Origin of the sequence: Actinotalea subterranea (assembly GCF_008364845.1) — a bacterium.
Taxonomy (GTDB): Bacteria; Actinomycetota; Actinomycetes; order Actinomycetales; family Cellulomonadaceae; genus Actinotalea; species Actinotalea subterranea.
Window position 1 is genome coordinate 57,309 of record NZ_VTTP01000010.1, and the last position, 81,234, is coordinate 138,542.

At 71.8% G+C, this 81,234-nt stretch carries 77 protein-coding genes, 4 tRNA genes and 1 pseudogene (1 of these 82 cut by a window edge); 26 read left to right on the forward strand and 56 right to left on the reverse strand.

The window, feature by feature from the left end; all coding sequences use genetic code 11:
- The 15 genes from FZ988_RS14970 to FZ988_RS15040 form a co-directional block, all read right to left on the reverse strand.
- On the reverse strand, window positions 1-102 hold the beginning of the coding sequence (locus FZ988_RS14970; protein ID WP_149204843.1) for an RICIN domain-containing protein. It extends 1,488 nt beyond the left edge of the window; 102 of the gene's 1,590 nt are visible here — the first part of the coding sequence; it begins with the start codon at window positions 100-102; its stop codon lies beyond the left edge, outside the window.
- Complete coding sequence (locus FZ988_RS14975; RefSeq protein ID WP_149204844.1) at window positions 99-779, reverse strand: PulJ/GspJ family protein; 681 nt, start codon at window positions 777-779, stop codon at window positions 99-101. The genes FZ988_RS14970 and FZ988_RS14975 overlap by 4 nt, the downstream gene beginning before the upstream one ends.
- Window positions 779-2,614, reverse strand: a complete 1,836-nt coding sequence (locus FZ988_RS14980; RefSeq protein ID WP_149204845.1) for an Ig-like domain-containing protein — start codon at window positions 2,612-2,614, stop codon at window positions 779-781. Before FZ988_RS14980 ends, FZ988_RS14975 begins: the two co-directional genes overlap by 1 nt.
- A gap of 80 nt (window positions 2,615-2,694) precedes the next feature.
- Window positions 2,695-3,147, reverse strand: a complete 453-nt coding sequence (locus tag FZ988_RS19035) for a type II secretion system protein (protein ID WP_246169543.1) — start codon at window positions 3,145-3,147, stop codon at window positions 2,695-2,697.
- 154 nt (window positions 3,148-3,301) lie between these two features.
- Entirely contained in the window at window positions 3,302-4,531 is a 1,230-nt protein-coding gene (locus tag FZ988_RS14990) for a type II secretion system F family protein (protein WP_149204846.1), read from the reverse strand.
- The gene (locus FZ988_RS14995; protein ID WP_246169544.1) at window positions 4,531-6,177 is read right to left on the reverse strand and encodes a type IV pilus twitching motility protein PilT; all 1,647 of its coding nucleotides are present in this window, start codon (window positions 6,175-6,177) and stop codon (window positions 4,531-4,533) included. The genes FZ988_RS14990 and FZ988_RS14995 overlap by 1 nt, the downstream gene beginning before the upstream one ends.
- 100 nt (window positions 6,178-6,277) lie before the next feature.
- Entirely contained in the window at window positions 6,278-7,948 is a 1,671-nt protein-coding gene (locus FZ988_RS15000; RefSeq protein WP_149204847.1) for a GspE/PulE family protein, read from the reverse strand.
- Window positions 7,949-8,068: 120 nt separating this feature from the next.
- Window positions 8,069-8,926: a shikimate dehydrogenase gene (locus FZ988_RS15005; RefSeq protein ID WP_149204848.1), complete on the reverse strand. Its 858-nt coding sequence runs from the start codon at window positions 8,924-8,926 to the stop codon at window positions 8,069-8,071.
- Window positions 8,923-10,092 (reverse strand): endolytic transglycosylase MltG, encoded by a 1,170-nt coding sequence (gene mltG, locus FZ988_RS15010; protein WP_246169545.1) that lies wholly within the window; start codon window positions 10,090-10,092, stop codon window positions 8,923-8,925. The genes FZ988_RS15005 and mltG overlap by 4 nt, the downstream gene beginning before the upstream one ends.
- A gap of 70 nt (window positions 10,093-10,162) precedes the next feature.
- Window positions 10,163-10,702, reverse strand: coding sequence for a Holliday junction resolvase RuvX (gene ruvX, locus FZ988_RS15015; protein WP_149204913.1), 540 nt, complete (start codon window positions 10,700-10,702; stop codon window positions 10,163-10,165).
- Window positions 10,703-10,709: 7 nt separating this feature from the next.
- Window positions 10,710-13,382, reverse strand: coding sequence for an alanine--tRNA ligase (gene alaS / locus FZ988_RS15020; protein WP_149204914.1), 2,673 nt, complete (start codon window positions 13,380-13,382; stop codon window positions 10,710-10,712).
- Window positions 13,383-13,491: 109 nt separating this feature from the next.
- Window positions 13,492-13,854 carry a hypothetical protein gene (locus tag FZ988_RS15025; protein ID WP_149204849.1) on the reverse strand — a complete coding sequence of 121 codons (363 nt, stop codon included), beginning with the start codon at window positions 13,852-13,854 and terminating at the stop codon, window positions 13,492-13,494.
- Window positions 13,854-14,216, reverse strand: coding sequence for a DUF948 domain-containing protein (locus FZ988_RS15030; RefSeq protein ID WP_149204850.1), 363 nt, complete (start codon window positions 14,214-14,216; stop codon window positions 13,854-13,856). Before FZ988_RS15030 ends, FZ988_RS15025 begins: the two co-directional genes overlap by 1 nt.
- A gap of 117 nt (window positions 14,217-14,333) precedes the next feature.
- Entirely contained in the window at window positions 14,334-14,960 is a 627-nt protein-coding gene (gene rpsD / locus FZ988_RS15035) for a 30S ribosomal protein S4 (RefSeq protein WP_149204851.1), read from the reverse strand.
- Window positions 14,961-15,129: 169 nt separating this feature from the next.
- The gene (locus FZ988_RS15040; RefSeq protein WP_149204852.1) at window positions 15,130-16,530 is read right to left on the reverse strand and encodes a replication-associated recombination protein A; all 1,401 of its coding nucleotides are present in this window, start codon (window positions 16,528-16,530) and stop codon (window positions 15,130-15,132) included.
- An 85-nt stretch (window positions 16,531-16,615) separates the two neighbouring features.
- Between FZ988_RS15040 and FZ988_RS15045 the strand changes: the two genes are divergently transcribed.
- The gene (locus tag FZ988_RS15045; protein ID WP_246169547.1) at window positions 16,616-18,880 is read left to right on the forward strand and encodes an MMPL family transporter; all 2,265 of its coding nucleotides are present in this window, start codon (window positions 16,616-16,618) and stop codon (window positions 18,878-18,880) included.
- A gap of 18 nt (window positions 18,881-18,898) precedes the next feature.
- On the opposite strand, the gene FZ988_RS15050 is transcribed toward FZ988_RS15045, so the two are convergent.
- The 6 genes from FZ988_RS15050 to FZ988_RS15075 form a co-directional block, all read right to left on the reverse strand.
- On the reverse strand, window positions 18,899-19,630 hold the full coding sequence (locus FZ988_RS15050) for a GNAT family N-acetyltransferase (protein WP_188079124.1): 732 nt from the start codon (window positions 19,628-19,630) through the stop codon (window positions 18,899-18,901).
- Between the two features lie 89 nt (window positions 19,631-19,719).
- A complete protein-coding gene (gene aspS, locus FZ988_RS15055) occupies window positions 19,720-21,528 on the reverse strand; it encodes an aspartate--tRNA ligase (protein WP_149204855.1) in 1,809 nt (602 codons plus the stop codon).
- 55 nt (window positions 21,529-21,583) lie between these two features.
- Entirely contained in the window at window positions 21,584-23,344 is a 1,761-nt protein-coding gene (locus FZ988_RS15060) for an FAD-dependent oxidoreductase (protein WP_149204856.1), read from the reverse strand.
- Window positions 23,345-23,364: 20 nt separating this feature from the next.
- Window positions 23,365-24,441, reverse strand: coding sequence for an Rv2578c family radical SAM protein (locus FZ988_RS15065; protein WP_149204857.1), 1,077 nt, complete (start codon window positions 24,439-24,441; stop codon window positions 23,365-23,367).
- 63 nt (window positions 24,442-24,504) lie between these two features.
- Window positions 24,505-25,902 (reverse strand): histidine--tRNA ligase, encoded by a 1,398-nt coding sequence (gene hisS, locus FZ988_RS15070; protein WP_149204858.1) that lies wholly within the window; start codon window positions 25,900-25,902, stop codon window positions 24,505-24,507.
- A 152-nt stretch (window positions 25,903-26,054) separates the two neighbouring features.
- Window positions 26,055-26,762: an MBL fold metallo-hydrolase gene (locus FZ988_RS15075; RefSeq protein ID WP_149204859.1), complete on the reverse strand. Its 708-nt coding sequence runs from the start codon at window positions 26,760-26,762 to the stop codon at window positions 26,055-26,057.
- Window positions 26,763-26,985: 223 nt separating this feature from the next.
- On the opposite strand from FZ988_RS15075, the gene FZ988_RS15080 reads away from it, so the two are divergent.
- Together FZ988_RS15080 and FZ988_RS15085 are read left to right on the forward strand one after the other, a co-directional pair.
- A complete protein-coding gene (locus tag FZ988_RS15080) occupies window positions 26,986-27,744 on the forward strand; it encodes a peptidylprolyl isomerase (protein WP_149204860.1) in 759 nt (252 codons plus the stop codon).
- Entirely contained in the window at window positions 27,741-29,534 is a 1,794-nt protein-coding gene (locus FZ988_RS15085) for a DUF349 domain-containing protein (RefSeq protein ID WP_246169548.1), read from the forward strand. Before FZ988_RS15080 ends, FZ988_RS15085 begins: the two co-directional genes overlap by 4 nt.
- Before the next feature lie 100 nt (window positions 29,535-29,634).
- On the opposite strand, the gene FZ988_RS15090 is transcribed toward FZ988_RS15085, so the two are convergent.
- From FZ988_RS15090 to pdxT, 10 genes are all read right to left on the reverse strand, one after another.
- Window positions 29,635-32,055, reverse strand: a complete 2,421-nt coding sequence (locus tag FZ988_RS15090) for a RelA/SpoT family protein (RefSeq protein WP_149204861.1) — start codon at window positions 32,053-32,055, stop codon at window positions 29,635-29,637.
- 123 nt (window positions 32,056-32,178) lie between these two features.
- Window positions 32,179-32,715, reverse strand: a complete 537-nt coding sequence (locus FZ988_RS15095) for an adenine phosphoribosyltransferase (protein ID WP_149204862.1) — start codon at window positions 32,713-32,715, stop codon at window positions 32,179-32,181.
- Complete coding sequence (gene secF / locus FZ988_RS15100; protein ID WP_149204863.1) at window positions 32,712-33,827, reverse strand: protein translocase subunit SecF; 1,116 nt, start codon at window positions 33,825-33,827, stop codon at window positions 32,712-32,714. The genes FZ988_RS15095 and secF overlap by 4 nt, the downstream gene beginning before the upstream one ends.
- Window positions 33,827-35,638, reverse strand: coding sequence for a protein translocase subunit SecD (gene secD / locus FZ988_RS15105; protein ID WP_149204864.1), 1,812 nt, complete (start codon window positions 35,636-35,638; stop codon window positions 33,827-33,829). The genes secF and secD overlap by 1 nt, the downstream gene beginning before the upstream one ends.
- Before the next feature lie 82 nt (window positions 35,639-35,720).
- Window positions 35,721-36,191 (reverse strand): preprotein translocase subunit YajC, encoded by a 471-nt coding sequence (gene yajC / locus FZ988_RS15110; protein WP_149204865.1) that lies wholly within the window; start codon window positions 36,189-36,191, stop codon window positions 35,721-35,723.
- A 141-nt stretch (window positions 36,192-36,332) separates the two neighbouring features.
- Entirely contained in the window at window positions 36,333-37,385 is a 1,053-nt protein-coding gene (gene ruvB, locus FZ988_RS15115; RefSeq protein WP_149204866.1) for a Holliday junction branch migration DNA helicase RuvB, read from the reverse strand.
- Window positions 37,378-37,992, reverse strand: a complete 615-nt coding sequence (gene ruvA / locus FZ988_RS15120; RefSeq protein WP_149204867.1) for a Holliday junction branch migration protein RuvA — start codon at window positions 37,990-37,992, stop codon at window positions 37,378-37,380. The genes ruvB and ruvA overlap by 8 nt, the downstream gene beginning before the upstream one ends.
- 82 nt (window positions 37,993-38,074) lie before the next feature.
- Window positions 38,075-38,686, reverse strand: coding sequence for a crossover junction endodeoxyribonuclease RuvC (ruvC, locus tag FZ988_RS15125; protein WP_149204868.1), 612 nt, complete (start codon window positions 38,684-38,686; stop codon window positions 38,075-38,077).
- A 61-nt stretch (window positions 38,687-38,747) separates the two neighbouring features.
- Window positions 38,748-39,506, reverse strand: a complete 759-nt coding sequence (locus tag FZ988_RS15130) for a YebC/PmpR family DNA-binding transcriptional regulator (protein WP_149204869.1) — start codon at window positions 39,504-39,506, stop codon at window positions 38,748-38,750.
- Between the two features lie 13 nt (window positions 39,507-39,519).
- The gene (pdxT, locus tag FZ988_RS15135; protein WP_149204870.1) at window positions 39,520-40,176 is read right to left on the reverse strand and encodes a pyridoxal 5'-phosphate synthase glutaminase subunit PdxT; all 657 of its coding nucleotides are present in this window, start codon (window positions 40,174-40,176) and stop codon (window positions 39,520-39,522) included.
- Between pdxT and FZ988_RS15140 the strand changes: the two genes are divergently transcribed.
- The gene (locus FZ988_RS15140) at window positions 40,175-40,822 is read left to right on the forward strand and encodes a hypothetical protein (protein ID WP_149204871.1); all 648 of its coding nucleotides are present in this window, start codon (window positions 40,175-40,177) and stop codon (window positions 40,820-40,822) included. The two genes, pdxT and FZ988_RS15140, sit on opposite strands and share 2 nt — an antisense overlap.
- Window positions 40,823-40,903: 81 nt before the next feature.
- Here the strand turns inward: FZ988_RS15140 and FZ988_RS15145 are convergent, their stop codons facing one another.
- From FZ988_RS15145 to FZ988_RS15190, 10 genes are all read right to left on the reverse strand, one after another.
- Window positions 40,904-41,494, reverse strand: coding sequence for an NUDIX hydrolase (locus FZ988_RS15145; protein WP_149204872.1), 591 nt, complete (start codon window positions 41,492-41,494; stop codon window positions 40,904-40,906).
- Window positions 41,491-42,393, reverse strand: coding sequence for a pyridoxal 5'-phosphate synthase lyase subunit PdxS (gene pdxS, locus FZ988_RS15150; RefSeq protein ID WP_149204873.1), 903 nt, complete (start codon window positions 42,391-42,393; stop codon window positions 41,491-41,493). Before pdxS ends, FZ988_RS15145 begins: the two co-directional genes overlap by 4 nt.
- 128 nt (window positions 42,394-42,521) lie before the next feature.
- Window positions 42,522-43,772 (reverse strand): PrsW family intramembrane metalloprotease, encoded by a 1,251-nt coding sequence (locus tag FZ988_RS15155; RefSeq protein ID WP_149204874.1) that lies wholly within the window; start codon window positions 43,770-43,772, stop codon window positions 42,522-42,524.
- On the reverse strand, window positions 43,769-44,518 hold the full coding sequence (locus tag FZ988_RS15160) for a LemA family protein (RefSeq protein WP_149204875.1): 750 nt from the start codon (window positions 44,516-44,518) through the stop codon (window positions 43,769-43,771). Before FZ988_RS15160 ends, FZ988_RS15155 begins: the two co-directional genes overlap by 4 nt.
- Window positions 44,515-45,711 carry a glycosyltransferase family 4 protein gene (locus FZ988_RS15165; RefSeq protein ID WP_188079128.1) on the reverse strand — a complete coding sequence of 399 codons (1,197 nt, stop codon included), beginning with the start codon at window positions 45,709-45,711 and terminating at the stop codon, window positions 44,515-44,517. The genes FZ988_RS15160 and FZ988_RS15165 overlap by 4 nt, the downstream gene beginning before the upstream one ends.
- 8 nt (window positions 45,712-45,719) lie before the next feature.
- Window positions 45,720-46,703, reverse strand: coding sequence for a phosphatidylinositol mannoside acyltransferase (locus tag FZ988_RS15170; protein WP_246169549.1), 984 nt, complete (start codon window positions 46,701-46,703; stop codon window positions 45,720-45,722).
- A complete protein-coding gene (pgsA, locus tag FZ988_RS15175; RefSeq protein WP_149204877.1) occupies window positions 46,700-47,329 on the reverse strand; it encodes a phosphatidylinositol phosphate synthase in 630 nt (209 codons plus the stop codon). The genes FZ988_RS15170 and pgsA overlap by 4 nt, the downstream gene beginning before the upstream one ends.
- Window positions 47,330-47,336: 7 nt before the next feature.
- Entirely contained in the window at window positions 47,337-47,897 is a 561-nt protein-coding gene (locus tag FZ988_RS15180) for an HIT family protein (protein WP_246169550.1), read from the reverse strand.
- A gap of 4 nt (window positions 47,898-47,901) precedes the next feature.
- Window positions 47,902-49,896, reverse strand: a complete 1,995-nt coding sequence (thrS, locus tag FZ988_RS15185; RefSeq protein WP_149204878.1) for a threonine--tRNA ligase — start codon at window positions 49,894-49,896, stop codon at window positions 47,902-47,904.
- Window positions 49,897-50,293: 397 nt separating this feature from the next.
- Window positions 50,294-50,365, reverse strand: a tRNA-Val gene (locus FZ988_RS15190).
- Between the two features lie 146 nt (window positions 50,366-50,511).
- Here FZ988_RS15190 and FZ988_RS15195 point away from each other — a divergent pair.
- Window positions 50,512-50,940, forward strand: coding sequence for an SsgA family sporulation/cell division regulator (locus FZ988_RS15195; protein WP_149204879.1), 429 nt, complete (start codon window positions 50,512-50,514; stop codon window positions 50,938-50,940).
- Between the two features lie 84 nt (window positions 50,941-51,024).
- Here FZ988_RS15195 and FZ988_RS15200 read toward each other — a convergent pair whose 3' ends face one another.
- Together FZ988_RS15200 and FZ988_RS15205 are read right to left on the reverse strand one after the other, a co-directional pair.
- Window positions 51,025-51,879 carry an aminotransferase class IV gene (locus tag FZ988_RS15200; protein WP_246169551.1) on the reverse strand — a complete coding sequence of 285 codons (855 nt, stop codon included), beginning with the start codon at window positions 51,877-51,879 and terminating at the stop codon, window positions 51,025-51,027.
- Between the two features lie 136 nt (window positions 51,880-52,015).
- Window positions 52,016-53,182: a chorismate-binding protein gene (locus FZ988_RS15205; protein ID WP_425457996.1), complete on the reverse strand. Its 1,167-nt coding sequence runs from the start codon at window positions 53,180-53,182 to the stop codon at window positions 52,016-52,018.
- 247 nt (window positions 53,183-53,429) lie between these two features.
- Here FZ988_RS15205 and FZ988_RS15210 point away from each other — a divergent pair.
- From FZ988_RS15210 to FZ988_RS15220, 3 genes are all read left to right on the forward strand, one after another.
- Window positions 53,430-53,501, forward strand: a tRNA-Gly gene (locus tag FZ988_RS15210).
- A 55-nt stretch (window positions 53,502-53,556) separates the two neighbouring features.
- Window positions 53,557-53,627, forward strand: a tRNA-Cys gene (locus tag FZ988_RS15215).
- A 54-nt stretch (window positions 53,628-53,681) separates the two neighbouring features.
- A tRNA-Val gene (locus FZ988_RS15220) sits at window positions 53,682-53,756 on the forward strand.
- Window positions 53,757-54,175: 419 nt separating this feature from the next.
- On the opposite strand, the gene FZ988_RS15230 is transcribed toward FZ988_RS15220, so the two are convergent.
- Genes FZ988_RS15230 through FZ988_RS15240 form a run of 3 tightly spaced genes read right to left on the reverse strand, consistent with a single transcriptional unit; the run spans window position 54,176 to window position 57,001 of the window.
- Window positions 54,176-54,994, reverse strand: coding sequence for an AAA family ATPase (locus FZ988_RS15230; protein ID WP_149204881.1), 819 nt, complete (start codon window positions 54,992-54,994; stop codon window positions 54,176-54,178).
- Complete coding sequence (locus FZ988_RS15235; protein WP_149204882.1) at window positions 54,991-56,394, reverse strand: Mu transposase C-terminal domain-containing protein; 1,404 nt, start codon at window positions 56,392-56,394, stop codon at window positions 54,991-54,993. Before FZ988_RS15235 ends, FZ988_RS15230 begins: the two co-directional genes overlap by 4 nt.
- 7 nt (window positions 56,395-56,401) lie before the next feature.
- Complete coding sequence (locus FZ988_RS15240; RefSeq protein ID WP_149204883.1) at window positions 56,402-57,001, reverse strand: recombinase family protein; 600 nt, start codon at window positions 56,999-57,001, stop codon at window positions 56,402-56,404.
- A gap of 182 nt (window positions 57,002-57,183) precedes the next feature.
- On the opposite strand from FZ988_RS15240, the gene cmtR reads away from it, so the two are divergent.
- The 3 genes from cmtR (at window position 57,184) to FZ988_RS15255 (ending at window position 60,213) form a co-directional block, all read left to right on the forward strand.
- A complete protein-coding gene (cmtR, locus tag FZ988_RS15245; RefSeq protein ID WP_090034559.1) occupies window positions 57,184-57,543 on the forward strand; it encodes a Cd(II)/Pb(II)-sensing metalloregulatory transcriptional regulator CmtR in 360 nt (119 codons plus the stop codon).
- The gene (locus tag FZ988_RS15250; RefSeq protein ID WP_013115601.1) at window positions 57,540-58,139 is read left to right on the forward strand and encodes a cadmium resistance transporter; all 600 of its coding nucleotides are present in this window, start codon (window positions 57,540-57,542) and stop codon (window positions 58,137-58,139) included. Before cmtR ends, FZ988_RS15250 begins: the two co-directional genes overlap by 4 nt.
- A 334-nt stretch (window positions 58,140-58,473) precedes the next feature.
- Window positions 58,474-60,213: a protein NO VEIN domain-containing protein gene (locus FZ988_RS15255; protein WP_149204884.1), complete on the forward strand. Its 1,740-nt coding sequence runs from the start codon at window positions 58,474-58,476 to the stop codon at window positions 60,211-60,213.
- 151 nt (window positions 60,214-60,364) lie between these two features.
- Here the strand turns inward: FZ988_RS15255 and FZ988_RS15260 are convergent, their stop codons facing one another.
- Complete coding sequence (locus FZ988_RS15260; protein WP_149204885.1) at window positions 60,365-60,568, reverse strand: helix-turn-helix domain-containing protein; 204 nt, start codon at window positions 60,566-60,568, stop codon at window positions 60,365-60,367.
- Between the two features lie 99 nt (window positions 60,569-60,667).
- Here FZ988_RS15260 and FZ988_RS19040 point away from each other — a divergent pair.
- The 4 genes and pseudogenes from FZ988_RS19040 to FZ988_RS15280 form a co-directional block, all read left to right on the forward strand.
- A pseudogene (locus FZ988_RS19040) lies at window positions 60,668-60,724 on the forward strand (hypothetical protein); the annotation flags it as partial.
- Between the two features lie 92 nt (window positions 60,725-60,816).
- Window positions 60,817-61,125, forward strand: a complete 309-nt coding sequence (locus FZ988_RS15270; protein ID WP_246169558.1) for a hypothetical protein — start codon at window positions 60,817-60,819, stop codon at window positions 61,123-61,125.
- Between the two features lie 250 nt (window positions 61,126-61,375).
- Window positions 61,376-61,684, forward strand: coding sequence for a hypothetical protein (locus FZ988_RS15275; protein WP_149204886.1), 309 nt, complete (start codon window positions 61,376-61,378; stop codon window positions 61,682-61,684).
- Between the two features lie 758 nt (window positions 61,685-62,442).
- Window positions 62,443-63,249 (forward strand): prolipoprotein diacylglyceryl transferase family protein, encoded by an 807-nt coding sequence (locus FZ988_RS15280; protein WP_149204887.1) that lies wholly within the window; start codon window positions 62,443-62,445, stop codon window positions 63,247-63,249.
- 28 nt (window positions 63,250-63,277) lie between these two features.
- On the opposite strand, the gene FZ988_RS15285 is transcribed toward FZ988_RS15280, so the two are convergent.
- Window positions 63,278-63,556 carry a metal-sensitive transcriptional regulator gene (locus FZ988_RS15285; protein ID WP_149204888.1) on the reverse strand — a complete coding sequence of 93 codons (279 nt, stop codon included), beginning with the start codon at window positions 63,554-63,556 and terminating at the stop codon, window positions 63,278-63,280.
- A 221-nt stretch (window positions 63,557-63,777) separates the two neighbouring features.
- The gene (locus FZ988_RS15290; protein ID WP_223145155.1) at window positions 63,778-64,467 is read right to left on the reverse strand and encodes a thioredoxin-like domain-containing protein; all 690 of its coding nucleotides are present in this window, start codon (window positions 64,465-64,467) and stop codon (window positions 63,778-63,780) included.
- A 314-nt stretch (window positions 64,468-64,781) separates the two neighbouring features.
- On the opposite strand from FZ988_RS15290, the gene FZ988_RS15295 reads away from it, so the two are divergent.
- From FZ988_RS15295 to FZ988_RS15325, 7 genes are all read left to right on the forward strand, one after another.
- Window positions 64,782-65,975, forward strand: coding sequence for a YibE/F family protein (locus FZ988_RS15295; RefSeq protein ID WP_246169552.1), 1,194 nt, complete (start codon window positions 64,782-64,784; stop codon window positions 65,973-65,975).
- A gap of 172 nt (window positions 65,976-66,147) precedes the next feature.
- Window positions 66,148-66,777 carry a DUF305 domain-containing protein gene (locus tag FZ988_RS15300; protein WP_149204890.1) on the forward strand — a complete coding sequence of 210 codons (630 nt, stop codon included), beginning with the start codon at window positions 66,148-66,150 and terminating at the stop codon, window positions 66,775-66,777.
- Between the two features lie 217 nt (window positions 66,778-66,994).
- A complete protein-coding gene (locus FZ988_RS15305) occupies window positions 66,995-67,783 on the forward strand; it encodes a prolipoprotein diacylglyceryl transferase (RefSeq protein ID WP_149204891.1) in 789 nt (262 codons plus the stop codon).
- 28 nt (window positions 67,784-67,811) lie between these two features.
- A complete protein-coding gene (locus FZ988_RS15310; RefSeq protein WP_149204892.1) occupies window positions 67,812-68,096 on the forward strand; it encodes a hypothetical protein in 285 nt (94 codons plus the stop codon).
- Window positions 68,097-68,224: 128 nt separating this feature from the next.
- Window positions 68,225-68,458, forward strand: a complete 234-nt coding sequence (locus tag FZ988_RS15315; protein ID WP_149204893.1) for a hypothetical protein — start codon at window positions 68,225-68,227, stop codon at window positions 68,456-68,458.
- Between the two features lie 211 nt (window positions 68,459-68,669).
- On the forward strand, window positions 68,670-68,939 hold the full coding sequence (locus FZ988_RS15320; protein ID WP_246169553.1) for an SHOCT domain-containing protein: 270 nt from the start codon (window positions 68,670-68,672) through the stop codon (window positions 68,937-68,939).
- Window positions 68,940-68,971: 32 nt separating this feature from the next.
- Window positions 68,972-70,411, forward strand: coding sequence for a multicopper oxidase family protein (locus FZ988_RS15325; protein WP_246169554.1), 1,440 nt, complete (start codon window positions 68,972-68,974; stop codon window positions 70,409-70,411).
- A gap of 1 nt (window position 70,412) precedes the next feature.
- On the opposite strand, the gene FZ988_RS15330 is transcribed toward FZ988_RS15325, so the two are convergent.
- From FZ988_RS15330 to FZ988_RS15350, 5 genes are all read right to left on the reverse strand, one after another.
- Window positions 70,413-70,577: a YHS domain-containing protein gene (locus FZ988_RS15330; protein WP_149204895.1), complete on the reverse strand. Its 165-nt coding sequence runs from the start codon at window positions 70,575-70,577 to the stop codon at window positions 70,413-70,415.
- Window positions 70,578-70,665: 88 nt separating this feature from the next.
- Window positions 70,666-73,128 carry a heavy metal translocating P-type ATPase gene (locus FZ988_RS15335; RefSeq protein WP_149204896.1) on the reverse strand — a complete coding sequence of 821 codons (2,463 nt, stop codon included), beginning with the start codon at window positions 73,126-73,128 and terminating at the stop codon, window positions 70,666-70,668.
- Between the two features lie 662 nt (window positions 73,129-73,790).
- Window positions 73,791-74,417 carry a peroxiredoxin family protein gene (locus tag FZ988_RS15340; RefSeq protein ID WP_149204897.1) on the reverse strand — a complete coding sequence of 209 codons (627 nt, stop codon included), beginning with the start codon at window positions 74,415-74,417 and terminating at the stop codon, window positions 73,791-73,793.
- A complete protein-coding gene (locus FZ988_RS15345; protein ID WP_149204898.1) occupies window positions 74,414-75,364 on the reverse strand; it encodes a cytochrome c biogenesis CcdA family protein in 951 nt (316 codons plus the stop codon). Before FZ988_RS15345 ends, FZ988_RS15340 begins: the two co-directional genes overlap by 4 nt.
- 1 nt (window position 75,365) lies before the next feature.
- Window positions 75,366-75,674 (reverse strand): thioredoxin family protein, encoded by a 309-nt coding sequence (locus FZ988_RS15350; RefSeq protein ID WP_149204899.1) that lies wholly within the window; start codon window positions 75,672-75,674, stop codon window positions 75,366-75,368.
- Between the two features lie 142 nt (window positions 75,675-75,816).
- On the opposite strand from FZ988_RS15350, the gene FZ988_RS15355 reads away from it, so the two are divergent.
- Together FZ988_RS15355 and FZ988_RS15360 are read left to right on the forward strand one after the other, a co-directional pair.
- Window positions 75,817-76,542 carry a response regulator gene (locus FZ988_RS15355; protein ID WP_149204900.1) on the forward strand — a complete coding sequence of 242 codons (726 nt, stop codon included), beginning with the start codon at window positions 75,817-75,819 and terminating at the stop codon, window positions 76,540-76,542.
- Complete coding sequence (locus tag FZ988_RS15360) at window positions 76,539-77,669, forward strand: sensor histidine kinase (protein ID WP_149204901.1); 1,131 nt, start codon at window positions 76,539-76,541, stop codon at window positions 77,667-77,669. Before FZ988_RS15355 ends, FZ988_RS15360 begins: the two co-directional genes overlap by 4 nt.
- A 58-nt stretch (window positions 77,670-77,727) precedes the next feature.
- Here FZ988_RS15360 and FZ988_RS15365 read toward each other — a convergent pair whose 3' ends face one another.
- The gene (locus FZ988_RS15365) at window positions 77,728-78,012 is read right to left on the reverse strand and encodes a DUF2933 domain-containing protein (protein ID WP_149204902.1); all 285 of its coding nucleotides are present in this window, start codon (window positions 78,010-78,012) and stop codon (window positions 77,728-77,730) included.
- On the reverse strand, window positions 78,009-78,230 hold the full coding sequence (locus FZ988_RS15370) for a hypothetical protein (protein ID WP_246169555.1): 222 nt from the start codon (window positions 78,228-78,230) through the stop codon (window positions 78,009-78,011). Before FZ988_RS15370 ends, FZ988_RS15365 begins: the two co-directional genes overlap by 4 nt.
- Window positions 78,231-78,476: 246 nt before the next feature.
- Between FZ988_RS15370 and FZ988_RS15375 the strand changes: the two genes are divergently transcribed.
- A complete protein-coding gene (locus tag FZ988_RS15375; protein WP_149204904.1) occupies window positions 78,477-78,689 on the forward strand; it encodes a heavy-metal-associated domain-containing protein in 213 nt (70 codons plus the stop codon).
- A 103-nt stretch (window positions 78,690-78,792) separates the two neighbouring features.
- Window positions 78,793-81,108: a heavy metal translocating P-type ATPase gene (locus tag FZ988_RS15380; protein WP_149204905.1), complete on the forward strand. Its 2,316-nt coding sequence runs from the start codon at window positions 78,793-78,795 to the stop codon at window positions 81,106-81,108.
- The last annotated feature ends 126 nt before the right edge of the window (window positions 81,109-81,234 follow it).

Consider the following 81,234-nt stretch of genomic DNA (forward strand, 5'->3'; position numbering starts at 1 on the left):
CATGATCGCGAGCAGGGTCGTGACCATCGCCACGCCCTCGTCTCCGCTCCGGGCGGTGCGTGACAGGGGACGCCGGCGCAGGCTGGCGAGCAGGGATCTCATGGACGGTCCAGGTGGCTCGAGCAGATCGGGTGGTCGCTGACCCCGTCAGCCGGGGTGGTGTCGGCGTTGCTCTGCGAGGAGTACGAGCTGTTGCGCGCGACGAACGCGGTGGAGACGTCGGCGCCCACGACCTGGGTCGAGCCGGCCACGCCACGGCCGACGTCGACGCTCACCCGGAGCTGCTGGTGGGTCAGCCCGGCGCTGCCCGCCGGGTCGAACGCGAACGGGACGTCCGGGGGCGAGGCCGTCAGGTCGTTGCGCACGTCGTCGGCGATGACACGCCAGGGCGTCCGCGTCCCGGTCGGAACGTCACGCCAGGTCCGGTACGCGAGCGTCCGGGCGGTGGGGTCGAAGCGCCACTGCGTGCAGAGCGGGTCCTGGCCGTCGGGCAGCGAGGTCGCGACGAACTCGACGTAGTGCGACCCGCTCGGGCCGACGCCGGGCCGGTTCACGGCCGACGCGTAGCGGATCTGCTTGTCCATGGTCTGGAAGGCCATGCGCACGGCGTCACCCGCGTCGGTGACGTCCTGGGCCCGCACCGTGCTGCGCGTCATGGTGATGAGGCCACCCATGAACACCACGATGACGATCGTGAAGATGCCCATCGCGGCGAGGAGCTCGACGAGGGTGAGGCCTGCGTCCTTGTCCGCCGGACGGTCGGCGGGGTGCCGGGCCATCACCGGTACACCTGCCACGTGAACGTCACCGGCGGTGAGGCGAGCATCTGGTTGGGCGCGACGCCCTGGATCGTGTACGTCGCGGAGCACGACTTGGGCGAGCTGTTCCACGCCACGTCAGGTGCGTTGTAGTAGGTCGTGCCCGAGCTCGTGCTGAACGAGCCGCAGTTGGCACTCGGCGTCCCCAGGACGATCTCGGTGGCACTCGCGCCGCCGACGACCGGGAAGTCGTTGGCGCCGAGGCGCGCGACCGGGTCGAACACGGGCTTGGTGTTCCGCTTGAAGGAGCCCACGTCCTCCGGCGTACCCGACGGGAGCACCTGGATCGTCACGCTCCGGGGGGCACTCACCGAGCCGTCCGTGCGGGCGAGGGCGTACTGGAACGTGTAGGTGCCGACCTTGTTCGCGGGGTCGTACCGGACCACGGTGCCCGGAGCGCTCGTGCCCGAGCTGTACGTCGCGCCGTCGACCTGAAGGGTCCCGTCGGCAGGCTTGGGCCCGGCGACGATCACGCGCATGGTCGCGAGGTCGGTGTTCCCCGCGGTGAGCATGGGCGTGAGGTCGGTCCACTGGGGCAGCGTCGCGCTGTGCGTGATGGCGATCGTGCGGTCCTGGATGGCGATGTTGTCGATCTTCACCGTGACCGTCGCGGGCGGGCTCACCTGGCCTGAGGGGTCCGTGTACGTGTAGGTGAACGAGTCGGTGCCGCTCGTCACGCCCGCGTTGGGCTTGTAGCTCACGGCGGTACCGGAGATCGTGAGGGACCCACGGCCGGGCGCCGCGGTCACGGCCACGGTCGCCTTGGTGCCCAGGTCGTTCGCGAGGATGTCGATGGGGTTGGACTGGCCCGCCATGACGCGGACGGAGTCGTTGCTCGACTGGGGCGGGATCGTGAGCGTCACCGTGCCCGGGTCGGACTGCGCGCCCCGGGCGTCCTTGATGCGGTACGTGAACGTGAAGATGCCCGACGCGTTGGGCGGCACGGTGTACTTGAGCACGCCGGCTCCGGTCGGCGCCGTGAGCGTCCCCTGCGCCGGGGTGCTCAGGACCTGGACCGGGTTCGAGCCCACCGGGCCCATGAGGTCGTTCGCGAGGACCTTGATCTCCCGCTGCGGCTCGTTGATCACGAAGTTCTCGAAGTCGTTGACCGCCACCGGCTCGACGACCTGGTTCCACTTGAGGTCACCCGAGCGGTCCACGAGGCCGCTGAGCTGGTAGCTGCACAGCCCTCCGGTGCACTCTCCCGCGGTCGGCTCCCACGTCACGAGCGTCGTGATCCGCAGCATGCGCACCATGGCGGCGGGCGTGGCCGCGTCCCCGGGGTCGCTCGCGTACCCGGGGAGCTTCTGGCAGGTCTGGTCCGTCGCCACCGTGTTGCGGGCCCGGAAGCAGCTCCCGACGAGCGTCGTCACGTTGTACGTCTGGCCCGAGTGCTCGGTCTCGTACTTGACCGGGAGCGCTGCGGCGCTGGAGCTCGTGGCGGTCGGGTCCCACAGTGCGTAGCTCTGCGCGAGGCCCTCCGCGCCGAGACCGGACGCGGTGCTCCACGCCGAGACGACGTCAGCCTGCGCGCGTCCCACGACGATCGAGGGGGTCGTCGTACCGATCTTGTCCTTGGGGTCGAGCCCGTAGGCGCGCTCCATCGCCTCGTTCGCGACGGCCACCGCGTTCTGCGACCGCTGGAGGTGGCTCGTGGTGCGCGTGCCCTCGAGGAAGAAGTAGAGCGACGCGGTGGCGACGATGCCGAGCAGGACGAGGGACACCACGACCTCGATGAGCGTGAAGCCGCTCTCGTCGTCCTGGAGCGGGCGCATCACACGCGGCAGTCTGGGCATCGCCGTCCTCGTCCGAAGCTGTTCGTGCGGAACCGTCGATGGGCCGGGACCGTGCGGTCCCGGCCCATCAAGCGGTCAGATCAGGCGCCGCAGGCGACGTTGAGGCCGCCACCGGTGCTGTTGTACGTGATCGCCGTGCCGTCGTTCTTCGCGTTGCCGCTGGCGTTGTAGCCCTTGAGGCAGTAGCCACCGTCCGCCTGGACCTTGTACGTCACGACGTTGTCAGAGCTGACCTTGACGTCGATCGCCGTGGGCGACGCGACGTCCGGCGTCACGACGACCGCGGCACCGGCTGCGGTCTGCGCGACGGTCTTCGGCTGCTTCTGCGTGTCCACGACCACCGTCTCGATCGTCGTGGCCACCGTGCGGAGGTCCGACTTGACCGAGGAGTCGACAGCGGACTTGCGCTGGTTCAGGAAGACCGGGATGGCGATCGCGGCAAGGATGCCGATGATGATCATGACAACGAGGAGCTCGATCAGGGTGAAGCCCTGGTCCTTCTCGTCGATGGACTTGCGGATGCGCGAGATCATTGCGCTCCCTCTCGTGTGCAGAGTGAATTCGCCGGGTTCCCGGCGCCTGAGTGATACGTGCAGTTCATCGGAGCCTCGCGCGCAGACCTTGAGGCGTGAGCCCGGACACATGCGCGTTTTCACCCGGTCGGCCCAGACGGTGGCGCCAGCCCCACTACTCGATGAGCTCGAAGATGTTGAAGATGGGCATGTACAGCGCGATGATCATGGTCCCGACGATGCCGCCGAGGACCGCGATCATGAGGGGCTCGATGAGCGACGTGAGCTGCTCGGTCGTCGCCTCGACCTCCTGGTCGTAGAAGTCCGCGATCTTCGCGAGCATCTCGTCGAGCGCGCCCGTGTCCTCGCCCACGGCCATCATCTGCACGACCATCGGCGGGAAGACCGGGTGCTTGGACAGCGGCCCCGTGAGGGACTCACCGCTGCGCACCGAGTCTCCGATGTCCTTGGTCGCGCGCTCGATGACCACGTTGCCGCTCGTCGCACCCACGATGCTCAGGGCCTGCAGGATCGGGACGCCGGCGTGGATCATGGTGCCGAAATTGCGGGTAAATCGGGCAACTGCGATCTTTTGGAACAACTTGCCGAAAATCGGCACCTTGAGCTTGAGCGGGTCCACCTTGTCCCGCACCGACTGCTTGTGCTTGTTCTTCGCCCACCAGAACGAGAAGATGACGGCTGCGACCAGGAGAACGGGCCCGCCGATCTTCATCCAGTCAGACAGCGTGACCAGGATCTGCGTGGGCAGCGGCAGCTCGCCGCCGAGGTTCGCGAACATGTTCGCGAAGATGGGGACGATGAACAGGAGCATGCCGACCACGGCGAGGATCGCGATCGCGAACACGACGATGGGGTAGGTCATCGCGGACTTGACCTTGCCGCGCAGCTTGACCTCGGACTCGAAGTTCTCGGCGACCGAGACGAGCACCTGGTCGAGGAAGCCGCCGACCTCGCCCGCCTTGATCATGTTGAGCATGAGGGGCGGGAACACCTCGGGGTGCTTGCCGAGGGCCACAGAGAGGGCGGAGCCCGTCTCGACGTCGCTCCGCACACCGCCAACGATCTTGGCGAGGGCCTTGTTCTCGGTCTGGTCCGCCAGGATCGACAGAGCGCGCAGGATCGACAGGCCCGAGTTGATCATCGTGGCCAGCTGGCGCGCGAGGATCGCTAGGTCCTTGAGGCTGATCCGGTCCGAGAGGCCGGGGATCTTGATCTCGGCCTGCAGGCCGGTGGTCGACACCTCGGTGATCGAGACCGGTGCCATGCCCATGCTGCGCAGGCGACCGACCACGGCGTTCTGGTTCGACGCCTCGATGCGGCCCTTGACGAGCTTGCCGCCCGAGTCCCTGACGGCGTACTCGAAGACCTTGGTCGCGGTGGCCATCAGATCGCCATCCCGTAGTTCGGCGACATCGGGTCGGCCTGCATCGCGGCTGTCATGCCCTGCGTGACGCTCGAGGTGCGCCCGACGAGGCGGTTGAAGTCCTCGACGTGATGGCACTTCTCGAGGCCGGCCTCGTAGGAGATGCGGTTGCTGCGCACAAGGTCGGCGATGTGCTGATCCATGGTGTGCATGCCCTGCTTGGCGCCCGCCTGCATCGCCGAGTAGATCTGGTGCGTCTTGCCCTCACGGATGAGGTTCCGGACCGCCGGTGTCGCCAGCAGCACCTCGGTCGCGACCGCACGGCCGCCACCGACGCGCTTGCACAGCGTCTGGCAGACGACGCCCTGGAGCGCGCTGGCGAGCTGTGTGCGCACCTGGTCCTGCTGGTGGGCGGGGAACACGTCGATGACGCGGTCGATCGTCTGCGCCGCGTCCTGCGTGTGCAGGGTCGCGAAGACCAGGTGGCCGGTCTCCGCGGCGGTCAGCGCCACGGAGATCGTCTCCAGGTCGCGCATCTCGCCGACGAGGATGATGTCCGGGTCCTGGCGCAGCACGTGCTTGAGCGCGTTCGCGAACGAGTGCGTGTCGGCACCGACCTCACGCTGGTTGATCAGCGACTTCTTGTGCCGGTGGAGGAACTCGATCGGGTCCTCGACGGTCATGATGTGGTCGCTGCGCGTGCGGTTGGCGAGATCGATCAGGGCCGCGAGCGTCGTCGACTTGCCCGAGCCCGTCGGGCCCGTCACGAGAACCAGACCACGCGGCAGGCCCGCGAAGTTCCCGACCACGGCAGGCACGCCGAGGTCCTCGAGCGGCTTGATCTCGTACGGGATGGTGCGGAACGCCGCGCCGAGCGAGTCACGCTGGCGGTAGACGTTGACACGGAACCGGGAGACTCCCCGTACGGCGTAGGCGAAGTCGAGCTCGAGCGCCTGCTCGAACGTCTCGCGCTGACGCTGGCTGAGGATCGCGTAGAGCGTGCGCTGGAGCGAGTCCGGGTAGAGCGTCGGGAAGCCCTCGAGCGGCTTCAGACCGCCGTCCTGGCGGATCATCGGCGGTGCGCCGGACGTCAGGTGCAGGTCGGAGGCACCCAGCTCGATCATCGCGCGGAGCGCGTTGTCGAGGTCGATGTCGCCCTGCTCGATCGCCTGCGCGAGGCCGACGCGGGACGTGCCTGCAGCGCTCCGACGAGTCGTGCGCTGCTCCGGCGGGGCACCCGCGGGCGCGGCAGGTCCGGCGGGCGGTCCCGCCTGTCCGCGCGGCGGGCCGGCGGGCGGTGCGGGCGGGTACGCAGCCGGGGCCGCCGTCGCCGACGGCACGGGCAGGGACGGCGCCAGCGGGCGCGCGACAGGGGGCACGGCGGGCGCCGCGCCAGGCTGGCCGGCGGCCCCGAAGGGGCTCGGACCGCCGAGCGGTACCGCCTGCGCGTACGGGGCGGCCTGCGACGGCTGGACCGGGGCGTGCGACGGGTACGCGGGACCGGAGCGGGACGTGTCGGTGTACCCGGCCGGCGGAACCGGGGTCTCCCCCGTTGCCGGGCGGTACCGGCCGTCGACCACGCGGGCGTCTGGCGCGGCTGCAGCGAGCGGTGGCGGCGCCAAGGGGTGCACCGGCTCGCTGCCGTTCGCAGGGTGGTACTCGTTCACGACGGGCCTCTCGATCGAACAGCGCAGGTTGTGCTGGGCTACCCGTGGTTCTATCGACCGGGCAGCCGTCGGGCTTGAGCGGATCCGTGCCGCTCGCAGGTCACGCGACGACGCGAAGGATCTCCTCGATGGAGGTGTCCCCCAGCAGGACCTTCGTCCAGCCGTCGTCGCGGAGCGTGATCATCCCCTGCTCGCGGGCCGTCCGGCCGATGTCGGCGGACGACGAGTGCGCGACGGCGTGCCGCTCGATGTCCTCCGTCACGCGCATGACCTCATGGATGGCCATCCGGCCCTTGTAGCCGGTACCGGAGCAGGACGAGCACCCCGCGGGGCGGTACAGCGTCGGGATCTCCTCCCCCGGGCTCCACGGGAAACGGGCGGCGATGAGCTCGACCTCGCTCGGGCCGTACGCCTCCTTGCACTTGGGGCACAGGCGCCGCGCGAGGCGCTGCGCGACCACGCAGTCGAGCGCCGAGCCGACGAGGAACGGCTCGATGCCCATCTCGACGAGCCGCGTGACGGCGCTCGGCGCGTCGTTCGTGTGGAGGGTGGACAGCACGAGGTGACCGGTCAGTGCCGCCTCGATGGCGATCTGCGCCGTCTCGTGGTCACGGATCTCACCGAGCAGGACGACGTCAGGGTCCGAGCGCAGGATCGACCTGAGCGCGCCGGCGAACGTGAGCCCTGCCTTGGGGTTCACCTGCACCTGGTTGATGCCCGGCAGGCGGTACTCGACCGGGTCCTCGACGGTGATCACGTTGATCTCGGGACGCGACACCGCGTTGAGGGTCGCGTACAGGGTGGTCGACTTGCCCGAGCCGGTCGGCCCCGTGACCAGGATCATCCCGTACGGCTTCGTGTAGGACTCCTGGTACGTCTGGTAGTTGTCCTCCAGGAAGGACAGGTCGCGCAGGTCCAGGCTGGCCGTCGAGTTGTCCAGGATTCGCATGACGACCTTCTCGCCCCACACGGTCGGCAGGGTCGCGACGCGGAGGTCGATCTTGCGGCCGCTGTGCGTGATCGACATGCGCCCGTCCTGCGGCTTGCGACGCTCGGCGATGTCGATGTCGCTCATGATCTTGAGACGCGAGATGACGCCGCCCTGGATCTGCTTCGGCGCACGCTGCATCTCGTGGAGCACGCCGTCGATGCGGTACCGCACGCGCAGGTCGTGCTCGGCGGGCTCGATGTGGATGTCGGACGCGCGGTCCTGGATCGCCTGCGTCACCAGGAGGTTGACGAACCGGACGATCGGCGCGTCGTCGACGACGTCGCCGACCTTCGACAGGTCGGTGTCGAGATCCGGGGTGTCGTCCTCGAACGCGGACGTGAGGTCCTCAAGCTCGTCGTCGGCGCGGCAGTACCTGTCGATGGCGGCGAGGATGTCGTCGTGCGTCGCGACGACGGCGCGCACGTGGACTCCCGACATGGCGCGCGCGTCGTCGACGGCGACCACGTTGCCCGGGTCCGCCATGGCTACGACGAGCGCACCCTCGCTGATCGCGATCGGCAGGACGGTGTGCCGCCGGCAGAGCGCACCGGGGACGAGCGCGACGGCGTTCCGGTCAACCGGGTAGTCGGAGAGCTCGATGAACTCCATGCCGACCTGGTTCGCGAGCGCGCGCACGAGCTGCGCCTCGGTGAGCATCCCGATCTCGACGAGAACCCGACCGAGCGAGTCGCCCCGCACCGCCTGCTCGTCGAGGGCAGCCATCAGCTGCCCCTCCGTGACCAGACCTTCGTCGAGGAGGATGTCTCCGAGCTGCTTCAACGGGGGTCCTTCCAGCACACGCGGTCCAGGGGGCAGGACCGTCGGCGGCGCATGCCAACGACGGTCCACCCTCCCTATCGGCAGCACCCCGGGCGGCCTGAAGGCCCTGCGCCCGCCGAGTCAGCCGAGCGCCGCCCCGAGCGCGCTCTCCATCGCCGCGAGCGGCGCGGGGCGGCCGGTCATGAGGCGCACCTGCTCCGTGGCCTGGTGCAGGAGCATGCGCTCCCCCGGCACGAGTACGCCGCCGAGTGCGGTCCACGCGGCGCCGAGCGCAGTCGGGCGCGGGTCGTACGCGCAGTCGAGGAGCGTCGCCGTGACCGGCTCGGACACGGGCGCCTGGCCGAGGGCGGCCGCGATCTCGTCCGCGGCGTGCGGCGGGAGCGTCGAGACGACGACGTCGGCGCGGCGGATCGCGTCCGTCATGCGCTGGGCCGGCGACATGGTGAGGAACCGGGGCTCGACGCCCATGCGGTGCGCGGCACGCATCGTCGCGCCCGCGCGGGCCATCGAGCGCACGAACACGTCGGGCGTCGCGCACCCGAGCTGGGCGAGTGCCGCGAGGGTGGACGCCGCCGTGGCGCCGGCGCCCAGGACCACGGCGTGGCGTGCGCGGGAGGTCGCCAACCCCTCCCTCAGCGCGGCGACGATCCCGTGGACGTCGGTGTTGACGCCGACCAGCGTCGGCCGCCGGCCGCCACCCTGGACGAGGAGCGTGTTGACCGCCCCGACCACCTCGGCGAGCGGCTCGACGTGGTCGAGCAGCGGGAGCACGGCCTGCTTGAGCGGCATCGTCAGGCTCAGGCCCGCCCACCCCTCGTCGAGCCCGGCCACGAACGCCTCGAGGTCGTCCTGCGTCACGTCGATCGCGTCGTACCGCCACTCCCCCAGGCCGAGCGCCGTGTAGGCGGCCCGGTGCAGGGCAGGCGACAGGGAGTGGGCGACCGGGTGACCCAGGACCGCCGCTCGGCGTCCGCTCACCCGTCCGCGGACTCCTGCTGGGCCTCCCACTCACGCAGCAGCGCCTTGTTCTGCTCGTGCTCGGCGTTGGTCTCCGCGAAACGTGTCTCGCCCGTGTCGAGGTTGACGGTGACCCAGAAGAGCCAGGGCCCGTCCGCCGGGTGCAGCACCGCCTCCATCGAGACGAGGCTCGGGGACGCGATCGGCGTGGGCGGGAGCCCGGTGCGCGTGTACGTGTTGTACGGCGTGTCCGTCTGGAGGTCGTCCCGGGTCAGCTCCGTGCCCGACTTCCCGGCGCCGTAGGCCACCGAGGCGTCGATCTGCAGGATCATGTCCTGCGCGAGGCGGTTCTCGATGGCCCGCGCGACCTTCGCCCGGTCCTCCGGGCTCTTGGCTTCACGCTCGATGAGCGAGGCCTTCGTCAGGAGCGTCTGCCGAGACCCCTCGGGCACCCCGAGCGCCTCGAGCTGCTTGACCGTCTCGGACACCATCGCGGAGATCATCTGCGTGGGCGTCGTCCCGGGCTCGAAGCTGTACGTCGCGGCGTACAGCCAGCCCTCGTAGCTGCCGCCGGCCTCCGCGGGGAGCCCCGTCGCTGCCGTGTCCGCCATGGCGGCCTGGAGATCGGCGACCGGGACGGTCGTGACGGACGACACCTTCTCGAGGATCTGGTCGACACGGAGGCCCTCGGGGATGGTCACCTTCGTCTGGACGCGGTTCTCGGAGTCGAGGAGGGCCAGCACGACGTCGGACGCCTTCATCTCGAGCAGGAGGCCGTACGTGCCGGGCTGGATGCTCCCCGCGTCGGGGTTGCCCGAGAACGCGTCGGTGAATGCGCCGACGCTCTTCACGACGCCGGCCTCGACGAGGACCTCGCCCATCGCGGTGCCGGTCGCGCCCTCGGGGATGGACACGTCGACAGAGCCGTGGCCGGGGCCCGGGTAGTCGGTCGTCTCCTGACGGTCCGCCTGGAACCCGCTCACGACGGGCAGGACGTACTGCACGACGGCGTAGCCGATGCCGCCGAGAACGGCGAGCGAGATCACGAGCGCGGTCAGGTTGCGGCGCCGGCGACGGCGGCGACGCCTGTCGCGCTCGGCCCGTTCGGCCCGGCGGGCGGAACGTGGGCTCGGGCCGGACGTCGGCTCGTCGGGGCGGACGATCTCGTCGAGGAACACGTCGTTCACGATGCCTCCCGTCCTCTCTCGCGGACGTTGACGTCCATCAGGTCGTTCCTTCCCTCACGTGCGGTCCTCGTCAGTCCCGTTCGCTGGTCTCGCGTCCCGCGTCCCCCGCCCCCTGGGACGACGCCGCGACCTCGACCAGCTCACCTGCGCGTACCCCCGCGGCACGTTCCGCATCCATCGCGGACTGCAGGATCACCACGGCGGCCGCCTGGTCGACGACCGTCCGGTGACGACGCCCGGACCGTCCGGACGCGTACAGCGCCTGATGAGCCGTCACCGTGCTCATCCGTTCATCCACGAGGCGCACCGGCACTGGTGCGACGGCGCGCGCCAGCCCAACAGAGTACGTGCGAACGAGGCCGGATGCCGAACCCTCGGCCCCCGAAAGGTGCCGAGGCAGGCCCATGTACACGACCTCCGCGCCGCGTTCGCGCACGATCTCCACGAGTCGTTCGACGTCAGCGGCGTGCTCGTGGTCGCGCGGCACCGTCTCGACCGGGGTGGCGATGATCCCGTCGGGGTCGCTCACGGCCACGCCGACCCGGACGCTCCCGAGGTCGACGCCGAGGCGGGGGCCGCGCACCACGGGCGCGGGGCCCTGCGCCGTCACGGGCACGTCAGCGGCTCCCGCCGGCGACCGCCTCGCGCACGGCCGTGAGCGCGGCGGCAAGCTGCGACGCGTCGGTCCCGCCGCCCTGCGCGACGTCGTCCTTGCCACCGCCCCCACCACCGAGGACTGCCGCAGCCGTCTTGGCGAGGGCACCGGCACGCAGGCCACGCTCGCGCGCCGCGGCGTTCGTGGCGACGAGGACGAGCGGCCGCTCCTTGGCGACACCGGCCATCGCGACGACGGCGGGCTCTTCGCCGAGCCGCCCACGCACGTCGAGGACGAGCGTGCGCAGGTCGTCGGCCGAGGCCACCTCACCGGCGTCGTGCACCACGAGCCGGGTCCCGTCGACCGCGACAGCACCTGCAGCGAGCGAGCCGGCGGCCGCGAGCAGCCGTCTCTGACGCAGCGACGCGAGCTCCTTCTCGGCCTCGCGCAGTCGCGTGACGAGGCCCGCGACACGCTCGGGCAGGTCCTCCGGCCGCGTCTTGAGGGTCTCGGTCAGCGCCGAGACGAGCGCACGCTCGCGCGCGAGGTGGTGGAACGCCTCGATGCCGACGAGCGCCTCGACCCGCCGCGCACCCGAGCCGACCGAGGACTCGCTGGTCAGCGCGATGAGCCCGATCTGGCTCGAGTGGTCCACGTGCGTGCCGCCGCAGAGCTCACGCGACCACGGGCCGCCGATCTCGACGACCCGGACCTGCTCGTCGTAGGTCTCGCCGAAGAGCGCGATCGCGCCCCACGCCTTGGCCTCGGGCAGGGACATGTACTGCCAGCTGACGCCGAGGTCCTTGCGGATCGCCCGGTTCGCGACGTCCTCGACCTCGGAGCGGGCGGCCGGCGAGAGCGCCTGGTTCCACGAGAAGTCGAGCCGCAGGTAGCCGGGCTTGTTGTACGAGCCGGACTGGAGCGCGTCGGGCCCGAGCACCTCGCGCAGCGCCGCGTGCACCACGTGCGTCCCGGAGTGCGCCTGCCGCGCGCCGAGCCGCCACTCGGGGTCGACCTGGGCGAGGACCTCGACGCCCTGACGCACCTCGCCCTCGACGACGCGCACCGTGTGCACGACGAGGCCCTTCATGGGCCGCTGGACGTCGACGACCTCGAGCACGGCGCCGTCGGCGGTGATCGTGCCCGCGTCGGAGTCCTGGCCACCGGACTCGGCGTAGAAGGGCGTGCGGTCGAGCACGACGTCGACGAGCTCGCCCTGCGTCGCCGCCGGGACCAGCGCGCCGTCGCGGACGAGGCCGCGCACCGTCGACGGCGTGGCGAGCTCCGTGTACCCAGTGAACTCGGTGACACCCGGCGCCCGCAGCTCGCGGAAGACGGTCGACGACGCGTGGCCGCCCTTCTTGGACTTGGCGTCCGCGCGCGCCCGCTCACGCTGCGCGGTCATGAGGTCGCGGAAGCCCTGCTCGTCGACCCGAAGGCCCTGCTCGGACGCCATCTCGAGCGTCAGGTCGATCGGGAAGCCGTACGTGTCGTGCAGGGTGAACGCCTGCGCGCCGGGCAGCGTCGTGCCGCCCGAGGACCGCACCTGCTGCACGGCGGTGTCGAGGATCGTCGTGCCCGCCACCAGCGTGCGACGGAACGCCTCCTCCTCCGCGTAGGCGATCCGGGAGATGCGGTCGAACTGCTGCGCGATCTCGGGGTACGACGACGTCATCGCGTCGCGCGAGACCGGGAGCAGGTGCGGGAGCGACGGCTCGTCGACCCCGAGGAGCTTCATGGCCCGCACCGACCGGCGCAGGAGCCGACGCAGCACGTACCCGCGGCCCTCGTTCGACGGGCTGACGCCGTCACCGATGAGCATGAGCGAGGACCGGACGTGGTCGGCGACGACGCGCAGGCGCACGTCGTCCTCGTGGTCGGCGCCGTAGCGACGGCCGGACATCTCCTCGGCCGCGGAGATGACGGGGAACACCTCGTCGATCTCGTACATGTTGGCCTTGCCCTGGAGCAGGTACGCGATGCGCTCGAGCCCCGCCCCCGTGTCGATCGCCTTGTGTTCGAGCTCGCCGAGGAGCGGGTAGCTCTTGCCCGAGCCCTCGCCGCGCACGTACTGGTCGAAGACCAGGTTCCAGAACTCGAGGTAGCGGTCGCCACCCGGGTCGACCGAGCCGCCCTCCGCCTCGGGGCCGAACTCGGGGCCGCGGTCGTAGTGGAGCTCCGCGCACGGACCCGCCGGGCCGGGCTGACCCGTGTCCCAGAAGTTCTCCTCACGGGGCAGCCGCACGATGTGCTTCGGGTCCATCCCGATGATCCGCGTCAGGACGTCGTACGCCTCGGCGTCCTCGTCCCAGACGGTGACCCAGATCCGGTCGCCGTCGAGGCCGTACCCGCCCTGGGCCTGGTCCGACGTGGAGAGGTCCCACGCGTAGCGGATCGCCCCCTCCTTGAAGTAGTCCCCGAAGGAGAAGTTGCCGTTCATCTGGAAGAACGTGCCGTGGCGCGTGGTCCGCCCGACGTTCTCGATGTCGTTGGTGCGGATGCACTTCTGCACGCTCGCGGCGCGGGGCCACGGCGCCTGCTGGGTGCCCAGGATGTACGGGATGAACGGGACCATGCCCGCGATCGTGAAGAGGATCGACGGGTCCGGCGAGATGAGCGACGCGCTCGGGACGATGGCGTGGTCGCGCTGCTCGAAGAAGTCGAGCCAACGGCGTCGGATCTCGGCGGTCCGCATGGTGTCCTCACGGTGCTGGGTCACGGCCGGGGGAACCGGCGGGGAGGGATTCGGTGGCGGTCGGTGCGTGGGCCGGCGCTCGCGCACGAGGCGGCGCGGCGCACCGGGGTCAGAAGTCGTACAGGGGCTCGTCCTCGTCCACGCGACCCGCGGGCCCGGGGCCGGCCGGGCCACGGTGGGGCGACGAGGCACGGTCCCGGTCGGGCTCGTCCGTGCGACGCCGGAAGACGGCGCCCGCGTCGCCGGCCTCGGGCTCGACCAGGAGGGTGCTGACGAGGTCGCGCTCACGCGTGGCCATGGCGCTGCGGAACTGCTGGACGGCCTCCTCGAGCGCGCCGCCGACGCGGCGGCCGGTCTCGCCGACCTGCTCGGCTACGCCCTCGGGCGTGTACCGGCGCGCAGCCGCCCGCACCTTGCCGGCGACGAGCACCGCGCCGGCGGCGCCGACGCCCACCCAGAACAGGCGCCGCATCAGCGCGAGAACCGCTGGGCGAGGCCCGACATCGCCTGCCGGACACCGTAGGAGAACGCGGCGACCTTGATGAGCGGCCCGCCCACGGTCGCCGCGACGAGCGCGGTGAGTGCTGAGACGTTCTGGCTGATCTCGGCGGCCGAGGTCGTCACTGCGTCGACCTTGACGAGCTGGGCGTTGGTGGTGGCGACCGTCGCGGCCGTCTCGTCGAGGACAGGCACGGTGTGCGCGGTGATGTCCTTGACCGACTGCGTCGCCGCGTCGAACGTCCGGGCCAGCTTGACCAGGGGCAGGGCAAGGAAGCCCACCAGGATGAGGAACGCGATCGCGCCCAGCAGGCCGGCGACATCTCCTACGGACATCCCAAGCACCCTTCCTCGACGTCGGACAACAGGGGTGACCCTACTCGGGCCGGGTGCGACGACGCCCCGCAGGGACCGGGTGTCCGGCCGCCGTACGGGGCGTCGTCGTCGGCTGCGTCAGCGCGAGTAGTACTCGACGACCAGCTGGACCTCGCACGTCACCGGGACCTCGACGCGCTTGGGGCGGCGCGTGAGGACCGAGCTCAGCTTCTCGAGCTGGACGTCCAGGTAGCCCGGGACGGCGGGGAGCACGTCGCGGTGCGCACCGGCGGCGGCGACGAGGAACTGGTCGCTCGCCTGGCTGCGGGGCTTGATCTGGAGCGTCTGGCCGGGCTTCACCTGGAACGACGGGCGGTCGACGATCTTGCCGTCGACGAGCACGTGGCGGTGGACGACGACCTGGCGGGCCTGGAGGATCGTGCGGGCGAAGCCCGAGCGCAGGACGAGGGCGTCCAGGCGGGTCTCGAGGTTCTCGACGAGCGCCTCACCGGTCAGGCCGGGGGTCTTGCGAGCGTCCTCGAACGCGCGCGCCATCTGCTTCTCGCGGAGCCCGTACTGGGCGCGCAGGCGCTGCTTCTCGCGCAGACGGACGGCGTAGTCCGACTCGGTGCGGCGACGCGCACGGCCGTGCTCGCCGGGCGGGTAGGGACGCTTCTCGAAGTGCTTGACGGCCTTGGGCGTCAGGGCCAGGCCGAGGGCCCGGGACAGGCGCACCTGGCGGCGCGCGCGGGTCACAGAGGACACAGTGGTTCTTCCTGTCGTTGTCGTGGCACATCCCGCAGCGGAGGTGTCTCCGGCGGGTGTGGGACCAACCTTCGTGGTGCGGCTGAGGTCCCCAGGGTGGCTGCCCGCGAGCGGACAACCCCACAAGGCTACCCCACGTGGCGACGCAGGTCCGCCCGGGGCGGGCGGCTCAGCCGTGCAGGATCTGACGGATGCGCTCCAGCCGCGCTGTCACGTCCCGCTCGAACCCGCGGTCGGACGGCACGTAGTACCGCGCGTCGGTGAGCTCGTCGGGCGCGTACTGCTGCCGCGCGACCGCGTGCGGCTCGTCGTGCGCGTACCGGTACCCCTTGCCGTGCCCGAGGCCCTGGGCACCGGCGTAGTGCGCGTCGCGCAGGTGCGCCGGGACCGGTCCGGCCTTGCCGGCACGGACGTCCGCGATCGCGGCGTCGATCGCGGAGTAGGAGGCGTTCGACTTGGGCGCCGTCGCGACGTGCACGACCGCTTCCGCGAGGATGATGCGCGCCTCGGGCATCCCGATGAGCGCGACCGCCTGCGCCGCGGCGACAGCCGTCTGCAGCGCGGACGGGTCGGCCATGCCGACCTCCTCTGCCGCCGCGATGACGATCCGACGTGCGATGAAGCGCGGGTCCTCGCCCGCGACGACCATGCGCGCGAGGTAGTGCAGGGCGGCGTCGACGTCGGAGCCCCGCATCGACTTGATGAACGCGCTGATCACGTCGTAGTGCTGGTCCCCCGCGCGGTCGTACCGCACCGCCGCGACGTCGATCGCGCGCTCGACGGTGGCGAGGTCCACGCACGGGACGTCCCGCTCGCCGGGCTCCCCGGTCTCCTCCCGCTCCCCCGGCACCTCGACGGCCTCGAGCGCCGCCCCGGCAGCGGCCTCCAGGATCGTCAGCGCCTTGCGGGCGTCACCGCCCGCGAGCCGCAGCAGGTGCTCCTCGGCGTCCTCGGCGAGCCGCACCGCGCCCGCCAGACCGCGCTCGTCCGCGACCGCGCGTCGCACGAGGCCCCGCACGTCGTCGGTCGAGAGCGGTCGCAGCGTCAGCAGGAGGGAGCGCGAGAGCAGCGGCGAGTTGACCGAGAAGCTCGGGTTCTCCGTCGTCGCCGCGACGAGCGTGACCCATCGGTTCTCGACGCTCGGCAGCAGCGCGTCCTGCTGCGTGGTGGAGAAGCGGTGCACCTCGTCGATGAACAGGACCGTCTCCGCGCCCCCGGTCGCGAGCCGGCGCCGGGCGTCCTCGACCACCGCCCGGACGTCCTTGACGCCGGACGTCACGCCCGAGAGCTCGACGAAGCGCCTGCCCGACGTCGCCGCCACGAGGTACGCGAGCGTCGTCTTGCCCGTGCCGGGCGGCCCCCAGAGCACGACCGACGAGGGCGCCGCCCGGCGCGACGCGTCGTCCGCCGGCTCGACGAGGCGGCGCAGCGGCGACCCGGGCGCGAGCAGGTGCTGCTGCCCGGCGACCTCGCCGAGCGACCGCGGACGCATGCGGACCGCGAGAGGCGTGGTGCTGCCGACGTCCGGGAGACCCTCGACGGTCGAGGTGGCGGCGTCGAACAGGTCCATGGCCGAGAGCCTACGCACCGCCACCGACGCGCCCGACCGGGGCGGCCGCACGACGCCGGCGCGGCCCGGTGTGCGGGGACGGCCCGTGACCTGGGATGCTGGCGAGGTGTTCGACGCCCTCGGCCGTGCCGTCTCCCGGTCCCCCAGGATCACGGTCGCCGTGTGGGCCCTCATCACCGCGGGGTGCTTCGGTCTCGCGGTCGCCGGCGTGGGCGGCGAGAGCCTCTTCGAACGCCTCTCGACCGGGGCCCCGCAGGTCCCGGGCTCCCAGAGCGCCGAGGCGGACGACCTCATCGCCGAGGCGTCGACGAGCGGGCCGAGCCTGACCCTCGCGGTCCAGGACGTCGACCCGGCCGACCCCGCCCTCGCGGAGCCCGTCGGCGCGGCTCGCGAGGACCTCATGGCCGTCACGGGCGTCGCGTCGGTGATCGACCCCTACCTCCTGCCCGAGGGCCCGACGAGCGCGGCCGCGGCGCCGCTCATCGCCCAGGGTGGTGACGGGTTCCTCGTCGTCGTCGAGCTCGAGCCCGACCTGGTGCCCGACGTCGAGGACGCGGCTCTCGCGGAGGTCGAGGAGCGTCTCGACGCGCTCCCGGCCGAGCTCTCGGACGCCGTGCCCGGAGCCGCGGGCGCGTCCGGGCAGGTCGGCGGCACGTCGCTCATCGTCGAGGAGATCACCGACCAGGTCGAGGAGGACCTGCGGACCGGTGAGACCGTCGCCCTGCCGATCGCGCTGCTCGTCATGGTGCTCGTCTTCGGGGGCTTCCTCGCGGCCGCGATGCCCATGGCGGGGGCCCTCGCGTCCATCGCGGGCGGGCTCGGCAGCGTCTACGCGCTGTCCTACGGCCTCGACATGGACGCCTCCGTCGTCAACGTCGTGACCATCCTCAGCCTCGGCCTCTCCATCGACTACGGGCTGCTGATCGTGTCGCGCTTCCGCGAGGAGCTCCACGCGCTCGTCGACGTGGACCAGGGTGCGTCGGTGCGACGGCGCCGCGGCGACGGTGCGGTCGAGACGGCGCTGCGCCGGACCATGACGACCGCGGGGCGCACCGTCGCGTTCTCCGCGCTCACGGTCGCCATCGCGATCTCCGGCCTCATCGTCTTCGAGCCCGCGATCCTGCGCGCGTTCGGTGCCGCAGGAGTCGCGGTCATCCTCATCGCGGTCGCCACCGCGCTCACGCTCGTGCCCGCGCTGCTCCGGCTCGCCGGTCGCCACCTCATCGCACCCGGCCTTGTGAGCCGCGTCCCGGGCCTGCGCTGGGTGCTGGCCCGCACGAGCGACGTGTCGGCCGAGGAGGGTGCCTTCTCGCGCCTCGCGGGACGCGTCCAGCGGCACCCGTGGTGGGTGCTGGGCGTCAGCGTCCTCGTGCTCGGGGTGCTCGCCACCCCCTTCCTGCGGCTCGAGCTGCGCAACTCGACGATCGAGCTGCTGCCGCAGGGGTCGGACCAGCGCGCTTACGTCGAGGCGATCGCCGACGACTACCCGGCGTCGGCCTCGCCGCCCGTCGTCGTCCTCGCGCAGGCGTCGCTCGAGGACGTCGCCGCCTGGTCGGCCGAGCTCGCGGAGCTGCCCGACGTCGCGTCGGTCGACCCGCCCGCACCGCTGGGCGGGTACGTCGTGGTCGGCGTCCGCCCGGACACGACCGACCCCGGCGGAGCCGTCGCGCGCGCGGTCGTCGAGGACGTCCGGGCGACCGACGCCCCCTTCGACCGCTGGGTCACCGGCCAGGCCGCGAACCAGATCGACTTCACGCAGGCGCTGTTCGACCGGGCGCCGTGGGCGGTCGCGATCGTCGTCCTCGCCACCTTCGTGCTGCTCTTCCTCATGACTGGGTCCCTCGTCATCCCGCTCAAGGCGCTGCTGACGAACGCGCTGTCCCTGAGCGCGTCGCTCGGCGTCCTCGTGTGGGTGTTCCAGGACGGGCACCTCACGGGCCCGCTCGGCTTCTCGCCCACCGGAGGCATCGAGACGTACGTGGTGGCCCTGATCATCGCGTTCGGGTTCGGCCTCGCGATGGACTACGAGGTCTTCCTCCTGTCCCGGATCAAGGAGCTCTGGGACAGCGGCCGCACCAACGACGAGGCGGTGCGGCTCGGCCTGCAGCGGTCGGGCCGGATCATCACGTCGGCCGCCGTGATCATCATCGTGGTCTTCACGGGCTTCGTGTTCGGCAAGCTCCTGGTGATCAAGGAGGTGGGGTTCTCGCTCGCCGTGGCGGTCCTCATCGACGCGACGCTCGTCCGGATGCTCCTCGTGCCCGCCACCATGACGCTGCTCGGCCGCTACAACTGGTGGGCGCCCGCCCCGCTCGCGCGCCTGCACAAGCGCTTCGCCATCACGCACTGACGGCGATCCGCCCGTGGCTCAGGTGGGGGGCCGGCGCGCCCCGGGCGGCCCGAAGGACGCGAACTCGCCCTCGGTGACGTAGCCGAGCCGCCGGTAGATCCGCCGTGCCGCGTCGTTGTCGGCGTACAGGCCCAGCGACACCCAGGACGCCCCCGCGGCGAGCCCCGCGCGGGTCGCGGTCGCCGTGAGGGCAGCCCCGAGCCCGCGACCGCGGGCCGTCGGGCGGACGCCCAGGCCGTGCAGGTGCCAGGAGAGCGCACCGGGCGTGCGGGCGCCGCGGCGCGCCGCACCGACGACTCCCGCGAGCACGGCGCCGTCGCGGACCCCGAACCACGCCGCCTCGTCCGGCCCCGTCGGCTGGGCCGTCGTCCCCGGGTTCGACTCGGCGAGGCACGCCCGGATCGCGTCCGCGTCGACGGTCGGGTCGAGCGGCACGACCGCGTCCTCGACGGGCACGCGCGCGGGCGCCTCGTCGGTGACCATCCAGTCCCAGGTCGAGAACGGGGCGAGGCCCGACGCGTCGAGGGTCGGCTCGTCGACCACGACGCCGCGGGGCAGGCTCATCCAGTCGACCAGCGCCGGCGCCCCACGCGCGGAGAGTCCTGCGACCCGCCGTGCGACGAGGCGGACGACGCCGTCCGGGTCACCGCGACCCAGGAGCGTCGTGCGCCCCTCCCGGACGACCGCGACGAGCAGCGCCGCGTCGACGTCGTCCGGCTCGGTGACGAGCTCGACGTCGTGCCAACGCACGCGGTCACCGAGGAGCATCCGATCCGCCGCCCACACCCCCGGGAGGGTCGGCCGGGGGGCGTCCGGGTCGAGCGCCGGGGAGGTCGACGTCAGCCCCGCACCGCCTCGGTCGGCGTGGCGGAGCCGTCACCGGCGTCGGCCTTCGACGCGGGCTTCGCGTCGACGCCCGCCTCCTTGCGCTGCTGGGGCGTGATCGGCGCAGGCGCACCGGTCAGCGGGTCGTAGCCCCCGCCCGACTTCGGGAACGCGATGACGTCCCGGATCGAGTCCGAGTGCGTGAGCAGCGCGACGATGCGGTCCCAGCCGAAGGCGATGCCGCCGTGCGGCGGGGCACCGAACTGGAAGGCGTTGAGGAGCCAGCCGAACTTCTCCTGCGCCTCCTCCTCCCCGATCCCCATCATCGCGAAGACGCGCTCCTGCACGTCCCGGCGGTGGATACGGATGGACCCGCCGCCGATCTCGTTGCCGTTGCAGACGATGTCGTACGCGTAGGCGAGCGCGTTGCCCGGGTCCTCCTCGAAGCGGTCGACCCACTCGGGCGTCGGCGACGTGAAGGCGTGGTGGACGGCGGTCCAGGCGCCCTCACCGACCGCGACGTCGTCGTCCTCGCCCGTCGGCTTGAACAGCGGCGCGTCGACGACCCACACGAAGGACCACGCGGACTCGTCGATCAGGCCGACGCGGCGCCCGACCTCGAGGCGTGCCGCACCCAGCAGGGCGCGCGCCTCCGTGGGCTTGCCTGCGGCGAAGAAGACGCAGTCCCCCGGCGACGCTCCGACGGCGGCGACCAGCCCGGCCCGCTCGTCGTCGGAGAGGTTCTTGGCGACGGGCCCCCCGAGCTCGCCGTCCTCGCCGACCGTCACGTACGCGAGGCCCTTGGCGCCGCGCTGCTTGGCCCACTCCTGCCACGCGTCGAACGTGCGTCGGGGCTGCGAGCCGCCGCCCGGCATGACGACGGCGCCGACGTAGGGCGCCTGGAACACGCGGAACGGCGTCTGCGCGAAGTAGTCGGTCAGCTCGACGAGCTCGACGCCGAAGCGCAGGTCCGGCTTGTCCGTGCCGTAGCGCGTCATGGCGTCGGCGTAGGTCATGCGCGGGATGGGCGTGGGGATCGTGTGACCGATGAGCTCCCACAGCGCGACCAGGACGTCCTCGGCGACCTCGATGACGTCGTCCTGCTCGACGAAGCTCATCTCGACGTCGAGCTGCGTGAACTCGGGCTGCCGGTCCGCCCGGAAGTCCTCGTCGCGGTAGCAGCGGGCGATCTGGTAGTAGCGCTCCATGCCCGCGACCATGAGGAGCTGCTTGAAGAGCTGGGGTGACTGCGGGAGCGCGTACCAGGAGCCGGGGGCAAGCCGGGCCGGCACCACGAAGTCCCGGGCGCCCTCGGGCGTCGAGTGCGTGAGGGTCGGCGTCTCGATCTCCACGAAGTCGCGGGACTCGAGCACCCGGCGCGCGGCCGCGCTGACCTTGGAGCGGAGGCGGATCGCCGCGGCGGGCGCGGGCCTGCGCAGGTCCAGGTAGCGGTAACGCAGCCGCGCTTCCTCGCCGACGACCTCGTCCAGCGCCGAGGAGACCTGGAACGGGAGGGGGGCCGCCTCGTTGAGGACGACGACGTCGGTCGCCGTGACCTCGACCTCGCCCGTCGCGAGGTTCGCGTTCTCGTTGCCCTCGGGGCGCCGGCCGACCTCGCCGGTGACCTGGAGCACGTACTCGTTGCGCAGTCCGTGAGCGACCGCCTCGTCGCGGATGACCACCTGCGCGATGCCGGACGCGTCACGCAGGTCGATGAACGCCACGCCGCCGTGATCCCGCCGCCGGTCGACCCACCCGGTGAGCGTGACGGTCTGGCCGATGAGGTCGGCTCGCAGCGAGCCGGCGGTGTGGGTGCGGAGCACGAAGGGGTCCTTCCGGGACGGACAGGGGCTGGCGCCTGTCGGCGCCCCGACGAGTCTAGTGGCGCTCCCGGGACGCCGTCCCGGCGCCTCTGGGCGGCCAGGGGTGCAGCGCGGCGGGGGCGTGACCGGGCACGGCGGGCCGACGGGGTGGCACGGGGTCCAGGCGCACGTACGTCGTCTGGTCCGCCGGCCGCGGGTCGGGCTCACCCCGGTTGGGCCACGTGGCGACGGCGCGCTCGGCCTGGGCGACGATCGTCAGTGACGGGTTGACCCCGAGGTTCGCGCTGACCGCGGCGCCGTCGAGCACGTGCAGGCTCGGGTACCCGTGCACCCGCTGGTAGGGGTCGAGCACGCCCGTCGACGCGTCGCGGCCGATGGGGCAGCCGCCGATGAAGTGGGCGGTCAGCGGCATGTTCGCGACATCGCCCCAGGAGCTGCCCGGGACGCCCCCGAGAAGAGCTGCCAGGCGCGTGGCGGTCTCGTGCGCCGCGGGCACCCACGTGGGGTTGGGCTCACCGGCGCCCTGCCGGCTCACGAGGCGTGGGCGCCCGAGCCGGCCCACCCGCAGGTTCGTGTCGAGCGAGTTGTCCAGCGCCTGCATGACCAGGGCGATCGCCGTGCGCTCGCTCCACCGGTACGGGATCCGCGCGCGGACCGTCGTGCTGGGGTGCGTGACGAGCTCGAGCGCATACCGCCCCAGGATGCGCGCCCAGCGCGTGCCGCGGGACCCGCCCCGGGTGAGCACGGTCTGCAGCAGGGCCATCGCGTTGCTCCCGGCGGCGTAGCGCACGGGCTCGACGTGCGTGTGCGGGTCCGGGAAGAAGGACGACGTGATGGCCACGCCACGGTCGAGCCGGCGGCGCGGGTCCACGGTGGGCGCCGACGCACCGACGAGCGACTCGGAGTTGGTCCGTGTCGCGGTGCCGAGCCGCGCCGACAGGCCCGGCAGGTCTCCCCTGCGCCGGGCCGTGTGGAGCAGGACCTGGGTGTTGTAGGTGCCCGCCGCCAGGACGACCTGCGGCGCCCGGACGAGGCCGGGGACCCGGTCGGCCGTCCCGCGCGTCTCGACGAACCACCCGCGGCCCTCACGGTGCCGCAGCCGCGTGACCGTCGTCATCGCACGCACCTCGACGCCCACGGCCTCGGCGAGCGCAAGGTAGTTCTTCACGAGCGTGTTCTTGGCGCCCACCCTGCACCCCGTCATGCACGCGCCGCACTCGGTGCAGGCCGTCCGGTCAGGGCCCACACCCCCGAAGTACGGGTCGGGCACGCGCTCGCCGGGCGAGCCGAAGAGGACGCCGACGGGTGCGGTCGCGAACGTGCCGCCGACGCCCATCGCTGCTGCGACCTCCCGGAACAGCACGTCGGACGCGGTGGTCGTCGGGTTCGGCACCACGCCGAGCATGCGCGAGCCCTGGTCGTACCAGGGCCCCAGCTCCTGGGCCCAGTCCGTGATGCCCGCCCACTGCGGGTCCTCGAAGAACGGCGAGAGGGGCCGGTAGAGGGTGTTGGCGTACACGAGCGAGCCACCACCGACGCCCGCGCCGGCGAGGATGAGCGAGTCGGACACGCGGTGGATGCGCTGGATGCCGTAGCAGCCGAGCGACGGTGCCCAGAGGAAGCGGCGCAGGTCCCAGGACGTCCGCGCGAAGTCGGCGTCGGCGAACCGCCGCCCCGCCTCCAGCACGACGACGCGGTACCCCTTCTCCGCGAGACGCAGCGCCGCGACGCTGCCACCGAAGCCCGACCCCACGACGACGACGTCGTAGCCCACGTCCAGGCCGTGCTGGTCGTCCCGCGTAGTCCCCGTCGACATGGGCTGATCGTGCCAGAGCCTCAGAACAGCGTGCTCGCGACCCCCGGGGCGGGGTCCGGGCCGACGGGCTGGTCGGCGTCCCAGCCCGCCAGGCTGCCTGCCGGGTAGGTGCCCTCCTCAGGCCGCAGCGCACCGTCCGGTTGACGCGAGGCGGGACCGGCGAAGCCGTGCGCCTCCAGGAGCGGTGCGACGCGGGCGTGGAGCCAGTCGCGGTAGGCCGTCGACGCGTACGCCGTCGTCCCGTACAGCCGTCGGTACCCGGCGACCAGGTGCGGGTGCTCGGCGGCGAGCCACCGCATCATGAGCGGCTTGACCGAGCCGCGCAGGTGCATCGGAAGAGCGGTCACGCCCGTCGCGCCGGCAGCGGCGACCGCTGCGAGCAGAGCATCGAGGTGCGCCGTCGAGTCGGTCAGCCAGGGCAGGACGGGTGCGACGAACACGCCGCACGGCAGGCCGGCGTCGCGCACCGCGCGGATGAGGTCGAGGCGCGCCCGCGGGGTCGGCGTCCCCGGCTCGAGCCGCCGCTGGAGGTCCTCGTCGAGCACCGCGAGAGAGACGGCGAGACCCACGGGGACGCGGGTCGCGCACTCCGCCAGCAGCGGGAGGTCACGCCTGAGCAGCGTCCCCTTGGTGAGGATCGAGAACGGCGTCCTCGCCGCCGTGAGCGCCTCGACGATCCCGGGCATGAGGCGGTAGCGACCCTCGGCACGCTGGTAGGGGTCGGTGTTGGTCCCGAGCGCGACGTGCTCCCGCCGCCAGGACGGACGGGCCAGCTCGGAGCGCAGCACCTCGACGACGTTCGTCTTGACGACGATCTGGGTCTCGAAGTCGGTCCCCGGCCCCAGGTCGAGGTACTCGTGCGTCGGACGCGCGTAGCAGTACGTGCACGCGTGCAGGCACCCGCGCATCGGGTTGACCGTCCACCGGAACGGCATGCGCGAGCCGGCCGGCACCCGGTTGAGCGCCGTCCGCGCGGCGACCTCGTGGAAGGTGACCCCCGCGAAGTCGGGCGTCCGCACGCTGCGGACGAGGCCTGCCAGGCCGAGGCCGGGCAGCGCGCCGTCGTCCGCGCCCACCACCTGGCCGTCCCACCGCATGTAGGACAGTCGAACGCGTGTTCGACGCGGGGTCAACCGTCCCGTCGAGGCGTCGCAGGCACCTCAGTCGGTCGCGGCCACCACGCGCGGCCACAGGTCCTGCGCCGGCGGCGCCCAGGTGCTCGGGTCCGCGTCGGTCTGCTCACCGGTGCGGATGTCCTTGACCTGGTCCGCGACGGCGTCACCGTCCGGCCCGGCGGGCGCTCCCGGGAACCACACGAACGGGATGCCCCGGCGGTCGGCGTGCCGGATCTGCTTGCCGAACTTCGCAGCCGCGGGCGCGACGTCGGCGGGGACTCCTCGCCGACGCAGCTGCTCGGCGACCGCGTCGCTGAGCCCGCGCGTCTCCTCGGACGTGACCGCCACGAGCACGGCGGTCGGCACGCCACGGGTCGCGCGCACGAGACCCGCGGACAGGAGCCGCGAGACGAGCCGCGAGACACCGACGGACAGACCCACGCCCGGGTAGGTGGTCGACCCGTCGGACGCCAGGGCGTCGTACCGCCCGCCCGAGCAGATCGAGCCGAGCTGCTCGTGGCCGACGAGGACGGTCTCGTAGACCGACCCCGTGTAGTAGTCGAGGCCACGCGCGATCTTCAGGTCCGCGCGGATGACGCCCGGCGCACGCCGGCTCGCGGCGTCCATCAGGGCACGCAGCTCCGCGAGCCCGACCTCGAGCAGCGGGTTCGACGCACCGAGCTCCTGGGCGAGCGCGGCGACGGCGTCCACCACGCCGCCGTCCTCACCCCTGATCGCTGCGAGCCGCAGCACCGCCTGCGCCTGGGTGTCCGACGCACCCGCCTCGGCCCTCAGCAGGGCGGCGACGGCGTCCGCGCCGATCTTGTCGAGCTTGTCGACCGAGCGGAGCACCGCGTCGACGTCCTCGAGGCCGACCCCGCGGGCGAACCCCTCGACGACGCGGCGGTTGTTGACGAGGATGACGACGGGCGGGACGCCGACGTCGGCCAGCGCCGCGAAGGCCTCCGCGATGACGAGCGGGAGCTCGACCTCGAAGTGGTACGGCAGCTCGCCCTGGCCGACGACGTCGATGTCGGCCTGCACGAACTCCCGGAACCGGCCGTCCTGCGGGCGCTCGCCGCGCCACACCTTCTGGATCTGGTGCCGCTTGAACGGGAACGCGAGGTGGCCGGCGTTCTCCAGGACGTACCGGGCGAAGGGCACGGTGAGGTCGAAGTGCAGGCCGAGCGCCTTGTCCGACGAGCCGGCGGTCTCACCCGCCTGCTCTCCCTCGCCCTCCTGCAGGCGCCGCAGGACGTAGACCTCCTTGGAGGTCTCGCCCTTGCGCAGCAGCTGGTCGAGGGGCTCGACGGCCCGGGTCTCGATCCCGGCGAAGCCATGGAGCTCGAAGGTCCGACGCAGCACGTCGAGCACGTGCTGCTCGACGACGCGCTCGGTCGGGAGCCACTCGGGGAAGCCGGACAGCGGGGTGGGGCGGGCCATGGGACAGCATCCTTCCAGGACCTGGGTGGCGGTGCGGACGACGTCCGGGCCGCGGCTCGCGGTGGGAGGCCACGGGAGGGTCGCCATCGAGGCGCCGGCGTGCGACGCCCGCCCCCGCTGCGCCCGGCGTGCGCGAGCTCAGCGGTGCGCGATCATCGGTGCGCGCTCAGGTACGGGTTCGTCGCCAGCTCGACGGCCACGCTCGACGACGGGCCGTGACCCGGCAGCACGGCGGTCTCGGGCGGCAGCGCCGCGAGCAGCCCCAGCGTCCGGGTCATCGCCTCCCAGTCGCCCCCGGGCAGGTCCGTCCGCCCGATGCTGCCCGCGAAGAGCACGTCACCGGTGAGCGCCGTCGGCGCGGCGTCCGGTCGCTCGTCGCCGCCCGGGACGAGGTAGACCGTCGAGCCCTCGGTGTGCCCGGGGGCGTGCCACGCGTCGAGCACGAGCGGCTCGCCCTCGGCGGCGCCGAGCGTCACCCGTACCCGCGCGGCGCCGGTGTGCGTGAACGTCGACACGCGCGCGGGCCGTGCCGGTGCTCCGAGGGTCGTGCCGAGCTCCGCGAGCTGGTCACCGAGCGGCCCGAGGGTCCGGAAGGGTGCGTCGAGCCGGTAGGCGTCGGCCGCGTGGATGTGCAGCGGCACGTCGAGCAGCTCGCCGAGCCGGGCCGCGGACCACCAGTGGTCGACGTGGCCGTGCGTCGCGAGCATGCCCACCACGCGCCAGCCCTCGTCCCGGGTGACCGCCATGACCTCGTCGACGACTCCCCCGCCCGGGTCGACGACGACGCACCGACCGTCGAGGTCCACGACGAGGTGGCAGCAGGCGCCCAGGAGCGGCGCGACCAGGGTCCGGATGAGCACTGACGCACACTATCGAGCCGCACCCACGGCCAGGCCGCGCGGGCCCGACCCCGCGCGAAGACCGAGACCAGACCGTGACATCGCGCGACGGCCCGGGGCGGACCCGCCGCGCGGCGCTTGCCTAGACTGTGCGAGGCCCGGGAGCCGCGACGGCGGACCCGGGCGACCGCCGCACGCCGGCGGGAACGCCGAGGTGCGACGGCACGACGAGACAGGAGCGCAGGTGTCCTCGAGCAAGCGTGAGCGCGAGTACGCACGCAAGCGGCACGAGAAGTGGCTCGCCCACCAGGCTGCCGCACGCGCCCGTCGTCGTCGCCGCCAGGTGGCGGTGGGATCCGTGCTCGGCGTCGTCGCGCTCGTCGGCGCCGTCGCGCTCGTGGTGACGACGACTCGTGGCGGCGATGCTGCTCCCGAGGCCACACCGACCCCGAGCGCGGAGCCCACCACGACGCCCGACGCGCGCGAGGTGCCGGACGCGGGCCTCGCCGAGGGACGGGCGTGGACGGCCGCGGTCGCCACGACCCAGGGCCCTCTGACGTTCGAGCTGGACGGCGCCGCAGCGCCGCAGGCCGTCGCCTCCTTCGTGGCGCTCGCGCAGGAGGGCTTCTTCGACGGGACGGACTGCCACCGGCTCACGACCGAGGGCATCTACGTGCTCCAGTGCGGAGACCCGACGGGCACCGGCACGGGCGGGCCCGGCTACAGCTTCGGGCCGATCGAGAACGCCCCCGCGGACGACGTGTACCCGGCCGGTACGGTGGCCATGGCGCGCACGTCCGGGGACGCGGAGAGCATGGGGAGCCAGTTCTTCCTCGTGTACGAGGACTCACAGATCCCCGCGGACGCCGCGGGGGGCTACACGGTGATGGGGCGCATCACCTCGGGCATGGACGTGCTCGAGGGGGTCGCCGACGCGGGTGTCGTCGAGGGGACCGAGACACCGGCCACGCAGGTCACGATCGAAGGGGTTGAGGTTCAGTGACCGATCAGGAGAACGCAGACCACGCCGCAACGGCGGCGGACGAGACCGCGGAGGCGGTGACCACCCCGCCCGAGAGCACGACCCCCGGGACCGACGCCGACCCCAGCGACGCCGCGGCGGACACGGTCGCGGACGCGGCGGACGAGGAGCAGGCCGCCGAGGAGGCAGCCGCACCGCGCCCGGCCACGGACGAGGAGCCCACTGACGTCGCCCCGGCCGTGGAGGCGGAGGCGACCCCCGAGCCGGAGCAGGCCGCGGAGCCCGTGCAGGCCGCGGAGCCGGACGCGCCCGGGGAGGTCGTCGCCGAGCAGGCTGCCGACGCCCCCGTCGAGCCGGTGCCCGCGTCCGACGCCGACGCCGCACCGACGACGGAACCCCAGCAGGCCGCGACGGCACCTGCGCCGGGTCCGCGCCCGGTCCCCCGTCCCCCTCTCCCCGGTGCGCGACCGGCCGCACCGACGCCCGCGGCGATCGCGCCCGTCGTCGGGGCACCGACCGCGGCCCCGGTGCCGCCGGCGCTGACACCCGCCGAGAGCGCCGAGGCGGCCCGCTGGGGCCGTGTCGACGACGACGGCACCGTGTGGGTGCGCGAGCAGACCGGTGAGCGAGCCGTGGGCCAGTACCCCGGTGCCGAGGCGCCGGACGCCCTGGCGTTCTACGTCCGCCGCTTCGCCGACCTCCACGCCAAGGTGGTTCTCTTCGAGGCGCGCCTGTCGGCGACCGACCTCGCGGTCAAGGAGATCGACTCGACCCTCCAGCACCTCACCGAGGAGCTCGCGGAGCCCGCCGCCGTGGGTGACCTGGACAGCCTGCGGGCCCGCCTCGGGACGCTCCGGGCCGTCGCGGCCGAGCGCCGGGCGGCGGCCGAGGCCGAGCGCGCGGCCGCGAAGCAAGCCGCGCTCGAGAGCCGGACCGCGATCGTCGAGGCGGCGGAGAAGATCGCCGGGACCGACCCCGAGCGCATCCAGTGGCGCCCCGCCGGTGAGCAGCTGCGCGTCCTGCTCGACCAGTGGAAGGACGCCCAGCGGCACGGACCGCGCATCGACCGCGGCTCCGAGGACGCGCTGTGGAAGCGGTTCAGCCACGCGCGCTCGACCTTCGACCGTGAGCGCCGCCGATTCTTCTCCGAGCTCGAGAAGCACAACACCGAGGCGAAGGCCGAGAAGGCGGCCCTCGTCGCGGAGGCCGAGAAGCTCGCGGAGAGCACCGACTGGGGCGGCACGTCCGCCGCCTACCGCGACCTCATGGCGCGCTGGAAGGCCGCCGGCCGGGCCAGCCGCAAGGACGACGACGCCCTCTGGGCCCGCTTCCGCGCGGCCCAGGACCGCTTCTTCGCGGCACGTGACGCGAGCCAGAAGCAGACGGACGCCGAATTCTCCGCGAACCTCGAGGTCAAGCTCGCCCTGCTCGAGGAGGCCGAGCGGCTGGTCCCCGTGCGCGACCTCGCCGCCGCACGCGCGCGCCTCCGCGAGATCCAGGAGCGGTGGGAGCAGGCCGGCAAGGTCCCGCGCGCGGACATCCAGCGGGTCGAGGGCCGCCTCCGTGCGGTCGAGCAGACGGTGCGCGAGTCGGAGCAGGCCCAGTGGCAGCGCAGCAACCCTGAGACGCGGGCCCGTGCCGAGGGCGCCGCGGCGCAGCTCCTGGCCGCGATCGCCGGCCTGGAGTCGGACCTCGCAGCCGCGGAGGCCGCGGGCGACGCTCGCAAGATCGCCGACGCGCGGGCGGCTCTCGACGCACGTCGCGCGTGGCTCGAGCAGGTCGAGCGGGCGGCCGCCGACTCGCGCGGCTGACGACCCCGGAAGGGCTCGGTGGGCTCGTGCCCGCCGAGCCCTTCGTCGTCCGTGCGGCCGAGGCCGCGGGGGGTCTGCCCGGTGACGGGGGCGGTGCGCGTCAGCCGTGCGTCACGGGAAGCTCGGCGGCCCGGGAACCCGTGATGCGGTAGACGTCGAACACGCCGTCGACCTTCCGGACGGCGCTGAGGACCGAGCTGAGGTGCGCCGGCTCGGCCATCTCGAAGACGAACCGGGAGATCGCGACCCGGTCCCGTGAGGTCGAGACCGTCGCGGACAGGATGTTCACGTGGTGGTCGGAGAGCACCCGGGTCACGTCCGAGAGCAGTCGGCTGCGGTCGAGCGCCTCGACCTGGATCTGGACGAGGAAGAGCGTGCTCGCGCCCGTGTCCCACTCGACCTCGACGATGCGCTCGGGCTGGTTGCGCAGCCCGACGACGTTCTGGCAGTCGGCACGGTGCACGCTCACACCGGTGCCGCGCGTGATGAAGCCGATGATCTCGTCGCCCGGGACCGGCGTGCAGCACTTCGCGAGCTTCGCCCAGATGTCGCTGACACCCTTGACGATGACGCCCGCGTCGCCCGACCGCGGTCGGCGTGCCTGCTGCCCGGGACGCGCGGCCTCGGCGACGTCCTCCTCGGTACCGGACTCGCCGCCCATGGACTGCACGAGGCGGTGCACGACGGAGGCGGCGGACGCCTGTCCCTCGCCGATCGCGGCGTAGAGCGCCGAGACGTCACCGAACCGCATCTCGTTGGCGAGCGTGACCAGCGCCTCGTGCGTGAGGAGTCGCTGGATCGGCAGGTTCTGCTTGCGCATCGCCTTGGCGATGGCGTCCTTGCCGTGCTCGATCGCCTCCTCGCGACGCTCCTTCGAGAACCACTGGCGGATCTTGTTCCGCGCCCGCGGGCTCTTGACGAACGTCATCCAGTCGCGGCTGGGGCCGGCCGTCTCGGACTTGGACGTCAGGACGTCGACGACGTCGCCGTTCTCCAGGGTCGAGTCGAGCGGCACGAGGCGTCCGTTGACGCGCGCACCCATCGTGCGGTGCCCGACCTCGGTGTGCACGGCGTACGCGAAGTCGACGGGCGTCGAGCCCGCCGGCAGCGCCATGACGTCGCCCTTGGGCGTGAAGACGAAGACCTCCGCGCCGCGGATCTCGAACCGCAGGGAGTCGAGGAACTCCGTCGGGTCGGCCGTCTCGCGCTGCCAGTCGACAAGCTGACGCAGCCACGCCATGTCACCGGCCGCGTCGACCGGTCCCCCTTGCTTGGCGATCTCCTTGTACTTCCAGTGCGCAGCGACGCCGTACTCGGCCCGCCGGTGCATCTCGTGCGTGCGAATCTGGATCTCGACGGGCTTGCCGCCGGGCCCGATCACCGTCGTGTGCAGGGACTGGTACATGTTGAACTTGGGCATCGCGATGTAGTCCTTGAACCGGCCGGGGACCGGGTTCCACCGCGCGTGGAGGGCGCCGAGCGCCGCGTAGCAGTCGCGGACCGAGTCGACGAGCACGCGCACGCCGACGAGGTCGTAGATGTCCGCGAAGTCACGGCCCCGCACGATCATCTTCTGGTAGATCGAGTAGTAGTGCTTGGGCCGCCCCGTGACCGTCGACTTGATCTTGACCGCGCGGAGATCAGCCGTCACCTGCTCGCGCACGACCGACAGGTACTCGTCCCGCGCCGGGGCCCGCTCCGCCACGAGGTGCACGATCTCCTCGTACACCTTGGGGTAGAGGGTCGCGAACGACAGGTCTTCGAGCTCCCACTTGATGGTGTTCATGCCCAGCCGGTGGGCGAGCGGCGCGTAGATCTCGAGCGTCTCGCGAGCCTTGCGCTCCGCGGAGGCCGCGGGGACGAAGCGCCAGGTGCGCGCGTTGTGCAGGCGGTCCGCGAGCTTGATGACGAGGACGCGGATGTCCCGCGACATCGCGACGACCATCTTGCGCACGGTCTCGGCCTGCGCGGCGTCCCCGTAGACCACCTTGTCGAGCTTCGTGACGCCGTCGACGAGCATCGCGATCTCGGGCCCGAACTCCGAGCTCAGGCTCTCGAGCGAGTACTCCGTGTCCTCGACCGTGTCGTGCAGCAGCGCCGCAGCGAGCGTCGGCGGCGTCATGCCGAGGTCCGCGAGGATCGTCGCGACCGCGACCGGGTGCGTGATGTACGGGTCGCCGCTGCGGCGCGTCTGGCCGCGGTGCGCGCGCTCCGCCGCCGCGTAGGCGCGCTCGAGGACGCTGAGGTCGGCCTTGGGGTGGTTCGCCCGGACGGCGAGCATGAGCGGCTCGAGGGCGGGCGACCCTGCCGGGGTGCGGCTGCCGAACCGGACGAGCCGGGAGCGGACGCGGCTCCCCGTGACGGGGAGCTCGGAGGTGACGGGACGGACGCCCGCCGGGTCGGTGCCGTCGCCGGGCTCGTCACCGTCGGGGTACGCCGCCCGGCCGACGACCGGCGGGACCGGATCGCTCGTGAGGCGGCGCACGCCTGCGCGGGGCGGCGGCCCAGGCTGATCGGCCATGTCGGGCTCCCCTCGCGCTCGGTGAGGGTACGAGTCTAGTTGCGCCGAGCCCCGCACGCGTTCACGGCCCCCACGAGCGCCGGGCAGCGGGCCCGCGCCGTCGGGCCGCGCCGGGGAGCTCGGTCAGTAGGTCAGCAGGACGTCGAGGTCGCGCCCGGCCAGCCTGGACCGACCGCCCAGGAACGTGAGCTCCATGAGGAAGGCGAGGCCGACGACGACGCCGCCCGCCTGCTCGAGCAGCTCGACCGTGGCCTCGGCCGTGCCACCGGTCGCCAGCACGTCGTCGACGACGAGGATCCGCGTCCCGGGGGTGATGGTGTCCGCGTGGACCTCGAGCACGGCGCTGCCGTACTCGAGGTCGTAGGCGCCCGCGAGCGTCTCGCGCGGGAGCTTGCCCTCCTTGCGCACGGGGACGAACCCGGCGCCGAGACCGACCGCGACGGGGGCGCCGAGGATGAAGCCTCGCGCCTCCATCCCGACGACGAGGTCGACGCCCGCCGGTGCACGACGCACCATGGCCTCGACGACGGCGGCGAAGGCCGGTCCGTCCGCGAGCAGCGGCGTGATGTCCTTGAACACGACGCCGGGCTGCGGGTAGTCCGGGACGTCGTGGACGAGGGCCGCGGCGCGCGCGGCGAGGTCGTCCCGCTCGGCGGTCATGACTGCCGTCCCGAGGGACGGTTCGGCTTGCGGCGCTTCGGCTGCGCACGCGTGCCGAGGTGGGCACCGGGCATGACCGCACCGACGACGACCGGGGGTGCTCCCGTAGCCGTGGCGTCGCCGCCTGCCTGGGCGGCCTGCGCACGGGCCGCGAGCACGCGCTCCGTGTGCGCCGCGATCGCCGGCTCCCGCTGGCGCAGCGTGACCTCGAACGGCGTCGCGATGAAGATCGACGAGAACGTCCCCACGGCCATGCCGATGAACAGCGCCAGTGCGATGTCCCGAAGCGTGCCGGCGCCGAGGAGGAACGCGCCGATGAAGAGGATCGCGCCCACGGGCAGCAGCGCGACGATCGAGGTGTTGATGGAGCGGACGAGCGTCTGGTTCACCGCGAGGTTCGCCATCTCCGCGTACGTGAAGCGCTTCTGCTCGGTCACCTTGTCGGTGTTCTCGCGCACCTTGTCGAAGACCACGACGGTGTCGTAGAGCGAGTACCCGAGGATCGTCAGGAAGCCGATCACCGTCGCCGGGCTCACCTCCCAGCCGATCCCGGCGTACAGGCCCACCGTGATGACGAGGTCGTGCGCGAGTGCCACGAGGGCCGCCGCGGCCATGCGCCACGCGCGGAAGTACAGGGTCATCACGACGCTCACGAGCAGGAGGAAGATCACCAGGCCGCGCAGGGCCTTGCCGGTGACGTCCTTGCCCCAGGTGGGTCCGACGAACGACGAGCTGACCTCGTTCTCCGGCACGTCGTAGGCGGCGGCGAGCGCCTGCACGACCTCGCGCACCTGGGTGTCGTCGAGGTCACCCGTCTGCACGCGCATGGCGGACCCGCCGACGACGGAGACCCGCGGGATCTCCTCCGCGTCGACCGACGCGACCGCGTCGATGGCCGGCTGCTGCGCGGTGTCCTCGACCCCGGTGACCGTGAACTCCGCACCGCCGCGGAAGTCGATGCTCGGGTTGAGCTGGCGTGTGGCGAGGAAACCCGCGGAGAGCACGAGGATCACCAGCGAGATCGCGTACCAGCGGCGGCGGTTCCCGACGATGTCGTAGGAGCGCTTGCCGGTGTACAGGTCGTTGCCCCACTGGGACAGTCGCGAGGCCATCAGGCGTCCTTCCCGTCGGTCCGCACGTCGTCCTGGGCCGCGCCGTCGGCCGGGTCCTCGGAGGGGGCCTCGGCACCCGGGCCGGCGCCGGCACCCGGCGGTGCACCCGCGGGCGGTGTCGACGCCGCCAGCCGGGCCGCTGCGCGTCGCTCGGCGATGGTCGCGCGCCGCGGACCCTCGTCGGAGCCCACCGCACCGACGGGCGCGAGGTCGTCGTCGGCCGGCTGAGCCTGCCCGGCCACGACGACGCGCCCGCGGCCCGCGTACCGGGCGCGCGCTCCGAGCCGGACGGGGTCGAGGCCGGAGAACCGGTGACCCTGGCCGAAGAACTTCGTCCGCGCCGCGAGGAGCATCACGGGGTGCGTGAAGAGCATGACGACGGCGAGGTCGATCAGGGTCGTCAGGCCGAGGGTGAACGCGAAGCCGCGCACCCCGCCCACGGCGAGGAAGTACAGGACGACAGCCGCGAGGAAGTTCACGGCGTCGGAGATGATGATCGTCCGGCGCGCACGGTCCCAGCCGTGCTCGACGGCGGCGGGCAGCGTCCGGCCGTCGCGGAGCTCGTCGCGGATGCGCTCGAAGTAGACGATGAACGAGTCCGCGGTGATGCCGATCGCGACGATGATGCCCGCGACGCCGGGAAGGCTCAGTCGGTAGCCCTGCGTCCAGGACAGCACCGCGATCAGGCCGTAGGCCAGGAGCCCGGCCGCGACGAGCGACGCGATCGTCACCCCGCCGAGGGCGCGGTACTGGGCGAGGGAGTAGACGCCCACGAGCACCAGGCCGATCAGGCCCGCGAGCAGGCCACGCTGGAGCTGCTCCGACCCGAGGGTCGCGGAGATCTGCTGCTCGCTCTGCACCTCGAACGTCAGGGGCAGAGCACCGAAGTTGAGCTGCTGCGCGAGCGTCGCGGCGGACTCGCGCGTGAAGCTCCCCGAGATCTCCGCCTTGCCGTCGGAGATGATCGAGTTCACCGACGGCGCCGAGATCACGAGGCCGTCGAGGACCATCGCGAACTGGTTGCGCGGGCTCTCGAGGTTCAGCAGACGCGTCGTCACCTCACGGAACGCCACCGTTCCGTCACCGTCGAACTCGATGTTCGTGACCCACTCGCTCGTGATCGCGCCGGTCTGGGTGGTGCGCAGACCCGAGCTGGCGTTGGCGATCTCCTCGCCGCGCACCTCGACCGGACCGAGGATGTACTTGACCGCGCCGTTCTGGTCGCACGAGACCACCGCGGCCTCCGGGTCGCCGACGAGCTCGGCGCCGCCCGCGAGGTTCTCGGGGTCCGTGCAGTCGTACGCGTTGAACTGGTCGAGGACGTCCTGCGTGACCCAGGCGGGGTCGCTGGCGTCCGCCGGCTCGGTGCCCTCGGCCGGCGGGGTCACCGTCGCCGACGCGTCCTCGACAGGCGTGGGCGCGGCCTGCACGATCACGGGCCGGAACAGCATCTGCGCCGACTCGCGGACCAGGTCGAGCGTCTCGTCGTCGGGCTCACCGGGGAGCGCGACGACGATGTTGCTGCCGCCCTGGCTCGTGATCTCGGCCTCGGCGACACCCGAGGCGTCGATGCGCTGGCGGATGATGTCGATCGCCTGGGCGATCGTGTCCTCGGTGACCCGCTCACCGTCCTCGGCGGTCGGCCGGAGGATGAGCTGGGTGCCCCCCTCGAGGTCGAGCGCCAGCTTGGGGGTGAGCGAGGCGTTGCCCCACACGTTCCCGGCGATCAGGGCGGCGAAGAGGGCGATCACCAGGACCGCGAACGTCACCAGGGTGCGCACAGGTCGTTCGCGGCGGGTCGATGTGGCCAACGGTTCTTCTTCTCTCGTGCGTGGTCCGGCCGCGGGGCGGCCGGTGCCGTGGGCGCCGGCGGGCCGGCGCGGGATCAGCGGGTCAGCGGCGCTCGGTGCCGTCCTCGTCGCGTGGCTCGGTCAGGCTCGAGGCGTCGTCGGGCACCTCGACGTCGACGGGTGCGTCGGCGTCGGCGTCCACGTCGTCCGTCGGCTCAACGGTCTCGTCGTCCTCGTAGACGTCCTCGTCCTCGTACACGTCCTCGTCGTACTCGTCCTCGGCGAGCTCGTCCTCGTCGGCGTCCTCGGCCACGGGAACGGTCGGCTCGACGAGCTTGGCGATCGCCGGCTTGAGCCAGCGGCTCGTGACGCCGGGCGAGATCTCGATCGTCACGACGTCGTCCTCGACGTCGACCACGGTGCCGAACAGACCCGAACCGGTCATGACCTCCTGGCCCGGCATGAGGTTCGACCGGAAGTTGGCCGCCTCCTTCTGCTGCTTGCGGGTGCGGTTGGTCATGAGCCACATGGCCCCGAAAGCCAGCGCCAAGATGATCAGAAAGCTGTAGTCCATGGGGTCTTCTCACGTCCTGTTCAGGTTCAGCGACCGCGCGCAGTCTAGGTGACCCGCGCTCCCCCGCCCTAACGGGCCGGTGGACGTGCTGGTTCCCCTGGAGAGGCTAGAGGACCACGGGCGCCCGGTGTGGGACCGCCGTCAGCCGAACAGGGTGTCGGACGCCGCGGGTGCGGCCAGGCCGAGGTGCTCCCACGCGCGGGCGCTGGCGACCCGGCCGCGCGGGGTACGGCCCATGAGCCCCTCACGCACGAGGAACGGCTCCGCGACGGTCTCGACCGTCTCGGGCTCCTCTCCCACGGCGACGGCGAGCGTCGTGAGGCCGACGGGGCCGCCCCCGAACCGGGCGCAGAGCGCGTGCAGCACCGCACGGTCGAGCCGGTCGAGGCCGAGCTCGTCGACCTCGTACACCGCGAGGGCGGAGCGGGCCGCGTCGAGGTCGAGCGTCCCGTCCCCCCGGACCTGGGCCCAGTCGCGGACCCGTCGCAGGAGCCTGTTGGCGATGCGTGGCGTGCCGCGGGAGCGGCCCGCGACCTCGGCGGCGGCGTCCTCGTGGAGCTCCACGCCCAGCAGGCCGGCGGACCGGGCGAGGACCTGCCGCAGCTCGGCCTCGTCGTAGAAGTCGAGGTGGCCCGTGAACCCGAAGCGGTCGCGCAGCGGTGCCGGCAGCAGACCGGCACGCGTCGTGGCGCCGACGACCGTGAAGGGCGGGAGCGACAGCCCGATCGCGTTGGCCCCCGCGCCCTTGCCCACGACGACGTCGACCCGGAAGTCCTCCATCGCCACGTACAGGAGCTCCTCCGCGGGCCTGGCCAGGCGGTGGATCTCGTCGAGGAAGAGCACCTCGCCCTCCTCGAGCGAGGACAGGACGGCGGCGAGGTCACCCGCGTGCTGGATCGCCGGGCCGGAGGTGACGCGCATCGACGTGCCGAGCTCCGCGGCGATGATCATCGCGAGGGTCGTCTTGCCCAGCCCGGGAGGTCCGGACAGGAGCACGTGGTCGGGCGCGCGGCCCCGGCCCATCGCCGCGTGCAGGACGAGCTCGAGCTGGTCCCGGACGACGCGCTGGCCCACGAACTCCGCGAGCCGGCGCGGGCGGAGCGCCGCCTCCGCGGCACGCTCGAGGTCCTCGGCCCCCGGTGCGACGATCCGTTCGGTCGTGATCTCGTCGGTCCGGACGTCGTCCTCAGGCACGTCCGCCGCCCAGCACGCGCAGCGCACCCCTCAGGACCGCGGCGACCTCCGAGGCGTCGACCGCGCCGGCATCGGCAGGGGCGACGCGCGCGACGGCGTCCTCCGCCGCCTTGGTGTTCCAGCCGAGGCCCACGAGCGCCTCGACGACCTCGCCGCGGCGGTCGGACGGGGCGTGCGTGACCGGGGCGCCGCCCGCCGACGTGGCCGGCGCGCCGAGCCGGTCGGCCAGCTCGAGCACGATGCGCTGCGCCCCCTTGCGGCCGATGCCCGGGACCCGCTGGAGCGCCGCGAGGTCCTCGCCGGCGACCGCTCGGCGGAGCGCGTCGGGGGTGTGGACCGCGAGCATCGCGAGAGCGAGACGGGGGCCCACCCCGCTGACGGTCTGCACGCTCTCGAAGACGTCGCGCTCGTCCGCGTCAGCGAACCCGTACAGGGTCAGCGAGTCCTCCCGCACGACGAGCGACGTCGCGAGCTCGCCCGGCTCACCCACCCGCAGGCCCGCGAGCGTCGCCGGCGTCGCGTACGCGACGAGGCCGACGCCGCCGACCTCGATGACGGCGGCGTCGAGGCGGACACCCACGACACGTCCCCGCAGCGACGCGATCATCAGACGACCTCCCGAGCCCGTCGCCGCCCAGCCGGGCACCGAACACCTGTACGACCAGGAGCCACCGTAACAAGCGCGTCCGTCACCGCGTGGCGCGGCGCGCCGCCGCCTCGGCCTGCGCCCAGGCCCGCTGCGCCGCCGTGGGACCCGTGACCACCTGACCGTCGGATGGGCTCCCCGACCCCACCGAGCGGGAGGCCGGTGCCGTCGTCGCGGCACCCGTCGCAGGGCGCCAGAGGTGGCAGATCCCGAGCGCGAGCGCGTCCGCGGCGTCGGCGGGCGTGGGCAGTGCGGCGAGCCGCAGGATCCGCGCGACCATCTGCTGCACCTGCGGCTTGTCGGCCCGTCCGTTGCCGGTCACCGCGGCCTTGACCTCGCTCGGCGTGTGCAGCGCGACGGGGATCCCCCGCCTGGCGGCGGCCGCCATCACGACGCCCGACACCTGTGCCGTGCCCATCACCGTGCGCACGTTGTGCTGCGCGAAGACCCGCTCCACGGCGACCGCGTCGGGCTGGTAGCGCTCGAGCCACACCTCCACGACCGCGGCGATCGCGGCGAGCCGCACCGCGACGTCGTCGTCCACGGCCGAGCGTGCGACGTCCACGGCGACGAGCTCGACGCGGCGCCCGGGCAGGGAGTCGACGACGCCGAGACCGCACCGGGTCAGGCCTGGGTCGACTCCGAGGACGCGCACGGGCACAGTCTCCCAGCCGGCGTCGCCCGCACCACGCAGGTGCGGGCGGCGCGGCGAGGCGTCACTCCTCCTCGAGCGCCGCCATGACCTCGTCGGAGGCGTCGAAGTTCGCGAAGACCTCCTGCACGTCGTCGCTGTCCTCGAGCGCGTCGATGAGACGCAGGATCTTGCGGGCGCCGTCGACGTCGACCTCGACCTGGGTGGCGGGCACGAACTGCGCGTCGGCGGAGTCGTAGTCGATGCCGGCGCCCTGGAGCGCCGTACGGACCGCGACCATGTCGCTGGCCTCGCTCAGGATCTCGAAGGCCTCGCCGAGGTCGTTGACCTCCTCGGCCCCCGCGTCGAGCACCGCTGCGAGCACGTCGTCCTCGGTCAGCCCGGCCGTCTTGGGCACGATCACCACGCCGCGCCGGGAGAACAGGTAGGAGACGGAGCCCGGGTCGGCCAGGGAGCCACCGTTGCGCGAGAACGCCACGCGCACGTCCGACGCCGCACGGTTGCGGTTGTCGGTCAGGCACTCGACGAGCACGGCGACACCGCCGGGGCCGTAGCCCTCGTACATGATCGTCTGGTAGTCCGCACCGCCGGCCTCCTGGCCGGAGCCGCGCTTGACCGCGCGGTCGATGTTGTCGTTCGGGACCGACGACTTCTTGGCCTTCTGGACCGCGTCGAACAGCGTCGGGTTGCCCGCGAGGTCGCCGCCGCCGGTGCGTGCCGCGACCTCGATGTTCTTGATGAGCTTGGCGAAGAGCTTGCCGCGCCTCGCGTCGACCACTGCCTTCTTGTGCTTGGTGGTGGCCCACTTGGAGTGACCGGACATGATGCGAAACCCCTCAACCGCGGTCGGTGACGATCTGGACGAACATCCGGTGCACGCGCAGGTCGCCCGTGATCTCCGGATGGAAGGACGTGGCCAGGACGTCGCGCTGACGCACCGCGACGATCCTACCGGCGGCGGGCCCCGTGCCCACCGTCGCGAGCACACGGGCGTCGGCGCCCGCCTCCTCGACCCATGGCGCGCGGATGAACACCGCGTGCACGGGGTGCTCGGCGCTGTCGGGGACGCCGTCGACGACGAGGTCCGTCTCGAACGAGTCGACCTGACGGCCGAACGCGTTGCGGCGCACCGTGATGTCCAGGCCCCCGAGGGTCTGCTGGCCCTCGATGCCGCCCGTGATCCGGTCGGCGAGCAGGATCATGCCCGCGCAGGAGCCGTACGCCGGCAGCCCGTCCCTGATCGCGGCCCGGAGCGGCTCGAAGAGCTCGAACACGTGCAGCAGCTTGTCCATCGTGGTGGACTCCCCGCCGGGGAGCACGACGCCGTCGACCGAGCCGAGCTCGCGCTCCCGCCGGACCGTCACGGCGCGCGCGCCGGACGCCTCGAGGGCGGCCACGTGCTCGCGGACGTCTCCCTGGAGGGCGAGGACACCGACCGTCGGGCGCGCATGAGTCACGGCGGGCGAGTCTACGACCCCTATCCTCGGGACCATGACCATCCCGCTCCAGACCAGTCAGGCCGCACCCGGACGTCGCTCCACCCGGGGCGCACGGATCCTGACCGCGGTCGGCGCCCTCTTCATGATCGGCGCACTGGTCGTCGCCTTCCTGTCCGCGCGCACGTTCGTCGGTCTGCTGCCGGTGGACGTCCTGGACGGGGACGGCGAGCCCGGACCCGCCGTGCTGCTCACCGTGCCCGCACCGGGCACCGGTGAGGTCACCCTCGACGCGGGCACCGACTACGCGCTGTTCACCGTCGTCGACGCCCAGGACAGCGACAGCAGCGGGGCCGACGACGTCCTCGACGCGGAGGTGGCCGTGACCGGTCCCGACGGCACCGCCGTCGAGGTGCGCGGCTCGGCCGACGTCGACATGAGCACCGGTGGCGGCGGCCGCCACGCGAGCACCGTCGGGTCCTTCGAGACGGACGCCGCGGGCACCTACACGGTCATCGTGCCGGCCGCCCAGCAGCAGCACGTCGAGGTCCTGGTGACGCAGGACCAGCCGGTCCTGCCGTTCGTCGGCGGGATCTTCGGGACGATCGCCGGGGCCTTCGCGGCGGTCCTCCTCGGGATCCTGGGCGTCGGCATGCTCATCGGCGGTGTCGTCTGGTGGGTCCTGCGTCGTCGCAGCGCCTGACGGCGCGCCGCACGCCGCCCGGCGGCTGGCGAGGCGGCCGGCGGGGCTCAGCGGCCGTCGGGGCTCAGCGGCCGTCGGGGCTCAGTTGCCGTCGGGCAGCTCGCGGAGCGTGCCGTCCCACCCGGTCAGGAGGCCACGGACGATCTCGACGAGCGGGGCCGGGAAGATCTCGACCGTCACACGCTCGAGGTCGTCGAGCGACCACCACCGCACCTCGTCCATGAACCCGCGCTCGACCTCCGTCCAGCCGCTCGTGACGAGGCGGTCGGTCGCCGCGGTCCGCGCGACGAAGAAGACCTCGTCCTGGCGGACCGGGCGGCGGTAGAAGTCGAAGATCGCGCTCCGACGCAGCACCGGTCCCTCGAGGTCGCCGACGTCGAGCCGTAGGCCCGTCTCCTCGAACAGCTCACGGACGGCTGCCGCGGGGGCCGACTCCCCCGCGTCGATCCCGCCGCCGATCGTGAACCACCACGTGCGCTCGGGCTGGTCGGCGTCGTGCCCGCGCGCGAGCAGCACCCGGTCCTCCTCGTCGAGGAGGATGACGCGTGCCGCGGACCGCCGCAGGACCCCGTCCGGCCCGACGACCCACTCGGGTCCGAGAGCAGGCGTCCCCTCGGCCGGTACCGACGGTGCGGCGGCGTCGTGGCGCGCGGGTTCGCGCGCCGTCGTCACCAGCCGCGCTCGGCCAGGCGGTGGGGCTCGGGGACGTCCTCGACGTTGATGCCGACCATGGCCTCGCCCAGGCCGCGCGACACCTTGGCGATGACGTCCGGGTCGTCGTAGAACGTGGTCGCCTTGACGATCGCGGCGGCACGCTCGGCCGGGTTGCCCGACTTGAAGATGCCCGAGCCGACGAACACGCCCTCGGCACCGAGCTGCATCATCATGGCCGCGTCGGCCGGGGTGGCGATGCCGCCCGCCGTGAAGAGCACGACCGGGAGCTTGCCCGTCCGTGCGACCTCGGCGACCAGGTCGTACGGCGCCTGGAGCTCCTTCGCGGCCACGAAGAGCTCGTCCTCGGGCAGCGACGTGAGGCGGCGGATCTGGTCGCGGATCTGACGCATGTGCGTCGTCGCGTTCGAGACGTCACCGGTCCCGGCCTCGCCCTTCGACCGGATCATGGCCGCACCTTCGGTGATGCGTCGCAGCGCCTCACCGAGGTTCGTCGCGCCGCACACGAAGGGGACGGTGAACGCCCACTTGTCGATGTGGTGGCTGTAGTCGGCCGGGGTCAGCACCTCGGACTCGTCGACGTAGTCGACACCGAGGGCCTGGAGAACCTGGGCCTCGACGAAGTGACCGATCCGCGCCTTGGCCATGACCGGGATCGAGACCGCGGAGATGATGCCGTCGATCAGGTCCGGGTCGCTCATGCGCGCGACACCGCCCTGCGCACGGATGTCTGCCGGGACCCGCTCGAGCGCCATGACGGCGACGGCGCCGGCGTCCTCCGCGATCTTGGCCTGCTCGGCCGTGACGACGTCCATGATGACCCCGCCCTTGAGCATCTCGGCCATGCCGCGCTTGACCTTGGCGGTGCCGATGACGTTGCTGGAGTTCTCGGTCGTCACGTCAGTCCTTGCTGCTCGGGGGTTGCCCGCGCCGGTTCTCCGCGCACGCGCCGCCGGTACCCGAGGGGACCGTGGCCCGGGCGCCGGTCCGGGACGGGAGCCGCGTCGTCGGGGCGGCACGAGCCATCCTAGACCGGCAGCGCGGTCTGGAGCCGGTGCCGTGTCGCCACGAGCGCGGCCAGCAGCGCCGCCTCCTCGTGCGCCGCATGGTCGGGTGCCCGACCGGTCGCGATGCGCTGACGCAGGTACGCGAGCCGCGTCGCGAGCGCCTGGAACTCGGCCATCGCGCCGCGTGCTCCCGGTCCGCCCCGACCGGCCGCCCACGTCCGCGCGCGACGCCGCTCCCGCAGGGACGTGAGCATCGCGATCTCGGCGGGTGCGAACCACCACGCGGCCGCGTACTCCGCGAGCCGGGTCCGGACGACCCGCGCCTCACGGCTCCGCAGCCACACGACGAGGCCGACGGCGGCGAGGAAGAGCGGGACCTGGACGACCGCGTAGAGCACCAGGAACTCGCTCGTCGAGCCCATCGACGCGCTGCCGTTCCACAGGCCGTGCAGCAGGACGGCGGCCGCGAGGCCGACCGGGAGGGCCCAGACCCACGCGTGACGCGAACGGCTGTCCGCGGCGAGACCGAGCGCGAGGCCCGTGCAGGCCGTGAAGAGCAGGTGGGCGAACGGCGACATGACGGCGCGCATGACGAACACCATCGCGACGGCCTGGCCGCCGCCCGCAGTGGTCGCCGCCTGGGACATCGCACCACCGAAGTAGAGGATGTTCTCGACGAACGCGAACCCGGCCGCAACCGTCGCGGCGTAGACCAGGCCGTCCACGGGACCGTCGAAGGAACGCCGCCACGCCAGGAAGACGACGAGGACGCCCGCGGCCTTGATGGACTCCTCCACGACGGGCGCGACGACGGTCGCGGCGACGAGGTCGGCGCTCGTCGACGCCGTCCCGGCCGCCACGAGCGCGAGCACGGCGCCCGTGTTCAGCAGGAGTGCGACGAGGACCGCGACCGAGGCGCCCCAGCCGAAGGCGACCGCCAGGGACTGCCACGGCTCCGGCTCCCACCGGTCGACCCACCGGACCGCCGCGAGGACGAGGGCGAGCGGGACCAGTGCGAGGACCGCCGCACCCGGCAGCGCCGCGAGCCCGACGGAGAAGCCCACGACGGCCACGGCCGCGATGCCGAGGACCCCGAGGACGACGAGCGCGACCACGGTGCCGACCCCGTGGTTGGCGCCGTACGGCCGGTCCGCCGCGCCGCCCGGTCCGCGACCGGCTGCGGGCCAGGGCGGGGCGACGCTCGCCGGTGCCGCGGCGACACCGCCCGGGTGCATCGCGGGCGCGCGGTAGGGCGGCGGCTGCGTGGTCACGTGAGCTCGCCGGGCTGGGCGAACGCCTCCGGCCACGCGTCGTCGATCTCGACGGTGGTCGGCACGGCGGCGTGGCCGTGCAGCCGCAGCAGACGCACCAACGTCTTGCGGCGCATGCGCTGGGCCTGGACGACTGCCTCGTTGTGGAAGCGCCGCGCGAGGTGCACCCGGTACCAGGCCGCGGACAGGGCTGCCACGAGCTCGGCACCTCGCTCGTCCGCGCGCAGGACGTCGACCTCGTCCGGCTCGGCGAGGGCCGTCCGGATCGTGCGGGACAGCTCGCTCTCGACCTGGTCGCGCTCTGCCTGGTCGAGCGCCCCCGTGCCCGTCCCCGCGACCGGCGCCGCGCCCGTACCCCACCCGCCCACGGGCGTCGGGCCGTCCGTGCCGCCCGCTCCGGGAGCGCCCGAGGGACCGACGGAGCCGAGCACGGCGGTGCGGCCCGTGGGCACGGCCGTCAGGCCCGGCGGGAGGCCCGCGAGCTCCTCGGCGCGGCCCTCGGCCCCGGCCGACAGGGCCGCCCACGCCGCCTCACCCACGAGGACCGAGCTGACCGGGTCGAGGAGGCCCGAGGACGCCAGCTCGGCAGCGACCGACGCGCGGCGGACGAGCTGGTTCTCGAGCACGGCCCGCGACGCCGCGACCTTGCGGTGGAGCCGGTCCAGCCGGCTCGCGGCGAGCCAGACCGACCAGAGCATGAGCAGGAGCGCCGCGACGACGACGACGGTGACCTCGGACCAGGTCATCGGGTGCTCCCCTCGGGCGACGTGTCGGGACGTCGGCGTCCCCGCAGCGAGGCGGGGTCCTCCCCGACGCGGACCTGCGGCGAGGCCGCGAGGACCATCTCGTAGACGGTCAGGACCTGCTGGGTGACCGACGACCAGTCGTAGCGTCGGACGACCTCGCTCGCGCGGGCGGACGTGCGGCGGCGCAGCTCGGGGTCGGCGAGCACCCGGGTGAGGGTCGCAGCCAGGTCGGCCGCGTCGCCGTTGCGGAACAGGACTCCCGCGTCGCCCTCGTCGAGCACCCTGCGGAAGGCGCCGAGGTCGCTCGAGACGACCGTCGCGCCCGCACTCATCGCCTCGACGAGGACGATGCCGAAGCTCTCGCCGCCCGTGTGCGGCGCGCAGTAGACGTCCACCGAGGCGAGGAGCCGCGCCTTGTCCTCGTCGGACACGCCGCCGAGGAACTCGACGGACGCCGCCAGGTCGCCGAGCTGCTCGCGCGCCTCCGCAGCCCCGGTCTCCCCGTGGCCTGCGACCAGGAAGCGTGCGCCGGGGTGCGCCTCGAGCACGGCCGGGATCGCGCGGGTGAGCACCGGGAGGCCCTTGCGAGGCTCGTCGAGGCGCCCGAGGAAGGCCACCGTCGGCGCCTCCGGGGTGCCCGTCCACCGCGGGTCGGGCTGCGCCTGCGCGAAGGCGTCGACGTAGACCCCGTTCGGGATGACCACGGCGTCCCCGCCGAGGTGCTCGACGAGCGTGCGGCGTGCGTCCTCGGAGACGGCGATCCGGGCGGAGATCTTCTCCATGCTCGACCGGACCATCGGGTACGCGACCTGCAGCGCCCTCGACCGCAGCAGGGCCGTGTGGAACGTCGCGACGATCGGCCCCGACGCGATCCACAGCGCGAGCATCCCGAGGCTCGGCGTGACGGGCTCGTGCAGGTGGAGGATGTCGAAGTCACCACCCTCGAGCCAGCGCCGCACCCGCCGCGCGCTCACAGGTCCGAAGGTCATGCGTGCGACCGAGCCGTTGTAGCGGACCGGGATGGCACGGCCCGCGGGCGTGATGTAGTCCGGCAGGGGCGTGTCCTCGTCGGCCGGCGCGAGCACCGAGACGGAGTGCCCCAGCTTCTCGAGGGCCTCGGCCAGGTCACGCACGTGGAACTGCACGCCGCCGGGTACGTCGAACGAGTACGGGCAGACCAGCCCGATGCGCAGGCCGGCGGTCATCGTGCCTCCCCCGCGGCTGCGCGGGTCGCCGCGTAGCGGTCCGGGTCGAGGTCCTGCACGAAGACCCGCTGGAGCATGTGCCAGTGCGTGGGGTCCGCGGAGATCCCCGTGGCGAGGACGTCGACCCAGGCCTGCGTGAGCTCCTGCACCTGGACGGGTCGAGGCACACCCTGCGGCGCCCGTACCTGCGGGTGGAAGTCGATGTGGATGCCCCAGGGGGATCCCGCCGCGCGGCGCCGTCCCCCGCGCAGCCGCTCGTGGCGGATCGAGACAGGGAAGAGCGCCGCGCCGGTCGTGACGGCGAGCACGGCAGGGCCCGCCGCGACGCGCGCCCGTTCGCCGAGCAGGTCGACCTCGACCCCGCGGGCCGTCAGGTCACGGTCCGCGAGCAGCGGGACGAGGATGCCGCCGCTCCGCACCGCGCGCATGAGCTCCCGGAACACGTCGGTGCCCGCGTCGAGCGCGATGATCGTCATGCCCAGGCCCTCGCGGAGGTGGAGGAACTCCGCGAACACCTCGGGCGGCTCGAGCCGCTCGGCCACGGTCGTCACGGGTGCGAGGTGCACGGTCGCCCACGCGCCGGCGAGGTCCCAGTTGCCCTCGTGACCCAGCGCGAGGACGACGGAGCGGCCCTCGCCGATCTCGTCGAGCAGCGCCTGCGTCCCGGTCGTCGAGACCCTGGCCATCAGCTGCTCGGGCGTGACGTTGCCGAGCGTGAACGCCTCCCCGTAGTAGCGCAGGTAGTTGCGCATGCCGACCCGGCTCAGGCGTCGCAGCTCCCGCGGGTCGGCGCCGCGTCGGGCACGCGCGAGGTTCGCCTCGAGCCGTCGGACGCCCTGGCCGTGCAGGAGCCAGGCGACGTCCGCCGCGAGGGCCATGGCCCCGCGGACCACGCTCTCGGGGAGGCGCGCGGCCAGGTGCCAGCCCCGCAGGAGCAGGCGCGACGTGTCCGGCGTGAGCGCCGCGGGCCAGCGGCTCACGCGGCGGGCTCCTCGCCGCGGGCGGCCGTGGCCGCGACCTGTCGGCGCACCGTCGCCATGCGCTGGACCACGGTGACCGCGCTCGCGACCGCGAGGAGCGCCAGCACGACCGTCAGGACCGCCACGGGTGCGCCGAGGCCCACGGCTGCCGTCGCCACGAGGACGGCCGCGAGCCGGTCCGCACGCTCCGCGATCCCGACGTTCGCCGTCATCCCGAGTCCCTCCGCCCGGGCGCGGGCGTAGGGCACGACGGAGCCCAGGACGAGGCAGGCGAGCGCGAGGACCGCCGTCGCGTCGTGGCCCTGCACCGCGAGGTGGATGAGCAGCCCGCTGAAGATCGCTGCGTCCCCGAGGCGGTCGAGCGTCGAGTCGAGGAACGCACCCCAGGCGCTCGCCCTGCCCGACGCGCGCGCCATGACGCCGTCGACGAGGTCGCTGAGCACCAGCACGGCGATCACGAGCGTCCCGGCGAGCAGGTGTCCCGTCGGGAAGAGCCACAGGGCCGCGACGACCACGCCGAGCGTCCCCGCGACGGTCACCGCGTCGGGTGAGACGCCACGGCGCAGGAGGAACATCGCGATCGGGGTGAACACCCGGGTCGCGCCGGAACGGAGTCGGTTGAGCACTGCTCGATCATCCCCTCGCCGCGGGCCACGCGGCCGCGAGCCGGTCGCGCGTGTCACCGAGCAGCTCCGGCAGAGCCTTCGTCCGGCCGACGATGGGCAGGAAGTTCGCGTCGCCGCTCCACCGCGGGACGACGTGCTGGTGCAGGTGCGCCGCGATCCCGGCCCCCGCCACGGCGCCCTGGTTCATGCCCAGGTTGAAGCCGTGCGGGCCCGAGACGGCACGCAGCACGCGCATGGCCGTCTGGGTGAGCGCGGCGACCTCCGCGGACTCGGCCTCGTCGAGGTCCGCGTAGTCCGCGACGTGGCGGTACGGCACGACCATCAGGTGGCCCGGGTTGTACGGGTAGAGGTTCAGGAGCACGTAGGCCAGGGCACCCCGCGCGACGACGAGGCCCTCGGCGTCGGGCAGACGCGTCACCCTGCAGAACGGGCACTCGGCGGCCCCGTCACCCGTGGGCTTGTCCTGCCCGCCGATGTACGCCATGCGGTGCGGGGTCCAGAGCCGGCTGAAGCCGTCGGGGTCGCCCGCGAAGGCCTCGGCGGGCTCGGGCGCCGGGTCGGTCGGCACAGCCTCAGACCTGCACGCGGTCGCGGATCGCCGCCAGGATGCGCTCGACCGCCTCGGCGACGGGCACGCCGTTCTCCTGGCGACCGTCCCGGTACCGGAAGGAGACCGCGCCGGCCTCGGCGTCCTCTCCCCCGGCGATGAGGACGAACGGGATCTTCTGCGTGCTGGCCGTGCGGATCTTCTTGCCGAACCGGTCGTCGGACAGGTCCGACTCGGCGCGGACGCCCTGGGCGCGCAGCTGCGCCACGACGTCCTCGACGTACGCGTTGAACGGCTCGGCCACGGGCACCGCGAGCACCTGAACCGGGGCCAGCCAGGCGGGGAACGCGCCCGCGTAGTGCTCCAGGAGCACGGCGAAGAACCGCTCGATCGAGCCGAAGAGCGCGCGGTGGATCATGACCGGCCGCTTCCGCGTCCCGTCGGCGGCCTGGTACTCGAGGTCGAAGAGCTCGGGCAGGTTCAGGTCGAGCTGGACCGTCGACATCTGCCAGGTCCGCCCGATCGCGTCCTTGGCCTGCACCGAGATCTTCGGCCCGTAGAAGGCCGCGCCGCCCGGGTCGTCGACGAGCGCGAGGCCGGACTCGACGGCGACCTGCCGCAGGGTCTCGGTCGCCTCCTCCCACAGCTCGTCGCTCCCGACGAACTTCTCGGGGTTCTTCGTGGAGAGCTCGAGGTAGAAGTCGTCGAGGCCGTAGTCCTTGAGCAGGGCCAGCACGAACTCGAGCGCCGCCGCGATCTCGCTCTTCATCTGCTCGCGCGACGCGAAGATGTGCGCGTCGTCCTGCGTGAAGCCCCGGGCACGGGTCAGGCCGTGCACGACACCCGACTTCTCGTACCGGTAGACCGTGCCGAACTCGAAGAGCCGCAGGGGCAGCTCGCGGTACGACCGCCCGCGCGAGCGGTAGATGAGGATGTGCATCGGGCAGTTCATGGGCTTGAGGTAGTAGTCCTGGCCCTGCCGCCGCACCGTCCCGTCGTCGTCGACCTCGGCGTCGAGGTGCATGGGCGGGTACATGCCGTCCGCGTACCAGTCGAGGTGCCCCGAGAGCTCGTACAGGCGCGACTTGGTGATGTGCGGCGTGTTGACGAAGTCGTAGCCCGCGTCGATGTGGCGCTGGCGCGAGTACTCCTCCATCTCGCGCCGGATGATGCCGCCCTTGGGGTGGAACACCGCGAGGCCCGAGCCGATCTCGTCCGGGAAGGAGAACAGGTCGAGCTCTGCCCCGAGCCGGCGGTGGTCGCGACGCTCGGCCTCGGCGAGGCGCTCGAGGTGGGCACGCAGCTCGTCCTTGGTCGGCCAGGCGGTGCCGTAGACGCGCTGGAGCTGGGGGTTCTTCTCCGAGCCCCGCCAGTAGGCGGCGGCGGAGCGCGTCAGCTGGAAGCCGTTCGCGATGAGCCTGGTCGTGGGCAGGTGCGGACCGCGGCACAGGTCCTGCCACACGACGGTGCCGTCGCGGCGCACGTTCTGGTAGATGCTGAGCCCGCCGAGCCCCACCTCCACGGAGGCGCCCTCGGTGTCCGCCGTGCCCTTGAGCCCGATGAGCTCGAGCTTGTACGGCTCGGCCGCGAGCACGGTGCGGGCCTCCTCCTCGGTCACGTCCCAGCGCCGGAAGGACTGGCCCTCCTTGACGATGCGCTGCATGACCTTCTCGAGCGCCTTGAGGTCCTCCGGGGTGAACGGGGTCTCGACGTCGAAGTCGTAGTAGAAGCCGTCGGTGATCGGGGGGCCGATGCCGAGCCGCGCCGACGGGTTGACCTCCTGCACGGCCTGCGCCAGGACGTGGGCGGCCGAGTGCCGCAGGACCGCGAGCCCGTCGGGCGAGTCGATGGTCACGCTCTCGACCGCGGCCCCGTCGGGCAGCGGCGCGGCGAGGTCCCGCAGCTCGCCGTCGACGCGGACGACGACGACGTCCCGGCGGTCCCCGAAGAGGTCCGTACCGGTCGTGCCCGCCTCGACGGCGCGTTCGACCTGGTCGACGGTCAGGGTGATCTGTGACACGGAGCTGCTCCTCGGGTGGTCGGCGGCTCGATGCTATCGAGCCGGCGCTGCGGCCGGGCACGCACGGGCACGCGCAGGGACGCACGGGCACGCGCAGGCACGCTGCGGGCACTGACGGGAAAGAACGCCCACGACGCCCTGCCGGGCACACCGGGAGCCCTCGGCGGGCGACGGGGGCGTCACGGCCCGGTCACGGAACGACAACGACGCCCCGACAGCAGACGGGCCGAGCCCACAGAGCACTGCTCCAGACGGGTGACGATGCTCTGCGACCGGGTGAAGTTCCGCGAGGTCCCTGGACAAGGGATCCCGGGTCTGACCTGCGAGGTCATGGCCCGTCACAGACTTGTCAAAGAGAAGGTCCGCCCGAACGGGGGATGACTGCACCAGCAGGGGGTGGGCGATACTGGGTTCGAACCAGTGACCTCCTCGGTGTGAACGAGGCGCTCTACCACTGAGCCAATCGCCCGTCGCTACGGCGAACAGCTCACCGCATGACGTCGCCATGATGCTAGCGAATGAGAACCGGATTACCGAAACGCAGCGGCGGCGGGTCGTGATCAAGCAGTATGTGGGGGCACTGGAGAGGTCCCGAGCACGAGGAGAGGGGTGGTGATGGCAGAGCAGAACCGGGACGTCCGTGAGGTCGTCCCCATGCATCTTGTTCTCTCGGACGCGAGCGTCCTGCCCATCAGCGCCGAGCTGAGCTTCGAGGCCACCGACCCGTACACGGTCCGGGTGGCGTTCTCCGGTGCCAGCGCGACGTCCACGTGGCTCATCGGCCGTGAGCTGATCGCCCACGGGATCCTCGCGGACGCCACGGCGCCCGCGGGCACCGGCGACGTGCGGATCTGGCGCGACGAGGACCCTGCCTACCTGCTCATGGCGCTCAGCGGCGTCGAGGGCGATGCGCTCCTCGCCGGGCCGGCGGAGCCGTTCGTCGACTTCGTCGCCGCGACCGTCGCCCTCGTCCCGTTCGGCGCCGAGGGGCCGCGCATGGAGGACGAGATCTCGCGTCTCATCGTCAGCCTCCTGGACGCCTGACCCGAGAGGCCTGCCCCGGCCACCCACGAACCTCGACGAGGCCCGACCGCCCCCCAGCCGGTCGGGCCTCGTCATGTCTGCGGGTCACGGGTCGACGTCGTCGGCCTCCCGCCGCGCGTACAGGTCGGCGACCGCCGCGCTCAACGGCCCCGCAGCCACGGGTGAGCCGTCGAGCGCGACGACGGGGACGAACGTGCGGACGGAGCCGCTCAGGGCGAGGTGGGCACGGCCCGCAGCGACCTCGTCCAGAACGGTGTACGGCAGCTCGTCCGGTGACGCCTCCCGCACGGGCAGCCCCACCTGCGCGGACCACTCGAGCACGAGCTCACGTGTGATGCCGGCGAGGCAACCCGTGGACAGCGACGGGGTGACGAGCTCGCCGTCGCGCTCGACGAACACGTTGCTCCCGGTGCCCTCGCACAGGGCCCCGACCGTGTTGGCGAGCAGCGCCTCGTCGGCGCCGTGGCGGTGCGCCTCGGCGAGGGCGACCACGTTCTCCGCGTACGACGTCGTCTTCAGGCCTGCGACGGCCGAGCGCTCGTTCCGCGTCCACGGGACCCGGGCCACGCGTGCGGGGGACGGCGGCGACGCCGGTCCCGCCAGGACCAGGACCGTCTGCGCACCGGGAGTCCGGCCGGACCCCAGCGGGCCGATGCCGGCCGTCACCGTGATGCGCACACGACCCGACCCGGGGGCGGCCGCGAGCACCGCGTCGACGCCCGACCGGATCGCGTCGAGGTCCGGCTCGTCGAGGCCGAGCCCACGCGCCGAGCGCGCGAGGCGAGCGAGGTGCCGCGTGAACGCGAAGGCCTGTCCACGGATCACACCGCACGTCTCGAACACGCCGTCGCCCACGGTCACGCCGTGGTCGACACCGCTCAGGAGCGGCTCCCCCGGCGCCCTCAGCCGCCCGTCCGCCCACACCACGATGTCCGTCACGTGCCGTCCTCCGTCCGTGCCTGCGGCGGGCGCTCGCCCCGACGGCCGAGCCCGTCCGGCCCGTGCCCGGACGCCCGACGTGCATCCTCGCGCGCACCGGCCGGCGCACGCGCGCCGACGCGCGGGGGCCGGCACCTCACGGGCCGCCGCCACCCGCGAGGCTCACGAGGCGCCTGGCCTTGAGCTCGGTCTCGTCCCACTCCGCACCGGGGTCGCTGCCCCACGTGATCCCGGCGCCGGTACCGAAGCGGAGGTGCCCGCCCTCGTCGGCGGACCACCAGAACGTCCGGATCGCGACCGCGATCTCGGCGCGGTCACGATCGGCGTCGATCCAGCCGAACGCCCCGCAGTAGGGCCCGCGTGGCGTCGGCTCGAGCTCGGCGATCACGCCCAGCGCCGCGGCCTTGGGCGCCCCGGAGACGGAGGCCGGCGGGTACGTCGCGCGCAGGACCCTCGCCCAGTCGACACCCCCCGCCGGGGACGCTCCCTGCCGCCCGCCGACGGCCGGCTCGGCCGGGGTGAGCCTGCCCTGGACGGTGGTGACCAGGTGGACGAGCCCAGGATGGTGCTCGAGGGCGAGCAGGCGGGTGACCTCGACGGTCCCCGGCGCGCACACCCGCTGGAGGTCGTTGCGGACCATGTCCGCGATCATCACGTTCTCCGCCCGGTCCTTGTCCGTGAGGCCTGCGGGCGTCGCCGCAGTCCCCTTGATGGGGCCGGACGTGATCACGTCGCCGTCCACGCGCAGGAAGAGCTCGGGTGAGGCCGAGACCACCCACGCGGGCGTGACGGCCCGGCCGCCCGGCCCAGCCACCCCGCGCGGCACGTGGATGCCGCCTGCGAACGGCGCGGGGTTGCCCTCGGCGAGCCGGGCGCCCAGTGCGGCGGCGTCCGGCTCGCGGCCCGCGTCGGGCGGCAGCGCCGCGCTCAGGACCCGGCAGAGGTTCACCTGGTACACGTCGCCCTCACGGATGTGGCCGCGCACGCGTTCCACGCCCCGCACGTACTCCTCGCGGCCGAGGGTCGAGGTCCACCGCCCGCTCGGGCCGCGCCAGCCGTCCGCCGCACCGACCGGGCGCGCCTCGTCCTCGGGCAGGCGCTCGACGTCCGCGAACCGCCACGCCCGGACGCGCCCCTCGAAGTCACCCACCACGGCCCAGCACCCGCCCGCCGACACGCGGACGGCATCCGTCGCGAGGTCGACGCACTCGACGGCGTTCCGCAGCCGCAGGCCCGGGAACCAGGCCGTGCCACCGGCGACGCCGGTCACCGTGCCGCCGCCGGGCAGCTCGCCACGTCGCACCGCTGGGCGCCCTCCCGTGGCGAGCGCATGGGCGAGGGGTCAGGCACCGGGCCACGGTAGCCGGGGCGTGGCCGGGAGCGACCAGAGGGCGCAAGCCGAGCGGGTCGCGCGCGCAGACCGGACGGCCGTCGGACCCTCCGGAGGCCGGGCGCGACCCGCCGGAGGTGGGCCAGTTGGACTCTCGTCGCAGCGGTCGGTTAGAGTCTGGGACGCACACAGCGCCGGGGGAAGCCCCGGAGCGTGTCGCGCGGACGTGGCTCAGTGGTAGAGCATCACCTTGCCAAGGTGAGGGTCGCGGGTTCGAATCCCGTCGTCCGCTCGGAGGCGACATCCCGTGACGGGCGTCAGGCGCCGGACGTGGCATGAGCCTTCACGGTGGAGTGGCCGAGAGGCGAGGCAGCGGCCTGCAAAGCCGTCCACACGGGTTCGAATCCCGTCTCCACCTCGCACGAACGACGCAGTACTCACCTGAGCACTACCCGTCTGAGCAGTTCCTGACGGGCGATTGGCGCAGCGGTAGCGCGCTTCCCTGACACGGAAGAGGTCACTGGTTCGATCCCAGTATCGCCCACCAGCATCACAGCAGGTCGCAGGCCGTTCCGGACATCGTCCGGGGCGGCCTTCCTGGCACTCATGGGACGAAATGTAGCAACGGATGTAGCAACGTCCCCCACGCGCTCTTGGGCCGCTCGTCAGGCACGGGCTAGCCGGCTCGCATCGTCTCTCAGTCGTGCGGATCTTCATGCATTGGGAGGGTCTGACGCCTCAACCTCAGCGGTCGGGCCCCCTTGCGGTATTCGCCCCCCGAGGGACTCCATGGCGGAGCGGGCGATGTCGGTGCTCACATGGCCGTAGACGTCTGCGGTGATCCGGATGTCAGCATGCCCGAGGAGTTCGGAGACCGCCTTGAGGTGGATGCCGGCCTCGAGCATCGCGGTGGCTGTGGCTTTCACCGGTACACGGCGGCGTGCTGGTGCTGATAAACGGCGGTGTCTAGGTCGTCCCGATGACGAGGGTGCTGGCGGCGGCTTCGACGACGTCGTTGGTGATGGTCTGCAGCTCGTTGATCTTCAGGACGCGTTCGATCTGGGGGAAGAGCCGCTCGAGGAGGCGGAAGTTGCCCCGGGTGATGCGGCTGATCGCGGCGATGGCCTGCGCGTCGGTGAAGTCGTCGGGGTTGAGCGTCTTGCCGAGGGTGCGCCAGTGGCGTTGGAGGACGAAGAGCAGCTCGTCGTTGCTCAAGGGCCGGTACTGATGGGCGAAGCCGACGCGGCTGTAGAACTGGGGGTAGTGGGTGAACTGCTTCTCCAGTCCGGGCATGCCGATGAGAATCAGGGCGATCTGGTCGCGGTCGTAGCGGTCCCGTAGGAGCTCGAGGGCGGTGGGGCTCAGGCGTTCGGACTCGTCGACGATGACGAGCTGTACGTAGTTGGTGGTGCGCCGGGTGCCCCACCGGTCCAGGGGGATGCGGCCGGGGACTTCGACGTGCTGCTGGATGCAGATGCTGGTGCGCGTGATGATCCGGTCCAGGTCCTCGCGCAGCAGCCGCGGGGTGGTCAGGACCCCGGGGGTGTACAGGGCGGTGCGGTTCTTGGCCAGCGCGGCGTAGATCTTGGCGTCGTCGTCGCTGCGTGGGCCCCAGTCGGTGAGCAGCTCGCGGGCTTGGTCCCAGTGGGCGTAGCGGCGTGCGGAGACGGTCTTGCCGACCCCGGCCGGTCCGAAGCACAGCCCGATGGTGCGCCCGCGCCGGACGGAGTCGGCGAACTCGGTGAACCGGCGGTGCTCCTTGGTGACGATGAAGCGTTCGCTCACGTCAGGTCCTCCTTGTAGACCTTGAGCCGCGCCACCGTCGGTCGGCGGGGCGGCACTGGCCTGGCCGGGGGGTCGGGGGTGTGGGCGGCGACGACGGCGATCCGCTCGTTGATGCCTCGGCGCAGGTCGCGGCGACGGGCGTTGCGGGCGGCCTGGACGTCCTTGAGGCTGATCTGCTGCGCGTGGTGGTCCTGGTCGACGGCGGCGCACAGGAACTGGTCGTGGTCGAAGACGCGGATCTCGGTGATGTCTCTGGGGTCGTAGCGGATGACCACGGGGCGCCCGACGAAGCCGGCGAGGGTCGGTGCGACGTAGCGCATGCCCTGGAAGTGGATGCCGTCGCGGCGCACGGTCCTGGATCGGGCGACGGTCAGCAGCAGCCCGTCCAGCGCCTGGAGGGTGTCGGGAAGGCGTGGCAGCCACCCGTCGGCGATCCACGCCGCCCGCGGCGAGACACCGAGCTCGCTGTGGGCCCGATCGTTGTAGTCCAGGACGAACGCCCCGACGGCGGCGTCCAGGTCGGCCAAGGACAGTGCTGGCGCTGGCCAGCTCTCCGCACCGCTGGCGAGATGTCCGGGCAGGGTGGTGAGCAGCTCGGTGTTGACCGTGCCGAAGAAGCGTTCGACCTTGCCTCGCCCTTGGGGTCGCGCGACGGCGGAGTGGATCAGGCGGACGTGCAGGTCAACCGCGGTGCGGGCCAGATGGTCGCTGGTGAAGTCGGACCCGTGATCGACGTAGAGCACCTCGGGGATACCGCACATCGGCCACCGGGGGTCGGTCTTGGGCCAGATCGCCTGTCGCAACGCCAGGGCGGTGTACATCGCCGACGGCGCACCGAAGAAGACCGTGTAGCCGCAGATCGCGCGGGAGCGGTCGTCCATCACCACGGTTAGCCACGGCCGGGCCGGCTTGCCGTCCGTGCCGACGAGCACGATGTCCAGCAAGGTGTGGTCCGCCTGCCACATCGCATTGGGGCTCTCGGCCGTCCGCCGTAACGCGAGCTCGTACTTGTCCCGGTAGGAGGCTGGTCCCTCGAGGGCGAGGGTGACCATGCCGGGGTCCAGGGCGGTGATGATCGACCGGACGACGCCGTAGGACGGGACCGGCCACCCGGTGCCGGAGCAGACCTTCACCACCGTCCGGTGGATCGCGGCGATCGGTGGGCGGGGCCGAGTCAGCCCGAGCCCTTCGATCAGCGCGATGAGCTCCGCCGGTAGGCGATGCCCGCCCGCGTCCGCCCGCGGCAGTCGGCCCAGCGCTTGCAGGCCGCCGGCGCGGTAGCGGGCATGCCAGCGTTCCAGCGTGCGCACACCCAGGCCGTGATGACGGGCCAGCGCGGCGAGCGGGACCTGGTCCTCGACATGCGACCGCAGGATCTGCCACCGCCCGTCCGCGTCCACGACCGACCTACACGGCGCTGGTGGCTCGTCGTGACGGGGCCGCTGCGGCGGGTGGGCGGTTCAAGGCCCGGTAGATCGTGGTGCGGGAGACGCCAAGCACCTGACCGATCTGGGCGACGGTCATGTCTTTCTGCTCGTACATGCGCCGGGCAGCCCGGACCTGGTCCGCGGATAACGCCGACGGTCGTCCACCGTTGCGGCCCCGAGCGCGAGCGGCCGCCAGGCCGGCGTTGGTGCGCTCTCGGATCAGGTCGCGCTCGAACTCGGCCAGGGCCGCGAAGACGTGGAACACCAGCCGTCCGCCCGGGGAAGTGGTGTCGATCGTCTCCTGCAAGGACCGGAACCCCACGCCCCGGTCGGCCAGGACCTGCAGCTGGTCGATCAGGTGCCGGATGGACCGGCCGAGGCGGTCCAGGCGCCACACCACCAGGGTGTCACCGGGGCGTAGCTGGTCCAGCAGCTTGTCCAGCTCGGGCCGGTGCTGCAGCGACCCGGAGCCGGTGTCGACGAACACCCGGTAGCACCCGGCCTTGGTCAGCGCGTCGGTCTGCAGCGACGCGTCCTGGTCGGTCGTCGACACGCGCGCGTAGCCCAGGAGGTGTCCCACCCTCCGACCGTAGCGAAACCCGTCCGACACAGGAAGTATTGCGCCGTAGATTCCGGCACACAGTTCCGCTACATCGGGCGCCTCGTCGGTGACCTGCGCCGACCGGGCCCTCCTGCGGTGTAGCGGAAACGTTCGTTTGCGGCACAGGCTGCCGGTTCAGTCAGTGCTGTATAGTTCAGCACATGCTGAGCATTGCTACTCGCCTGGACGTGATGAACCGGTTGGGCCGGGCAATGGCCGACCCAACACGGTCACGGCTCCTGATGGCGTTGTTGGAGCGGCCCGCCTATCCGGCAGAGCTGGCACGCGACCTCGGGCTGACGCGCTCGAACGTGTCGAACCATCTGGCTTGCCTGCGCGACTGCGGCATCGTGGTCGCCGAGCCCGAGGGCCGCCAGACACGTTACGAGATCGCCGACCCGCACCTGGCACGGGCGCTCAACGCACTGGTCGAGGTCACCCTCGCCGTGAACGAGAACGCTCCCTGCATCGATCCTGCCTGCCCTGTTCCCGGGTGCGCCAACGCGGAGCCTGACGCGTGATCGTTTCCTCGGTCCTGCAGGCGATCGGCCTGTTCGTTGCCACCAACATCGACGACATCATCGTGCTCTCGCTGTTCTTCGCCCGGGGCGCAGGGCAACGCGGGACGACGGCCCGGATCACCGCAGGCCAGTACCTCGGGTTCGCCGGCATCCTGGGCACCGCCGTGCTCGTGTCACTGGGCGCGGGAGCATTCCTTCCTGAAGAAGCCATCCCCTACTTCGGGCTCATCCCCCTGGCCCTAGGCCTGTGGGCCGCATGGCGGGCCTGGCGCGGGAGCGACGACGATGACGATGACGCCAAGGTTGAGGGCAAGAACGTCGGCGTCTTGACCGTCGCCGCGGTCACCTTCGCCAACGGAGGAGACAACATCGGCGTCTACGTCCCGGTCTTCCTCAACGTGGGACCTGTAGCCGTGGTCGCCTACTGTGTCGTCTTCCTCCTGCTCGTCGCGATCCTCGTCATGCTGGCCAAGTTCATCGCCACGCGCCGACCGATCGCCGAAGTCCTCGAACGCTGGGAACACGTGCTGTTCCCGATCGTTCTGATCGGCCTGGGCATCGTCATCCTCGTCAGCGGCGGAGCCTTCGGCCTCTGACGCCCTGCCCCGGCCCACGACGCATCTCGGTTGAGAGACTGCACGCACGGAGCGAAGAGCTCCGAGGAGAGGCATGGTGGATAGCCGCGCCGGTGTTGCCATCGCGTGGCCGCGCTGGCAGATCTCGCGGTAGACCCGCGATCACCCCCTGGTTGTCGGCGCCAGCTGACCCGACCGCCACAGAACACCGACAAGGCCCCGCCACCTGAACGCCAAGACCACACACCAGGGCCATGCCGGCAACCGCGAGCAACGCTGCCGGTCGCTCTTCGCCTACACGCTGGAGTCCCTCCCGTGGGTTCCGGTTGCCCGTGGCGCGAGGAGCGATCTCGTCGTGCCGGCCGAGGCGTGGATCGACTCGCAGGAGACGCCGCGGCGCATCAAGGAGCGGATACCCCGCATCAGCGAGGCCATGTACCGGATGCGCGGCGGCACCGCCATGGCCAGCGCGCTCAACCTGATCGACGCCGCCCGGCCAACCGTCGATGACCTACTGGCGCTGCTCGACAGCGTGGCGGCCGAGGCCGATGAATCAGGCGGCACCAACCACGAGATCGAACTCGCCGCCCGATGGGTGCAGCGCACCCTCAACGATGTCCTACCCGACGCCATAGCGCCGAAACCCGAGCCGGAGACGGTCCGGCTACTGGCCACTCGCGACGGCTCGACGGCCTTCGTCGCACAGCCGCCCTACGCCGATGATCCGCTGCTGCGCGACACCTGGGAGAAGCAGAGCTATGTCCTTGCGGCCGAGTCCGGCCTCAACCGACTCGTCCGCTTCCTGTCACTCACGAGTCTCGACGGTGTCGTCGAGACCTCGCCAATCGCCTACGGACAGCACGCCGACGACGCTGCAGCGCGCGCTGTCTCGCAGCGGATCAATCGGCTCAAGCCGTACCTGTTGGCGCTAATCCGGGCAGAGAACCCGCGCGCGGAGGCGACAGCGCGACGTGCCTTGACAACGCTCGAACTCGTCGTCTGCGACGAGCTGGTTCTCCGATACCGCTACGACGGCGTCGAGGTCGAGCGCCGGGACGCCACCTGCCACATCGCCACGCCGCCCCAGCAGGTCGGGCGCAGGACTCGAGTGCTCGGCACCGCCTACCTTGAGCTCGATCCTGAAAGGGGTCACCCGTACTGGTTCCCCCTTGGACGCCAGCTGGCGCAGTTCCTTGGTGTCGCTCCGCTCGCCGACGCCGTGACCATGCTGCTCACCGCCACCGACGCCGACCGGGACCGCATGATGGCCGACCGGCAGATCCAGCAGCGGGACATCGACGAGGCGCGTGTCCAACTGAGGCTGCCGCCTGAAGAGAACGACCTCTTCAACGTCATCGACTCACTGATTGCGAGTGCCGAGGAAGGCCTCGTGCAACCAACTCCGCCGTCGGGCGCAGCTGTGCTCGCCCCGGCGGCGCCCTCGCCTTCGCCACCGCAACCACCAGCATTGCCCGCACCACCGGCCATCACGCCGCGAGCGCCGCAGCCGCCGCCGGCCCTCGACTACGCGCGGATCAGGGTCGTCGACGCCGCACCGGGCACGCTTGCGCCAACCACCCCGGCGACCGGCTATCGCGGCGGTGGCACTGGCGGCATGACCCCATGGACCTTCCAGAACCCTGAAGAAGACCGGCGCGTTGGTAGGCGCGGCGAGGAGGCCGTCTACAACGCCGAGCGGCTGCACCTCGAGTCAATCGGCAAGGACCCAGAGCTCGTGACTTGGGTGTCGCAGACGAACGAGACGGCGCCGTACGACATTCGTAGCGTCGCTGACGACGACCAAGTGATCTACATCGAGGTCAAGTCGACGAAGGGCCCGAACCCCAGCGAGCCATTCTTCATCTCACACAGCGAGCTGGTCGAAGCCGCCTACCGCGGCGAGCGCTACTACGTCTACCGCGTCACCAACGTCGACGCCGCGGTCCCCGATGTCGCGCGGGCGGCCAACCCACTCCAGTTGGTGCGCGAACAGCGAGGGCGGCTGCAGTTGGCGAAGGCGCAGATGTCCCTGACCTTCGACCTTCCGAACGACGACCGTTCCGAGGACGAGGGCGGCGCCGACCGTGAGGCATGAGAGGCCACGCACAGACCGAAGTCAATGCAGGCGTTGAAGAACGAACTCCCTCGGGCACCTGGTTTGGGCCTTCGACAGCCGCGGGCTTGAGGGCCGCGAAGAGCCGCGGAGCTCGGGAGTCTGCGCCGGCCGCGATCCGCCGCACCGCCCACTACGCGGCGCCGCCGGTAGGGCGCAGCAGGGCCAGAACGTCGTCGTGGCGTACGCGCACGATCCGCGCGCCGACTCGAACCGCGCGCAGGTCGCCGCGTGCGATCAGCTGGCGGACGAAGCGTTGGGTGACGCGGAGCTCGTCCGCGACCTCGGCGACGGTGACGAGCCCGGGCGCCGACTCGCGGTGTTGGATGTTGGACATCGTGGACCTCCTTCGAAGAACGGTGACGAACGAGGAGACGCTCCCCCCGATCGGTAGACCCAGCGATGACGGGTCCGCCCCGCCGTTGGCCCGCGGTCCGTGGTCGGCGTCACCACCGAGGCGGTCATCCGCCTCGAGGCGCTCTGGCGCGCCTGGGAGCACCTACGCCTGGACCCGACCACAGGCGCGTCAAGACGAACTTCGCCCGCTTCGGCTACGCCCTCATCCCGCTGGACGTCGCCGGGCACTTGGCGCACAACCTCTTCCACCTCCTCGCCGAGGGGAAGTCGGTCTACTACACGACCGCGGCACTCTTCGGCTCCACCGCGACGGGCGACCCGGCGCTGGTCAGTGCGCCCACCATCCAGCTGCTGCAGTTCGCCCTGCTCGCCCTCGGCATGGCCGGCTCCGTCTACACGGCCCGGCGCATCGCCCACCGGCGCTACCAGACCGCCACCCGCCGGCGGGCAACGCTCACTCCCTACGTGGCGATCATAGCCCTGCTAGGAGCGGTGAACGTCTGGCTCTTCCTGCTCCCCATGGCCCACCGGATGTGACCGCGACGAAGGTGCCCTCCCATCCACGGGACAACGAGCTCGACACCTGGAGTGTCCGGCCACGGAGCGACGGCGGGAGTCACACCTGACCCGCCGCGGGCTCGGTGTGGCAGGAGTCGTGGGCAAGCCGCTGAGCAGGACGACATCGAACGTTGATCAGCCGTGCGGCCTGATCTCCATCGCGGCACGGCACGGTTGTTCTTCACGAGGCCAGAGGCGCATGAGCGTCGTGGCGTGAGGTGGAGTCCCGATGAGCTTGAAGAGCCTGTCCATGAAGCTGTACCTGGGCATCGCGGTCGCCGCGCTGGTGGCCTGGGTCGCCGGAGTCCCGGGCCGGACCATCGTGTCGCTGGCAGCCGTCGGCTTGATGCTCGCGATGCATGCCGGTGGCCATGGTGGCCACGGTGGAGGTCCTCATGCCGGCCGGGGTGACGCCGGTGCGGGCACCTCAATACCTGGGCACACCGGCGCCGCCACGCCGGTCGCATCGACCGAAGCAGCTCACTACGCCCCTCACCTCCCCACCCAACGCGGATCGGATTCTCGCGGCTGCCACTGACGCGTCCACAACGCAGGGCGGGGTGGCTTCACCGAGTCTTGACCGTCCGTGAACCTGCAGCGCTGGTCGTGCAGGCCATCGTGGCTGCCGCACGCATCATGTCCGAAGAGAGGCAGCACGTGGCACGTCGACCAGCGAGAAGGCATCCCTCCGGAACAGGGCGCCCCGCGGTAGCGCCCCGATCAGCCGTGCCGCCGACTCCCCCCCAGCCTCCCCAGGGCGCTGACTCCTCACCGCGACCCGGCGCCACACACTCAGTACCGCTCACCTTTCCGCTGAGGGCGTCGGTTCCTCCGGCCGGAACGTCCCGCGCGCGGGTGCCCCTTGCCGCGGTACCCCTGCCACGAGCCAAGGCTCCTGGCGCCGGCGCCGGCGCCCGCCCGACCTCGCCTGCTACGCCGCCGACCAAGGTCCCTCCGGGTCCGGCCCCTTTGCCCCCGACGCAGCCGATGCCGAGGCTCGCGCAAGTTGGCGGTGCGGCGGGTACGGCGAGCGCGCTGGAGTTCATCACGTCACCCTCTGCCCTGGCCGATGTAGGGCCGCAGGCTCTGGGCCTCACCTACTGGTTCGACGCACCCATCACCGGCGGCGCTTACGACGTGGTCGTCCGCCTGACCGGCCGCCGGCTGGACGTCTCGGAGGCCCGCACCCCTGCCGATGACTTCGTCGCCCGGGCCACCCTGTCCGCGGTCCAGCCGGGCAGCGGGCGCACGTCGCTCACGCACCGCGTGGTCGGGAAGGCTCCAGGGAGGTGGCGCGTGACGGCCGAGGCCATCGCCATCCACAAGGGCGGTGACCGTTCCGACGTCGTGCGACTCCCATCCGCCGAGGCCGTCGGCACGTCCACGTTCGCGCTCGTCGCAACCATGCGGGCACCTGGCGTCGTGCTAGGTGCCTGGCCCGCGATGGTGGCCATCGGGGTCGTGCTGGCTCTGGTCCTCCAAGGCTTCCTGTCTCGGGTACACGGACTGGCCCCGGCTGAAGTGACGGTTCTCGCCCTCGTGGCCACCGCGTTGGGTGCCGTCGGCGCCAAGCTCTACTACCGGCTCACCCACATGCAAGAGCCCGGCAACCGGTCGCTCGCAGGCTTGAGCGTCCAGGGCTTCGTGATCACCGCGACGGCGACGTTCGTCATCGGCGGAACCGTCCAGGGCGTAGCGGTCGGACACCTGCTCGATGCCACCGTGCCCGCCCTCCTGGTCGGTCAGGCCGTCGGTCGGCTCGGGTGTCTCCTGGGTGGGTGCTGCGCCGGGGTCCCGACCCGCTCCCGGTGGGGCGTCTGGTCATCGGACCGACGCATCGGGACCCGTCGAGTGCCGGTACAGCTGATGGAGTCAGCTGCAGCCGGCGCGCTGGCGCTCATCACCACCGTCATCGCTTGGCTTGTACCCACGTCGTGGGGCGGCCTCCTCTTCGTCGGGGGCCTGGCCGCATACGTGGTCGTGCGCCAGGTCCTCTTTCCGCTGCGTGGCCTGCCCCGCGCGACCCGGCACGGACGCCGCGTCACGCTGGCTGTGGCCTTGATCGCCGCGACCGGCGCTCTGATGACGCCGTTGTTCGGGTAGGCCTTCAGCGTCGTGCCAGCTCCCCGGGTCAGCTGCGGACGAGCCGCGCGATGGCGTCGGCGGCTTCCTTGAGCTTGGCGTCCTTCTCGGGTCCCCGGGCCTGGGCTGCATCGACCAGGCAGTGGCCCATGTGGTCCTCGAGCAGGCTCAAGGCGACTGACTGCAGGGCACGGGAGGCGGCCGAGACCTGGGTGAGGACGTCGATGCAGTACTTGTCCTCTTCGACCATGCGGGCGATTCCCCGGACCTGGCCCTCGACGCGGCGTAACCGGAGGAGCAAGTCCTGCTTGGGGTCGGTGTCGGTCATCGGATCCTCCTCGCGAGCGTCATACCGCGTCGCCCCACCTGTCGAGTCGTCGGTGACGCCCCGAGGCTCGTCGGAGAGGCGTCGACCTCGAGTACCCCCGGTGGGTATGGCAGATCCAAGGTAAGCGCTGGCGGATGTCGAACGCGCTGCGGTAACGGTCAAGGCTCCATGAAGGCGTGGCCGGCGTGAGTTCCGAGACGTCCGGAAGGTGGGGCCCCTCGTCAGGCGGCCGGCGCGTCCGTTCCACCGTCGCACGGAGCACCGGGCTCCGGTGTCTGCTCACCCTGGAGGTAGCGGACCAGGAACGGCTCGAGACGCTCGTCGAACGCCGAGTCCAGCTCGACCTGGACGCCCCACGCGGTCGCGACGACGTCCGAAGCCAGGTCCTCGAAGGGGCTCACCAGCAGGTAGGGATTCTCCTCAGCGAGGATCCTCAAGGCGGCGACCTGCTCCTCCTCGAGCCCCGGCCTGTAAGTCACCCACACCGCGCCGTGCTCCAGGGAGTGGACGGCGTTCTCGCTGCGCACCGGCTGGTCGTAGAACTGGCAATTCTGCACCACCGGGTCGTGATCACCGCCGAGGGGCGGGAGCAGCTGGCCGGCCTCCTCGACCTCGATCGCCGGCGCATCCTGGTACGGGACGTCCTCGGTCACGTGCGTCGCCGAGGGGACCTCGACGACCTCCTCACCTTCGATGGGACCTTCGGCAGCCGCCTCGAGCCCGGACCTCTCCTGCTGAGCCTGCACGATGAGCACCGTGGCGGGCACCACGAGTGCCAGGGCGACCAGTGTGACGACGATCGCGATGAGGCGACTACGACGGCGGTCCGCACGCTCCTGAGCCGCCTTGATCTCCGCCACACGGGCCCGGCGCTCGTCCTTCGCGGCGGGTCGCTTCTGACCTGAACTCACGTGCACTCCTCTCGACGGCCGGCTCGGAGCGAGCCGACCCTTCGGGCATCAACGCACCAGCGCACCACGCGTGTTCCTGGGCGCCGCACGCCCGCGATGAAGTTCCGATGAAGAAGCGCCGGTGATCCCGTCAGGTCCGGACTGCAACGCGCGAGGTGGCGCGAGGATCCTCGCGTGTCCATGACCGCAGATCTGCGAGGCCCCGTCCACCGGGGCCTGACGCGCCATGCCGTCGCGGCCCCAGTCCCCACTCCACCGTCGTCCGACCGCTGATGGGCCTTCCGAGGGTCAAAGTGCCCGGACGGACGAGTCTCGTGCTGGCGGCCATCCTGCTGCCACTCATCGCTGCAACAGGCGCCGGCCTCGTGACGCTGTGGCCCACGGGCGAGGCCCACCGGACCGGCATCGTCGCCGTTGAGGCCGAGTACCCGACCGGACGCGTCATGTCCGCGACCAGCGACTCGTGCGGGGGCGAGAACGAGGACCGCCGACCCGACGGAAGCATCCCCGCCGCCGTCGCCTGCACCCAGGTCACCGCGCGTGTCACGAGCGGCGACGCCGAGGGACAGGAGGTTCAGATCTGGGCGCCCGCAACCGTGCGCGCCGCCGACGTCCCCGCCGGCACCGCGATCGTCCTAGTCCAGTACCTCGCCACGGACACCGAGCCGGAGGTCTGGGCGTGGTTCGACTACTCCCGATCCGTCCCGCTGGGCGCGCTGACCGTGGCATTCGCACTCATGGTCACAGCGGTCGCCGGTCTGCGCGGCGTGCGCGCCCTGGTCGGCCTCGCGGTGGCTTCTGTGGTGATCGCCACCTTCATGCTCCCGGCGCTGCTCGAGGGCAGAGACGCCCTGATGGTCGGACTCGTCGGATCATCGGCGATCATGTTCGTCGTCCTCTACATGGCGCACGGCTTCTCCAAGCGCACCACCACAGCGCTGCTCGGCACCTTCGGCGGACTGGCGATGACCGCGTTCCTGGGTGTCGTGGCCGCCCGGACCGCACACCTGACGGGCATCTCGACCGAGGAGAACTACCGCCTGGCCATGCTGACCGGGCGACTCGGGGGTGACGCGCTCCGTGGCCTCTTCCTCGCTGGGGTCGCCCTGGCGGGCCTCGGGGTCCTGAACGACGTCACGGTGACACAGGCGTCAGCGGTGTGGGAGCTGCGCGACGCCGACCCTGCAGCGACCCGCCGCAGCCTCTTCTCCCGAGCCATGCGGATCGGCCGCGACCACATCGCGTCTGCCGTCTACACGATCGCGTTCGCATACGCCGGAGCTGCGCTGCCCGTCCTGCTGCTCCTTGAGGTGTACCAGAGGCCGCTCTACCAGACCATCAGCAGCGGCGAGTTCGCCGAGGAGATCGCCCGGACGCTCGTGGGCTCGATCGGGCTGGTGCTGGCGATCCCCCTGACGACGCTCATCGCCGTGCTGGTGGCGACCACAGAGCCCGTGCGCCGTCGGCACGCAGTCGCAGCGCCGGGTGGGCACGGGCACGGGCACTGAAGCCCGCGCTTCGCTCGCGACGGCCGCCCCCGTCCTCGCCCCTCGCGTGTGCAGGATGCTGACAGCCCTTCATCGAACCTTCATGGATGACTGATCCGAGTGACGCGACGATGACGCAGGGTGGTGGGTGCACCGCGCCCCCAAGGCGCGCCGAGACCACCTGGGAGATGCCTTGCAGAAGAACGTACGGACCCTCGCGACCGCCTCCGGCATAGCCCTGGCCCTGACGCTCACCGCGTGCGGCGCACCCGCCGACGAGCAGGAGGGCGCCGGGAACGGGTCCACGGCACCGCCGGCGGCGGCGAGCGCCGACGCCGACAGCAGCGCGGCCCACAACGATGCCGACACCCAGTTCGCCCAGATGATGATCGTGCACCACGAGGGTGCCATCGAGATGGCGGAGCTGGCGGCGGAGAAGGGCGCGTCCCCGGAGGTACGCGAGCTGGGTGAGCGCATCGCGGGTGCACAGGGCCCGGAGATCGACCTGATGACCTCCTGGTTGCAGGCGTGGGACGAGGAGCTGCCGTCCGAGACCGACATGGGCGGCATGGACCACGGCAGCATGGAGATGGACGGCATGGACCAGGAGGCCGTGATGAGCGAGCTCACCACGCTGAGCGGCAGCGACTTCGACCGCCGCTTCCTCGAGCTCATGACCGATCACCACCGCGGAGCGATCGAGATGGCCGAGGAGCACCGTGCGGAGGGTGAGAACGCCGAGGCCGTCCAGCTGTCCGGGAAGATCATCGACGACCAGACCGCAGAGATCACAGAGATGACGAACCTGCTGGCCGACCTCTAGCTCACGCGATCGCACAGCGGTGCCTCGCTCGTGGGCCGGCTCGAGCGAGGCACCGCCGCGTCGCGGTCGCGAGCGATCCGGACGACGACGCATCTTCATCGAAGGTTGACCCCGCGTGCGGCGACCCTTGACGAGCAGGGCCGAGGCTGGCGTCGTCCGCGGACGACGACCTGTGCCTCCCGGCACAGGGTCGCGCGGCACGTCGCGGTGGGGATCCATGCAACCCGTTCTCTTCTCCGTCCTGGGGTTCGACATCCAGACCTACGGCCTGAGCAAGGCCGCTGCGGCCCTCGTCGCCGCCTTCCTGCTCGGGCGAGCCTTCGAGCGTCGCGGACTGGCGAAGGACTCGGCCCACGCGTTGGTCATGTGGGCCACGGTGTGGGGCTTCGCCGCCGCCAAGGCCTACTACCTCCTCGAACAGCTGCCGACCATCACCGCTCACGACCTGGGCGGAACGGGCTTCACCTGGTTCGGTGGGCTCATCGGCGGGGTCGTTGCGGCCTTGGTGGTGGTCCGGCGTCACAACCTGCCGCCGGGCCTGGTCGCCGGGCTGGCAGCGATCCCTCTGACCGTGGCCTACGGCATCGGCCGGATCGGGTGCCTGCTCTCAGGGGATGGCACGTACGGCCGGCCGAGCGACCTGCCGTGGGCCATGAGCTTTCCCGACGGGGTGGTCGCAACCGACGTGCCGGTGCACCCGACGCCGCTCTACGAGGCTCTCGCAGCCGGGCTCATCGCCGTGGCCCTGTGGCGCCTCGGGCGCCGCCTCGCCCCTGCCGCCCTCTTCGGCGCGTACCTCGTCCTCAGCGGCGTCGCGCGGTTCCTCGTCGAGCTCCTGCGGATCAACGAGCCGGTCCTGCTCGATCTCACCCAGCCTCAGCTGTGGTCACTGGTCAGCATCGCGGCAGGCGCCATCCTCGCCTTCCGGGTGACGGCGGCGGTGAGGGCGCTGCCCGCTGAGACGTCGCACCGGGAGGCGGTCGGCAGCGTGGACACGCTGACCTGACGATCCGACCTCGGAAGGAGTGGAGGCGGTGGACCTCGATCTGCTGGTCAGCGTCCTGCTCCGGCGAGCCGAGCTCACCCGGCACGACCGCTGGACGCGCGCCGAGCTCGAGAACCACCAGCAGCGCGCCCTAGCCGTGCTGCGACACCACGCCACCGCGCGCTCCCCCTTCTACGGCCGGCGCCATCGGGGCCTCGCCGACCTGCCCCTGGACGCGCTGCCGAGTGTGAGCAAGGGCGAGCTGATGGACCGGTTCGACGAGGTCCTGACCACGGGGCGCCTGAACGAGCTCTCCGACCCGCGTCACCCCTGAGCCCGGAGCCTTGCGGCTGCGGGCTGCCCTTCCGGGTCCTCGAAGCGGTCGAAGGACGTGAGCACGACGTCCTGAGCCTGCCGGGTCCGTCCGGGCCCGTGTCGATTCACCCGGGCGTCTTCCGCGCCGTGCTCGATGACTTGGATGCCGCCGCGTGGCAGGTGGTCCAGCACGGGGAGAGCGACCTGCGGGTGCTCGTCGTGCCCACGAGCACTCCCCTGTCGAGCGAGCACGTCCGGACCGCGGTCGACGACGCGCTGCGAGCTGCCGGTGCGGCTGTGAGCGTGAGCGTCGAGCTGGTCGACCAGATTCCTCGGACCGCCCTGGACAAGGCACGCCTGATCCGCCACGTGCCGGACTGAGGCTGACTGCATCAGGCACGCCGCGCCTTCGCACGGCGTGGTGCTGCATCTCTATGAAGCGCTGATGAAGGCGATGAAGTCCTTGTGCAGGTCGTGTCCAAGACGTCGCTGTCGAGGTGAACGAGACTTACCGTTGATACCCCCGCGGGTATCCCAAGGCCTCGAGCACTTCGAGGCTCGATGCCTGGGGTCGACGAGAGGGTTGAGCTCGATGAGAACGATGACGCGGTACTGGATGGACATGGGCGCGGGCATGGGCTGGGGCTGGCTGTTCGGGCTGCTCCTTCTGGCCGGCGTCGTGGCGCTGATCGTCCTGATCGTGCGCCTCGCCACCGACGGGAGCCGACGTTCCAGCGGGCACCAGGAAGCGGACTCGGCGCGGCATCGCGCTCGAGCGATCCTCGACGAGCGCTATGCCCGCGGCGAGATCGACACGGCGGAGTACGAGGAGCGCCTCAGAGTCATGCGAGGCGACGGGTAGTGGAGCCGCTCACCCGGCGTCAGGTGCTGCAGATGGGCACCCTCGGCGCGCTGAGCGTCGCGGTGGGAGGCGTGGGTGTCGCCCGGTATGGGGCGCCGTGGGCTCCCGCGGGCGTCCCCGGTGCAGCGACGGTCGCCGCGCCGCGGGGTCTCATGGAACCGGAGACGCTCCGCAGCACGAACGGCTTGCTCCGCGTGAACCTTGTCGCCGGCGAGCAGGAGGTCGTCCTGGCGGGACGCCGCGCTCGCGCCCTGAGCTACAACGGCCGTGTCCCGGGTCAGACCTGGCGGGTCCGGCCCGGCGACCGGATCGAGGTGAGCCTCGAGAACCGCCTCGGGTCACCGACCAACCTCCATACCCATGGTCTGCACGTGTCCCCGAAGGGCACCTCCGACAACGCGCTCCTGAGCATCGGCCCCTCGGAGACGTTCGACTATCGCTTCGACGTGCCCGCAGACCATCCCACCGGTGTCTTCTGGTACCACCCGCACCGGCACGGGCACGTCGCGGACCAGATCTTCGGCGGGCTCTACGGCACGATCCTCGTGGAGGACGAGGACGTCCCAGGCGCACGAGAGCGGGTGCTCGTGATCTCCGACATCTCACTCACGAGGACGGGCGAGGTCCGCGGTGCCAGCGCGGCCGAGCGGATGATGGGACGTGAAGGAGATCTCGTCCTGGTCAACGGCCAGCTCGAACCGACGATCACCGCACGACCCGGGCAGCGGGAACGCTGGCGTGTGGTCAACGCCTGCACCTCGCGCTACCTGCGCCTGGCCCTCCCCGGTCAGCAGATGCAGCTCCTGGGCATCGACTCCGGCCACGAGGCCACCCCGCGCGACGTCGACGAGGTCCTGCTGGCCCCAGGCAACCGGGCCGACCTCCTCGTCCGGATGCAGGCGGGGACGACCGAACTAGGCACGCTGGGACACGACCGCGGCGGCCCGATGATGGGCATGATGTCCGGGCAGAGCCCGTCAGGGCCGCGCACCCTCGCGAGACTCGTCGTGCAGGGCGACGGCACCGATGAACCGCAGCCCGCCGCACGCCGACCTGCAGACCCCGACCTGCGCCAGAGCAAGCCCGACCGCCGCCGCGAGATCACCTTCACCATGGGCGGTCACGGCGGGATGGGCGCCATGATGGCTCTCGGCTTCGACGGCCTGCCCTTCGACGCCGACCGGATCGACCAGAGCGTCGCGACAGGCTCGGTGGAGGAGTGGACCATCCGCAACCCGACGCCGATGGACCACCCGTTCCACCTGCACGTGTGGCCCATGCAGGTGATCGAGGTCAACGGCGCCAGCTCCGCCGAGCCGGTGTGGCGGGACGTCGTGAACGTCCCTGCCCGCGGCGAGGCCGTGGTCCGCATCCGGTTCGCGAGCTTCTCCGGAAGGACCGTGTACCACTGCCACATCCTCGACCACGAGGACGCGGGAATGATGGGGACCGTCGAGGCCTCCCCGCGTTGAGCTACGACGCCAGGAACTGTCCGGGGTCAGCCACGAAGCTCTTCTGGCAGCCCTTCGAGCAGAAGTAGTACGTCTGGCCTTCGTGCTCGGCGGCGGCAGCTGCCGTCGCAGGGTCCACCGTCATCCCGCACACGGGGTCGGTGAAGGTCGTCTCGCTGGTCGTCATGGCTGCGCACCCTTCTCGTCGGTCATGGTTCGAGTCTGGCCGTCGGCCGGCGCGGGCGCCTGTCGGCGGTCCCCGACGCCGTCGGCCGTCAACGCGTGATCACAGGTTCGGCAGCCCGCACCTGCTCCGCCGCTCGGGTCGGCCCAGGCACAGCCGCCGGCAGGCGCAGCCTCTTGAGGAGAAGGGCGTTGACGGCCACGATGACCGACGATCCGGACATCGACAGCGCGGCGATCTCCGGGCTCAACGACAGACCCATCGAGGGGTAGAAGACTCCGGCCGCGATGGGCAGCGCGAGCGCGTTGTAGCCGATCGCCCACCCCAGGTTCTGCCGCATCTTGCGCAGCGTCCCGCGGCCGATCCGGAGGGCCACCGGCACGTCCAGCGGATCCGACCGCATGAGCACCACGTCGGCGGTCTCGATCGCGACGTCCGTGCCGGCGCCGATCGCGATGCCGATGTCCGCCTTGGCCAGCGCCGGTGCGTCGTTCACGCCGTCGCCGACCATCGCGACGCGACGGCCGGCACGCTGCAGCTCGCCGACTTTCGCGGACTTGTCCCCCGGCAGGACCTCGGCGATGACGGTGTCGATCCCGAGCTGCCCGGCGATGCGCCGTGCGGTGGCCTCGTTGTCGCCGGTGAGCATCACGACCTCGATGCCCGCGTCATGCAGGGCGGCGACAGCCGCCGCAGCAGTGTCGCGGACAGCGTCAGCCAGGCCGATCACTCCGACCAGGCGCCCGTCCACGGCCACCAGGACAGACGTGCGGCCCGAGGCGGCCAGGTCGTCACGCCACTGGGACAAGGGCCCGGCCGGCACGCCTTCGGCAGCCAGCAGCCGCGGGTTGCCTACCAGCACACGGTGCCCGTCCACCGTCGCTGTCGCGCCGTGCCCGGGCACGTTGCGGAAGTCCGTCGCGGGCGGGACAGCCAGTCCCCGGTCGGCCGCGCGCGCGACGATGGCCAGCGCCAGAGGGTGCTCGGACTCACGCTCCACGGCGGCAGCCAGCGCCAGGACCTCGTCCTCCGGAAGCTCGTCGACCATGAGGTCGGTGACCTCGGGCTCGCCCTTGGTGAGCGTCCCGGTCTTGTCCATCACCACGGTGTCGATGCGGGCGGAGGTCTCCAGCGCCGTCGCGTTCTTGAAGAGAACACCCCGGCGAGCGCCCAGGCCGGTGCCCACCATGATGGCGGTCGGCGTGGCCAGACCGAGGGCGTCAGGGCAGGTGATGACGACCACCGTGATGGCGAAGAGCATGGCGGTCGGGACACTGGCCCCGGACAGCCACCAGGCCAGGAAGGTCCCCGTGCCCCCGATCAAAGCCACCAGGACGAGCCAGAACGCCGCCCGGTCTGCGAGCCGTTGCCCGGGCGCCTTGGAGTTCTGAGCCTCCTGGACCATCGCGACGATCTGCGCCAGCGCGGTGTCCGAGCCCACCTTGGCGGCCCGGACCCGCAGGCTGCCGGTGGTGTTGATCGACGCCCCGATGACCGTTGCCCCTGGGCCCTTGGCCACCGGCAGGCTCTCGCCCGTGACCATGGACTCGTCGATCTCGGACTCGCCCTCCTCGACGACGCCGTCCACGGGCACCTTCGCACCTGGCCGCACGAGCACGAGGTCCCCGACCACGACCTCGGCGGTCGGGATCTCGAGCTCTGCCCCGTCCCGCAGGACAACGGCGCGTGCCGGCGCAAGCTCCAGGAGCGTCCGCACGGCGTCGTTCGCGCCGCCGCGGGCCCGCATCTCGACCCAGTGCCCCAAGAGCACGAAGGTGGTCAGGACCGTGGCCGCTTCGTAGAAGACCTCGCCGCCACCGGTGAACGTCACACCCAGGCTGTAGAGCCACCCGGTGCCCACCCCGACAGCGACCAGGACCATCATGTCCAGCGTCCGCGCGCGTAGGGCCCGGTACGCGCCGTCGAAGAAGATCCACGCCGACCAGAAAATCACCGGCAGCGACAGCACGAGGGCGAAGACGTCGTCGCGCAGCCCGAAGGGGGTGTCCGCGGAGAACCCGACCAACTCCCGCCCGATCGGCGACCACAGGGTGATCGGGATCGACAGCAGGAGCGCGACGAGGAAGCGGTTGCGCATGTCGCGCGCCATCTCCGCCATCGACCCGCCCCCGTGGTGACCACCGTGACCCATCGCCTCGTGGGCTGACATCGACCCTGCTCGGGACCCCTGGTGCCCGGCGTGCGTCCCATGGTCATGCCCCGCGCCCGAGGTGACCGCTACGGCCTCTCCCCCGGTGCCGCCGGCGTCGTGGTGGTGCGGACCAGCAGGATCGGACTCCTCCTCCTCCATCGGCTCGCACACGTGCTGCGGCACGGACCGGCCCTGGCAGTGGTACCCGCACTCGGTCACCCACCCCACGAGCTGAGCCAAGCACGTGGCATCGGCGTCGTAGGTCACATTCGCCGTCTGCGACGATGCGCTGGCCTGCACGCCGAGGACTCCCGGCCGCCTCGCCAGAGCCCGCTCCACGATCGCCTCGGACGTCGCCCAGTGCAGGCCGCCCACCTCGAGGACCGTCGTCTCCACCTTCATGGTCGAAACCACCTCTCTGCCGGCCGACCAGGGGTAGTAATTACCCCCGGGGGGTATCTTTCGTCCGAGTAAACTCCGAAGGACCGGGCTCCGTTCCCATGGCTGATAGAGATTCGATGAAGAGCGCTCGTCAGGGACCGCGCAGGACGCCGTCGAGGCGTCCAAGCGCCAGCGGCTAGTCACTCGTGGCCCTCTTCCTCGTCCTGGTCCTCGTGCCCATCTTCGTCACCGTCGGCATAATCGGGAACCTCGATCTCCACGGTTGTCGGCATGCCCGCGGTCACTCGGCGAGAGCTGTAGGAGATCCCGTTGGGCATGTCGCCGACCGGGACCGTGGCCACGGCCAGTGGCGGCGTCGGCGCTGAGGTAGGCCACCATGCGAACGGCCCGGTCCCCCGTCAAGGGAACCGGGCCGACGACGAGCAACGCCAGGCGCTCAGTTGTGAGTGGTGACCTCCTCGCGCTGGTGGCCGGCACAGTCATGGCCTTCGCGGGCCGACTCGGCAACCGCCACGTCCGACGCGCCCGACTGGTTCGGGGACTCGCTGCGGCAGCACTGGTCCTTCATGCCGTTCTCCTGGCAACAACCGCTCATCGTCACTCCTTCTTCTCAGGTGGTGGTGCTGCTGTCTGGTGTGGTTCATCCGGTGCGGCTCCGTCTTCTAGAGCCGGCTCAGTGCCTCGTCGAGCAGGTCCTTCGGTTCGAGCCACATCGAGGGGTAGTTGCCGTACCACTGCTGGACGCCTTCGGCGTCGACGAGCACGAAGCCGTGCCCGGGCAGGCCCTCGTGCATCCCGGTGCCCAGGACGCCGTAGGCCTCGGAGGTCGTGCCGTCGTCCAGGAGGAACGGGGTCGTCACGCCCAGGCGTTCCCGGTCGGCGTTGATCTGGTCGGCGGTGTTCATCACGATCGGCAGCACGGTGATGCCGGCCTCGGCGAAGCCCGGCTCCTTCTCGATCTCGGCCATCTGCAGCAGGCACGAGTCGCAGCCGGCGCCCTCGTTGAAGTAGAGGATGACCGGTGATCCACGCAGCGAGGACAGAGACACCGAGCGACCGTCCGAGGTGGGCAAGGTGAACCCTGGCGCCGTTCGTGTGTCCGCTGAGACCACGGGGCGTGAGGTCAGCAGGGCCGCGGTCACCAGCGTGACGATGATGAGGAGACCGGCGCCCCAGGCAGCGAGACCGATGCGGCGGCGCCGCGCGGAGGCCCGCTCCTGCTCGTGCTTGATCTCGTCGAGCTTCTGCTGGCGTTCGGCAAGGCGGCGGGTGGCGGATCCTGAGGTCATCGCAGTGTTCCTTGGTCGGTGGTCGTGTCGTGGCAGGAAGGCGTCGCAGGAGTCGCCTCGTCGAGCGCGAGGGCACGGTCGGCCCGGCGGCGGCGTTCGGACAAGGTGGCCCACACGAACACCCCGACGAGGGCCAGCAGACCGAGCCCGAGGACGGGTTCGGGAACCGGGCTGACGAATCGCTGGACGGCAAGGAAGACATCGGTGAGCGTGCTGGCGGCCATGTCCTGTGCGCGGGTGCCGCCGGTCATGTCGGTGTCATCGGCGAGGGCGATGATGAAGACGCCCATGATCGCGAACCCGACGGCGACGGCGATGTTCACGGTGTTGGTCACCACCACGCGTCCGGCCACGCGCATCCGCACGAGCTTGGCGCGGAGGAGCTTCTTCTCGCCCAGCTTGGCCTTGTCCCAGATCAGGGCCATGACGAAGAGAGGGAAGACCATCCCGAACACGTACGCCAGGCCGAGAGCCAAGCCTCCGGCGGGTGAGCCCGACAGCACCGACAGCGTCATGACGCCGGCGAGCACCGGCGCGCAGCAGCTCGATGCGACCCCGGAGAAGACGCCGAGGGCGAAGAAGCTCGCTGAGTCCCCGCGGCTCGTGTCCGGTGCCCGAAGGACGCTCGGCAGCGACCACATCTTGCCCGAGAGGGCCAGCACCGCCAACGCGATCATGAGGAGGCCGCCGGCGATGTACAGGGGGCCGTGGTAGCGGGCGATGGCACCGGAGAGCAGGCTCATGCCGAGGGTGATGGGGACCAGGACGAGGGCGAGCCCGGCGGCGAAGATGAACGTCAGGGGCAGCAGCCGCCAGCGGCGGTTCTTGACCGCGCCGGCGAGGTAGCTGGGGGCGAGGAACACGATGCAGCAGGGGGCGAACAGGGCGACGCCACCGGCGAAGAACGCCGCGATGATGCTGCCCGTGGTCAGGAGCTCGGTGCCCATGTCACGCCCCCCGCAGCACGTCGTGCGGAGAGGCGTCGGAGTCTCGAGCGGCCAGCATCTTGAGCAGCTTCTTGCGCGGTAGGCGCCCGGAGCTGAAGAACCGACCGTCGATCAGGACGAGAGGGTTCATGGCCGGGCGGTGCCGGGCCGCCAGGAGTGCACCCTCGGTCGAGTCCAGCTCCACCACCTTGAGGTCGATCGGATGCGTGCCAGCCAGCTCGGTGAGCACCTGGATGGCGTCGTCGCAGTAGTGGCATGCCGGGGCATGGACGACTGTCACCTGCGCAGGCGACGTCGCTGTGTCGTTCACTGGGCTCTCCCTCGGTGGGCGTTCTGGCCGCTCTCAGGTTGGCCGCTGCGTGCTGGCCTCACGTCGCCGTTCGATCAACGTTCGATGAAGGCTGCTCGCTCAGGCGCTCGGAGGACGGGTCTGCGCGCCCCGGGAAGACACAATGGTCGTCATGGCCCAAGACAAGACGCCCATGCGACGTGCCCTGGTGGTCGACGACGAGGAGGCGCTGGCGAAGCTCGTCGCCGGCTACTTGGAGCGCGACGGCTTCGAGGTGCACACCGCGTTCGACGGGCCGGCGGGGGTCGAGGCTGCTCGCGCGGTCGACCCCGACGTCGTGGTGCTGGACCTCGGCCTGCCGCGACTCGACGGGATCGAGGTGTGCCGGCAGCTGCGTACGTTCTCCGACTGCTACGTGGTGATGCTCACCGCCCGCTCGGAGGAGATCGACACCTTGATCGGGCTCTCCGTGGGCGCCGACGACTACATGACCAAACCCTTCAGCCCCCGTGAGCTGCTCGCCCGCATCGGGGTGCTGATGCGCAGGCCCCGGCGCACATCGGGCGTCCTGGTCCCTCCCGCGGAGCCGTTGCGGATCGGTGGACTGTCCATCGACCTCCTCGCGCGTGAGGTGCACCTCGACGGCGAGGAGGTCCCGCTCACCCGGACGGAGTTCGACGTGCTCGCGGCGTTGGCCCGCAGCCCGCACGTCGTCTTCAGCCGGCGGGTGCTCATCGAGGCGGTCTGGGGCGACAACTGGGTCGGCGACGAGCACCTGGTGGACGTGCACGTGCTGCACGTGCGCCAGAAGCTCCGGGACACGGTGGAGGCTCAGCGCTTCATCCGCACGGTCCGCGGCGTTGGTTACCGGATCGGGACGGGCGGGTGACCCGGCGCGCCCGGACGACCGCCCCGGGCCTGGCCACACGCTTGCTGACGGCGCTGGCGCTGGTCGTGCTGGCCGGCGGCCTGACTGCCTGGATTGTCGCCGGTGCGATCGGGCCGGCCGTCTTTCACCAACATATGCTCCAGGCTGGCCTCAACGAGGAGGCCGCCGCTGTGCTGCACGCCGAGGAGGCCTTCCGCTCAGCGAGCACCATGGCCCTGGCGATCGCCCTCGCCATGTCGGTGATCGCATCCCTGGCGGTGAGCCTGTTCCTCACCCAGCGCATCGCCGGGTCGCTCGGGACGCTCTCCATGGCAACGTCCAGGATCGCGGCTGGCCATCTCGACTCGCGGGTGACCAGCCCTCGGCTGGGCGCCGAGTTCGAGCAGCTCGCTGCGTCCTTCAACAACATGGCGACCCAGCTGGAGGAGAGCGAGGCGCTGCGACGCCGGTTGCTGGCGGACGTCGCCCACGAGGTGCGCACTCCGGTGGCGGTTCTCGGGGCGTACTTGGAGGGCCTCGAGGACGGCGTCACGGAGCTGACGCCGCAGACGGTCGCCGTGCTGAGGGACCAGGGCGCGCGCCTGGCACGGCTGGCTGAGGACCTGGCCGCTGTCACTCGTGCCGAGGGCGGAGACCTCGCTCTGGTGCTCGAACCCACAACGGCGGAGGTCCTGGTCACCAGCGCCCGCGACGCGGCCCAGGACCGCTACGCCGGCGCCGGAGTCGCGCTCGAGGTCGACCTCGGGGCCGGACTACCGACCGTTGCCGTCGACCGGGCCCGGTTCGGTCAGGTGCTGGGCAACCTGCTGGACAACGCGCTGCGGCACACGCCCCGCGAAGGCACCGTAGTGATGAGCGCCGACCGCCTCGAGGACGGGCGTCTCCGCCTCGGTGTCGCGGATGACGGTGAGGGCATCGATGCCGACCACCTGCCGCATGTCTTCGAGCGCTTCTACCGGGTCGACACGGCCCGCGACCGAGACCACGGAGGTTCGGGCATCGGGCTGGCGATCGTCCGTGCGATCGTCCAGGCGCACGGAGGGACGGTCGAGGCGCACAGCGACGGCCTCGGAAACGGAGCGACCTTCGAGATCGTCCTGCCCGCTACGGTGCTGCGGCGAGCGTGAGGCTCACGCGGGTGAAGGGCGAGGGACGGCCCGACGGGTACCCCTCGCCCTTCATCCGTCAGCGGGCGACCCGCCCTTCCTGTGCGGGAGGCACCCAGGCGTTCTGATCGGCACGGGGGACGTCCTTCGTCTCGTCCGTGGCGCAGTGCGGACCGTGCTGGTGGGCCGCGCCGCCCTTCGCGCCCATGCCGCGACTCATCATGAACATCATGCCGACCATCATCAGCGGACAGGCGAGCAGGACCGCCCAGGGCAGTGCGTCACGGACGCTCACGCCGACCAGGAGGAGTACCACCAGGATCGCGCCCCCTCCGATGAGCATGTGCTTCAGGTGACCCTTCATCGACTTCCCTTCGTCCCGGCGGCCGTATGCCCGTCGAGCTCGTCACGGATCGACCGGTAGGCCTCAGGGGTGATCTCGCCGGAGGCCAGACGCGCGTCGAGCAGCACCCGCGGGTCGCTCGGCACCTGAGCCGGGAAGAGCCGACCGACCGCCCACAGGACGAGCCCCACCACGACCACCCAGAAGATGATCATCGAGACCCAGCCACCCGCACTCATCTGCGTGCACCACGGACCCATCGCGATCTCCCACCATTCGATCAGGCACCGGGTGGCGCCCGAGGTCAACCCTCATCAGCCGGCATCAAGAACCGAGCGCCGATCCATGAAGAGTCGCTGAAGATCCCCTCGAAGGGCCCTATGCCCCGAGTCTTCCGGCCCGACAGCCGGTTAGCGTCGTCGAACGCCCCCAGCGGAACCGCTGCGCCGGGCCCGGCACCCTGACCTCCGACGAAGGGCACTTCCATGACCACCACGTATGACGTAGCGGGGATGACCTGCGGACACTGCGTCGCGTCCATCACCAAGGAGGTGGTCAAGGTGGAGGGCGTCCAGCTCGTGAAGGTCGACCTGGAGACCGGACGCGTGACGATCACCAGCGACATGCCTGTCGACTCGGCCCTCGTGGCGGCCGCGGTCGATGAGGCCGGCTACGCAGTCACGGGAGTGAGCTCGTGAAGGGCGGCGCCATGGCGCGTCTGGGCGCTTACGCGCTCGGGCTGGGGCTGGTCTTCGCAGCATCGCTCGCACTCGGCAACGCGATCGGAGGTTGACGACGACCATGACGACCACCGGTACCACGAGCCCGAACGACTCGACCGAGACGACGTCCTCGGTCGAGCTCGCCATCGGCGGCATGACCTGCGCCTCCTGCGCGGCCCGCATCGAGAAGAAGCTCAACAAGATCGACGGCGTCAGCGCGAGTGTGAACTTCGCGATGGAATCGGCCAAGGTCCGCTTTCCGCCCGCGATCTCGCTCGACCAGCTCATCCGGGCCGTCGAGGACGCCGGCTACACGGCGGCCCCGCCGGCGCCACCTGAGGCCCCGCAGGGGGAGGGAGCCAGCACCCGGGCAGACGCGGGTCCGACGTCCGAGGACCCGGTCGACAGCCTGCGTCGACGCCTGGTGATCTCGGCCGTGCTGACCGTGCCTGTGCTGGCGCTGGCCATGGTGCCACCGCTGCAGTTCGACAACTGGCAGTGGCTGTCCCTCACGCTCGCGGCGCCGGTCGTGGTGTGGGGCGCGCTGCCGTTCCATCGCGCCGCCTGGAAGAACCTGCGGCACGCGACCGCGACCATGGACACCCTGATCTCCATGGGGGTCCTGGCGGCGTTCGCCTGGTCCCTCTGGGCGCTGTTCCTGGGCGAGGCAGGCATGCCCGGTATGCGGATGGACTTCACGCTCTTCCCCGAGCCAGGTGCCGGCTCCTCCGAGATCTACCTCGAGATCGCCGCGGCCCTGGCCGTGTTCATCCTCCTGGGTCGCTACTTCGAGGCCCATGCCAAGCGCCGCTCCGGTGCTGCGCTGCGGGCTCTTCTCGAGCTCGGCGCCAAGGACGTGGCGATCCTCCGGCCGGGACCCGACGGCCAGGTCGAGGTCCGGGTACCGATCGAGCAGCTCGGCGTCGGGGACCGGTTCGTGATTCGGCCCGGGGAGAAGGTCGCCACGGATGGCGTGGTCGTGGAGGGCACCTCCGCGATCGACGCGGCGCTGCTGACCGGAGAGTCCGTCCCCGTCGAGGTGGGGCCCGGTGACCCGGTCACCGGTGCAACCGTCAACGCCGGCGGGCGGCTCGTGGTCGAGGCCACCCGGGTGGGTGCCGACACCAAGCTCGCCCAGATCGCGCGCCTGGTCGTGGACGCGCAGTCCGGCAAGGCCGCGGTCCAGCGGCTCGCCGACCGGCTCTCCGCGGTGTTCGTGCCGATCGTCATCGCCCTGTCGGTCGGCACCCTGGGCTTCTGGCTCGGCCTGACCGGTGACGTCGTCTCGGCGTTCACCGCCGCCGTCGCCGTGCTGATCATCGCCTGCCCGTGCGCCCTGGGCCTGGCCACTCCGACCGCATTGCTCGTCGGCACGGGCCGCGGCGCCCAGCTCGGTGTGCTCATCAAGGGCCCCGAGGTGCTGGAGTCCACCCGGAAGGTGGACACCATCGTCCTGGACAAGACCGGGACCGTGACCACCGGCCGCATGTCTCTCGTCCATGTGGTGCCTGCGGACGGAGCCGAAGCAGGTGAGGCGCTGTACCTCGCCGCAACTCTCGAGAACGCCTCCGAGCACCCCATCGCCGCAGCGATCGCCGCAGGCGCCACGGATCTGGGAGTCGTCCTGGGATCGGTGTCCGAGTTCGCCAACACGGCGGGCCGCGGTGTGACCGGCACCGTCGAGGGCCGACGAGTCCTCGCGGGCCGCGCCTCCTGGCTGGAGGACGAGGGCTTGGCGGTGCCTGCGGAGCTGTCCGCAGCGATCGACGAAGCCGAGGCGGCCGGACGCACCGCGGTGACGGTCGGCTGGGAAGGCAGCGCACGCGCGGTCCTGGTCGTCTCCGACACCATCAAGCCCACCTCGGTCGAGGCGATCAGTCAGCTCAGGAGCCTCGGGCTGACCCCCATCCTCCTCACCGGCGACAACACGCGCGCCGCGCAGGCCGTGGCCGCCCAGCTCGGCGTCACCGACGTGATCGCCGAGGTCCTGCCCGAGGACAAGGTGGCTGTGGTCACCCGCCTGCAGGGTGAGGGGCGCGTGGTCGCGATGGTGGGCGACGGCGTCAACGATGCCGCCGCCCTTGCCCAGGCCGACCTGGGCCTGTCCATGGGTACCGGCACCGACGCCGCCATCGAGGCCTCGGACCTGACCCTGGTCCGGGGAGACCTCCGCTCGGCGGCCGACGCGATCCGCCTGGCCCGCCGGACCCTGTCCACCATCAAGGGGAACCTCTTCTGGGCCCTGGCCTACAACGTCGCCGCGATCCCGCTGGCTGCCTCCGGCCGACTCAACCCCTTGATCGCCGGGGCCGCGATGGCGTTCTCGAGCGTCTTCGTGGTGTCCAACTCGCTGCGGCTGCGCAAGTTCGCCGCCTGGTCGCAGCAAACCCCCTAGGACCGCTGACCGGTCGCCCCTGCCCCCTGGGACGACCGGTCAGCCCACCTGAACCGCCCCGGCGTGTCCGGAGACTCACTGGTGTGAGACCTCCGCTGTTGGCGTGAGGCTGTGGGCAGCGTAGTA

Excerpts from the sequence above, each read along its gene's own strand:
- FZ988_RS15095 (WP_149204862.1), bottom strand. The coding sequence starts at position 32,715 with ATGACCGCCGAGCGGGACGACCTCGCCGCGCGCGCCGCGGCCCTCGTC.
- secF (WP_149204863.1), bottom strand. The coding sequence starts at position 33,827 with ATGGCCTCGCGACTGTCCCAGTGGGGCAACGACCTGTACACCGGCAAG.
- FZ988_RS15030 (WP_149204850.1), bottom strand. The coding sequence starts at position 14,216 with ATGTCCGTAGGAGATGTCGCCGGCCTGCTGGGCGCGATCGCGTTCCTC.
- FZ988_RS15370 (WP_246169555.1), bottom strand. The coding sequence starts at position 78,230 with ATGAGTGCGGGTGGCTGGGTCTCGATGATCATCTTCTGGGTGGTCGTG.
- FZ988_RS15330 (WP_149204895.1), bottom strand. The coding sequence starts at position 70,577 with ATGACGACCAGCGAGACGACCTTCACCGACCCCGTGTGCGGGATGACG.
- cmtR (WP_090034559.1), top strand. The coding sequence starts at position 57,184 with ATGCTGAGCATTGCTACTCGCCTGGACGTGATGAACCGGTTGGGCCGG.
- alaS (WP_149204914.1), bottom strand. The coding sequence starts at position 13,382 with ATGCGGACCGCCGAGATCCGACGCCGTTGGCTCGACTTCTTCGAGCAG.
- FZ988_RS15140 (WP_149204871.1), top strand. The coding sequence starts at position 40,175 with ATGACCATCCCGCTCCAGACCAGTCAGGCCGCACCCGGACGTCGCTCC.
- FZ988_RS15025 (WP_149204849.1), bottom strand. The coding sequence starts at position 13,854 with ATGCGGCGCCTGTTCTGGGTGGGCGTCGGCGCCGCCGGCGCGGTGCTC.
- FZ988_RS15380 (WP_149204905.1), top strand. The coding sequence starts at position 78,793 with ATGACGACCACCGGTACCACGAGCCCGAACGACTCGACCGAGACGACG.
- FZ988_RS15275 (WP_149204886.1), top strand. The coding sequence starts at position 61,376 with ATGAGCTTGAAGAGCCTGTCCATGAAGCTGTACCTGGGCATCGCGGTC.
- FZ988_RS14975 (WP_149204844.1), bottom strand. The coding sequence starts at position 779 with ATGGCCCGGCACCCCGCCGACCGTCCGGCGGACAAGGACGCAGGCCTC.
- FZ988_RS15040 (WP_149204852.1), bottom strand. The coding sequence starts at position 16,530 with ATGGACCTGTTCGACGCCGCCACCTCGACCGTCGAGGGTCTCCCGGAC.
- hisS (WP_149204858.1), bottom strand. The coding sequence starts at position 25,902 with ATGGCCCGCCCCACCCCGCTGTCCGGCTTCCCCGAGTGGCTCCCGACC.
- FZ988_RS15260 (WP_149204885.1), bottom strand. The coding sequence starts at position 60,568 with ATGTCCAACATCCAACACCGCGAGTCGGCGCCCGGGCTCGTCACCGTC.
- FZ988_RS15365 (WP_149204902.1), bottom strand. The coding sequence starts at position 78,012 with ATGAAGGGTCACCTGAAGCACATGCTCATCGGAGGGGGCGCGATCCTG.
- FZ988_RS15060 (WP_149204856.1), bottom strand. The coding sequence starts at position 23,344 with ATGTCGACGGGGACTACGCGGGACGACCAGCACGGCCTGGACGTGGGC.
- FZ988_RS15305 (WP_149204891.1), top strand. The coding sequence starts at position 66,995 with ATGCAACCCGTTCTCTTCTCCGTCCTGGGGTTCGACATCCAGACCTAC.
- FZ988_RS15345 (WP_149204898.1), bottom strand. The coding sequence starts at position 75,364 with ATGGGCACCGAGCTCCTGACCACGGGCAGCATCATCGCGGCGTTCTTC.
- FZ988_RS15285 (WP_149204888.1), bottom strand. The coding sequence starts at position 63,556 with ATGACCGACACCGACCCCAAGCAGGACTTGCTCCTCCGGTTACGCCGC.
- FZ988_RS15375 (WP_149204904.1), top strand. The coding sequence starts at position 78,477 with ATGACCACCACGTATGACGTAGCGGGGATGACCTGCGGACACTGCGTC.
- FZ988_RS15340 (WP_149204897.1), bottom strand. The coding sequence starts at position 74,417 with ATGACCTCAGGATCCGCCACCCGCCGCCTTGCCGAACGCCAGCAGAAG.
- FZ988_RS15195 (WP_149204879.1), top strand. The coding sequence starts at position 50,512 with ATGGCAGAGCAGAACCGGGACGTCCGTGAGGTCGTCCCCATGCATCTT.
- FZ988_RS19035 (WP_246169543.1), bottom strand. The coding sequence starts at position 3,147 with ATGATCTCGCGCATCCGCAAGTCCATCGACGAGAAGGACCAGGGCTTC.
- FZ988_RS15320 (WP_246169553.1), top strand. The coding sequence starts at position 68,670 with ATGAGAACGATGACGCGGTACTGGATGGACATGGGCGCGGGCATGGGC.
- yajC (WP_149204865.1), bottom strand. The coding sequence starts at position 36,191 with ATGGACTACAGCTTTCTGATCATCTTGGCGCTGGCTTTCGGGGCCATG.
- FZ988_RS15160 (WP_149204875.1), bottom strand. The coding sequence starts at position 44,518 with ATGACCTGGTCCGAGGTCACCGTCGTCGTCGTCGCGGCGCTCCTGCTC.
- FZ988_RS15355 (WP_149204900.1), top strand. The coding sequence starts at position 75,817 with ATGGTCGTCATGGCCCAAGACAAGACGCCCATGCGACGTGCCCTGGTG.
- FZ988_RS14990 (WP_149204846.1), bottom strand. The coding sequence starts at position 4,531 with ATGGCCACCGCGACCAAGGTCTTCGAGTACGCCGTCAGGGACTCGGGC.
- FZ988_RS15065 (WP_149204857.1), bottom strand. The coding sequence starts at position 24,441 with ATGCGGTGGGACGGCCAGGTGGTGGGCGCGGACGACGGCGCGCTGCCC.
- FZ988_RS14980 (WP_149204845.1), bottom strand. The coding sequence starts at position 2,614 with ATGCCCAGACTGCCGCGTGTGATGCGCCCGCTCCAGGACGACGAGAGC.
- FZ988_RS15325 (WP_246169554.1), top strand. The coding sequence starts at position 68,972 with ATGGGCACCCTCGGCGCGCTGAGCGTCGCGGTGGGAGGCGTGGGTGTC.
- pdxT (WP_149204870.1), bottom strand. The coding sequence starts at position 40,176 with ATGGTCCCGAGGATAGGGGTCGTAGACTCGCCCGCCGTGACTCATGCG.
- FZ988_RS15090 (WP_149204861.1), bottom strand. The coding sequence starts at position 32,055 with ATGGCCGATCAGCCTGGGCCGCCGCCCCGCGCAGGCGTGCGCCGCCTC.
- FZ988_RS15130 (WP_149204869.1), bottom strand. The coding sequence starts at position 39,506 with ATGTCCGGTCACTCCAAGTGGGCCACCACCAAGCACAAGAAGGCAGTG.
- FZ988_RS15335 (WP_149204896.1), bottom strand. The coding sequence starts at position 73,128 with ATGAAGGTGGAGACGACGGTCCTCGAGGTGGGCGGCCTGCACTGGGCG.
- ruvA (WP_149204867.1), bottom strand. The coding sequence starts at position 37,992 with ATGATCGCGTCGCTGCGGGGACGTGTCGTGGGTGTCCGCCTCGACGCC.